The organism is Tessaracoccus sp. OH4464_COT-324 (assembly GCF_003932855.1).
Taxonomy (GTDB): Bacteria; Actinomycetota; Actinomycetes; order Propionibacteriales; family Propionibacteriaceae; genus Arachnia.
In genome coordinates this window covers 1-115,343 of sequence record NZ_RQYZ01000002.1, presented here as the reverse complement: position 1 = coordinate 115,343, position 115,343 = coordinate 1, and the positions used below count along the sequence as shown (strand labels likewise).

Here is a 115,343-nt window from a genome sequence, read left to right as displayed (position 1 = left end):
TCGGGATCCTGATCGGTGCCGTCACGTTCACTGGATCCGTGGTGGCCTGGGCGAAGCTGAATGGGCGGATGAGTTCGAAACCTCTCACATTGCCGGGTCGGCATTGGCTGAACCTGGCGAATCTCGTCATCATGGTGCTGCTCGGCTGGTGGTACTGCGCAACGCAGAGCCTTGTTCCGCTGCTTCTGATGACGGTGCTGGCGCTGTGGCTGGGCTTCCATTTGGTTGCCGCCATCGGCGGTGCCGATATGCCGGTGGTCGTCTCCATGCTGAACTCCTACTCCGGTTGGGCGGCCGCCGCGTCGGGCTTCACGCTGGGCCAGACGATCCTGGTGATCACCGGCGCCCTGGTTGGTGCTTCCGGCGCGATCCTGTCGTACATCATGTGTCGTGCCATGAACAGGTCCTTCATTTCCGTCATCTTGGGCGGCTTCGGGGACACCCCGGTGGCCGACAGCGGCGAGATGGGCGAGTATCGGGAGGCGGCGAGCGCCGAGGTCGCGCAGCTGCTCGCGGAGGCGAAGAAGGTGATCATCGCGCCGGGCTATGGCATGGCCGTGGCACAGGCCCAGTACCCGGTCGCCGAACTGACTCAGCGCCTGCAAGCGAACGGCACGGAGGTGGCGTTCGCGATCCATCCGGTGGCGGGCCGCCTGCCTGGTCATATGAACGTGCTCCTGGCTGAGGCCAAGGTGCCCTACGACATCGTGTTCGAGATGGACGAGATCAACGACGACTTCGCGGATGCGGACGTGGTGTTGGTGATTGGTGCCAACGACACGGTGAACCCTGCGGCCAACGAGCCGGGATCGCCAATCTCCGGGATGCCGGTGCTCAGGGTGTGGGAGGCGAAGAACGTCGTCGTCTTTAAACGTTCGATGAACGCTGGGTATGCGGGAGTGCAGAATCCGTTGTTCTTCCTGGAGAACTCAGTGATGTATTTCGGGGACGCAAAGGTTTCGACGAACGACCTTGTGGCCCAGCTTCCTGCAGCGGTCAAGTGAGTCGGGGAGTCGGGGTGGGAGGGCTCCCGCCTCGACTCGCCTCAGACGCGGCGCAGCACGGCGACCACTTTGCCCATGATCCGGCAGCCGCGGCCATCGATTGGATCGTAGTTCTCGTTCGCAGGTTGAAGCCAGACCTCGGAGCCCGTGCGACGGAGAGTTTTAACGGTCGCCTCATCGTCGAGCAGAGCCGCGACGATCTCGCCGTTTGAGGCCACCTCCTGGCGACGTACCACAACCCAATCGCCGTCACAGATTGCCGCATCGATCATCGAATCCCCCTTGACTTCGAGCATGAAGAAATCGCCGTGGCCCACCAACTGCTCGGGCAGCTGAAACACATCCTCGACGTGCTGCTCGGCCAATATGGGACCGCCAGCGGCGATGCGACCGACCAGCGGGGCGCGGACGGTGCGGCCGTTTTCCGGCTCCGGCGATGGGAAAGGCAACTGCTGTCGAGTTAGAGGGTCTGTCAGCACGAGAGAGCGAGAGCGGTTGGACTCTCGTCGGATGTAGCCCGCCTCCTCCAGCGCCCTCAACTGGTGTGAGACGCTCGATGGTGAGGACAGCCCCGATGCGTCCGCCATCTCACGCACGCTGGGCGGAAAACCGCGTTTCTCCAGCGACTCGCGGATGACGCCCAGGATCTTGTAGGCGCGGGCACTGAGCGCGGCGTTTGGCGCCTCGCCTAGCTCCGCCGCCAACTGAGCCTTGGAAGGCCTCCCCACTCGACTATCACGCATGCGGCCAGTCTACCGTAAACCGCACAAGTGTTCGATAGCTGTGCGGCGAAAGTGTCAGTGATCCTTGCTTGCATGGGGTCTGGCGTCGCAAGCGGATGACGTAATCGAAAATATGTTGCAATTTGTGGTGCGCACACCTAGGATGTAATCGAACAAATGTCCACAAGGAGGTTGAAGTGAGCGTCTTGACTGCTACGGAGAGTGCCATTCATAGGCGGGCTCGTCGAACGATGCCGCTGTCGCGACCTCCGCGCGCTTTTCGGGTCGCGGTGGTGCCGAGGGCTACGTCGTGCCGCGTGTCGCGAGTAGTGGTGGTGAACGCGGCGTGGGGCAAGCTGCGGGCGGCGCTCGTGGCAATGGTCGCTGTTGTGGCGGGCGTGTCGGGCGTTGTCGGTTATGTTTCGGCTGTGCTCGACCCGGGCCCCGAGGTGATCGCAGATGTCGGCTGGCGGAGTGTGGAGCCCTAGAGTGGGTACCGGATGTGGCTGCGTGTCGGGCTTGAGCTGTGGCGCGCAGCTGTGTACGGTATCTCCTACATCTAGTGGCCACGTGTGTTCGGGAGCTCAATAGCTTGTGTTTCCGGCGGTGGCTGCGGTCGTAGGAAGGTCCAGCCGTGCACTGCCCGTTCTGTCGTTTCCCGGACACGCGAGTGTCCGATTCGCGGGCTACCGAAGACGGCTCCGCCATTCGTCGGAGACGATTCTGCGTCTCGTGTGAGCGCAAATTCTCCACTATGGAGCAAGTGGTTCTCCACGTTGTTAAGCGTTCGGGGGTGCTTGAGCCTTTCAGTAGGGAGAAAGTCGTTCGCGGTGTCTCCCAGGCGTGTCAAGGGAGGCCTGTCACGGCGGATCAGCTGGCCGCCCTGGGGCAGCAGGTGGAGGAGACCCTGCGAGCCTACGGCGTCGCAGAGATCCCCTCGGAACAGGTGGGGGTCGCCATTCTTGGTCCGCTGTCCGAGCTTGACGCGGTCGCCTACCTACGCTTTGCATCTGTCTACAAAAACTTCGACTCTGTCGAGGACTTTGCTCATGAGATTGAAGCCATGAGTGAGGGAACTGCGGTGGAGACCGCCTCGACCAGTCGCCGCGCGGCCAAGAAGGCTGTAGCGACTCAGGATCCGCTGATCGGCTGATCAGGGATCGCGTTTCACAACCAACCATTTAAGGGACGAGAAGAGAGAGCCATGCCGAATGCCGACAAGGGCGCCGCTGCCCGTAAGACCGCAGCCAGGAAGACGGGCACGGGTCTGACCGTGGAGCGGGTGTTCACCACCGCGGGGGTGCACCCCTATGACGAGGTCGAGTGGGAGCTCCGCGATGTCGTGCAGACCAACTGGAAGACTGGAGAAACGGTCTTTGAACAGCAGGGGGTTGAGTTCCCCAAAACCTGGAGCCTCAACGCCTCCACGATCGTCACCACCAAGTACTTCCGGGGGGCCGTCGGCACACCGCGGCGTGAGACCAGCTTGCGGCAGATCATCGATCGAGTAGTGGGCAAGTACGTCAAGACGGGCGCCGAGTACGGTTACTTCGCGACCGCGGAAGACGCCGAAGTGTTCGAGCACGAACTCACCTGGATGTTGCTCAACCAGTACTTCTCATTCAACTCGCCTGTGTGGTTCAACGTCGGCACCCCATCGCCGCAACAGGTGAGCGCCTGCTTCATTCTTTCGGTCGACGATTCCATGGAGTCGATCCTCAACTGGTACAAGGAAGAGGGCTTCATCTTCAAGGGTGGTTCCGGGGCCGGCCTGAACCTGTCGCGCATCCGTTCGTCGAAGGAGCTGCTGAGTTCGGGCGGAACAGCATCCGGGCCGGTATCGTTCATGCGAGGGGCCGATGCCTCCGCAGGCACGATCAAGTCGGGTGGCGCGACTCGACGTGCTGCGAAGATGGTGGTTCTCGACGTGGACCATCCGGACATCGAGGAGTTCGTCGAGACGAAAGCCCGGGAGGAGGACAAGATCCGGGCGCTGCGCGACGCTGGGTTCGACATGGATCTGGGAGGCAAGGATATCGTCTCCGTGCAGTACCAGAACGCCAACAACTCCGTGCGCGTCTCCGACGAGTTCATGCGCGCCGTGGAACACGGCGACAAGTTCGGGTTGCGGGCGCGTCTGACCGGTGAGGTTATCGAGGAGGTGGATGCTCGGGAGCTGTTCGGCAAGATCGCGAAGGCTGCCTGGGAGTGCGCGGATCCCGGCATCCAATACAACGACACGATCAACTCCTGGCACACCAACCCGGTGACCGGCCCCATCACGGCCTCCAACCCGTGCTCCGAGTACATGAGCCTGGACAACAGCTCCTGCAACCTGGCATCGCTGAACCTGCTCAAGTTCCTGGCCGAGGACGGCACCTTCCAGGTGGAACGCTTCGTCAAAGCGGTGGAGCTGATCTTCACGGCGATGGACATCTCCATCTGCTTTGCGGACTTCCCGACCGAATCCATCGGCGAGACCACGCGCGCCTACCGACAGCTCGGCATCGGCTACGCCAACCTGGGCGCGTTGCTCATGGCGACCGGTAAGGGATACGACACCGACGGCGGGCGCTCCACAGCGGCTGCCATCACGTCGCTGATGACTGGGGTGGCGTACCGCCGTTCCACGGAGATGGCCGAGGTGGTCGGACCCTACGAGGGCTACGCCGTCAACGCGGAGGACCACCAGCGAGTGATGCGCAAGCATCAGGCCGCCAACGAGGACCTGCACCCGATGACCGACGATCTGCCCATCTACGATGCCGCCGCCCGGGAATGGGCCAAGGTGGTGGAGCGCGGCGTGAAGTTCGGTTTCCGCAACGCGCAGGCGTCGGTGCTGGCTCCCACGGGAACCATCGGTTTCATGATGGACTGCGACACCACTGGAATCGAGCCGGACTTCTCGCTGGTCAAGTTCAAAAAGCTGGTCGGCGGAGGCTCCATGCAGATCGTCAACCAGACGATCCCCGTCGCCCTGGCCCGCTTCGGCTACGCCAAGCAGGAAATCGACGACATCGTCGCGTTCATCTCCGAGCACGGTCACGTCGTGGGCGCGCCGCACCTGGCGAGCAAGCACTACGAAGTGTTCGACACCGCGATGGGCCAGCGCGCCATCAAGCCCATGGGCCACGTCCGAATGATGGCTGCAGTCCAGCCCTTCCTGTCCGGGGCCATCTCCAAGACCGTCAACCTGCCAGAGTCGGCCACTGTCGAAGACATTGCACACGTCTATCTGGAGGGCTGGAAGATGGGGCTGAAGGCGCTGGCCGTCTATCGGGACAACTGCAAGGTGGGCCAGCCGCTGTCGGACGGCAAGAAGCCGGAGGATGAGCCGAAGGAGAAGATCGTCGAGAAGATCGTCTACCGGCCCAAGCGGGAGAGGCTGCCGAAGTCGCGGATGTCGCGTACGACGAGCTTCTCTGTGAGTGGTGCGGAGGGGTACATGACCTCCAGCGCCTATCAGGACGGTCGTTTGGGCGAGGTTTTCCTGAAGCTGGGCAAGCAGGGCTCCACGCTCTCCGGTGTGATGGATGCGTTCTCGATCGCGGTATCGATTGGCCTGCAGTACGGCGTTCCGTTGGAGAGCTACGTGCAGAAGTTCACCAACCTGAAGTTCGAGCCGGCGGGCATGACCGACGACCCGGAGATCCGCATCGCGCAGTCCTTCATGGACTACATCTTCCGCCGGCTCGCTCTTGACTACCTGAGCTTCGACGATCGTGCGGACCTGGGGATCTTCTCCTCCGCCGAGCGGGCGCGTTACGTGCAGACGGGATCGTACGTCGCGCCGGAGGACGAGTTGGAGATGCCCGAGTTCGATCAGTTGCGCAACGACGACGGGGACAACTTCAACGTGGACGGGGCTCGGCAGCCCTCGTTGCTTGATGTGCGCACTACCGCCGAGTTGCTGGAGTCGATCACCGGCAACGCCATTGACGCCCCGCTGTGCATGACTTGCGGCACCAAGATGCGCCCGAGCGGGTCGTGCTACGCCTGCGAGGGCTGCGGCGCCACCAGCGGCTGCAGCTGATTCCGCGTGGAGGTGGGGTCCCGCAGTTCGCGGGACCCCTTCGTCCACAGACCGCGGGCCGCTGCATGGTTGGTGGAGGGGGAGTGAGCCATCTAGAACGCGGGCGGTAGTCTGTTCGCTGGCCTTGGCGGGGCGCTGGTTAAGAGCGTGCTCAACGCAATTGCGCATTTCCATTGTGTGTTGGCTTTTTGTCGCGTTGGGGGACACAATCGGTTCGCGAAAACCAACCGCGATGGAGGACTTGATGGCACGGGTGACACTTCCGATCGAACAGGGCATGGACGATGCGCTTCCTGGCATCATTGAACGCCTGGGGGCTGACGCGGTGCGCAACTCGGATGGAACGTGGCTGCCCGAAATAACCCCGCAGCTGGGCGTGAAGGTTTACGAAACTTACTTCCCGTCGCGCGGAGATCAGGACTTCGCGCTCGCCAACCCCGACGCGCGGCCTCGGTTCTACCTGATGAGCGAGCGCACGACAGCGGCGGCCGAGGGGCCGTTGGACATAGACATCATGCGCGGCTACTTCAAGCTCCAGGTCGAACCCGACATCAGCGACGTCGACCGCTGGTGGGACGTTATCGACCGCACCACCGGCGAGGTGCTGGAGCGCTCGGCGTGGACCTACTCCGGCGAGGGAACGGATGTCGTGGTCACCGTCGAGCAGCCGCAGCCGTTCCACGTTTACACCGTGAACTTCTTGGCCTGGCAGGCGTGGGATTCCACGCAGATGTACAACTACATCACCAATAACTGGCAGAATGACCCGACCCGGGTGCGCGAGATCGGCTACGACGCGCGTCACCCGAAGGTGTGGGAGCACATGAAGTCTTCCCTGGAGAAGTGGTGCGTCGAACGACCCGAGGTGAACGTGGTACGCTTCACCACCTTCTTCTACCACTTCACGCTGGTTTTCAACGATCTGGGCAAGGAAAAATTCGTCGACTGGTTCGGCTACTCGGCCTCTGTGTCACCGCTCGCGATGGACGCTTTCGAGGCGGAGTACGGCTACCGGCTGCGCTCTGAGGACTTTGTGGACGAGGGCTACTACAACTGTTCCTTCCGGGTGCCCACCCGGCAGTTCCGCGACTGGATCGACTTCCAGACCCGCTTCGTGTGTGCGCGCGTCAAGGAGCTCGTGGACATCGTGCACGCCCATGGCAAGGAGGCCCTGATGTTCCTGGGGGACAACTGGATGGGCACCGAACCCTACGGGGAGCACTTTGCAGCTACCGGGGTTGATGGCGTCGTCGGCTCCGTGGGCTCGGCGGCCACCTGCCGGATGATCTCCGATATCCCGGGGATCACCTACTCGGAGGGCCGCTTCCTGCCGTACTTCTTCCCCGACGTCTTCCGTCCAGGGGGGGATCCGTTGGGGGAGGCAAACGATTCGTGGCTCCAGGCGCGCCGAGCGATCGCCCGCAAGCCGCTGGACCGGATCGGATACGGCGGCTACCTGTCGCTCGCGGTGCAATTCCCCGAGTTCATGGCCCGCATCGAGGAAATCGCCAACGAGTTCCGCTCGATCCACGAGTTGGGCGGGGGGCACCTGCCGAAGAACGCGCCGATCCGCGTCGGGATCATGAATGCCTGGGGCAAGCTGCGGACCTGGCAGACGCACATGGTGGCCCACGCGCTGTGGTACAAGCAGATCTACTCCTATCTCGGTGTGTTGGAGTCGCTAGCTGGTTTGCCCTTTGAGCTGACTTTCCTGACCTTCGACGAGGCCAAGTCGGGCAAGCTGTACGAGCTGGACGTGGTGCTGAACGTGGGGGCGGCGGAGACTGCCTTCTCGGGTGGCGCGGAGTGGGCCGACCCGGAACTGGCGGTGGCGGTGCGTCGGTTCGTCGCTGGGGGCGGCGGCTTCATCGGTGTGGGGGAGCCGTCTGCGCGTCTGGCGCAGGGCGCCTACTTCCAGCTCTCGGATGTGCTCGGGGTTGATAAGGAACTGGGCATCTCTCAGTCGACCGACCGTTATCCGGTAGAGCAGCTAGAGCATTTCATCACGCAGGATCTGCCCGGGGCCCTCGACGTGGGCGAGGGGGCCGGCGATATCTTCCCCACCGGTGGGCGCACCCAGGTGTTGCGCCTGACCGGCAAGTCTGTCGACCTGGCTGCGTCGGAGTTCGGTTCGGGGCGTTCCGTCTACATCGCGGGATTGCCCTACTCGACCGTGAACGCGCGGCTGCTGCACCGCGCGATCTACTGGGCGGCGGCCAAGGAGACGGAGTTCGGAGCGATGGTGCCCACCAACCCCGAGGTCGAGGTTGCGGTCTTCGAGGAGACCGGGAAGGTTCTGCTGATGAACCTGTCCAAGGAGCGCGTGGGCACCGGCCTCCGGGGCGTCGAGTTCGTCCTTGAGCCGATGGAGTCCCGCTGGCTGGACCTTGAAGATCTCGCGTAGCGTGGCTCCGGACAACTGAGCAACATAAACGTTCAGTTGGTGATTAATACAGGTAGAAAACCTAGACTGTGCAGGCAAGCATTCCTGCAAGTATCAATGTAGATTGGGGAATCCAAACCATGAAGAAGGCACTGTCCACTTCTGTGGCCCTCCTCGCGGTGGCCGCACTGGGCCTGAGCGCGTGTGGCCCTCAGACCACCGAGCAGACCTCTGCTTCCGCGAGCGCGTCGAAGGCTCCCGAGTCCTCGGCCCCTGCCGAGCCAGCCGAGCCGGTTTCGATCGAGTACGTTCACCGCCTGCCCGACAAGGACAACATGGTGAAGGTTGCCAAGATCGTCGAGAAGTGGAACAAGGAAAACCCGAAGATCCAGGTTAAGGCCACCAAGTGGGACGGCAAGGCAGCTGAGCTGATCACCAAGCTGGAACAGGATGTCAAGGCTGGCACCGCGCCGTGCCTTGCGCAGGTCGGCTACGGCGAGGTTCCCGAACTGTTCGTGAAGGGCATGTTCGAGGACGTCACGAGCGAGGCTGGCAAGTACAAGGATTCCTTCGCCGCGGGACCGGTCGCCCAGATGACCGTGGCTGGCAAGAGCGTGGGACTGCCGCAGGACACCGGGCCGCTGGTGTACTTCTACAACGAGGCCGAGTTCAAAGCCCTCGGCATTGAGGTGCCGAAGACCCTGGACGAGTTTAAGGCTGCTGCTGAGAAGGCTGCGGCAGGCGGGCGCTACATCGCGGCATTCACCCCGGATGAGGCCGGCTACTGGCTGTCTGGTCAGGCCGCAGCCGCTGGCGGTACCTGGTTCAAGGTCGAGAACGACAAGTGGGTGCTGAACGTTGATGGCCCCGAGTCGAAGGTTGTCGCCGATTTCTGGCAGGAGATGCTGGACAAGAAGAGCGTGCTCGTCGCCCAGCGCTGGGATCCCAGCTTTGACAAGGCGCTGACGGATGGCAAGCTGATCGGCCACGTCGCGGCGGCTTGGGAGTTCGGTTTTGCGCTCGACGTACTCGACGGCACCCCGGCTGAGGGTCAGTGGCGCGTCGCTCAGCTGCCTGATTTCGGCAAGGGCATGATGAGCGGCCCCGACGGCGGATCGGGCGTGGCCGTCCTCAAGGGCTGCAAGCACTCCGCCGAGGCCATGAAGTTCAACCACTGGTTCAACACCCAGATCGAGGACCTGGCAACCCAGGGCCTCGTGCTGGCCACCAAGGACGCACCGGCCACCCCGGAGAAGACCAAGAAGCAGTTCGGCGGCCAGGATGTCATGAAGGAACTCGCCACTGCGGCTTCCGCCATGAACCCGAACTTCGTGTACATGCCGGGCTACTCCGCGGTCGTGAAGCCGATGGTGACCGCGGCCACCAAGGCTGCGAATGGCGAGGGCAAGCTGGCTGACGTGTTCACCGAGGCCCAGAAGACGGCGGTTGAGACCCTCAAGGGCTTCAACCTGCAGGTTGCAGAGAACTGATGAACCACAGTTCGGCCCGAGCCCCAGGGCTCGGGCCGAACTGTCGACTTAGGGGTTGAGAATGGCCAAAACCAAAGTGAGCAATCAGGCCCGCCACCAAGCTGTCACGGGGTGGGTGTTTGCCGCACCATTCTTCGCGCTGTTCTGCTTCGTGTTCATGGTGCCTATCGGTGTGTCCATTTACAGCGCGTTCTTCAAGCTGCAAGCGAGCGGAGGTGGCGCTTATGGTGGGGGCGAGCCGCAGCTGAACTACGTGGGTTTCCAGAATTTCGTCGAGGCTGCGTCCAACAGTGCCTTCTGGCAAGGGATGCTAAACGTCGTCCTATTTGGGGCTTTCCAAATCCCGATCATGATCTTTGGGGCACTGTTCTTGGCGCTGTTGCTGGACTCCTATCTGGTGCGGAAGCCGGGCCTGTGGCGGCTGCTATATTTCCTGCCCTACGCGGTCCCGGGCCTGATCGCGGCGATCATGTGGGTCTACATGTATGTCCCCGAGGTGTCGCCCTTTGCCGGATACCTCGGCAGCCTTGGCGAGTACCCGTTCCTGCTGGCACCGCAGACGATCCTGTTCTCAATGGCCAACATGACCACATGGACATTCATGGGCTACAACATGTTGATTTTCCTGGCCGCGCTGCAGGCCATTCCTCATGATCTCTATGAGGCCGCGCGGATCGACGGTGCCTCCGGCTGGCAGATAACCACCAAGATCAAGATCCCCATGGTTCGCGGCGCGGCGCTGCTCGCGGTGCTGCTGTCGATCATCGGCACGATCCAGCTGTTCAACGAACCCACCGTACTGCGCACCCAAGCCCCGTGGATGACAGCGGAGTATACGCCGATGACCATGACCTTCGACGTCCTTTATCGCCTGGACGGTGGGGCCGGTCCGGCGTCGGCAGTTTCCATCCTGATGGCGCTGATCGCGGGGGTCCTCGCAGTGGTTTATTTCATGGTTCAGCGAAAGGTGGACTAACGTGACCGAGTCAACGATTCGTGGCTTCCGCCCGTCCAAGGAAGGTGTTCCGCCGCGTTCGATCGCGCCGAAGCTCTCCTCGCGCCTGCTGACCCAGGTGCTGCTGGCTTTCGTGGGGTTGTACTTCCTGCTGCCCATCGTCTGGATGATCGTCGCCTCGTCGAAGAACAACAGCGACTTGATCAGGACGGGTGGCTTTGCTTTCGGCGAACTCAACTGGGCGGAAAACTGGGACAGCCTCATGGGCGTTACCCAGGGGCTATTCCCGCGCTGGGTGCTGAACTCCCTGTTCTATGCCACCACCTCTGCCGTGCTTGGCACGCTGCTTTCCGTGGCCTGCGGCTATGCCCTGGCGAAGTTCGCCTTCCCCGGAAGGAAGGCAATGCTCGGTGTGATCATGAGCGGCCTGCTCATGCCAGTGGCCCTGCTCACCATTCCGCTCTACGTAATGTTCCAGTCGATCGGTCTGACGAACTCCGTCTGGGCGATTCTCATCCCATCGATGGTCAGCCCATTCGGGGTCTTCCTGGGGAGCGTCTACGCAGAATCGTCGGTTCCGACGGAGCTACTGGAGGCGGCGCGCATCGACGGGTCGGGAGAGTTCCGCATCTTCTTCACGATGGTGCTCAGGCTACTTGCCCCGGCCATGGTGACGATCTTCCTGTTCATCTTCGTGGCCACGTGGAACAACTTCCTGCTGCCGTTGATGATGCTGAATGACAACCAACTCAAGCCGGTCACCCAAGGTCTGTACGGCATGATGTCCTACTTCGACCCCGATAAGGGCGCCGTCATGCTGGGTGCGCTGCTTGGCGTCATTCCGCTTGTGATCCTGTTCCTGCTTCTGCAGCGCTTCTGGCAGTCTGGCCTGGCCGCTGGGGCGGTCAAGGGTTGAGCAGGAGTCAACATTTCCGCTTCGGGGGCACTAGTCTTTCGGGCTAGTGCCCCCGACATTTCCAGGAGACAGCGTGCCAGAACTGAGATCCAGAACCAGCACCCACGGTCGAAACATGGCTGGTGCCCGCGCCCTCTGGCGGGCGACCGGGATGACAGAGAACGACTTTGGCAAACCAATCATCGCCGTCGCGAACTCCTTCACCCAGTTCGTCCCGGGGCACGTTCACCTGCGCGACATGGGGCGGTTGGTGAGCGACGCGATCGCCTCGGCGGGCGGCGTCGGTCGTGAGTTCAACACCATCGCCGTGGATGACGGTATCGCGATGGGGCACGGCGGGATGCTTTATTCGCTGCCTAGCCGCGAATTGATCGCAGACTCCATCGAGTACATGGTGAATGCACACTGTGCGGACGCGCTGGTGTGTATCTCCAACTGTGACAAAATCACGCCCGGCATGTTCCTGGCCGCGCTCAGGCTGAACATCCCGACGGTGTTCGTCTCCGGCGGCCCGATGGAAGCCGGGAAAGCGGTGGTGCGCGACGACGGCAGCGTCACCACCAACCTGAACCTGGTACACACCATGTACGCCTCCGTTGACGACGCGGTCTCCGATGCCGAGTTGGGCCGGATCGAGGCCAACGCCTGTCCGACGTGCGGCTCCTGCTCCGGGATGTTCACCGCCAATTCGATGAACTGCTTGATGGAAGCAATCGGCCTCGCGCTGCCGGGTAACGGCTCCACTCTGGCCACACACGCGGCGCGTAAGGGTTTGTTCACCCAGGCAGGGAAACTGGTGGTCGAGTTGGCCCACCGCTACTACGCAACCGAGGATAAATCCATCCTGCCGAGAAACATCGCCACTAAGGAAGCCTTCGCGAACGCGATGAAGTTGGACGTCGCCATGGGGGGATCCACGAACACCGTACTTCATCTGCTGGCTGCGGCTCAGGAAGCGGGCGTCGATTTCACCATGGATGACATCGACGCGATCAGCCGTGAAGTGCCCTGCTTGGCGAAGGTGGCGCCGAACTCGGAGCGGTACCACATGGAGGACGTGCACCGTGCAGGGGGAATCCCGGCGCTGCTCGGCGAACTGCATCGGGGTGGAAAGCTGGCTGCGCAGCACTCGATTCATTCCGGGAGCCTCGACGAGTGGCTGACTCGCTGGGACATCCGAGGTGCCCAGCCGCTGCCAGAGGCGGTGGAGCTGTTCCACGCAGCGCCCGGGGGAGTTCGTACCACCGAGGCTTTTTCCACGACGAACCGGTGGGAGACGCTGGACACCGACGCTCAGGGCGGCTGCATCCGTTCGCTTGGGCATGCCTACACCGTGGACGGTGGGCTGGCTGTGCTGAAGGGCAATCTGGCGCCGGACGGTGCCATAGTGAAGACTGCGGGGGTCCCGGAGCACCAGTGGGAATTTACCGGAACCGCTGTGGTGACGGAGTCGGAAACGGAAGCCGTGGACGCGATCCTGGGCGGGCGTGTCAGCGAGGGAGACTTCGTCGTCGTGCGCTACGAGGGCCCCAAAGGCGGACCGGGGATGCAAGAGATGCTGTATCCCACGTCCTATCTAAAGGGGGTCGGCCTGGGCCCGAAGTGCGCGCTCATCACGGATGGTCGATTCTCCGGTGGCTCCTCCGGACTGTCTATCGGACACGTGTCTCCGGAAGCTGCCTCAGGTGGGGCGATCGGCCTGGTCCAAGACGGAGACACAATCACTGTTTCGATCCCGAACCGCACGATTACCCTTAACGTGAGCGACGAGGAGTTGTTCGCCAGGCGGGTGAAGCAGGATGAGCGAGGATGGCGTCCGGCCAATCGGGAGCGAAGTGTGTCGCGCGCGCTGCAGATCTACGGGGCGCTGGCGCAATCCGCGGACAAGGGGGCCGCCAGACGGCAGGATATCTGAGTCACGCCTGGGCGGCCGCCATGCTGCGGCGGCGCCTGCTGCTGAACCACAGGTAGCAGACCGCTCCAACGAGCAGGGCGCTAAGGCCGAGGACTGACGCTGGGGAGAGCTCCCAGAGTTTGGCGATGGCTACGAATCCGATGAAACCGACGGTTCCGTAAATCATCGCCCAGATGAGGCATCCAATGGAAACCGAAACCAAGTAGCGCGGTAGGCTCATGCGGGTGATGCCGGCGGCGAGATTGACCATGGTCAGCAAGCCAATGGTGAGGAAACACATGACCACCGCCAATGGCCCCCATTGGTTCAGCCAGTTCTGTGCGCGACGATAGTGTCGAGACTCCAGCAACCCTCGCCACCTGCTCTGCCCTGTGCCGCGTGCGACCATGCGCCCGATCCAATAGGTTCCGTTGGATCGAAGCATGGAGATGAGCCAGAGCGCGCCAACCACGAGCGCAAGTGGCGCCTCAGTCCAGGACATCGGGTTCCACCACTGCGCTTCGAGAGGCAAAACAATATGCACAGCAGCATTGTAACCCGATGCTCTCGGTGGCCTGGATGCTGCTAGGTTGGCTTCCGAGGAGGCCACCATGGACCTAGAGAACTTCGATATCGACTCCGCCACTTCCAGCGCCTGGATGCAGTTCACCGCAAACCTGGCGGAGGTGCTGTCCGTCATGGACCAGTCCTCGGACCTCACAATCTCGGTCGCGCGCGGTCTCGTCTCCGGTGAGGTGCCTGCCATCCGCTTCTCTGCGGCAGATCAGCGGGTCTCTGCTCACGTGGTTAGTGGCCTCACTGCGCCGGGAACCACGGATCCTGCTCAGGATGAGCTGCCTCTTCTGGCGAAGCTCGGCTGGACGGTTCGCGACGACGGCGACATCGTCGCCGAGTGCGACCAGGAGGAGACTGGCTTTCTCGCCGTACTCACTACCGCCACCATGCGGCAGGTGTTCGACGTGATTCATCCGGTTTTTCTGGAGCCGGACCACCTGAAGGAGGTGCTGAGCGGTTTCGTGTCCTGGCACACCCCAGAGCAGCTGCGGCCGGAGGAGGTTGCGGTGATGCCTAAGGGGCGTCGCGAGTTGGACGAACTGATCGACGCGCACCTGGAGCGGCTGTTCAGGCATCCCGCGCTGCGGGATCCGGAGGGGGACGTCGCTATCCGCGTCGGGTCGACGATGGTCTTCCTGCGCTCCACCCCTGACGCGGCTGAGGTGGTGCTCTTCTCACCACTTGTGCACGATGTTTCGGGGCGGTCACGCACCTGCGAGGTGCTCAACGATCTGAACGTGGAGAGCCGCTATGGACGTTTCGCCCTGCATCGTGACCGGGTGTACGTGCAGTTGTCGGTTCCGGCCAAACCTTTTGTCCCGGCGCACATGGATTTCGCATTGAAGATCATCGCGCAGATAGCGGATGGTATTGACGATGACCTGGCAGCAAAGCTTGGCGGGCGAACTACCTTTGGTCCCAGCTGAACACTGAATCCTGCCCCGGTAGCTATCGGTCTTCGGTATGCCAGATCGGGGCCTGGCCCTCGCCGAGCACCGAGTTGTTCTGTATGTCGGGTGCGAGAGGCAAGGGCTGAGGACCGGTTCGCCCCACACGGAGCCTTCTCTCCCCAGCGGGGTTGCCGAAACAGGCCCTAGACTTGCGACCATGTACGAAGACGAAACGTATTTCGTGCGGCTTTCCGCACAGGAGTGCCTGGAACTGCTGGGTGACGCTGATGTCGGCCGCGTGGCGTGGCTCGCGCAGGAGGGGATCGTCGTCGTGCCCGTCAATTATCAACTGGTGGATGATCGGATCATTTTCCACACTGCGGAAGGATCGCCTCTCATGGAGGTGACGGGGCAGCGCGTCTCCTTCCAGGTGGACGACATCGATTGCGAATCGGCGGTCGGTTGGACGGTGCTGGTGAAGGGAAGCGCCCAGGTAGCCGAAGGAGAGTTTCCCTCCGTAACCTGGCTGGACGACGGGCGTAAAATTGCTGTCATGATTGTCCCGGATCAGCTTTCCGGGCGAGTTATCTCGGGAGTTAGGAGACGCCGACATGAGCGAGAATGAGCTGGTTGTCGTCGGGGTGGACGGCAGCGAGGACGGGCTGCGGGCGGTCAAGTACGGCGCGGGTATCGCACAGCTGATCGGAGCCGAGTTGCTGCTCGCGAACGCCGTGGATGACACACTCATGGCAGGCGCTTGGGGGGTTATGTACGACCCTGAGGTGCTGCACGAGGCAGGCATGGCGGCCAACGAGGCGGCGAAACGGCACGCCATGGCAAACGGGATGCCCGAGGATCGGATTCGCACCGAGGTGCTCATGGGTACGCCCAGTGGGGTGTTGTCGCGGCTGAGCGAGGTCGCGGCGCTCGTTGTGATGGGTAGGCGGGCCGCGAGCGGACTTGAGCGGATGTTTGTCGGTTCCACCTCTGTGGCGGTGGTGGCGAATGCGGCTTGCCCCGTCGTCGTGATCTCCGCAGCGGCCAATCCCGACGATGTGGGCGACAAGCGCCTGATCGGTGTTGGCGTAAACACCACCCCGGGGGCGCAGGTCACGCTGGAGGCAGGTTTCCGCCAGGCCACACTGCACAAATCGAAGCTGGAGATCGTGCATGTGATCCAACCGCCGGTCGGCATCTTCGGCCCCAAGCTCTCCCCGGCGCAACTACAGGAGCAGATCCAGTTCGCTGAAGGCGGGCTCACCGCGGTGGCTGAGCCGATCGGCGAGCGCTTCCCCGAGGTGGAATACGAGATCGTGGTGGTGGCGGACAGCCCAATCAACGAGTTCGTCAACCGCTCCAAGAACTACGACCTGCTCGTGCTGGGTATCAGCGACTCAGCTTTCCCCGGAGTGCAGTTGGGCGGCCTGATGCGCGGACTTATGGCGCACTCGCTCTGCCCGCTCTACGTGGCCGCGTGACGCGCCTCGCCATCCCGGCTGAGCTGCCGATCGCAGCACAGGCCGAGCGGATCGCGGAGTTGATCAGGCACCACCAAGTGGTGGTGATCGCGGGCGAGACGGGGTCAGGCAAAACCACGCAGCTGCCGAAGATCTGCCTCATGGCGGGCCGGGAACGTATAGCACACACGCAGCCCCGCCGGCTGGCTGCGCGCACCGTGGCGGAACGAATCGCCACAGAATGCGAGACGAGGCTGGGCGACTTCGTCGGCTACCAGGTGCGCTTCACCAAGGCAGCGGGCCGTACCACCCGGATCAAGCTGATGACTGACGGCATCCTGCTCAACGAACTCGTGCACGACCGGCAGCTGCGCCGCTACGACACGGTGATCATCGACGAAGCCCACGAGCGTAGTCTGAACATTGACTTTCTGCTGGGGTACCTCAAGCAGCTGTTGCCCGAACGGCCCGAGCTGCGGGTGATCGTGACCTCCGCGACCATCGACACTCAACGCTTCTCGCAGCACTTCGATGACGCCCCCATCGTAGAAGTCAGCGGCCGGACGTATCCCGTTGAAGTGCGTTATCGCGAACCAGCGGAGAACGAAGACGAGATCGACCAGGTGGCGGCCGCAGTGGGTGAAATCGTGCGGGAGTTCCCGACAGGGGACATCCTGGTCTTCCTGAGCGGCGAACGGGAGATCCGCGACGCGGCGGACGCGATCGATCAGCTGAAGATTTCCGGACTTGAGACGACTCCGTTGTTCGCGCGGCTGTCTGCCGGCGATCAATCCCGCGTCTTCCAGCCCCACCGATCCCGCAGGGTGGTGCTGGCCACCAACGTCGCTGAAACGTCGGTGACGGTGCCCGGCATTCGGTTCGTGGTGGACGCCGGGAACGCGCGGATTTCGCGCTACTCGGCCCGCACCAAGGTGACGCGCCTGCCAATCGAGCCGGTCAGCCAGGCGTCGGCCAACCAGCGGGCAGGCCGCTGTGGCCGCGTCGGGCCAGGAGTGGCGATCCGGTTGTACTCGGAAGAGGACTACCTGTCTCGTCCGAAGTTCACGGATCCGGAGATCCTGCGCACCAACCTAGCCACCGTGATCCTGCTGATGGCGCAGGCGGGTCTGGGGGAGATCGACCGGTTCCCATTCGTCGAGGCCCCCAACACGACTCACATCAACGATGGCATCCGGGTCTTGAATGAGCTGGGTGCGTTGCGCCCGCGCAGGGGTGGCGAGCCGATCAGCCTCACCGGGATTGGCCGCAAGCTGGCCCGGATGCCGGTGGATCCGCGCCTGGGCCGGATCTTGCTGGAGGCGGGGAGACGGGGTTGTCTGAAGGAAGTGCTCGTCATCGTCGCGGGTCTGACGATCGCCGACGTGCGTGAGCGCCCTCTTGAACATCAGCAGCGCGCCGACGAACTGCATCGCAGGTTCTGGTCGGACGAGGAGACGCAGGGCGCCCCGGATGGAGGCGACTTCACGGTTCTGCTGAGGATCTGGCGGTATCTGCGCGCGAAGCGAAGCGAGCTGAGCGGCAACAGCTTCCGTAGACTGTGTCGGGAAGAGTTCCTGCATTATGTGCGTTACCGGGAATGGGAAGAGCTGGTGAGCCAGCTGCGCGAGGTGGCGGGGGAGTTAGATCTCGACACGCGTAGCTCAGGCTCGACGCCCGACGTGCTGCGCTCGCTGCTCGCGGGGCTGCTCGGCAACATCGGCACGCAGCTGTCAGCGAAGGCGCCCGCCAAAGGCAGGCGCCGCCCGATCACCGAATACCAAGGAACGAGGGGCGCCCGGTTCTCGATCCAGCCCGGGTCCATGTTGGCCGGCTCACCGCCGCCCACCCTGGTGGCCTTCGAGTTGGTGGAGACGACGAGACTCTGGGCGCGTACAGTATCCGAGGTCTCGCCGGAATGGGTGGAGCAGGTGGCGGGCAACCTGGTCACTCGCACCCTGTCCGAGCCCCGGTTCGACACAGACTCGGGAACCGTCGTGGCCAGCGAGAAGGTGTCGCTTTACGGCGTGGTGCTGATCGCAGGCAGGCGGGTCAACTACGGCAGGAGCAACCCTGACCAGGCGCGGGAGATCTTCATCCAGACTGGCCTGGTGGAGGGCGAGCTGGCGCGAAACAGGCTCGTGGATGCAAACGCCAGGACGCTGCGGCAGGCCGGCAAGTTGGTCGACCGAATGCGTCGCCCGGAGTTGCTGATCTCCGACGAGGAACTGTTCCGGCTCTATGCGGAGCGGCTGCCCAACGACGTGCTGTCCGGCGCCACCTTGGACAAGTGGCTGCGTGAGACGCCCAAGGACCGCTGGCCGCTGCTCACCGTTGACGATTGCATCAGCGCCGACGATGTTCGTGCGGACGACTTTCCAGAGCGGTTTGCCGCAGGCTCCGCCCAGTTGCCCGTGAGCTACGTGTTCGCCCCGGGGAGGTCGGACGACGGCGCATCGGTGAGAATCAAGCTAGAACAGCTCACAGGGTTGGCGGGCAACGAGTTCAGCTGGTTGGTGCCGGGTCTCAGGCAGGAGCTGGCGACGGAACTGATCCGAAGCCTGCCCAAACAACTACGCACTAACTTCGTTCCCGCCCCCGACTTCGCGCGTCGTGCCCTCGACGAGCTAGCCCGGCGCGGCGAACTGGGCGTGGGGTCGTTTCCAGCCGCGCTCGGCAGCGCGTTGACCCGACTCACCGGGGTCGTGGTGGGGGATGAGTGGCGCCCGGACCGGTTGCCGCCGCATCTGCGGTTCCAGTTCGTCGTCACGGACCGCGGGCGCGAGGTGGCCCGCGGAGAGGACCTGGGCGAACTGCAGACAAGATTGTCCAACAAGGTTGCCCAGCGGCTAACCCGCTCTTCGGGCGGGCTGAGAGCCACTGGGCAACGCTCCTGGACCTTCCCGACGCTGCCCCGCAGCACGAACCTGGGCGCCGGGGTTCAGGGCTACCCAGCGCTGATCGACGAGGGCGACTGCGTGGGGAGCGGCGTGCTGGAGAGCGCGGCTCGGGCGGAGCGTTCACATGCGCAGGGCATCGCGCGCCTGCTCGTGTGCACCAACCCGGATCCCACGCGCTGGGTGGTGGCTCATCTGACGCGTGATGAGAAGCTCGCGCTGGGCGATTGCCCATACCCTAGCGTGCCTGCACTGTTGAACGACGCTTGGCTGAAAGCTAGCGCGCAGCTGTCTGAGGAGCTGGGGCCGGCGGCCGATGTGCGAGACGAGGCCGCGTACGCCAGGCTGGCCGCGGCGGTCCGTCAGGATGCCGCCGAGCGGACCCAGCGGGTGGTGCGGGTCGCGGCCAAGGCACTGGGTCACGCCACCGCTACTCGGCTGGTACTGCCCAGTGTGGCGGCCGAGGTGGCGGCCGACATCAAACGCCAGTTGGACAATCTGCTGTTCGACAAGTTCATCAGCTGCACACCGGATCCCTGGTTCGCTCACCTGCCGCGTTATCTCGAAGCGGCGAGGATGCGGGCGTTGGCGGCCCACCAGGATCCGAGGCGCGACGCCCGGCTCCGCGAGGAAGTGGATGCGATCGAGGATGAGTACGACGACCTGCTGTCGCGCCAGCCCGAGGGCGCGTTGAGCGAAGAGGTGGAGGAGATCGCGTTCCTTATTGAGGAGTTCCGGGTCAGTGTATTCGCCCAGCGCCTGCGCACCGCACAGTCCGTTTCTGCCAAGCGCATCCGCAAAGCGATGGCGCTGGTTGGTGGCTAGCCGCACAAAACGGTCGCGGCGTTACCCGCGAAGTGTCATGATGGCCGGGTGCCAAAAGATGTACCCGGACTGATTTCCCTGTTCGATCTGACGCAAATCGATGACGGCTTGTGGGAGGGCCCGCAACCCGACACCTACTTCCAACGACTGTTCGGCGGCCAGGTACTGGCCCAGACCCTCGTCGCGGCGGCCAGGTCGGTGCCTCAGGATCGCTGCGTCCATTCGCTGAACGCCTACTTCCTGCGGCCGGGATCGCCCGAGGAGCCGCTGCGTTTCGAGGTGGAGGCGCTGCGTGACGGCTCCACCTTCTCGGCACGCCGGGTGGTCACCAAGCAGTTCGGGAAGATCATCTTCCAGCTGAACGCCTCTTTTCAGGAGGCAGAACCCGGCTTAGAGCACAGCGCACGACAGCCGTGGGACGACGTGACCCCCGCCGCGGACGCGCCGGCGCTGCGAGCGGTGCTGGAGGAGCAGTTCGGCAGCCACTTGGAACTGATCAACGAGTGGGATGCGCTCGACGTGCGGCTCGCCACCGAGCCCTCGGTAGACGAGCGGGGAGCGAACATGCGGGTGTGGGTGCGTACTCGTGGCGAGATGCCGCCCGACCCGCTGCTGCACAACGCTGTGCTCGCCTACCTTTCGGACATGACGCTGCTGGCTGTCACCGTGATCCCGCACAAGATTCAACTGATGTCGCCCAGGCTGCAGTCGGCGTCAATCGATCATGCGATGTGGTTCCACCGCCCGGTCAAGGTTGACGAGTGGGTGCTCTACGACATGATCTCTCCGTCGGCGGCGGGGGCGCGCGGATTCAGCCGCGGCCGTCTCTATCAGAACGGGGTCACCATCGCTTCCTGCGGCCAGGAGGGGCTAATTCGACTCCTGTGAGCTGTTCACAATAGGTCCGGGCGAGCGGGCCGTCGCCCCTCGCGTGCGGCGGCCAGGAACTCTAGCACTGTTTCGTACCAGACCTTCGCGTGCTGTGGGCTGAGCACCCAGTGGTTTTCCTCGGGGTAGTACAGGAATTGGTGCGGCAGCTCGTCGGGTTCCCCCTCGAATCCGCTGACCAGCGACCACCACAGTGAGAGCCCTTCGCTGATGGGTACCCGGTAGTCGCGATCGCCGTGGATCACCAGCATGGGGGTGCGGATTTGGTGCGCGAAGCGTTTCGGCGAGTGCTCCGCCAAGAGTTCCGGCCGCCACGAGTCCATCCAGTAGGCCGGGAAATCGGTGGTTCCGATGAAGGCCTCCAGATCCCACAGCGAGGCGTGCGAGACGATCGCACGGAAGCGATCTGTGTGGGTGGCGATCCAGTTGGCCATGTAGCCGCCGAAGGAGCCGCCCATCATGGTGGTCAGCCCATCAGCGATGTCGGCCCGGCTCTCCGCCTCGTCGGTCAGCGTCAGGACGTCGGTGTATGGTTCCGCTCCCCACCTTGACCAGCCGCGTTCGATGTAGCTGAGGCCGTAGCCGGTGGAGAGCGCGGGGTCGGGCAGCAGAACTGCTTGGCCGCGGGAGGCCAGCAGCCAGGGACACCAGCGCCAACTCCATCCGTTCCAGCTTGCCAACGGTCCGCCGTGCACCCAGAGCGTCAGTGGAACCGGGTGTTCGGCGTTGGCCTGCTCCGGAAGCACCAGCCATCCCGGGACTCGTGCACCGTCTATGGCGGTGGTCGACACTCGCTCCAACCTTCCGGGCAGCGTCGGGTAGCTGACTGGTGAAGTCAGCACGGTGCCCACGCCGCCGTCAACGTCTATGGCCAGCACCTCCCCCGGGCAATCCAGGGCGCTGCGCAGAGCATAGAGGGTGCGTTCGTCCGGGCTGAGTGAAACTGAGCTGAACTCGCCGTGATCGGTGAGCCGTCGGACAGCGCCGGTGGTGGTGTCGAGCGCGAAGATCGGGCGCTCGCCGTCGTCGTCGGCGGTGACGAATACCGTGGCGCCGTCGGCGGTGCAGGCATGCACGCTCGGCCAGCGGTCCCAGTCGGGGGCTATCACACTCTTGGCGCCGCTGGCCAGGTCGAAGGCCACGACGCGGCAATCGGCGGGGCGATCGGGACAGGTCCTGTCCCGTTCGACGGAAAACAGTGTTCCCGTCCGAGTGAAAACCATGCCCTCGTAGTGCGCCCCGGGTGCGCAACTGAGGTCTCTCACCTCGCCGGAGGCGAGGTCGTAGAGGCGCAGGATATGTGTGAATCGGCCTTGGGGTTCGGCGACCAGCCATTGGACAGCGCCCCACTGACCGTCATCGCTCAGCTGAGCATTCTCGATTCCGCGCCCGACGTCGCCGCTTAGTTCGCGCAGATCGACGATCTCGGTTCCCCTCACCCGTCCGATGCGGAGGCGAACGTATTCTCCCGGGATGTCGTGGTCCCAGAATCGGACGCCGGCGCCCGTGTGCAGCAGCGCGTTGATCTTCCGCTTGGCTCGGGCGGTTCGTTTGGCGGCATCCTCCTCGTCGTTGTTTGTGCCGGGGAACATTCTCACCCCCAGTAGCACATGGTCGGTTTCGCGTCCGGTGCTCATGAACTCGAAGCCGCCGTCGCGCTGGCAGGCGACTCGGGCTTCTCCGCGGGACGGGAGGCACCACAGCGCTGTGGTGGTTTCGCTGGGTGGTTCGTCGCCGGCAGCGGGAATCTCTCGTTTCGCGGTGAAGAATAGGTTTTCTCCGTGCAGCCCGACGATGGCCTCCCCGGGCGCAGGGTTGGTCAGCTGCTGCGGTGGGAGGTTCCCGGTTGGGTCCAGTTGCCACAGCACAGCGTCGTATCCGGTTCGTTTCACGTTGAGTTGGTTCACGCTCAGGATCAGCCGCCTACCGTCTGGGCTGAGCGCGAGGCCCGTCAGCCGGGGCAGTGAAACATATTCATCGAGATCATGGAAAGGGTGGGTAGCGTTCACACCACCCACCCTACGGCGCCTACGCGGCCAATCCGACGCGTTCGCGCATCTTGGCCAGGGCCAACCGCTCGATCTGGCGGACTCGCTCAGCCGTGATCCCCCAGTGGGTTCCGATATCGGCCAGCTTGGCTTGCCTCCCATCGAGGAGCCCGTAGCGGCGACGCACCACGTCGCGGGAGCGCTCGTCGAGCCCGTCGAGCATGGCGTCGATCCGCGCCCGTTCCTCTTCATCGAGCACCATCTCGTCAGGGCCGGGGGCGACGTCGCGGGCGATCAGGTCACCGAGGGAGGTGTCCCCGTCGGCGTCGACTGGCGCGTCGAGCGAGACGTGCTCGCGGGCAAAGCGGGTGAGTTCTACGACGCGCGCCTCGTCGAGGCCGAGCTCGGCGGCGATTTCCGCCACCTCGGGATCGCGCCCCAGCTTGCGCTCCAGGTTGCGGCGCACCGCAGAAACCTGGTTCACCTGCTCCGCCACGTGTACTGGGAGTCTGACGATCCGCCCCTGCTGAGCGATGCCGCGGGAGATGGCCTGGCGCACCCACCAGGTGGCGTAGGTGGAGAATTTGAAGCCTTTCACGTAGTCGAACTTCTCCACAGCTCGGATGAGGCCAGTGTTACCCTCCTGGATCAAGTCGAGCAGCGGCATCTGAGCCCGGCCGTACTTGCGAGCGACGGAGACTACGAGGCGGAGGTTGGCCTTGACGAAACGTTGCATCGCAAACTGTCCCTCGTGAACGATCTCCTCCAGCTCCGTGACGGTGGCGTCCGCGTCGGTGACGACCTTGCCGTCCAGCACCTGCTGCGCGAAGAGTCCGGCCTCGATGGTCTTGGCCAACTCCACCTCCTCAGACGCCGTCAGCAGCGGTGTGCGGGCGATCTCGTCCAGATACTGTCCGACGGTGTCCTTGCCGTCGATTCCGTCATGGCTTCGTGCGGTGCTCATTGAAGTTCCTTTCGCAGCCTGTCGCTCAAACAAACGCCCGGAGCGAGCAGAAAGTTCCCGAACCCGATGAACTGTTCCCCCGAAGCTCTGACCCTCGGTTGCTTATCCCGTGCTCAAGTGCAAAGATGGGAGTGCGTCCCTTGACCAGTCCGGGATGTTGTCTGCCCAAAATCCGGAGGAAGCCCGTGCCTGATTCCCCTAAGGCGAAGACCACCGCAGCCGCGAAGACGCCACGAACCCGCAGGACGGTTCATACTGGCGAGAATGGCGACCAGCCGAGGACGCGCGCGCGAGCGGCCGAGGAAGCGACGAGGCCATCAGAGGGATCTGCTGCGGCGGCCCCGAAGCGAGCGCCGCGCAAAACGGCGGCCGGCGGTGGTGAGACAGAGGCGACACCGCGAAAGGGCACCCGACGCGCGGCCAAACCTGTGGAGGGGGCTACGGCGAAGCGCGCCCCGCGCAAGACCACGGCCAAGGCGGAATCCGAGGGCACCAAGACCACCCGGCGCTCCACAGGAGCGGCCGTGGGGGAGACCCCGAGGCGTGCCCCACGCAAGAGCGCGACCAAGAAGGAATCTGTCGCAACCAAACCCACCACCGCGGAGGACGAGGCGCTTGCGGAGGAGCCGACCCTCGCTCAGGTCATGGCGGGGGAGGTGCACATCTCCAAGGCGGACAAGGAAGGTGACGACCTGATCATGACCGTCGGCGGCAAGAAGCGTTCGCTGGACGAGGTAGACGACTCCAACTTCAACGAGGCGGCTGAGGCCGAGGTCGAGAAGGAACTCGTTGAGGACGAGGGATTCGCCATCTCCGATTCCGACGACGCAGACGAGCCCGAGCAGCAGGTAGTTTCGGCCGGCGCCACCGCGGACCCGGTGAAGGACTACTTGAAGCAGATCGGCAAGGTTGCGCTGCTGAACGCGGTCGAAGAGGTCGAGTTGGCCAAGAGGATCGAGGCTGGGCTGTTCGCCGAGGAAGCGCTGGCAGGCGAGGGAGCGCCGGTCAGCCCCGAGGACTACGACGACTACTACTGGATTATGGAGGATGGGCGTCGGGCCAAGAACCACCTGCTGGAGGCCAACCTTCGCCTTGTGGTGTCCCTGGCCAAGCGCTACACAGGCCGCGGAATGCTCTTCCTCGATCTGATCCAGGAGGGCAACCTGGGCCTCATCCGGGCCGTGGAGAAGTTCGATTACACCAAGGGCTACAAGTTCTCCACCTACGCCACCTGGTGGATTAAGCAGGCCATCACCCGAGCCATGGCAGACCAGGCTCGCACCATCCGCATACCGGTGCACATGGTCGAAGTGATCAACAAGCTGGCCCGGGTCCAGCGGCAGATGCTGCAGGATCTCGGTCGGGAACCGACCCCGGAGGAACTCGCGATCGAACTCGACATGACCCCGGAGAAGGTCATCGAGGTGCAGAAGTACGGCCGTGAGCCGATCTCGCTGCACACCCCTCTCGGCGAGGACGGCGACTCAGAGTTCGGTGACCTCATCGAAGACTCCGAGGCCATCGTGCCCGCTGACGCAGTCAACTTCACCCTGTTGCAGGAGCAGCTGAACGAAGTCCTGGACACGCTGTCGGAGCGCGAAGCCGGCGTGGTGAGCATGCGATTCGGCCTCACCGACGGGCAGCCGAAGACCCTGGATGAGATCGGCAAGGTCTACGGGGTCACGCGGGAACGTATCCGCCAGATCGAGTCCAAGACGATGAGCAAGTTGCGCCATCCGTCGCGGTCCCAGGTGTTGCGCGACTACCTCGACTAGGGCCTGTTACGAAGGCGATCCCGAGGCGGGGATGCCCCGGGACCGCCCGGCTGGGCGCTCAGCGGCCACCTGTTACCCCGCTGTGCGGGGCCAAGCTGGGTGGGGGCTCTTGTGGCGATCCGATACGCCACAGCCCGGTGTTACCTCCGTGGCGGGCCCTAACGGGCGTAGCGCTCGACGAATCGGCGGAGGATCAGGTGGACCTCCCCGCCGATTTTCGTCGAGCGAGCCCAGCTGACGGTCTGGGTTACCTCTCCCTGTGGGAAGTATCCGCAGTGCTGGTAGGCCAGCAGTCGATTCGCCAGCGAGTCCGCGTCCAACTCCGGATGGAACTGGGTGGAGTACACGTTCTCGCCGAGCCGGACCATCTGGATGGGGCATGCCTCACCGGTCACCAGCACGGTGGCGTCGCTGGGCGCGACGCTCATCGCTTCCTTGTGCCCGGTGAAGGCCCGAAGCCGGCGGGGCAGCTGCGTTAGCAGCGGATCCCGCGCACCCTCGTCGGTGATCTCCAACCACGGCGCGGAGGCGTTCTCCCCATAGGACCTGTCCGCCACCGCGTCGGTGGCCAAGGCCAGAATGCCCATGCCGTAGCAAAGCCCGAACAGCGGGTAATCGAGTTCGATGGCCCGGCGGGCCACCTCGACGAGGTCAATCTCGACACGGACCTGTAGTGGGGACTTCTCCCGGTCTGAGGCGTTGAATGGCCCGCCGCCGATGAAGATACCGCTGTAGCGGTCGAGGTTGATCCCGCAGGACGTCTGTTCCAACCGTAGCTGTTCCAATTGGCCGCTGCCGAGGCCAGCGAAGCGAGCGATGTCGTCGTATTCGCGTTGTGCCTCGACATCTTCCGGGCGATGGCTGAGCAGCAGGAAGGGCTTCACTATTTCCTCCTAGGGGATGGGGCGGCCGCCTTCAACCTCATCTACGATGTGCCGAACCATATCGTGCACACTGCCTGTAGCGCCCCAGACGCGGCGTTGGCGGACATAGCTGGGGCCACCATCGAGGAGCAGGCGTAGGCGTTCCAGTTCCTCCCGGCAGCCAAGCTCCTCCGCGATCCGGGTTACTTCGTCGAACCAGAACCGGATGCCGGCGCCGAGTTTAGTAATGCGCTGGTCGGGGCGCGGAGTCAACACATCCGCGTCCAGGCCGTAGCGCGCGGCACGCCACTTGTTCTCTCGCATCACCCAGTGGGGCAGCGAGTCAGCTCGGGTGTCGTGCTCCAAGTCGCGCAGGGCTTTCTCGGCAAGGCACTGGCTGAACGCTGCAACCGCGCCGAGCTCCCACGGCGTCGGGACGGAATCCATCAGCCGATTCTCGACGGTGCCCCAAGGGCTCGGCCGAACATCCCACCGCAACTCTCCCGGACTCTCAATCACCCCGTTGTCGTGCAAATCTGTCAAGAATCGCTCGTATTGCGCCCAGCTGGTCAGCGGCTCCGGTGCACCATTGGTGGCCAATTGCTGAAACAGCATGGTGCGTTGCGAGGCGAAGCCGGTGTCTTCACCCAGCCAGAACGGGCTGGATGCCGTGAGCCCAATGAAGTAGCAGCCAAACTTAGCCAGGATGGAGGTCAACTTGATCGCCATCTCCCGATCCGTCACACCCACGTGCACGTGTGTGCCGTTGACGGCCATCTGGCGGCCCCACCAGGCGTTGCGCTCGGCAACGCGCCGATACTGCGGCTTGTCCCGCAGCCTTTGCTTAGTTGGGTCGGAAAAAGGGTGCGCTCCCACCGGCAGCACAGTGAGTCCGTGCGGGGCCAGCCAGCCCAGGACCTGGTGCAGCAACTCCGTAAGTTCCCGTTCGGCGTCCGCCACCCGGGTGTGCACTCCCGTGACGAGTTCGACCATGGAGTCGAGAAACTCGCCCCGAATCGGGCCATTCTCCGGGTCCTGCACCCTATCCAAAAGGTAGCCCGCACCCGGGACCTGTTCGAGAGTGGAGGCATCGATGATGGCCAGTTCCCACTCGACACCGATGGTTGAGCGGCGCGACTCACCGAAGCGAACTTCCACGTGACCCCTCCTCCTGCAGTTGGCTGATCCCTTCCATTGTGCGCTGGAGCGACTAGGCTGAGCCTGAGCATCTCATAGGAGGCGAGTAATGAACCTGCTTCAACGTGCCGAGTTGGCCCCGGCCGATCCCATCCTCGGCCTGACGGAAGCCTTCAACAACGACCCGCACGTGGGTAAGGTGAACCTTGGCGTGGGCGTCTACCTGGACGAGAGTGGGCGGCTGCCGCTGATGGCTGCCGTGCGGCGCGCGCAGGAGGAGTACGTCGGCCTGGGCAAACCGCACGGCTACCTGCCGATTGACGGGTTGGCGGACTACCGAAATGCCGTACGCGACATGGTTTTCCCGCCCGAGGCGCTGGAACGCGTCGCTACCGTGCAGACCCTGGGCGGAACCGGGGCGTTGAAAGTGGGCGCGGACTTGTTGCACCAACTCAGCCCGGAATCGAGTGTGCTGATCTCGGATCCCAGCTGGGAGAACCACAGAGCGCTGTTCACCCGAGCCGGATTCCGGGTGGACACGTACCCGTACTACGACGCCCAGAGGAAGGGCATCGCATTCGAGCAACTCCTGGGACGACTCTCCGAGGCCAAGGCGGGAACCGTTGTCCTGCTGCACGCGTGCTGTCACAACCCGACGGGCTACGACCTCACCAGCGAGCAGTGGGATCAGGTGGTGGCCCTGCTGGTGGAGCGCGGGCTGTTCCCGTTCATCGACATGGCCTACCAGGGGTTTGGCGCTGACGTTACAGAGGACGGTGCCGTCGTGGGGAAGCTGGTAGCCGTCGGGGTGCCATTCCTGCTGAGCACCTCATACTCGAAGACCTTCGGCCTGTACGGCCAACGCACAGGGGCGCTGCACGCCGTAGCAGGGGACGCCGACGAAGCACGCAGAGTGCTGAGCCAACTGAAAATCTGCGCGCGGACCAACTACTCGAATCCCCCCGCCTTCGGTGCGGCCATCGTGGCCACAGTGTTGGGCAGCGCCGAGCTAACCCGCCTGTGGGCCGACGAACTCACCCAGATGCGGGGGCGGATCGCCCAGCTGCGCACCCAGCTGGTTGCGGGCATCGCAGAACACGGCATAACGGACATGGGTTTCATTGCCGAGCAGCGCGGCATGTTTAGCTATTCGGGTCTCAGCGTCGAACAGATGCGCAGGCTGCGCACCGACTTCGGCATCTACGGCACGGATGCGGGCAGGCTGTGCGTGGCCGCGCTCAACGACACCAACCTGGCGGGTGTGGCGGCGGCCATCGCCGCCGTGCGCAGTTAGGCACTGGTACGCAGAGCCACCACGTCACACCGTCGGCATCCGCGGAGCAGGCGTTAGCGGGCAGCCAGGCCGGAGGCACGCCGCACCGGGGTGCGCACCGCCTCCACGAAAGCGGCCTCGGTGCCGTACAACACCAGGCCCAACTTGGCGCGCGTCACCGCCGTGTACAGCAGCTCCCGGGTGGCCAGGGGGGACCCGACGGGCGGCAGCACCACACTCACCCGGTCGAAGCCCCCACCCTGGGCCTTGTGCACGGTCATCGCGTGCAGATCCTGGGCGGCATCAAGCTGGCTGGGCGAAACGATCAGGGGATCCGACTTGCCCTGCTCGACCGCGGCCTGCAGGCCGTCGATCAGGCAGAGAACCGCAACGTCACCATTGTTGAATCGGTCGGAGTTTCGCGTGACGAGCAGCGGTTGCCCGATGTAGTGGGCCGAGGAACCGTAGCCCGGTAGATCACGCGCGATGATCCTTCGCGCCGCCCGGGCCCAGTACTCCACTCCGTACGGCCCGACGGTGTGCGCGCAGAGAACCCGATGGCGGCCGAGGGCCTTGAGCGCGCCACGCGCATCGCCGACCTGAGCGCATCCAACGACTTCCCGCGCCTGGCGGACGACCTCCTCGCGCAGCGGCAGGTCGTCAATCGGCTGTCCGGTGTAGGGCACAAAGTCGATGTTGGGGGCCCTGCGCAGCGCGTCGAGCGCGGCCTCAGCGTCGCCCTCGTCAATTAGGCGAGCCAGATCGCCGATCTCGGCGTTGCTGCGGTAGTTGCGGCGCAGCTTCGCCACTGCCTCGGCGGGCAGCAGCTGGTCGTTGGCTACTAGGTCCGCCAGAATCGCTCCCGCATCGACGCTGCGTAGCTGATTCGGGTCCCCGACGAGCACGAGCCGGGTTGCTCGACCGATCGCGCCCAGCAGCAGCGCCATCTGCTCCAGCGACACCATCGACGTTTCGTCCACCACTATCACGTCGTAGGGCAGCGGATTGCTCGCGTCGAACGAGCCGTGCGGCTGGTGCGGGGCGATGCCCAGCATCCGGTGCAGCGTGCCCGTGAACAGGCCACGCGTGGCGCCCGGCGGTAGGTGCCCAACCACAGAATCGTGCAACTGACGAGCGGCTTTACCGGTTGGTGCGGCGAGCGCGACCAAAAGTGGGTGCAGACTGCTCAGCGCCAAGAGGACGCGCTGAACGGTCGTGGTCTTGCCAGTACCGGGACCTCCGGTCAACACGCTGGTCATGTGCCTGAGCGCGCACAGCACAGCCTCGTCCTGCTGCGGATCCGTCTCGTTGCCAGGCACCGAGCTGCCCGCCAGCAGCGTTTCCTCGTCAGGAAGTTGCCCGGAGGAGAGGGATTGGCGAGCAATCAGCAGCTCCCTAACCCGTTGCTCCTGCAGGTGGTAGCGACGCAGATAGAGGCGGTCGTCGTCGAGCACAAACGGGGCCCCGGGCCCCACCAACCGCGACGCGGCCACGGCCCGCAACCAACCCGCGGGCTCCGGCCAGTGAGCCTCGTTCACCGGGGGGGCCGAACCATCATCGGCCTCCGACAGCGGCTTGAGCGCTCTCGCGGTGCTCAGCGGAAGGCAAACTGAGCCGCGGCGCAGTTCCCGAACCGTGAGTGCGAACGCGAGCTGGACCTCCTCACTCGGCTCGAACCCGCGGGATAGCCGTCGCGCCAGATGGTAGTCGGGAAGGCCGATGAAACCCGCACGCACGAAGTCCCGTAGCAGGCCCTCGGCCGACATCGGTTCAAGCATTTGCTTCTCCTAAAAGCTTGCTGACTTCGACTACGAGTTCGGGGATCGGCCGCCAGGCGAACACACCGCAGGAGGCTCCTGCGACCTGGGCGGTGGCAGGTCCAATCATGCCGCGAACAAACAGATAGCCGGCGCCCCCGAGATTCTTCTCCGGCCGGTAACCGGGCAGGCGGCGGCGCAGAAAGCGATGCAGCGCCGCGCAGTAGAGGATGGCCTGCAGCGGGTAGTGCGCGCGCATCATGGCTTCCGCCAACGCCGACGGCGCGTAATGTCCGACGGTCAGCGGCTCACCGATTCCGGAGGCCAAGCGGTTCGTCTTGTAGTCGACGACGAAGAACGCCTCGCCGATCTGGAGGACCGCATCGATTGAACCGGTCAGGAACCCAGTGAGCGGCGCGGGAGCGATGTCCGATTCCGCAAGCCGCCGCGGATAATCAGCGAGCGGGTCCGAAGGCTCTATGTGCCCGGCTAACAAATCCGCGAGATTCGCCAGCGTGGCAGGCTTCGTCTGAGCCATCGAAAGGTCGAACTCCAGTTCGGCCAGCCGCCTGTCGCTCGGGATATCGGCCAAGCAACCCGAGGTGAGCGGGGACAGCGGGGTGGAAACCACCTCCTGGAGCCCGAGGAGCAGCGTCGCGCGCTGCTCTGCGGTGAGCGAACGGGCGTGTTCCGCCGCCAGCTCGCGCAACTGCTCGGGTCCGCCGGACCAATCCCAGCGCTCCAGCAGGCTGTGCACCAGGGTGCCGAATCCGGTGCCCGAAGGCAGCTCACCCATCGTGCACGGAGTGTCGAGCGCGGGAGTTGATTCGGTCTCCACCTCCTGCTCGTCCACGCCGCGCGGCACCTCATCGAGTCCCAGAGTCAGGCCGCTGTAGGAGGTGCGACGCCAGGCGTGGTCCACGCGACGGTGGAGCCGGGCCAGCTTCAACTCGGCACTCCGCGGTCGAGGGTCGGCGTGGCGCGCCTCGGCCGGATCTCCCTGGCGGATCAACACGTTCGGGATCAGCGGCGGGGAGTCGAAGGGGTTCGTCCCGGGAGGAAGATGGTGGGCCAGCAACGTGTCGACCGGCCCGGGAGGCCCCGCCTCTTCGACGTGCCACAGCACCGCCAAATGCTTCGCGCGGGTCAACCCCACATAGAGTAGCCGCAGTTCCTCGGACAGGGCCTGGCTGGCGGCCTTCCTACCCACCGGGGAGAACTCGTGTGCGCTGCGCACATGCACCACCCGGCGGTCGGCCGAGATGGTGAAGGGGCGATTCAGGAAGAGGCGGCGCGGACTCATGTCGGGCAGCAGAACGATCGGGAACTCCAGCCCCTTGGCAGCGTGCAGCGTCATCACCTGAATGGCGGGATCATCGGTGGTCAGCCGAATCTCGGTATCCGACCGCTCCGGCCTGTCCAGGTAGCGAAGCAGCGTGTACGGGTCTCGTCCCACATCATCGAGCAATTCGCCGATATGTACCGCGTCAACTGTGTAGCGCAGCCCGCCTTCGCTGCCGGCGAGCCGTGCATCCAGCCCCGTCTCCTCCCGTATCGTCTGCAGCGCCGCGCTGGGGCCGTGTGCTGCCAATTGTTGACGTGCCTGCGCGAGCACCTCGCTCAGTCGCGTCCCGCCAGCCCCGGTGATTTCGGCCAGGCTGGCACCGTACATCTCGGAGATGCCGAAGAGACGCGACGCGCCCGCGTCGTCGGGCAACAGCGCACGCAGGAAAGCGCGCCACCCGTCGACGGCCGGCTGATCCCAAACGCTGGTGCCACCGACCTGGACGGCAGGGTACCCCAGCCTGGCCAGCTGCTCCACGAGGCGTGTCGCCGTTGAATGGGTGCGGACCAGCACCGTGAAATCGGAGAGAGCCACGCGGCGACCCTCGATACGCGCCGACAATAGGTTTCCGATCGAAGTGGCCACGTCTGCCGCCAGGTGGTGTTCGTCCACGGGTCGTCTGATCTGGCGCACCCACACCCGCTCCTCGACAGGCAGCGCCAATCGCGAAGGATGAAGGGCAATCACGGGCTCAACCCTGATCTGATCGTCGCCGAGTTCCAGCCCCTTGAACAGGCTGAGCACCCCGTCCACCACTCCTCGATCGGAGCGGTGGTTGCGGCCCAGCATTCGCACCTCGGCGCTCCTGGCCGCCGCGAGGTAGCTGTTCAGATCCGCGTTGCGGAATCCGTAGATCGACTGTTTGGGGTCTCCGATCAGTATCGTCGGCCGGCGTGGGGCGACGAACGCGGCCCGAATCAGCGGCCACTGCTCGTGGTCGGTGTCCTGGAACTCGTCGACGAGCACCGCCCGGTAGGTGGTGCGCAGCCAGTCGCGTACCGCCTCCTCGCTCTCGACGAGTCCGAGCAACCGGTGCACCATGTCGGAGAAGGTGATCAAGGAACGCTGGTGTTTCCTGTCTTGGAAGGTCTTCCGTACTGCGCGGCCGAACTCGGCCTCCTCGGAAGCAGCCGGCTCGATGGGCAGCGACGAGTCGCAGACGCTACGGGCGATCGCCATCGCCTGGCTGACCGGCAGCTCACGACAATCCGGTTGGGCGTAGCGGGCCAAATAGACATCGGCGGCACACTCCTCGGCCAAAGATTGGGGATGCGCCACCTGCTCGAACTGGTCGGAGTCGCCCAGCACCCCAAGACTGTTCAGCGCGTGCTGGCAGAACGAATGAGTGGTGAAGATGGCGGCGGAGTCAAACTCCGCCAGGGCGCGTTCCAACTTATCTGCGGCGAGCGCGGGGTCATGGGCCGCGACCAGTCGAGTCAGCTCGTCGGTGAAGTTCTGTGCACGCAGCGCCTGTGCGACTGCCCGGATGCGTTCGAACACGCGGAAACGCAGTTCGTTCGCGGCCGAGACACTGAACGTGATCAGCAGAAGCTGCCCGATCCGCAACTCCGTCTCGACGAGAAATCGCACGGCCAGAGCGGCGATGGTGTAAGTCTTCCCCGTGCCGGCGCTGGCTTCCAGCAGCAACGTGCCATCCGGCAGGGGGTCGGAGAGCCGAAATTCCTTCACCTGGCACCCCCGAGCATCACCAGATCCGCGTACAGCCAGTGAGCCCAGCGCTCGAAGCTGCTGCCGCGGCCACTCGGGCAGAGTTCCGTGGGTGGGTCGTCGAACAGCTGTCCGGGCAATTGCCGGTAGAAGACCCGCCACAACGGGTCAGGGAACGACCATTTGAAGTTTCGTTCAGCAGAGCGCCATTGTTCCAACGAGAACTGCCCTCGGGACTGCTCCCGAACCAGATTCAGCGCGGGCTGGAAAGCCGCTGGCAGCAGCCGGTTCCGACCCAGCTGGAACGCCACCAGATAGCGCGCCAACAACCCCAACGCGTCCTCCCTACCGGGCTGGCTTAACTGGGTGCGGAAAACGCCGTCGCGCCCGGGCCGCAGGAGAACTGCGTGCGCCTCGATGCCGATTGCGGTTGCGGCCAGCAACTGGAGCCAGCAAGCCAGCAGCGGCTTGGAACTGGAGCTGGCGGCAACGTGCACGAGGCGTTCGCCGTGGATGTCGATACTCCCGGAGAGACGCACCCCGTCGATCTTCAGGTCGATGGGTTCCTTGCGTGCCGCGCCGGATCGTAGCTTGTTTGCTTGGGCTACGACCTCCTCCGCGCGCCGCCCCGCTTCGGCCAACCGACGGCGCCCCAAATCGCCAGGGGGACCGATTTGTTCCGCCTTGGCTGCGCGCATCAACTGAGCAGGTTCCCGGCCAGCCAGGCGGCCCTCGATGAACGAAGAAGTCACCTGCCAATTCTCCAGCCCGGCCAAGTCGAGGGACAGGCTATCGTCGAGCAGATTCGTGGGCAGCCATCGCACCCCGGCGCGGCCACGCAGGAACGTCTTCACAGGGTCCGCGAGAAACAGGCTCAGCTCCCGCAGCGTCACGTCTGACTGGGCGGCGAGTTCGACGGGCAGAGTTCGGGCCTCCTGCCGCAGGCGACTGCGGGCATCCGGCGCATCCGAATCCTGCGCGAGCAGAGCAGCCCTATAACCAACAGGGTCGAAGGAAGGGCGCTCACCGAACGCCGACGCATTGGATGGCTGCGGCGAGTGGTGGTGCCGCTCGACGGGGACGGACAGTTGCCGCAGCAGACGTTCCACCAGCACGGGCGGCTGGCGCTTTGCCCCGGTCAATCCGCTGTATCCCTCGACGATGAACGTCACCTTCTCCGAAGACCGGGCATGCCCGAGCAAGTCCTCGAAGAGTTCCGCGGCCGGGTCGGTGAGGGGCAGGGCCTCGTCCGGAAGCGTCTGCGGGCGCGAATCGGTGACGCCGAGGAAGAATGTCACTCGACGATCGACATCCACCAGCTCCTCAGGGGCAACCACGTGAATCTCCCCGTCGCCGACGCGGGTGCGGTGCGGGCGAGCTGCGCCGAACTGGTTGAGCAGTCGGCTGAACTCCGGGCAGGAAAGCAGGCAGAGGGAGTCGGAGTGCAGATCGGCCAGGCGCCGCAACCAGCCGGTGAACTGCTGCCCGCGCCAGGCGCTCGCCGGGTCGGGCAAAAACAGCGCAGCCATCGTCTCTTCAATCAGCGAACACCACTGGGCGACGTTGCGCGGCTCACGCGCCGACCGCACGAAGCGCCATAGCCGTCCGACGACCTCTGCTAGAGCGCCGATCAGGTCCAGGTCTCCGGCGGTTACCGTCTCGGTGCCCGCGACTCCGCGCGGCCCGATCTCGCCGCCCATCGCGATCCCCGTGAGTAGCGCGTCGACACCGCTGATCCAAGTGTTCTCCGGAAAAGCTCCCACGCCCTCGGCGGCGCGCGACTCGGCGTCGAACCCCCAGCGGATCCTGGCGTCGGACACCAGTCGGCGCAGCTCGTCAGGGCGGTCCCGAAAACCCCAGTGGGCACACATCGGGTGCAGCAACAACTCCACGACCTCGGAGGCGGTCGCCCGTCGCTGGGCCAACCCGACGAGGGCGCTGGTCGCCTCGAACAGGGGGTTGTCTGTGCCGGAGACCAACCGGGCGACACGCAGCTCGCGCCCGGGATGGGTGTCCCCGGGACGAAAGACGGCGTTCAACAGGTTGGTCCAGCGCTCCGGGCGCGCGACGATGAGCACGTCGCGGGGTTGCAGGGTGGGGTCCTCCGCGAATCGGCGGGTCAGCTCGTCGCGGAGCACCTCGACCTGCCGAGCGGGCGTGTGCGAATACTCGACGCTGACCCAACTCGGGGCACGGTCTGCTGTGCCACCCAGGCCGGCCCATTCGGGTGCGCTGCCGACGAACCACCCGGCTTCCGGGCGTGCGGCGAGCACGAGTTGGGAGAGAGCAGCGGGCAGGCGCCGCAGCCCGAAGAGAAAAGTCAACTCGCTTTCCTGGGCTGCCTGCTCAACCAGTGCGCTCAGGTGTTCTACGGGATCCACGCCCAGGCGTTCACAGGTGCCCCGCAGCAGCGGGGGTTGCCACTCGAAGGGAGCGGGTGCCGCCTCCCCGTCCAGCCAGGAGGCCAGCCGTTCGGGGGAATGCAACAGGTACGCGCGGAATAGGCCGGCGAAGCGCTCGGCTGCAGCGAGCCGACGCCCTGGCCTGTTCAGGTGGGCACGCAGCTTCGGCGAGTCGCTTTCGTCCAACTCCTCCAGGATCGCCGTAGTCAGGCGGGGGCCATGCCAGAGGCGATGCTCCTCGTCGCGTCCGCTGGAGGTGGCCAGGGACCGCGCGAACTCGGCCGGATCGAATAGTGTGACACCGGCGCACACCCCGTCCAGCCCGGCGAGGCCTTGGCGCAGCAGCCGCCCGGCTGCCCAGGAGTCGACGAGCACCCTCACTTTGGCGAACGGGGAATCCAGACGGGCGCGCAACTCTTGGGACAGCTCGGCCACCAACTCTGACCAACTAGAACCAATCCGTAGCCGCACCTTCGTCCCTTTCGCTTCCGATCGAGCATAGTGGCGACAGGCGGCTCAGCCACTTTCAGCCGGTTGTCTTTGGTAGTTTTGCGCCTCGGAGGCAGAGAATGGATGAAATCCTGGACGCGCTCGACCCCGAGCAGCGCCAAGTGGCCCTGGCCCTGGATGCGCCCGTGGTGGTCCTGGCTGGAGCAGGCACCGGAAAGACCAGAGCGATCACGCACCGCGTCGCATACGCCGTGCGCGAGGGGCACTATGATCCTCGGGCGGTGCTGGCGGTCACTTTCACCACTCGTGCAGCCGGTGAGATGAAGACGCGTCTTGCTCAGCTCGGTGTGCACGGCACATCGGCGCGCACAATTCATGCCGCAGCGCTGCGTCAGTGCCGCTACTTCTGGCCCAAGGCCTACGGCGCGGACTTCCCCGAACTCGCGGAGAACACCTTCGGTCTCATCGCACGGTGCGCCAGTCAGGTCCTGGGGCAGACCGAGACCGCGCTGGTGCGTGATCTGGAGACGGAAATCTCCTGGGCCAAGTCGGGCAACGTGGAGCCCGAAGCCTACGCGGAGCTGGCTGCGTCCCGCGAGGTTGCGGGGGCGAGCGGCGCGCAGGTGGCTCACATCATGACCCTGTACGAGAAGGCCAAACAGGCGCAAGGTGTGGTGGATTTCCACGATCTGCTGCTGTGCAATGCTGCGCTGATCAGCTCGTTTCCGGAGATCGCGGAGCAGGTTCGGGGGCAGTACCGGCACTTCGTCGTGGACGAGTACCAGGATGTTTCCGCCATTCAACACGCGCTCATCTGCCTCTGGGTGGACGACCGCAAGGACGTTTGCGTCGTGGGGGATCCGAACCAGGCCATCCACTCCTTCGCCGGGGCGGACCCGCGTTTCCTGCGTGAGTTGGCCCGCCAACACCCGGGATCCACGATTCGGTTGGTGCGCAACTACCGCTCCTCGCCTGAGATTCTTGCGTTGGCTGACCACGTGCTGCGCCCGCCGAGCAGGGAGAGGTTGCGCGCCATGCGTCCCTCCGGGGAGGTCCCGGAGATCCGTGCAACCTCGACGGCGGCGCACGAGGCCGCGAGCGTTGCCGATTGGGTGGTGGAGCGAAACCGCGCTGGTACCCCCTGGGAGGAGTTGGCGATCCTGTACCGGATCAACGCGTCCTCTCCGCTGATCGAGGCGGCTTTGGACGAGCGTCAGGTGCCGTATTCGGTGCGCGGCACCGAGCGTTTCTACGAGCGTGCTGAAGTGCGTCATGCGGTGGGCACGCTGCTTCGGATTGCGCAGGAAGATCCGGAAGCGACGGCCACGCAGCTCCTCACGAATGCGTACCAGGAGTTGAGCTGGCAGCCGGAGGCTCCGCGGGGACAGGGCCGGCAGCGGGAACGCTGGGAATCGCTCACCGCCTTGAAGCAGATGATCGAGGCGGAGGTGGAGCTAGAACCCACCTGGAGCGCGGGCGCCGCCGCGGCCTGGCTGAGCCAGCGTGCCTCCTGGCAGGCCTCCCCAGTCGCCTCCGCAGTCACGCTCAGCACCATGCACGCCGCCAAGGGACTGGAATGGGACGATGTGGCGGTTGTTGGCGTCCGTGAAGGGATGATGCCGTTCGCCTTAGCAAAGGAACGGGCCGAGATCGACGAGGAGCGCCGCCTGCTCTACGTGGCGATTACCCGGGCCCGCCGGATGCTCAGGCTGAGTTGGAACTTCGTCGCGCAGAGTGGGAAACACCAGCGATCACGTTTCCTTGCCGGCCTCAACTCGAACAAGCGGCCGATCGCGGCGCAGCAGCCCTTCGTGCAACGCTCCCTCAAGTCGGCTAGCTGCCGGGCGTGTGGTGGCCAACTGTCGAGCGCAGCAGAGCGAAAGAGGCGGGCTCACCTTGAGTGCGATCTACCCATCGATGAGGGCTTGTTTGACGCTCTCAAGGTGTGGCGGAAAGCCACGGCAGACGAATACAGCGTGCCTGCTTTCGTGGTGTTCACGGACGCAACGCTCTACGCCATCGCGGAGGCGAAACCCAGCACGCTCGCCGAGCTACTGGCCTTGCCTGGTATCGGCCAGGCAAAGGCGAAGCGCTACGGCGAGCGTGTGATCGAGTTGGTGAACGAACGGCGCTAGCTTCTGCAGTCCAGCGCCCCGCATCCGGGTTGGGCCGCTACCCGTCGCGCGGAGATGCCGGTGTCCCCATTGAGTGCCCAGATCATCTCGGCATCGCCGAGTGTGGACACTCGGCTCAACTGAAACGTTTTAGTTTCCAGCACTGCCGTGGCTGCCGCCCAGTCGAGCAACGCATCACCCATCCCCGCAATTGACTTCAATCTCGCGTAGCTGGGTGTGTCCTCCTCCGGGGTGCAGGGCTCGTCGGCGACGCTCGCACAACGCGGGCAGGGTCCCGTGCCCCGCGACAGCATCGGGCCGACCGACGCATGGTCAGCGTCGGCAAACACGTACAACACTGGACCGCTCGTGTAGGCCTCAAACTCGACTATCGGGTGTGTGCCCGGTGGGAACCCCAGGACGACAATGTCCATGTCCCAGGCAAAACCGGGCCGACGGAGGGCTGTGTCGGGTCTGATGGCTGAGACGTCGAGCCCTGAACGGGCCAGGCGGGTGGTTAGTTGTTGGCCGTCTTCGACGACGAGTATGGGTGCTGGCATCGTTGCCTCCTTTACTTGTTGGGTCTCCGGAGAGACGAAATGGGCCGGAAGCGAACCTCCGGCCCATTTGAACGATTGATCAGGTGATCAGGCGCGACCAAGAATGCGGTTCAGGTTGGTGCCGCACTCCGGGCACTTACCCTTGGCCATCTTAGTGCCCTTGTCGTTCACTACGACCTTCCCCTTGGCGGTGCGCTTCTCCTTGCACTTCACGCAGTAGAACTCGCCTTCCCAAGTTTCCTGAGCCATGTTTCCTCCTAGTGTATGTAGCCAGTTTGTCCGGCGGTTCCTGTGCCGGGGCCAACCGGCCCCGCGCTCCTTCACGGAGAGGAGTCCGGGGCTCTGCCGCCTTCCCCTGCGGGAGAGCACCACGGACTCACGAAAGCCAGTTTGACCGCGCAAGGGGTGCAGAGTCAACTGAAACGCGCTGGTGGCGGGCAAAATGCGGCGATTCTGACTAAATCGGGCCAGATGAGCGTGCAGTTCAGTTTCCAAGGAGTTTGCGTAGCTCCGCGTCCAGGTCGTCTTCCTGAGGAGTGTCCGGGCGGGTGAAGGAGTGCGGATCCTCCAGGTGCTCTGCCGTGGGCAGCAGGTCGGGATGCGACCAGACACGGTCGCGTCCCGCCGCGCCAAGTTCATGCTCAGCAACCGCCCACAATCGCTCGGCCGCGATCATGTTGGAACTCGGTAGCTCGAGCCCGATCAGCACCCGTAGTACGTCGCGCACCGGCGAGCCCGCAGCCCGCCGTCGACGCAGCACCTCCGCAAGCTGAGGGGCATGAGGCATCCATTTCTCCATCGTGCGGGCGGTCACGTGATCCACCCAGCCCTCCACGAGCGCGAGCAGCAGCCCCAGTCGGTCCAACACCTCCAGTTGTTCCGGTGTGCTGGCAGGGCGGAAGAAAGAGATCTCTAGTTCGTCGCCCACCTTAGCCAACTCGTCGAGGCTCATGCTCTCGATACTTTCGGGGGAGAAACGTTCCGCGATGGCCTCGACATCGATCCTGATTTCTCGCGCGTAGTGAGTGAGCAGCGCGGTGAGTTGCGGGGCAAGCCAGCCCACGTTGTGAAACAGCCGCTGGCGGGCCGCGTCGCGCAGCACCAGTACTAGTAGGAGGTCGGTTCGATCCGCTTCGAGGTCGGCGGTGAAGGCTGCCACGTTGGCGGGCAGGACCACGGTGCGTGCGGAGGCCGACAGCCGGAAGCCGATCTCTGTTCCGGTCAACGTGTCGCGGGCCACCTTGGCGAGCTCGCGTTTCAAGCGATTCCGGTACAACAAGGTGGCCGATTGGTTAATCAGCGGAGCCACCAGCGCCCCAATGTTGAACTCGTCGTCATCCCCGAGCGCGTTGCGGCCGAGCGCGGCGCCATGTCCGGCGATGATGGGCTCGACGATGGCGCGCCAGCCGACGCCGGTGTCTTCCAGCCAACCGGTTCGGGTCAGTGCTCTCGCGGGCAGCCCGGGGGAGGCGAAACTTGTGAATTCGTCGAGCCAGGACTGGACCAGTCGCTCGGCCTCGCTCACCTGCGCCTCCTCGACGGCGGAAATCTCGGGATCGGCATAGCCATCGGTGGTTGCGGTCTTGGCTGCGGAGATCGTCGTGCGCCACGAGGCGTCGGCGTCCTGCTTGGGCATTCCCGGGAACAGGCCGTGTTCGCCGAGACTCTGCATTCGCTTCAACAGGGATTCGAAATCGGGCCCATCGCCCTTGTCGCTGATCCCCAGCTGTTCCAGCAACTTGCGAAGCTCGTCGAAATTGAAGCCACCCGGCTCGGTCACTGTGACCACCTCCTTGGAGTTCCATTCAACCGTATGACTCAAGCAACGCGCTTACCGCGTTGGTCTTGATTGGTATCGTGTCTGAGAAACGGGTTGAAGGGAAGCGCTCAGTGAACAGGAACGCGGTGGCTATAACGTCTAGCGTGTTGTTCGTGCTGTTGGCGGCGGCGCTCGTTTTCGTGCCGGCGCCTTACGTCACGTGGCGGCCAGGCATACCCGTTGACGTGCTGGGTACCAAGGACGACACGCCGCTGATCAGCGTCAGCGGCGTCGAGACGCACCCGGTGTCCGGGCGGCTGCTGCTGACGGTTGTGTCCACCTCCAAGTCATCGTCCCGGATCAGCCTGCCGGAGGCGATGCAGGCCTATTTCGCGGACGGTTCGGATGCCATGCCGCGCGATTTGATCTATCCGCCCGGGAAATCCGATGAGGAGATCACCCAGGAGGCCGTGGCGTCGATGGATTCCTCCAGACAGAACGCCACCGTTGCGGCGCTCCGTGCGGCGGGCATCGCAGTCACCGAGCGGCCGATGATCGAGAAGGTGCTCCTGAACGGGCCCTCCGGCGGGCTTCTCCAGCCGGGCGATCTGGTGCTGAGCCTCGACGGCGAGTCGGTGAGCAGCGAAGAGGAGATCTCGAATCACCTGAGAACGGTCGCCGTGGGAGCTTCTGTTGAGTTTGAGGTGCTGCGCGACGGCGAACTTGAGCGGGTCACCGTGGTCGCGGGTCGTTCGCCGCAGGACCAGGAGCGGGCTGTTGTGGGGGTCGGCCTGACCGAGGGCTTCGAGTACGCGGCCCGGGTTGCATACGGAGTGAGTCCCGACATAGTTGGTCCCAGCGCGGGCCTGGTGTTCGCCTTGGGCATCTACGACCACGTGACCCCCGGCTCCCTGATGGCGGATCTGACCGTAGCTGGCACTGGAGTCATTGACCCCCGGGGTCAGGTTCGGCCGATCGGCGGCATTCAGCAGAAGATCAAGGGAGCCGAGGAAGCGGGTGCGACCTTGTTCTTCCTGCCGTGGGACAACTGCCAGGCTCTCGATGGAGTGCAGACCAAGATGCGTCTCGTCCCGGTGTCCACGTTGCGCGACGCCATTGCGGCACTGCAATACATACAAGAAGGAAATCAAGCGGAGGTTGCTAGTTGTGAGTGACAGGCTTGTTGCGGTGCTCCTTGACATAGAGCAGCACGTGGCCGAGTTGGGTTGGGACCAGCCCGCCAGGTTGTTTGCGCTGGTGCCTACCGCGGAACTTATCCGAATGGAGCCCCATCTGACTGGGCAGCTCGCGCAGGGCACCCCGGATGCGCTCAGCGCGGTGGAGCAGGACGAGTTCAAGGCTACTGACAACCTGGCTGCCAAGTTGGCCGAGATTTACTTCCCGGAGACGGTTGAGGGCGTGGCCATCACCCTTGAGCGCACCTTCTTGCCAGCGAAATATGAATCCGATGTTCCCGAAGACGACGCCGCCGCGGTCGATTTCGTTCGATCGCACCCCGAGCACGAGGAGATCAGGGCTGTGGTTGGGGTGCTGCGCGACGGTAGCCGCCACTGCCTGGCCCGGCTCAAGTCACATCCGGAAGAACTTCTGCGAGGCGAAGACGTCATTCCCAACCTGCCCGAGGCTCTGGGCCAAACTCTGAGGAGAGAACCATGAGCGACCCCACGACTGCTCGCCCCCCACGGCTGAGGGCCCTGAAGATCTCGCTGGGGGTATTTGCCGTGCTGGCGGTAGCCGCCATCATCTCCTCTCGGATCCTCACGGATCTGTGGTGGTTCCAATCGGTGGACTTCTCGGTTGTGTTCTCCACACTTCTGGTCACGCAGGGTCTCTTGTTCCTGGTTTTCGGCTCCCTGATGGGGGTCGCGTTCTATGTTTCGACGGCACTTGCCTACCGGCTGCGTCCGAAGGTCAGGCGAGCTAACCTCGATACGGCCTTCCTGATTAAGGGCAGGGACGCCCTCGATGCCAAGTCGAAGGTTCTCGGTCTCGGGTTGGCGGCATTCTTCGCCCTGTTTGGGGGCCTTTCCGCGCTGGGACAGGCGCCTGTCTTCCTTGCGGCGTGGAATGCCAAGTCCTTCGGGCAGCGCGATCCCTACTACGGCTTGGACGCCTCGTTCTACGTCTTCCACCTCCCCTGGTGGAGGTTCGTCCTGGGGTTCTTCCTGGCCTCGCTCGTGATTGCGACGATTGGGGCGCTGGTGGTGCACTTCACCACTGGGGCTTTCACCGTGAAGGCATTTAGCAACGCAGGCAACACCAAGAAAACCATCGGCGCGCACCGCCAGATGTCGGTGCTGCTCGGCATCTCTCTCATCGTCTTCGCCGGTTACACTTTCCTCGGCCGGTACCAGCTGCTGACCTCTTCGGGAGGCCTCTTCACCGGTGTGAAGTACACCGACCACACTGTTAGGATGCCCATCCAGCTGGTGCTGACGGGCATCGTCGTGGTAGTAGCCCTCGTCTGTTTCTATAACGCTTGGCGGCCCAAGTGGTCGCTACCGGGGGTCGCGTTGACGCTCATGCTTGTCAGCTCGCTACTCCTCACCGGGCCATATCCGTGGATCGTCCAGTCCTTCGAGGTAAAGCCGAACGAGCCCGACAAGGAGCGGCCATACATCGGCGCACATCTGGACGCCACCCGAAAGGCCTTTGGGATCGACCGCGTCGAGATCACCGATTACGAAGCCACCCAGGAGGTGGCTGCCGGGCAGCTGCGCGCCGACGCGGAGGCGCTGCCCGCAATCCGTCTGATCGATCCCGCTGTCGTCGGTCGGACATTCGAGCAACTGCAACAGGTTCGTGGCTACTACCGGTTCGCGGCGACGCTCGACGTCGACCGGTACGTCATTGACGGCAAGCCGACGGATGCGGTCGTCGCGATGCGCGAACTCGACTTCGCCAAAGCGAACGCGGATGTCACCTGGAACAATCAGCGCACCGTTTACACACACGGCTACGGCTTGGTGGCGGCTTACGGCAACCAGAGGCAGAGCAATGGTGAGCCGGTCTTCTTCTCCGGCGGCATCCCGACGGAGGGCCTGCTGGATGAACACGAGGCGCGCATTTACTTTGGCGAGCGCAGCGCAGACTGGGTGGTGGTGGGTTCCCCAGAGGGAGCGGAACCCGTCGAGTTGGACACGCCAACCGGCGGCGACGACCGTACCGAGGCCCGTTACACCTATCGTGGGCAGGGCGGTGTGCCAATCGGCAACCTCCTCAAGCGCGCGGCCTTCGCGATCCGGTTCGGAGACATCAACCTGCTGCTGAGCTCCCGCGTGAACGAGGAATCGAAGCTCCTGCACAACCGGGTCCCGTTGGAACGGGTCCAAGAGGTGGCCCCCTGGCTCACGCTCGATTCGGATCCCTACCCGAGCGTCGTGGACGGGAAGCTGGTCTGGATCATCGATGCCTTCACGACGACGGACCAGTTCCCCAACTCGGCAGCCATTGACTACAACCAGGCGATATCCGACTCGCGCACCCGCGGCAACCTGCTGACCGAACCCGGCAGCCGCGTGAACTACATCCGCAATTCGGTCAAGGCCGTGGTGGACGCTTACGACGGCACGGTCAAGCTCTACGCGTGGGATGAGGAGGATCCGATCCTGAAGACTTGGTCCGACGCCTTCCCGGGCACGATCACCCCGAAGGCAGAGATTCCGGCGAGCTTGCTTAGCCATCTGCGCTACCCGGCGGACTTGTTTAAGGTGCAGCGTGAGGTGTTGGGCCGGTACCACACCACGAGCAGCGATACCTGGTATCAGCAATCCGACATCTGGGAGGTGCCGAATGACCCGGTGCGCGGCGGCCAGAACAAGCAGAAGGAGCCCCCGTATTTCCTGACGATTCGCTGGCCTGGGGATGAGAAGCCGCACTACGCCAACACGTCGATCTTCGTGCCCAGGGAGCGGGAGAACCTGTCCGTCTACATGTCGGCCAATGCCGACGCGACAAGCCCGGACTACGGCAGGCTGCGCGTGCTGAAGTTGTCAGACAAGCAGCAGATCCCCGGCCCGGGCCAGGCCTACAACGCGATCCGCACCGACGAGAGCGTCGCCGAGCGGCTGCTGCCCTTCAACCGGGAGGGATCGGACACGGAGGCGGTGTTCGGCAACCTGCTGACGCTGCCGCTCGGGGGCGGTTTGCTTTATGTTCAGCCGATCTACACCGTTACGAAGTCGACGTCGGGTGGTTACCCGGCGCTCAGGTTCGTGGTGGTGCGCTTCGGCGAGAACGTGGGTATCGGGGATACGCTGCAGGCCGCACTGGACGCGGTTTTCAAGGGCGATGCGGGTGCCAAGACGGGGGAGCGCCCGCCCGCCGAGCAGGCTGGTGGCGTGCAGCCAGTTCCGGCGCCCAGCGAGCCTGCAGATCCCGCGGACCCCGGCGTCGTCAGCCCCACTCCGCCCGAGACCCCGTCTTCAAGCGATAACCCGAGCCCCGCCGATCCCGTTCCGGGAAGTACAGGCACGGGCAGCGGGCAGGTTCCGCCCGTACCCGGCGGGTCGAGCGATCCGGAGGTGCGTGCCTTGCTGAACGACGCCCAGTCGCTGTTCGAGCAGGCCGACAAGAGCCTACGTGAGGGTGATCTGGCCGCGTACCAGCAGCACATCAGGTCTGCGAAGGCGAAGATCGAGCAGGCCGTCACCGCGATGGACGGCTAGGGAGCGCCTCGGATGTATTCCGGAAAGGCTCCTCCGGTCCGTCGGCCCGCGGCAGCCTCGCGCGCTGGACACGCGAGGCAAGGTCAGGAGGGCGGAGGAGCCTTTCATCTGTTCCGGTTCGCCGTGGTCAAGCTTGATTCTTGCGACGGGTCCTAGGGCAGATCGAGCACCTCTGCGCCCAGATCCTGGAGCTGGTGTTCCAGGGCCTGGGCGTTTCCGGCGATGGCGATGGTCAGGTTCTCCGGCCTGATGAGTTCCCGCCACGCGACGGTGGCCTCGTCAGGCGTGACTAAGCGCAGCGCGTCGGTGTGTTGGTTGACGAACTCCGTGGTGAGTCCGCACTCGGCGAGGGCGGCAGCCTGGGCGGCGATGTCAGCTGAGGTTTCGTTGGCGAGCGGGGCGATGCCGATGCGGTAGGCCTTGGCGTCCTCCAGCTCCGGTGCGGTAACCGGGTGGGCGAGGAGGAGGGCGTCGAGAATCCGTCTGACGGTTTCGCGAGCCACCTCGGTACGAACGTTCGTGCTGAGTTGCATGATGCTGCCATTCAGGTCGGGGGAGAAGCCGCCGGATAGACCGTAGGTATAGCCCAACCGCTCACGCAGTTCGAGGTTGAGTCGCGAGGCGAAGCCGCCGGCGAGCACGTGTCCAGCCAGCCGGGCGGCAGGCCAGCGTGGGTCGGTGCGGGCGATGCTTCGGCAGCCGACGTGGATCGTCGCCTGGACTGCGCCGGGGACGTCCACCAGCAGGAAGCGCGGAGGCTCGGGTCTGGGCGCGTCGGCCTCGTGGCGCTGGGCCCGCGCCGTCCAGGCTGAGAGCGTCTGCAGATCCAAGCTGTCGAGGTCTCCGGCCACTATGAGAGTGGCGTCGTTGGGCGCGAATTGGGCCGCATGCCAGGCTGTGACGTCGTCCCGGGTGATGGCGTCCAGGGTTTGCAGGTCGCCGGAAACAGGCCTGCCGTGGCGTTGTTCAGTGCCGTACAGGCCGATTCGGAAGGCCCACTTGGCGGCCCCACCGGGTGAGCTCTTGCGGGTTCGGTAGGCGGCTTGCTGGGCCTCGACGTGGATTGCGAGGTCTGCGTCGTGGTAGCTCGGCTCGCGCATGACCTCCACCAGCAGCGGCAGGAACTCGTTGAACCGACGCGCGGGCACCAGCCCGCCGAACCGCGTCGAGTAGAGGTGGGCGGTCGCGTGTAGGGCGGCCCCGTGCCGGTCGAGCAGTTCTTGCACATCGTCGTGGGTTTGGGTGGCTTCATCGAGGGTGTGCAGCGCGATCGTCGCGACCCCCTCCTTGTCCCTGGGCTCTTGCGCGAGCCTGATGGGCTGGAGCAGTTCGAAGGCCGCGACGTGCTGGTCCGGCATCGGGTAGTGCCATACGGTCATGCCGTTTGCCAGCCGGTGCACGTCGGGGGAAGGGAAGCGCCAGGGCGCGTGGGTCAGTTCAACGGCTGGTCTCATCGGTCTTCCTCCGCGAGGTAGAGCAGCTGGTGGGCGTCCTCGGGCCGGAGCCATCGTCGCGCGGCGGCGGCCACATCGTCTGGGGTCAGTGCGAGTACCTCGTCGAGGTGGGTGTTCACCCGGTTTGGGTCCCCCAGCAGGAGCCAGGATTCGTTGAAGAGGTCCGCGCGTTCTTCAGCGGTGGCGAGCTGCCACAGCCAGGAACGTTCGTACTGCGCGACGGCGCGTTCCAGCTCTTCCTCGGTGGGGCCGTCGGCGATGAAGCGGGCCACCTCCTCGCGGACAGCCTCTGCGGTGCTGGCGGGGTCGGCGCCGTCGGCGGGTCGGGCCATGAGCATCGCGATGGATGGGGCCAGGCGGTTGGTGAGCGAGGTGGCGTGTGCTTCTTGGGCGCGGCGGCCGTCCTTGACGAGGTTGCGGTGCAGGCGGGAGGCGTGGCCGTCCGCGAGGATGCTGAGCGCCAGGTCCAGCGCCGGCTGGTCGTCGGCGGAGGCGGGCGAGGTCTGCCAGGTGAGGTAGCTGACGGAGTAGGGCACGTCCCGCACCACGGTTCGCGACGACGGGGCGAGCGGCGCAACCTCGCGGAAGACGCGCTCGGGCTTGGGGAGGGCAGGAATCTGGCCGAAGTAGCGCTCGGCGAGCTCGAAGCCCTCGTCGGCGGTGAGCGGGCCGCAGAGCACCAGGCGAGCGTTGGCCGGTCGGTACCACTGAGCGAAGAATCCGCTCACGTCGTCGAGGGTGGCGGCGTCCAGGTGCGCCATCGAGCCGATGGTCAGGTGTCCGTAGGGGTGGTCGGCGGGGAAGTGCTGCTCGATGATCAGTTGAAGCAGGTCGCCGTAGGGTTGATTGTCGTAGCGTTCACGCTTCTCTTCCTTGACGACCTCGCGCTGCGCCAGGAAGTTGTCGTGGGAGATGTCAAGGCTGCCCAGACGCTCCGCCTCCAACCACAATGCCAACTCCAGTGCGCCGCGGGGTACGGTTTCGAAGTAGTTCGTGCGGTCTGCGGAGGTGGTGGCGTTGACGGTGCCGCCGACGGTCTCGATGAGGGCCATGTGTTCTCCGGGAGCGACGTTGGCCGATCCCTGGAACATCAGGTGCTCGAACAAGTGGGCGAATCCGGTACGTTCCAGGGATTCGTCGACCGAGCCCACCTCATACCAGATGTTCACGGCAACCCCCGGCGTGGGTGCCTCGGAGACTGCTACCCGCAAACCGTTGCCGAGCTTCGCCAAGGACAGAGGGAAAGCGTGCATGGGCACGAGCCTAGCGAAGAGCGGCGCCCTCGGTAGAGCTTATTCTTGTTGCGTCATGCCAAGGCATCCGTTGGTGGCCCGGTCTGTGTTGTTGGGGTGAACTCGGCGAGTCTCGGCTCGCGGGTTTGTGGGTAGCTCCTTCGATCTGTTGCGTTGGTCTCACGCGGGTATCTCGGACAAGGCGCCTATCTCCCGTCGGGCGGGCAGCTTGGGAGGGTTTACGCGTGATTTTGACTTTGCTCGACGATGGGGTATCGTTGGTTGGGCACCGCGGGGTGGAGCAGCTCGGTAGCTCGCTGGGCTCATAACCCAGAGGTCACAGGTTCAAATCCTGTCCCCGCTACGAGAAACACTCGGGGCGCCCCCAAGGGGCGCCCCGAGTTGCGTCTTGTCAAGAAAGCTGTGGGCGCTGATCTGCCAGGTTCTCTGGTTGTTGATGGAGTGCGCCTGGGGCTGGGGCTTCCCCCGGTGTTTCGTCGTAGCGGTTGAGGCCTTGGTTTCCAAGCCGGCCACTCGTTCGACGGTTCTCGGCCCGGTCAGACTTCAAGATCTGCGGGTGGCTTCGAGCTTCTTCAACTGCTCATCTGATATCTGATCCCGCCATACTTGGGTACTCGTGGTAGGCGCTCAGCCAAGAGTGAAGGTATGGGATTTGGCGAAGCTCAGGCAGGTGTGATGAACAGCTGTGAGTTCGGCTAGTCACGAGCCTACGTAGCCAAAGAAATGCTCAGGCAGAATGATTGATTCATGTGCCTATCTTCCGGCCTCAGTAGATCGGCAATTAAGCTGCATTATTAGGAGGAAAGAATGGGCAACGAGGCACATCATCCCGCTGGGCCCGAGCTTGTCGGATGCCGGCGGATCACTGAGCATCACCAGCTTCGGGAGTGGGGTCACAAAGTCCGACTTGGGGCGGCTCCGCTGCTGGACATGAATGAGGCGGAGTCTGCCGAGGTGATGTCCGAGTGTTTGAAGGCGCTGCCCTTCCCCTCGGACTACTTTCCGTTGCGGATAATCGAGGGGATGGACGCCCTGTGGCGCGAGATCTACGGGGAGGAGAAGAACGTCTCCGTGGCGGCAGAGGATAAGCCAATCGCCGTGCTGACGGCCCGAAAGATGGCTTGCCTCTACGAAATACTTCGGGGGCGCGGCCTGGACTTTTCCAGGGGATTCGAGGTGGTGAGCGACCGATTCATCTTCCTCGAACCGAACATGACCTTCTTCAGGAAGGGTAAAAGCGGCGGGCAGACAGGTGCCTCGCCCGGGAGAAAAAAGAAGGCCACCACACGAGTGGAGGAGACACCGCAACGCACAGTCTATTTGATTGACGATCTCTCCCGCAGAGGGGAACAACTGCAGCGTCGCTCCGAGAACTTCAGAGCCCTGGCGGGCGTTGACGTGCGCGCTCACGCGCTTATACACCTCAAGCATAACGCCGCCGACGCCCGACAGTTCTCCGCAATCGGGGGAGCGGACGGCGCCGGGATCATCCGAGCCTATGCTCGGGCCTTCTCCAGAGCGCTCATCCCGTACTTCACGGATTTTCCGATCACGACAACTATCGAACTCAGCCAAACGGCCTTTGATCGCCTGATGGGCAAGCTAAGCCGGGCTGGAATCTACGAGGTGTCGTCGAGCGTCGGGATCGACGAGGGACTCCGGTGCTACACGATCGACCTGCTCAGCCTATTGCCGGACAACCCGATCGTCTCCAAGGCGGCAGAGCATTGTTTCGTGATAAAGCTGAGGCTGTTCGTCGAGGTGCCCAGCGCAAGTAACGGAAAATACCGGCTGCGGGCCATGGTGAAGCCGCTGTGTCGGCCGATGGCGATGAAAAAGCTCACGAAGCTGGGCCAGCGCCACAACTTGCTGAATAGAGAGCCGAAGAACTCTCCGCCGCCACATCAGCTGGGCCAGCTGTTCGGTTTCTTTGAGTACGCGCTGTCCTGGCAACTGCTGACCGTGGTGATCGAGCACTTCATCAGGGACGCTCAGGAGGAGGACACGCAAGATAGCCAAGCGAATCCAGGCGGCCCGGGGAAGACAGGCAGCCAGCAAAAGCTGATCGATGAAGAGTTCGCGAGGCTCGTACTGGGCCGACCACTGTTCGAGGAGTTGCTGAAACTCTCCAACGAATCCGCTGAGTTGGTGTCCCAAGCCTTCAAGCGCGTCAGCCGCCGCAAAAAAGAGCCTAGGGGCAGGGCTACGAAGAGAGCCGGCTCCAGCTTCATCCTGGGCGACGATCTGACTCAGTTCATTGACGAAATCGTGAGCAAGAACACCAGATTCAGGAAAGCCGAACGGTCCCTTTGGGCGAAAGACAAGGCACAGACCAAGGACTGGCTCCGGCAGAGCTTCCGTGCGGTAGTCAAGGCGGTGAAAGCTAAAGCGAAGAAGGACGCGAAGTCGGGCCGAGACAAGGCACTGCAGCTTGACCTCAAACAGTTGACGCCGTTTGTGGTCAGCCTGGCCCTAGACATCCTCACCGACTGGGGCAAGATCGTGCCGGACCAACAAGCGGTGTTTCGCGGGAAAGTGTTGGATAGGTTGCACGGGACCACCGTGGGCGACGACAAGGCTGATGGTGCGGGGAAGAGCCCTCGTAGGGGGCCTAAGGGCAGGATAGAGCGGTGCTACCGAGCGGGGGAGATCACAGCGGTTGTCCGCAGCGCGACGCTGACGGGCGGCCGGCTCAGCACCTCCCAGTACAGCTGGCGCATAGGGGGAGACCGGGGGCAGCCCGTGTCCGACCGCCCGGGCAAGGAGTCCGCGGCGACTGCAACGGAGCCGGATCTGTACCCGAAGGACTTGTCGCCCTGGCTGAGGAAAGCTCCGGCGAGCAATGCCGGGAAAAGATCCAAAAAATCCAAAAGATTCAAGAGGAAGAAAGGCTCGGACTTGCCTGAATACGCCTCTCCCCAGGACACCCTGAGCGGCATGCTCCTGGTGTTGACCGCCCTGAGGGATTATCTGGCCGCGCTGGCGCCGACAGCCGCAGACGCTCCCAGAGGCGGAGCAGAGGCGGAGGCCGCCCGACAGGCGTTGGCAGGCGCGGTCGAAGCCTTGCGAGAAACCTACTTTCGACTTCCCTGCCCGGTCCTTTCCTGGGGCAAGGAGCCACAGGGAGTCGAATACGTCGAAGACCTGCTCCGGTACTTCAACAAGAAGGATCCGCTCTTCGGCAAAAGCAAGAAAGATCTCGACGACCTGTCTGACAGGTGGGAGCAGCTGCACGACTGGCTGTCCGACAGGGGCTTCCCCTGGAACTTCGGCGCCTTCCGCCGGCTGAAGAGAGCGGTCCTGGCCCTCGACACGCTACTGGCGTTCGTTTCCCCGCTGCTCCAAACCTCGCGCTACGAAGAGAACTCGCGCGCCCATTTCGCCGCGGATGTGGCTTCGCCGGAGGGGGAAATCCGTATTCTCAGCCTGAACGGAGAAGAAAACCAGCCAAACCCTAAGAGCATGACCAGCGATGTCTGGGATGACTGGCTCCGACAGCTGGTTTGGCCCCCAGAGCAGCTGCCCTTCGACCACGATGTCATAGTGGACAGCAGCCAGTCCGTTCTCGCCCTCGAGGTGACCTACCTGGACCTGCTGGGCGACGTCTGGCACTCGCTGACCCGCGCTTTCATGGTGATGTCGCTCGAATTGTCTTGGGACACGCCCTACCTCTCCCACAAGGAGCGACTCGGCAAGCTGATGAGTGGGTTGGAACGAGAAATTTCGAGTCGCCTCAACGAGCTGCTCCCCGACAAAGAGAGGAGAACTGCGAAGCCCGGAGGGGATGAATCGCCATCGAATCCTAAAGAAGCGAGGCCGTCGCTGGAGTTCAGTCCTTTCGAGCAGAACGATGTTCTGCTGACCGCAGAGCAGGTCGTTCAGCGGGGATGGGAGTTCAGCTCCAACGGCGGCTGGTTTCCCTTCGATCACTCAGCCCTGAGAAACCTTGCCGAAAGCGGCAAGCTCATCGAGGTAGAGGATTGGCAGGGGGTCAAACGCTATCCCAGTTTCCAGTTCGTCGACTTCTGCTTGAGAGGCGGAGTTTGGGTATCGCGTGAAGGCAAGGTGGTGGACGCGGACGCGAGCAAGGAAGCCAACGTACGCCTGACGGATCCGGAGTACCCATTTTTGCGGGCGGATATCGCCAACGCGATGGCTGGCTCGTCGCGGCAGGTTTCTGGCTGGCGGGCCGCGCTGTGGTTCAGGTTCATGCTGGCGCAGATGGGCGAGTGGGTGGTTAACGGCGTGGCGATCGGGGATTTCAACACGCTGGGCTCCTTCGGTCAGCGAGAACTGGTCTTCACCGAGTGCCTCGGACAGAAGGGGCTCTGGATGGACAACTGGTTCGCGGACGGGCGTGCCCTGATGCGCCGATCCAACGACGCAACGCCAGGGCGCATGATGCAGGCAAAGAAGAAGCTGTTCGACATCGAGCAGGCGTCCAACGTCGCCGACGGGGACAGGAAAGAGGGTCCCGAGGCCGGGCGGAAACTCTACAGAGTGACGGACGCGCGCTACGGTAAACCGAACTGGTGGGCCTCCTCTGTGCCCTTCGAGTGGAAGCTGCGTAAGTTGCCGGACTTCAGGAGAAGCACACTAACGGAGCGCGCCCTCGCGGGTGAGCCCGAGTTCCCGCCCGGCAGATTCGACCCCGGGGAATCGCCTGAGGAGGGAAACGACCCAAGCGAGAAGAAAAACTATGGGGCGCTGTACCTCGCCGACTCGATCCGCGGGTGCGTATTTGAGGTTTTCGACCGTCAAATCGCCGTCACGCTCCGGGAGGCGACCGGCGTGGCGGTCCACACATACGAAGTGGCTTCGGCCTCCTCGAAGGGCGATGTCGGATCCAGAGAATGTTTGGATCTCAGCTCATGGCCGGCCCATATCTCCGCGACGCCGATCCGCTCGGCCACCCAGGCGCTTTCCAACTGCCTCTGCTACGACAACAAGGAGGACAAGCTCCCGAGGCTCATCAAGTATCCGCTCAGAACTGCGCTCGACTGTTTCGGCCTCGTGGTGCTCGAACCCACCTATATCGCCTATAAGAATGAGAGCGCCGAGTTGATCCCCTACAGAGACGCCCCCGATCAGCCCGAGGCAGAAAGACTCGACCTGAGCAAAACCGCCAATCACGACGTTTCCGAAGAGGTGGAACTCCCCGACGGAAGTGGTAAAACCCCTTGGCTGAGACCAGGAACACAGTCCGCCCAGTGGTGGAGCGACTGCGCTGAGACCGAGGAATACTGGCGGTGTATGCGGGAGATGAAGCAGATGCCGAGGGACTCCGTCGTCTGTTTCAGACGATTTCCCGAGGTCCGAGAACTCCCCAATCTTTAGCAACAGCTCCTCCCGGACCGCACGAGTTGGGTGAGTTTCGTGCTCGTGTCGTCCGCAGGACCGCGGCTAGGCTTGAATCCGCGCGACGTCGGCGGGTCGGAACATGAGGCATACTGGTCCTACCATTTGTCGTGATGGGGGAGTCCGCCTGGCTCACGGTTCGGTGGTGGTGCCGGATGCAGAGTAGTCTGGGCCGACGACCACGCATTGGTTGAGGAGAGGTAACTATGCGGTTCAAACGCGTCATTCAAGCTGCCGCCGTGGCGGTCAGCGCACTGCTGGCGGTGTCCTGCTCGTCGGCGGGTACAAGTGAGGGGGGTGCGGTTCAGGAGAACAAGGTCCTGCAGATCGGCGCCACTGCGGAGCCCGCGGGCCTGGACATGATTGCGGTGGATGGGGCGGGAACCCCGTTCGTTCTGCTGTTCAACGTCTACGAAACCCTGGTTCGCCTGGACGAGCACCGTACTCCGAAACCGCTGCTCGCCACCGATTGGCAGATCTCCGACGATCGGCTCACCTACACCTTCAACCTAGACAGCGCGGCGAAGTTCTCCGACGGCACCCCGGTCAACGCGCAGGCCGTAGTGCACAGTTTCCAGCGCATCCTCGACGGAGACGCCAAGAAGCAGGTGCTCGGCAACTTCGCGCCGCTCAAAGCCGTCCGAGCGAAGGGCGACTACACCGTCGAGCTTCAACTGAAGCAGCCGTCGAACCAGTTTCTGCTGACGCTCGCCGACGCGGGCGGCATCATCGTCAACCCGGCCGTGGACAAGGACTCCCTCAACGAGAAGCCGGCCGGGTCGGGTCCATATCTGTTCGACGCGTGGGAGCCCGGCGAATACGTTCGCCTGAAGCTCAACCCCAACTACTGGGGCACCAATCCGCACTTTCAAGAAGTGAACTTCCGCTACTACGCCGACCCGAACGCAATGAACACGGCGATGCTCTCCGGTCAGTTGGACATCATCTCCAACCTGACCGTGCCGCAGGCCGTCGGCCAGTTCTCCGACGGCTCCAAGTACACGGTGCTGGAGGGCGTCACCGACGGCGAAGTGCTGCTCAGCTACAACCACCGGAACGAGGCACTCGCCAAGCGCGAGGTCCGTCAGGCGCTCAACTTCGCTGTTGATCGGAAGCTCGTGATGGAGAGCGCGTGGGCCGGCAAAGGCGAGTTGATCGGCTCTATGGTGCCGCCGAATGCTCCGTGGTACGAGGATCTCAACGGGGTCTACCCGCACGACCCGACGAAGGCGCGGGAGTTGCTCGCCGCCGCGGGCTACGAATCAGGGCTTACGCTCCGTCTGCGGGTGCCCACCCTGCCCTATGCGCCGCCCGCGGCGCGCTCGATCCAGTCGCAGCTGAGCGAGGTTGGTGTCAAGGTGGAGATCGAGGAACTGGAGTTCAGTCGTTGGCTGGACCTCGTTTACAGCCAACACGACTACGACATGACAATCGTCGCCCACGTCGAGCCCTATGACCTCAAGATGTACTCGCGCGCCGAGAACTATATGGGCTATGTCAAGCCGGAGTTCGATGAGCTCGTGAAGTCCGCCGACGCGGGCAGCGCAGAGGAGTTCGTCACGAAGCAGCGTGCAGCGGCCCGGGTGCTCACCGAGGATGCGGCCAGCAACTGGCTGTTCCTGCTGCCCAATATCATCATCACTCAGTCCGACATCGTGGGCGTCACCAAGGACCAGACCTCGCTCGCCTTCGACGTGACGAAGATCGCATCTGCCAGGTGAGATGAAACGGCTGGCATATCGCCTGGCATGGCTCGTCGGCAGCCTGCTGCTGGCCTCCCTGCTGATCTTCTGGGCCACCAATGCCCTGCCGGGCGATATCGCCAATGTCCTCCTGGGACACAACGCCACTCCGCAGGAAGTGGCCGCGCTCAGGGAGAAGTTAGGGTTGAACCGTCCCTTTCTCGTTCGCTATTTCGAATGGCTTGGGGGAGCCCTCAGCGGGGACTTCGGCAAGTCCTACATCTCCGGTAGATCGGTTACCGGCCTGATCCTGCCCAGGTTGGAGGTCTCGGTCTGGCTCGCGGCGCTGGCTACGCTCGGCTCGCTCCTCGTGGCCCTGCCTGTCGGCGCTTTCGCGGCGCTGCGCCGTCGCCACCTGGACGGTCTGGCGGTTTCCGCGCTGTCCCAGGTGGGTCTCGCTGTACCCGCTTTCTGGGCCGGCATCTGGCTGGTCGTGTTGTTCTCGGTTCAACTGGGCTGGCTGCCCGCCGGAGGATACGTACCGTACCAGGAATCGCTGGCGCAATGGGCACGGCACATGGTTCTGCCCGTCGCCTCGCTGGCAATAGTGCAGGCCAGCGTCCTCAGCCGGTATGTGCGCAGCGCGGTGATAGATGTCATGCATACCGACTACTTCCGCACCGCGCGCGCGGTGGGTTGGAGCCGAGTAGGCGCGCTATGGCGGCACGGGCTGCGCAACATCTCCATATCGCTCATCACGGTTCTGGGTCTGCAGGTGGCCACGCTGTTGGTTGGCGCGATCATCATCGAGCAGGTCTTCGCGCTGCCCGGGCTGGGCTCCCGCCTGCTCTTGGCTGTCACGCAGCGTGACCTGTCGGTCGTGCAGGGCATTGTTTTGTTGCTGGTCTGGGCAGTGTTGGTGGTCAACTTCCTCGTCGACGTCGCCTACCGTTTCCTGGACCCTCGATTGAAGAAGGTTACGAAATGAGACGCCCTTCGCTGCTCGCCGGCGCTCTCCTTGTCGGCCTGGTTCTGGTGGTGGCCATCGTCGGCCTGCTGTGGACTCCGTTCAGCCCGACGGGCAATGGCCCTGTGCGGCTCGCCGGGCCAGGCTGGCCGCACGTGCTGGGTACCGATGCGTTCGGCACCGATGTCCTGTCCAGACTCATGGCAGGCGCGAAGCTGGTGGTGCTGGTGGGGGTACTCAGCGTGCTTGGCGCTGCGATCATCGGGGTGCCGGTTGGCTTGGCCACGGCCATGTTGCCCCGCTGGCTGGGGGAGATCCCAGCGCGGCTGAGCGACATTCTGTACGGCTTTCCGGCGCTGCTGCTGGCGATCTTGTTCGCTGCTGCGCTGGGGGGCTCGACGTGGACCGCGGTGCTGGCCATCGGCATCGCCTCCATTCCCGCTTTCGTGCGGGTGGCCCGGGCTGCGAGCCTCGAAGTGCTGAATCAGCCTTTCGTTGAGGCCGCGGAGTTGATGGGAATCAACCGGCTGACCATCGCTTGGCGGCACGTGCTGCCCAACATCTGGCCGGTAGTGCTTGTGCAGGCCTCGGTCAGTTTCGGGCTCGCCATTCTTGCCGAAGCCGGACTGTCTTACCTCGGCCTGGGCAGCGGCCCAGACGAGCCCACGTGGGGCAGGATGCTGCGCGAAGCCCAGGACCACATATTCTCGACCCCGCTGCTCGCCCTCTGGCCGGGGTTTGCGGTTGCGCTGGCCACCATGGGGTTCAACCTGCTGGGCGACGGGCTGCGCGACGTCCTGGACCCGCGGTTGAGGGAGCGCGCATGAGCCTCGTGGTGCAGAACCTGACGATCAAGTTTGCGGACACCACCGTCGTTGATGATGTGAGCTTCGCTGTGGGCGATGGCGAGCGCCTGGGCATCATCGGCGCCTCCGGGTCGGGGAAATCGGTGACGGCGCTGGCCGTGGCCGGGCTGTTATCCGAGACCGCCCGAATCTCGGGAAGCATTCGCTTGGACGGCCAGGAACTCGTCGGGATGCGCGAGAAGCATTGGCGGAAGCTGCGCGGCAACAGGTTCTCCATGGTCTTCCAAGAACCCATGACCGCCCTCGACCCGACGATGCCCGTCGGCCGGCAGATCGCGGAAACCATTGGCCTGCACTCGCGGCGCACCGGCAAACGCCGGAGCGTGGAGGCGGAGCTGGAGCGGGTTGGTATCTCCGATCCGAGACGAGTGGCTGACTCCTTCCCGCATGAACTCTCCGGCGGGCAGCGCCAGCGTGCGCTGATCGCCATGGCCATCGTCAACCAGCCGGATCTAGTGATCTGCGATGAGCCGACGACCGCGCTCGATGTTCTTGTGCAGCGGCAGATCCTCGACCTTCTCGACGAGGTGCTTGTGGGGCGATCTGCGCTGTTCATCACGCACGACCTGGCGGTGGTGCGGCAGGTGTGTCCGCGAGCGATCGTGATGCAGTCGGGGCGGATCGTGGAGGAGGGCCTGGTGGACCAGCTGATCAACCAGCCGCGGCATGACTACACGCGGGCGCTGGTCACAGCGGCGAAGGGGGAACTGTGAGCCTGATCGAGGTTGTCGAGGGTGCGGTGACCTACCGCAGCCGGGGACGGAGCGTCGTGGCGTTGTCCGGGGTGAACTTGAGCATCTCTCCCGGGGAACGGGTCGGGGTCATCGGTGGCTCCGGATCCGGCAAGACCACGCTGGCTAGACTGATGCTGGGACTCGTGCAGCCTACGGCGGGCCAAGTATTCTGGAAAGGCCGCCCGCTGGGGGAGAGCCTCGCGGAACTCAGGCGCAGCGCCTCGCTGATCTACCAGGATCCCAACTCTTCCCTGAACCCCCGAATGCGCGTGGGCAGCATTGTCGCGGAGCCGCTGCACGGCACCGTTCCGGCGGGCGCCGTGGCGGAGGCGCTCGGAGCGGTTGGGCTTGACCCAACGCTCGCCCGCCGATTCCCGCATCAGCTCTCCGGAGGGCAGCGGCAGCGGGTTGCGATAGCGCGTGGGCTGATCGCTGGCCCCGAACTGGTCGTGGCCGACGAGCCGGTGTCCGCACTGGATGTGCTCGTGCGTGCTCAGGTGCTTCGAGTGCTTCGCGACGTGGTTTCAGCCCGTCAGGTGGCCCTCGCGATGATCAGCCATGACCTGACGATCGTTAGACAAATTTGTACACGCGTCGTGGTGCTGAATCGCGGCGAAATCGTGGAGGATGCCCCACTTGCCGAAGTGTTCGAGAGCCCGCAGCATCCCTATACCAAGCAGCTGTTGGCGGCCGCCGTATCCCTCTGACGGACAGTTTTGGCCGTGCCGCGTCGAACGCGACTACCATTCGCCAGTGTGAAGGCACTGCTACTCGAAAACATCCATTCCGAGGCTGAGCGCGTATTGTCCGCGCGGGGCTTCGAAGTAGAGACTCGCGCCACCGCGTTGTCCCCGGAAGAGTTGACGGAAGCCCTGTCGGGGGTCAACTATCTGGGTATTCGCTCCACGACGGATGTCCCGGCCGAGGTGCTCGACTCCTCGCCCGAGCTGCGTGCGATCGGGGCCTTCTGCATCGGAACCAACCAGATTGATCTGGCAGCCGCCTCACGCAATGGGGTCGCTGTCTTCAACGCGCCCTACTCGAACACCCGCTCCGTCGTCGAGCTGGCCATCGCGGAGGTGATCTCCCTGTCACGGGGCCTCACCGAGAAGAACTGCAACATGCACGCCGGGCTCTGGGACAAGTCTGCGGTCGGATCGCACGAGGTCCGCGGTCGCACGCTCGGCATCATCGGCTACGGCAATATCGGTTCCCAGCTGTCCGTGCTCGCCGAAGCGCTCGGCATGCGGGTACTGTTCTTCGACATTGCCGACCGCCTACCGCTGGGCAACGCGCGGCGTTGCGACACGCTCGTCGAGCTGCTGGGGGAGTCCGACATCGTGAGCCTGCACGTGGATGGCCGCGCCGAGAACGCAGGCTTCTTCGGGGCGAACGAGTTCGCCGCGATGCGCCCGAAGTCGCACTTCATCAACCTATGCCGGGGCCATGTCGTCGATCATGAGGCATTGCACGACGTGCTGGCCTCGGGACACCTGGCGGGTGCAGCCATCGACGTGTTCCCCAGCGAGCCCAAGAAACGAGATGACAACTTCGGCTCGGTGCTTCAGCACATGCCCAACGTGATCCTGACCCCGCACGTGGGCGGCTCCACGTTGGAGGCGCAGGAGGATATCGGCCGCTACGTCGCTGGTAAGCTCGCTGACTACGACGCGCTGGGCTCGACATCGATGTCGGTGAACCTGCCGGACATCCCGACAGGCTCGTTCAAGGCCAGGCGGATCGTGCATCTGCACCACAACGTTCCGGGTGTGATGGCGGGCCTGAACCGCATTCTGGCCAACAGTGATCTGAACATTGGCGCCCAGTCGCTGGCCACGCGGGGCCAGATCGGCTACGCCATCACGGATGTGGAGGGTGCGCCGGAGGAGGGCATGCTCGAACAGCTGCGCTCCCTCGACGGCACGATCCGGGTGCGGGTGCTCCCGTGAGGCTCAAACCTTTAGGTGGCTGAGCACCTCGTCGTGGAGTATCCGGTTGGTGGCGAGCGCGCCCCGACCGGACACTCCGTCAACGCCATCCAGGTTGCTGAACCTGCCCCCGGCCTCTCGCACGATGATGTCCAGAGCCGCCATGTCGTACAGCTCCAGATCTGGCTCGGTTGCGATGTCGACCGCGCCTTCGGCCACGAGCATGTAGCTCCAGAAGTCGCCGTAGGCTCGTGTGCGCCAGGCGGCGCGCAGCAGGTTGACGAATCCCTGTCCGCGAGGCGAGTTGACCCAGCCGTCCAGGGAAGAGTAGGAAACTGACGCATCGGAGATGCTGGAGACCTTCGAGACGTGCATCTGGCTGGCGTTCAAGATGCTCTTCCCGGTGAACGCGCCGGAGCCCTTGCTGGCCCACCAACGTCTGCCCAGAGCGGGGGCACTCACCACGGAAGCGACGATCTCGCCCTCGGCCTCCAACGCGATCAGGGTCGCCCAGACCGGGACGCCGCGGAGGTAGTTTGCGGTGCCATCTATGGGATCCACGATCCAGCGGCGGGACACGTCGCCCGCGGAGCCCAACTCCTCCCCGTGGATTCCATCGCGCGGCCTGACTCTGGAGAGGGAGCGGCGGATGGACTCCTCGACGGCGGTGTCCGTCTCCGTGACGGGCGTGCGGTCCGGTTTTGAGCTGACCTGTAGATCTTGGGCCTTGAACCGGCTCATGGCAAGGGAGTCGGCGTCATTCGCCAGGACGTGAGCGAGCCGGAGATCGTCGTTGAAGGAGCCAACCATGGCTTCAAGGCTAGTGGATGGAAATGCAATCTGGCGGTTGGCGGGTAGAATGGCTGACCGTGGCACACGAAGATCTCGTCTCGCGTATTCAGGAACTCGCTCACTCGTTGGAGTCGATCGAGGCTGTGGCCGATCTACCGAAACTGAGGGAGGAGATCGCAGTTCTTCAGGAGGAGGCAGTTGCCCCCGACCTGTGGGAGAACCAGGAAAACGCCCAGCGGGTCACTTCGATGCTGTCCGCCAAGAACTCCGAGCTGGAGCGGTTGGAAGGGTTGCGCGGGCGGCTGGACGATGCCGGCGTCATGCTCGAACTGGCGGCGGAAGAGGCTGACGTGGATACCGCGGAAGAGGTTCGGGTGGAGCTGGGCCGGCTGGCTAAGGAGATCGAGGCGCTGGAGGTGCGCACCCTGCTCTCCGGGGAATACGACCCGCGTGACGCGCTGGTGACCATCCGGGCCGAAGCTGGGGGCGTGGACGCGGCTGATTTCGCCGAGATGCTGATGCGCATGTACCTGCGCTGGGCGGACCGGCACGGCTACGCGGTCGAGATCTACGACACCTCCTACGCCGAGGAGGCTGGGCTCAAGTCCGCCACCTTTGCGGTGAAGGCTCCCTTCGCCTACGGGACCCTGTCCGTTGAGCAGGGTACGCACCGGTTGGTGCGGATCTCGCCCTTCGACAATCAGGGCCGCCGTCAGACCTCCTTCGCGGGAGTGGAGGTGTTGCCGGTCACTGAGGAAACTGACCACATCGACATCCCGGAGTCAGACATTCGGGTGGATGTCTTCCGCTCATCCGGGCCGGGCGGGCAGTCGGTGAACACGACGGACTCCGCGGTGCGCATCACGCACCTGCCGACGGGATTGGTGGTCAGCTGCCAGAACGAGAAGTCGCAGATCCAGAACAAGGCGGCGGCGCTTCGCGTGTTGCAATCGCGTCTGCTGGAGCGCGCTCGGCAGGAGCGCGAAGCCGAGATGAATGCCTTGAAGGGCGACGGCGGCAACTCGTGGGGCGCTCAGATGCGGTCCTACGTTATGAACCCGTACCAGATGGTCAAGGATCTGCGCACCGAGCACGAGGTCGGCAACCCGGCTGCCGTTTTCGACGGGGAGATTGACGACTTCATCGACGCGGGCATTCGCTGGCGCAAGAAGAGCGAAACCGGCGCCTGACGGCGTGTCATTGGCCATAGCTTGGTCTGGGCGCATAGACTCAGGTCGACTAAGCTGAGATTCTCTCAGTTTTTCCTAGTGGTCGGAGATTGTGCGTGATCAAGTTCGAGAACGTCACCAAGTTCTATCCAGACCAGCCCGTGGCTGCGCTGAAGAACATCAACTTGGAGATTGACAAAGGCGAGTTCGTCTTCCTGGTGGGCCAGTCAGGTTCCGGCAAGTCGACCTTCCTGCGCCTGATCCTCCGGGAACTCAAGCCGACCTCTGGCAACCTGTACGTGGCGGGAAAGAACCTGACGACGATGAACCAGTGGAAGGTGCCGCAGTTGCGCCGCCAGATGGGCATGGTGTTTCAGGACTTCCGCCTGTTGCCGGGCAAGACCGTGTACGAGAATGTCGCGTTCGCGCTCCAGGTGATCGGCAAGTCCAGCAGGCACATCGCCCGCATCGTCCCGGAGACGCTCGAACTGGTGGGCCTCGCGGGCAAGGCGGACCGTGCGGGGGAGGAGCTTTCTGGTGGTGAGCAGCAGCGGGTAGCCATCGCGCGGGCTTTCGTCAACCGGCCGAAGATCCTCATCGCCGACGAACCCACGGGCAATCTCGACCCGGAGACCAGCGTCGGGATCATGAAACTGCTGGACCGAATCAACCGCACGGAAACCACCGTGCTCATGGCCACCCATGATGCCTCTATCGTCGACCAGATGCGCCGACGAGTGCTTGAGCTGCGCGACGGCGAACTCGTTCGCGACCAGTCCAAGGGCATCTACGGAAACGCATAGGAGAACAGCATATGAGGCACACTCTTCGTGAGACTTGGTCCGGTCTGCGGCGCAATTTTGCGATGACGATTGCGGTTATCGTGACCGTCGGAGTCTCGCTGACGCTGTTCGGAGTCGGTCTGCTCACCGACGCTCAGGTGAAGAAAGTCCGCGGAAACTGGTACGACAAGATTGAGGTCTCGGTTTTCCTCTGCACCGATTTCACTAAGGGCGGTAACTGCGAACCCGATCAGGGGGTTACCGACGCCCAGCGGGACAACATTCGCAAGACGCTGGAAGCGAACCCGGAAGTGGCCGAGGTGATGTACGAATCTAAGGCAGAGGCGTACGAGCAGTTCAAGAAGATTTACGCCGACTCGCCACTTCTGGCGTCGCGCACGGAGGAGCAGATGCAGGACTCGTTCCGCATCAAACTCGTCAACCCGGAGAATTATCAGGGCGTCGTCAGCGAGGCCAAAGGACTGCAAGGCGTCAACAGCGTGCAGGACCTGGAAAGCCTACTGAAGCCGCTGTTCACGACTGTCTCCGCCGTCCAGTGGGCCACCATCGCGCTGTCCGTCTTTCTGTTGCTGGCGGCGGCGCTGCAAATCGGTAACACGATTCGCGTGGCGGCTTTCACCCGACGGCGGGAGATCGGGATCATGCGGCTGGTGGGAGCATCGAACCTCTACATCCTCCTGCCCTTCTTGTTGGAGTCCTTGGTTGCCGGCGTCATCGGCATCCTGATTGCTTGTTCGGTGCTGGCCTTGGGCTACTACTTCATCATCGCTCAGACAGTCCAACCCTTAATCACAGCTTTAGCCTGGATTGGGTGGTCCGAGGTTCTTGGTGCAATGCTGATCCTGGCAGCAGTAGGGGTGACACTAGCCATCGTGCCAACCCTCATAGCTACGCGAAAGTACGTACAAATCTGAGGAAAGGAAGCAGCGTGAGCAGAGAACTTCCCCTCCGGCGCATGGTCGCCGGCATCCGCTCCACGCTGGCCGCTCTCTTGGCGGGGGCCGTCATCGCGACGGCCCCCCTGGCCACCGCTGATGATCTCGATGATGAGCGCAAGCGGGTGGATCAAGAACTAGGGCAGTTGGACGACCAGCAGAAGGAACTGCAAGACCAGGTAGCGCAGCAGCGGCAGGAGGTTGCCGAGGCGAACCAGCGCAACATACAGGCTGTGGACGCCCTGAAGAAGGCGCAGGAGAAGCTGTCCCGAGCCGAGGAGAACCTGCGTTCGGCAGAACGCCAGGAGCGTGAGGCGCGCGAACTCGACGACCAGCGGGCGCGAGAGCTCTCGCAGGCCGAGGATGAGCTGCGCGTCGCTCGAGAGGAACTCAACAAGGCGGTGCAGGCCTACAACGACTTGTCGCGCAGGATCGATCAGGAAGTCAGCCTGATCACGCAGCAGAACGGGCCGCTGATGAACTTCGCACTGCTGCTCACCGAGACGGACGCGGCCGAACTCAACTACACGGCCCAGATGGGGGCCACGCTGTTCGATCTGTCCGCTCAGGAACTCGACGAAGCCGAGCGGCTTCGCTTCCGGATGGAGGAAGCCGAGCGTGCCGCCACCGAAGCGGAGGACGCAGCACGGACGGCAAAGAGCGCGGCCGAGGAACAGCTCAAGAAGCGGCAAGCGGCCACGCGTAAGGCTGACTCTCTGCGCCGAGAGGTGTCCGCTTTGGTGAGCGAGAAGGACCAAGCAGCGAAGCTCGCGGCCGATGCCCTGGCCGACGAGGAAGCCAACGCCCGAGCGATGGAGGACGAGCAGGCCGCGGTGGCTGAGCGGATCAAGTCCCGGATGGCCCGGGCGGATGAGCTCGACCAGCAGATTCAGGAGCGAAACCGCAAGCGAGAAGAGGAGCGCAAGGCTCGAGAGGCTGCGGCCAAGAAGGCCGCCGAGGAGGAGGCCGCGCGCAAGGCAGCAGAGGCAGAGAAACGGAGCAAAGCCGAGCGAGCCAAGACAAACCCTGAACACGCCAAGGCTCCCGCGCCAGCAAAACCGGCGGCTCCCGTTGCCGCACCGGCTCCCAGTTCCGCCCTGTTGCGCCCTGTCAACGGCAGGCTGACCTCGCCGTTCGGCATGCGCAGGCACCCGGTCACCGGGATCGTCAAGCTGCACGACGGCACGGACTTCGGCGCTTCCTGCGGAACCCCGATCCGCGCGGCCGCAGACGGCGTGGTGGCGGAGAAGTACTTCAACCGTGGTTACGGGAACAGGTTGATGATCGACCACGGGCGGATCCAGGGCAAGTTCATCACAACCGGATACAACCACGCGACGCACTACACGGTCGACAAGGGCGAACACGTTGAGCGTGGCCAGGTGATCGGCTACGTGGGGTCAACGGGCTACTCGACGGGTTGCCATCTCCACCTGATGGTCTGGGAGAACGGCGGCGTCGTCGACCCGATGAGACGCTGGTTCTGATCGAGGATCCTACGGGTAGGGGGCGGCCAGGGTCGCCCCCTCTCGCTTTCCTCGCTGTTTCGAGCATCTGCCATACTGGAGCAATGCCCAAGGAAACCGGCCGGACGATGATCGCGCAGAACAAGAAGGCCCGTCACGATTACGAGATCGGAGAGACGTTTGAAGCCGGTCTTGTGCTGACCGGGACCGAGGTCAAGACGCTGCGGAAGGGGCGGGCGACCATAGCCGATGCCTACGCGACGATCGACGGCGGGGAGGCCTGGCTGATCAACGCCAACATTCCGGAATACGAGTTCGGCTCTTGGCGGGGCAGCCACTCCGCGCGCCGCACCCGCAAGTTGCTGCTCAACAAAAAGGAGATCGCGAAGTTGGCTCGGGCCATCGAGTCTCCCGGCACGACGATCGTTCCGCTGGCCCTCTACTTCAAGGACGGCTACGCGAAGGCGCAGATCGCGCTGGCGACGGGTAAGAAGGACTGGGACAAGCGTCGCGCGATCAAGGAGCGGGAGCTGGACAGGGAGGCCCGGCGGGCCCTCGCCCAGCGCAACCGGTACCGGCACTGAGTTTGCTACACTGGTGAGCACAACTCAACAGGGGGTGATCGGTTTCGACTTGGGACGGTAGTCGCAAGAGAAGCGGGCCGAGGAACCATGCTTATCTCGTTAACGCGCATGGGAACAAATAAGTGCCAAGAACAATCGCACTGACTTCGCTCTCGCTGCCTGATCAGCGATCGAAGGGTCAGCCCGGACATGCCTTCGGTCCGGTGCCTGGCCTCGTCTAGAGGGCTTGCTGCTTGACCTGTGTATCAGGGGTTGGGCAGGACGCTACTGATACTGGGCCTGTTGGTGACGCGCTCATGCGAGCGCCAGGGCCAAGAACACGTCTTCATGAGCTGCGCCCGGAGAAGACTGGCTTCGCCGCTTAAGGACGCGGGTTCGATTCCCGCCGCCTCCACCCCGTGCACAAGGCTCGAACCTTGCCATCGTCGATGGTTTCGGTTCGGGCCTTGCTGTTGTTTTGGGCCCAGGTGAGGGCGTTGGGGTTGGTCTAGGGGCCGAGGAGCATGTCGATGTGGCGGTTGGTGGTACGGCCGAGTTCGTCGGTCTCGGCGGTCACGAGCCGGGCGAACTCGTGAAGCCTTCAAGTTTGATGCTGCATCTGCTTGAATTCGAGGGGATGCAGTCATGCCGAAGGCGACTGATGAGAAAACCTGTGAACGGCGCATTGGGCACACGATGCTCGTCGCAAAATTGGCGACCACCACAACGCGACCCTGCACAATCTTGCCAACAAGCTGATCGGCGAGGCCGGGTGGGTCTATGCCGCACTCATCGTCGACGTGTACTCCTGGTGGATCGTGGCCTGGCTCTCCCCGGAGATCACTGGGTGGAGAACTCGAAACCCTTGCCGATCAAGGCACGCAGCCACCGGCTCTTCGCCATCTGCAGCGACTTGACCTCAACGTGATGGTTCCATCGATTGGGGCTGACCTGAGTGACCTTGTGGATGTTCTTGTCGTCCTCCCGGCGGTCCAAGGCCACATTGAAATACAGCGTGCCGTCCGCGGTCTTCTCGTAGGCCCACATCCAGAGGAACTTCCGGTTGACGGCATAGCTGACCTGCGAACGGAACTCTCTCTCGACTTCACCCAGGCTCATGACGTACTCATCAATAGCCTGGTAGAAGGAATCGGTCTTCGGCTTGCCGGAGAAGTCACTGGTCATCTTGTTGCTCGGCATGGTTGTTCCTTCCTGAGGGGAGGGCCATCGGTGGCTGGCGATCTCGTACCCGACAGCAACTCAGCACAGTCTGCACAGTAGGTCCTGGGCGGAAGCTCCCTGAGCCGTTCGCTAACGGGGGCGCACCACCAAGGCTGACTCGGGAACCGGCGCGAACGCGATCCCCTCCGACCCTCGCTTCCTGGGAAGCTGCTCCCAGATCAGAGTGAGCCCGGGGATAGCGCCCAGCTGGGCGAAGGCGTTGTCCGCGGCGTCGGAAATCCCGTCGGCAACATCCTCCCCTCCGGAAGTCAGCGCAAGAGTCACGCGGTTAGCGGCCAGCCCGTACAGGTCGGCGCGCCACCCCCCGGAGCCACGGATACCCGCCGAGTCCCGGGCGAGGGTGGAGAGCCAGCGGGCGGCGCTCAATCTGGCGATCTCCGCTGTCTTCCCGTCCAGGTGCAGCAGGAGCGTCGCTGGGGTGCCGTCGTTGCCGGGTGGCCGCGACCACAGCCAGTCGTAGTCCACTTGATATGGGTTAGAGTCCATGATCCACCTTCCAGCGTCAGCGTATCCCGAACGCAGTTCGCCCGGGCGGTGTGGTTGCGCTATGCATGCGGTGGGTGCGGGTAGGGTTGAAGCATGATGAGGCTCGGACCGTTGGCAACAGGGCAGCTCGTGATAGCGGCTCAGCCCGGCGGCAGCGGCTACTTCGAGCGGACTGTCGTGCTGTTGCTGGACCACTGCCCGGAGTCCACCATCGGAGTGGTGCTTAACAAGCCTACGGATCGGGAGTTGCCTTGGCAGGTCAAGCAGTGGGAAGGGCTGCTTGCCCCGCCGGGAGTGTTGTTTGAAGGAGGCCCAGTGATGGAGGGATCAGCGGTGCTACTCGGCCAGCTGGCCCATCCCCACTTCAACCCGCCTGGTTTCCGAACTGTTTTCGACGATGTTGGAATGATCGACATGGATGCTCCCGAGGAGTTGATGCGCGGTGCGTTCGCCCAGGTGAGACTGTTCATGAGCCTTTCCGGGTGGGCCCCCGGTCAGCTGGCGAGTGAGCTGCTGGGGGGCGGGTGGTTCCGGGCGAAAGCCCGCGCTGAAGAGGTTTTCGGCACGCCCGACGACCTTTGGCGTAGAACGCTGCGTCGCGTTGGCGGAACCGTCGGCAGATGGTCTACATGGTCGGCCAATCCGACACTCAACTGAAAATCGCCCCGTTTATCCCAAAGTTGACCCTGGAACGTGGTTGACTAGCCGGGAGCCCCAGAAGGAAGAAAGGGCCTATTCGAAGGTGTACGAAGATGAGCTTCTCGCTCCTCCCGGTATGGAGGAGCAGGACGAGTTTGCTGAGGCTGGTGGCCTGTGGCGGCTTTCTCACGGCTTCACCGATTCCCGCCATGTTGTGCGTATCTGGGTCGAGAGAGACTCTGGAGCGGTGCACAAGGTGAAGCTGTCGCAGCGGTGGCGAGACCGGCTGAGCGGGCGTTCGCTTTCAGACGCTTTCTTGGAAGCGTACTTCGTGGCTTATATCACCTGCGATGTGATGCCGAAACTCCCGGAGAGCTATGTTCCCAGGCACAGCGAGGAGTTTCGTGGCACCATCGACGACGTCCAGGAGCGCATCTCTGCCGTGCTGGACCGAATTGATGAGCTTGATGCCCGAGCTCCGGAGAACGTTCGCTGGGGGGATTTCAGAGGAGAGCCTCAGGGAGCCACCGTTCGTGGCGTCGCCGTCTGGCTGAGTCCGGCTGGTATCGCCGAACGAATCGAGTTTGACCGGCGTTGGCTGCTCAACGCCACGGACGCCGAGATCACGGATAGCGTTCAACAAGCGCACAAGATCGCATATGACCACTTCGTTCCGCCCACCTATGTGCCGGGCGAACGGGAGGAGCTCGTGGCCGAGCTTGAGTTCCTACAGGCAACCGCTCAATCGCTGATGACGGAAGGGATCGCATGAGTGACAACCGCAAGCCAAACGTGTTCGTTGATCACGACCCAGACGAACTGGAACCGAGCCTGAACTACAAGAAGCTGGCGAGGCGGGCCGAGAAGGACCGAAAGTTGGGGCGTGCCACGCCGGTGGTCGGCGGAGGAGTACCCACGACCGCCGGGATGGTCCCGGCCGCAGGCATGGCTGGCCTCGGCGGAGCCGCTGTGGCCTCCGCGGCCACCACGCGCGAGGAGGTGCACTTCACCGACGATCAACTGGTCGCTGGGCAGCCCTCGCCCGAGAATGAGGACGACCCGTGGGGGATCAACCAAGGTCTCGACGATGTGCCCGCACCCGAGGATGACCGCGATAAGCGGGCTGGGGTGAGTCGCTCGGGCACCCGTGGCTCTGATCGCGGTGAAACACAGGGTGGTATGCCACTAACTTCCCTGGGTATCGGGGCCGGTGCGACAGCCGGGGCCGGCGGCTTTGGCGCTGCCACAACTGGGATGGGCGGCTCCAGCATGGGACCGCAGATTGGCCTGCCCGTCGGCGTGGGTCAAGGATCGATGGGCGGTGCCATGGGGGGCATGGGCGTTCCGGTCCCGGGAGCATTCGGCGGTCTGGGCGGCCCGGTGAGCGCGAACACGATCGCCATGCTCCAAGCCCAGAAATCCAGCGGCGCGTTCTTCGCCCCCATGTCGACGGGGGTGATGGCTGCTGGCGCAGACATGCGGACGCTCAGTTCTTCGGAACTCAACCAGCGATTCGAGGAAGAGGGGATCAACGTCACCGACGAGTACATCCTTGGCCCTGATGGTCGAATGCATGCCAACCCGTACTATCGACCGCCAAGCATGTACGCGATGGGTGGGGAATCGGTTCGCCCAGGCATGGAGATCGGCGGTCCCGGCAACCAAGGGCCCGGCGGTGGCATCACCGTAGCGCCGCCGCCTCCGCAGCCGAGAAGAAGCGACCACGACAGGGTCGGCGACTCGGACTCCGGCTCCAGAGGCTCCGAGGTGGGTGGCTCAGGCAGCCAGTGGGGAGCGCCGCTTCCCCCCAGCTCTCCAGGCGCTGCGGGTTCCGGTGGAGCGGTCGCGCCGGCTCGGCCGGCCGCCCCTGGGGCAGGGGCGTCCTATTCGGGGCGGTTCAATTCCGCACCGGGACGTTCTGCAGCCGCAAACGACCGGGGGGGATCCTCGCCGGACCGCTTCCGAGGTTCGACCTCCGACGCGGCCGAGCGGGCAGCTCGGGATGCTGCGGCCAAGGCTGCGGAGATCAATGCTCGTTACGGCGTCACCCGCTTCGAGCAGGTGGTGGCTGGTGGGGCAGCAGCTGCTGCTGCCGCCGGGGCGTTGGCGGCAGCAGCAGCGGGAGCAGCAGCCGTCAGCGGGGGCGACTACAGCGGCTACACTGTCAACACATCCGAACTGCGCAGCGAGGCCGACGGTTGGCGCTCCATCGGGGAAGAGCATGGCGCCTTGGCAGGCAGCTACTCGAATATGCCGGATCCAGGGAGCATGTTCAGTGTCTTGACGGGCCTGATCGCCCCGTACACGACCGCGGCCCGGGAAATCATGAGTGGGGTCGCCGCTCGGGGGGATTTCGCCTCGGATGTGGCCTTGAGGCTCAGGGCGAGCGCCGCCGCCTACGACCGGCAAGAAGACCTTGGTGCATCCATTTCAGAAGGAGTTGGAAAGTGACGCTTGGCAAGAAGTCTCAGCAACTGTTGCAGGAATGCGTTGGGCTTGTCGCGCAGGCGAGTGCCAGTGATCTGATCGAAATCAACCGCATCTCCATGCTCGCCGACAGCACCGGGCAAGAGCTGGTTTCTCCGGCAACCTGTTCCGGGCTGGCCCGGCGAGTGCATCAGGCGGCCGCAGCGGCCGCGGGTAGCTTGGCTGCTATCCAAGCGGTACTCGACTGGTTTTCCACCGCTGAACAGGATGCGGCACAGCTGCGTAGCGCAGGAGAGGCTTGGCAGGCAGCCGGGGCTACCTGCAAGTCGTTGCAGAACGATTCCGAGAGTCAGTACGCCAGAGGGCGGGGCAACAGCTGGTCAGGGGCGAGCAAAGAAGGCTGGGATGCTCGTACCCGAAAGCTGATCGACAGTTGCGCGGCCAGTAGCGGATTGCCAGAACAGTTGGGCAACGCGATCCAGCGAGCCCTGCAGATCCTGACCGTAATGGACTCGGCGATCCTGGCTAAGATGGAGAAGGCTCGGGGTACCTGCCATGTTTCCGCGATGCGACCCATCGCGGCGACGCCGGCCACCTTCGCAGTGGCACGGCGAACCGCAGAGGTGGCCGCTGCTTTGCAGCAGTGCGCGGCCGAGTTGACCGCCTACCGGGCCGGTGGTGAGTGGCGAGGTTTGGAAGCGAACGTCGGCGGCACTTTCAGGTCTTTGGCAGGGGTGGCAAGCAGCGCTAGGAGCGCGCTGGTTGGAGCGTGATGCTAACGATCTGGTCCCGAAGGCTTCCTCCGACAGTTAGGATGTAGGGCGTTAGGAGGTCGAGGTGCCTGAAGCCAGAAAGATCCTGATCGTCGACGATGATGCAGCGCTTGCGGAGATGCTGCAGTTGGTGCTGCGGCATGAGGGCTTCGACACCGTGTGCGCGGGTAGCGGGGATGCTGCGCTCAGGGAGTTCTCCGTCAGCAAACCTGATCTGGTCTTGCTGGATCTCATGTTGCCTGGTGTAGACGGGGTATCGGTGTGTCGGCAACTTCGTCAACAGTCGGGCGTACCAATCATCATGTTGACGGCGAAGTCTGACACCGTTGACGTGGTTGCGGGGCTGGAGGCAGGGGCCGACGACTATGTGGCGAAGCCCTTCAAGAAGAAGGAATTAATTGCCCGGATTCGTACCCGGCTGAGAAGGGTAGCTGATGAGGGGAAGGATGTTTACCGGATCGGGGACCTTACCATCTCGGTTTCCGCCCACTCGGTCAAGCGTGGTAATCAATCGCTGAACCTTACTCCACTGGAGTTCGAGTTGCTGCTGGCTTTGGCGAAACGCCCGAACCAGGTGATGCGACGAGAAGAACTGTTGGAAGCGGTGTGGGGATATCAGAACTCGGCCGACACGCGTCTGGTCAACGTGCACGTCCAGAGGCTACGAGCCAAGATCGAGAAGGATCCTGAACGGCCAGAGATTGTGATAACTGTCCGTGGCGTCGGCTATCGGGCTGGTGAGACGCGTTAGCCATGCGAAAGCGTTGGCACTCGTCGCTGCGGCTGCGTGTGTTGGCCACCACCATCGCCGCCAGTCTGCTGTTGCTTGGTCTGACTGGCGTCATCCTTATGCGGTTGGCGGCGAGCAGCATCGTCGAGGCTAAGCGGCAATCAGCGGTCAACGAGGCGCTCGGCGCACACTCGTTCATGCAGCAGCGGCTCAGAGGCGCGGAACTACGCTCGCTGGCGGTCAGCGAGGCGCTGGACCGTCTCGCGGATGAGACCGGTGCTCAAACCAGCCAGTTTCGGCTGGTGATCCAGGCACCGACATCAACGCTGGTTTCGGCGGGTATGGCCTCCGAATCCGTCCCCAGAGTGCTGCAGGACAGGATCGCTGAGCGGGAGGGGTTGTTTATCACCCCGACGCTTATCCGGGTGGTCTCACCGGTCCCATCTGAGGAACCCGGGTTGGCGATAGGCACGACATTAACCACAGTGGGCGGCGAGCGGGTCCCCATTTACTATCTGTTTCCGATGAGCTCGGAGCAGCAAGTGCTCGACTTCATCTGCTACGCGGTCATAATCACCTTTGTGCTGCTGGCTGCAGGCCTCACCCTGATCGTCTATCTGGCCGGCTGGCAGGCTGTCGAACCCATGCGCAGGGCGAGTGCTACCGCGCTCAGGCTGGCGAGCGGCGACCTGGATGAGCGCCTCCCCGTCAAGGGGGCTGACGAGGTGGCCACCCTTGCTGATTCGATGAACAAGATGGCTGGCGAGCTTCAGTCGAGGATCAGTCAGCTGGAGAGCCTCTCCGCGGTACAGCGGCGCTTCGTTTCTGATGTTTCACATGAGCTGCGCACCCCCCTGACCACGATAAGGATGGCCTCCGAGATGCTCTTCGAGAGTCGCGATGAGGCCGACCCCGTCGCACGCCGATCAATCGAGTTGCTGGCCAGTGAAATCGATCGGTTCGAGGTGCTGTTGAGCGATTTGCTGGAGATCTCGCGCTTCGACGCGGGCGCTGCCGTGGCCAACTACGACGACATCGACTTCGCCGAGTTGGTCACCGACGAGGTTGCGGCCCACCGCCCGCTGGCATCCAGACAGGGAGTCGAGCTGCGGTTGGAGATCCGCTCCAAGGACACGCATGCGGAACTGGACGGCAGGCGCATCCGCCGTGTGCTGCGCAACCTGCTGAGCAACGCGATCGACCACGGGGCCGGGCATCCGGTGGACATCACGGTGGCCGCCGACGAAGCCACGGTTGCCGTCGTAGTGCGGGACTACGGAGTGGGATTCGAACCGTCACTTGCAGCGCGATTGTTCGACCGCTTCTGGCGGGCTGACCCGTCACGCACCCGGGTGGTGGGTGGCACCGGGCTCGGACTGTCGATCGCGATGGAGGATACCAAGCTGCACCGCGGCACTCTGACAGCATGGGGCCGCCCGTGGAAGGGCGCGCAGTTCCGGCTGACGCTTCCCCGAGGGCCGGAAAACAAGGTTCTGGTTTCACCTCTTCCCGTTGCTCCGATTGAGAGGAGTGGGGCGTGAAGCGCCTGCTGTGTCTTGTGCTGTTTCTGGTGGGCTGCACCACCATCGCCACGGAAGGCCCGGTCGAGGAGATCTCGGTGCCTGCGGATCAACCGGGAATCGAAATCGCCCCACAACCCCCGCAACCCGATGACTCGCAGGCGCGGATCGTCGAAGGCTTCTTGCTGGCTATCGCCGATCCGGATTCGGACTTCTCAGTGGCGCAGACTTACCTGACGGCGGATGCGGCCAACAGGTGGAGCCCCACCGAGGAACTAACCGTATACGCAGGCAACCTGGTCGAGAGTGAAGATGGGATAACGGCCAACGGGCAAGTGGTTGGGCGGGTGAACAGGCAGGGGCACTTTCAACCCGCAACGGACCGCCTGGAGCATAACTTTGGCGTCGTCGAGGAAGCTGGTCAATGGCGAATCAGCAACCCGCCTGAGCAGGTCTTGATCACCCAATACCTGTTCGAGCGCTACTACGCACCCATCACCATCTACTTCGCGGACAGCGCTGGGCAGAACTTGGTGCCGGACTTCCGGGTAGTGCCGGAAACCAGACGCACTCCGGAAAGTGTTGTTCGCAGACTGTTTCAGGGGCCGAGCCCGCGGTTGAAACCGATCGTTTATGACCCAATGCCCGCCACGGTACGGCTGGCGAGGGAGGGAGCGAGCATCGACGAACTGGGCACGGTTACGGTCGATTTCGCCGGGCTGGACATCGGGATGGCGATGGAACAGCGCCGCCTGTTGGGGGCCCAACTCCTGTGGAGCATGGCGGCGGTGCCGAGAGTCACCGGGCTGCGCGTGCACAGCGACGGTTGGCCCTTTCACCTGCCCGGCCAGAACGCTAGCGGAGTGTTGACGCTGGATACCCTGCACAGCTACCAGGTGCTGTCCCACGTTCCTGCGGGGGAACTGCTGGCCGTGCGCGAAGGCGTGGTCGGGTACATCAGTGAGGCGGATGAGTTCCGGCCGATGGGATTGAACAGTTCAGCCGCGGAGGTCGCGGTTTCCATCGACCAGCGGAAGATTTGCGTGGTGAACGCGGGGCGCTCGACGATGGTGCTGGGCGAGCGAGACCAGCAGCTGGATCCGGTAAGCCCCGAACTGACGGGTTTGCGGGAGACGCAGTGGGCCGGGGGTAAGCTGTACGGCCTGGGTGAGGACGCCCGAGGCCATACGCGGCTGTTCCGAGTTTCCCAAGAGCGGGAATTGGAGTTGTTACGGATGGAATATCCGGAAGATCAGCGCATCCGCAGCTTTTCCATCAACCAAGCCGGAGGATGGGTTGCGGTTTTGCCCACCGGGGATGACGCGGGCCTTGTGATGGCGACTCTGAACGCGGGCGAGCTGCGGGGATGGCAGCGCATGCCGGTCTATCTGCCTAGCGGCGAAGAGGTGACCCAACTTCGCGATGTTCGCTGGACCTCAGATTCCACACTGGTGGTGCTGGGACAGGTGGGGGACACCCAGGCTGTGTTTTCACTGCGTGCAGACGGCACTGAGGTGCGGGAGCTGGGCCGGTTTACGGAGCATGTCGGGAGCGTGACCGCGTTACCGCGGGCGGGCGGAGGGCCGGTTGCTGCCCGGTTGCGCAACGGGACGGTGTTGAAGCACGTCCCGCCAAACCGATGGGTTTCCACCGAAATAGAGGCGTCGTCGATCACCTACGCCGGTTGACTGTGGAGAAGTGCAGGTTTCTGGTATTGAGGTCCGTGAATGGGGCATGCGAATTGTTGATGCCTGTGCCGATCTGCTGCTCGGAGCAACATGTCCCGGCTGCAATCGGGCCTACTGGGGGCTGTGCCCGCAGTGCTTAGTCCAGCTGGATCAAACCCCGCAACTGGTGCGGCGTGCGCACCTCACCGTTGCGGCGGCCGCCAACTACCGGCCGATCCTGGCACGCACCATCCCTTCCTACAAGGATGACGGGGCGCTGCATCTGGAATCGGTTCTAAGCGGGCTCCTGGCGCGGGCGGTCGCGTCTCTGGCGCCACCACCGCATGCCGTGCTCGTTCCGGTGCCTTCGCTGAAAGCCGCGGTCAGGCGCCGTGGGCTGGATCACGCGGCGAGGCTGGCGGGCAAAGCCGCGCGGCTAACTGGCCTGCGGATGCAGCCGGCGCTGACCCGCGCTCCGGCGGGCTTGGACCAGCAAGGACTGGGCCGGGCCGCGAGGAGGGTGAATGTGGCGGGCTCAATGCGAGCGAAATTGCCTCGGGGGCCGGTCATTTTGGTAGACGATATCGTCACCACCGGAGCCACGCTCATCGAAGCTGAGCGCGCTCTGAGGAAGGTGAAGGCAACTGTGCTTGCCGCAGCCGTTATTGCGAATGCGGACGAATGAAAAGCGACAGGTGGCTGCGAAGGTTTGTCTCGAAGCGGTAACGTTGAGTCATGGAGAGCCGCGGAACTTCAGCAGCCAGCTGATCACTGCGGTTCTGTGCTTTCTAGCTAGGAGGAGCCATGGACATCGTTGTCACTGGACGTCACTGCACCATCAACCCTGAAACGCGTGAAACGATTGCCGAGCGACTGGCAAGCGTTGAGCGTTTGAGGGACCGGGTCATCCGAGCCGAGGTCGAGTTCCTCGCCCGAGAGGCCACCAAGGACCCGGAGGATGCGATGGTGGTGCAAATCACCCTCAGGAGCCGTGGGCCCGTGGTGAGGGCCGAAGGACGTTCCTCCGACAAGATGCTCGCCTTCGAGACGGCGCTCGATCGTCTCAAGACACAGCTGCGCAAGGCAGCTGATCGTCGCAAGACCCACCGCGGGCTGCGCTCTAGCTTGGCGGAACTGCCTACTCTTGAAGCGGAGGCGCCCGAAGAAGAAGCCGTGCCCACGCACGAGATCGCTGGCATGGTCGTGACGGGGGACGGACCGCTCGTGGTGCGGGAGAAAGTTTTTACTGCAACGCCTCTCACCCTCGCTCAGGCCCTCGACGAGATGGAACTCGTCGGGCACGATTTCTTCCTGTATCAGGATGCGGTGACTGGCCGGCCCTCGGTGGTCTACCGGCGTAAGGCATACAACTACGGCGTGATTCACCTGGACGTCGCCGAGTAGCGTCCGCAGCACGAGAGCCTGGAAGGCGCGCGCCCTTGGGGCGTGCGCCTTCCGGTGTTTCTCACCTTGCTGCGCAGCGCTAGGATTGCCAAGGCATCTGTTTTGCGACCAAAGGACACTTGACGTGGGTTTCATGGATTTCCTCAGCGGTATCGGCACCGGATCTCAGCTGAAGAAGCTGCAGAAGGTGGCCGATCGGGTCAACATGATCGAGGAGGACTTCCGAGCCTTCAGCGATGCCGAGCTCAAGGAAGAGACAGCGAAGTTTCGGCAACGTTTCGCAGATGGCGAGAGCCTGGATTCGTTGATGCCAGAGGCTTTCGCGGTTGTGCGCGAGGCCTCCGTGCGAGTCACCGGCAAACGGCACTTCGATGTGCAGATCATGGGTGGCGCGGCGCTGCACTGGGGAAACATCGCGGAGATGAAGACTGGCGAGGGTAAGACCTTGGTCGGCACTTTGCCTAGCTATCTGAACGCGCTTGACGGCAAGGGCGTGCACATCGTCACCACCAACGACTATCTGGCGAAGTATCAATCGGAGCAGATGGGCCGAATCCATCACTTTCTGGGTCTCAGGGTGGGGGCAATCCTCGCGCAGATGACTCCGGATCAGCGTCGGGACGCTTATGCCGCTGACATCACCTACGGCACCAACAACGAGTTCGGCTTCGACTACCTTCGCGACAACATGGCTCTGCGTAAGGAAGACATGGTGCAGCGCGGACACCACTACGCCATCGTCGACGAGGTGGACTCGATCCTGATTGATGAAGCCCGTACGCCGCTCATCATCTCCGGACCCGCGCAGGACTCCAAGGAGTGGTTCCCGTTCTTCGCGCGAATGGCCCGTACCCTGCAGCGCGACGTGGACTATGAGGTGGATGAGAAGAAGCGAACCATCGCGATCCTGGCTCCCGGAATCGAGAAGGTGGAGGATCGGCTGGGGATCGACAACCTTTACGAGAGTGCCAACACCCCGCTGGTTTCCTACCTCAACAACTCGATCAAAGCGAAAGAGCTGTTCAAGCGCGACAAGGATTACGTCGTTGCGGGTGAGGAAGTGCTGATCGTCGATGAGCACACCGGGCGCACGCTTGAAGGACGCCGGTACAGCGACGGCCTGCACCAGTCGCTGGAGGCGAAGGAAGGCGTCCGAATCAAGGACGAGTTCCAGACGCTGGCCACCATCACACTGCAGAACTACTTCCGCATGTACGACAAGCTGGCAGGGATGACGGGCACCGCCAAGACCGAGGAGAGTGAGTTTCAGAAGATCTACGGTCTCGGGGTGATCCCGATCCCTACCAACCGCCCGATGATTCGCTTGGACCAGCCGGATCTGGTCTACCGAACCGAGGAAGCCAAGTTCCGGGCCATCATCACGGACGTGGTCGCCCGCCACGAGAAGGGGCAGCCGGTGCTGATCGGCACGGCTTCGGTGGAGAAGTCGGAACTGCTCAGTGAGATGCTGAAGCGGGCAAACGTCCCGCACACCGTGCTGAACGCGAAATATCACGAGCGGGAGGCGGCGATTGTTGCGGAAGCCGGCCGCAAGGGCGCGGTAACGGTCTCCACCAACATGGCAGGACGCGGAACCGACATCATGCTTGGCGGGAACCCCGAGTTCCTGGCGGATCTTCAGCTGCGCAAGGACGGTCTCGACCCGGTCGAGAGCCCGGACGAGTACGAGGAACGCTGGCCGGACACGTTGAAGGCGCTTGAGGAGCAGGTGGCGAGCGAGCACGACGAGGTGAAAGACGCCGGTGGTCTGTACGTCATCGGCTCCGAGCGTCACGAGTCTCGCAGAATCGACAACCAGCTGCGCGGACGTTCGGGCCGCCAGGGCGACCCGGGTGAATCCCGTTTCTACCTGTCGCTGGCTGACGACCTGATGCGGCTGTTCCGCCCCGAGCTCCTGGAGCGGGCGATGGTGATGTTGGACGTGCCGGAGGACAGCCCCATCGAGTCGAAGGCTGTATCTAAGCAGATCGAGGGTGCGCAGAAGCAGGTGGAGAGCCAGAACTTTGAGATGCGCAAGAACGTGCTGAAGTACGACGACGTCATGAACCGCCAGCGGCACGCGATCTACGGTGATCGCCGCCGCGTTCTCGACGGCGCCGATGTCTCGAAGAGTCTGCGTGCGACGGCGGAGCGGATGGTTACTGACGTGGTCACCAACCACACCACGGGCTTTGAAGAGGACTGGGACCTTGACCAGATGCTCACCGAGCTTCGCACGCTCTACCCGACCGGCATCACGTTGCGCGAGCTGGAGAAGGACCTGCCGACGCAGGCCGAGATGGTCGACATGTTCGTGACCGATATCGCCGAGGCCTACTCGAACCGCGAGAGCGAACTGGGCGAAGAACGGATGCGCGAATTGGAACGTCAGGTTCTGCTGACGGTTCTGGACCGGAAGTGGCGCGAGCACCTCTATGAGATGGACTACCTGCGCGAGGGTATCGGTCTGCGGGCCATGGCTCAGCGTGACCCGCTGACCGAATACCAGCGTGAGGGCGGTGACATGTTCAACGCCATGATGGGGGCCTTCATGGAAGAAGTAATCGGCTACCTCTTCCATCTCGAGATTCCTAATGAGGAACCCGAGGCGGAACCCGAGGTCGAGTTGGTGCAGACCGCCGACGGTGAGGATCCGCTGTCGAAGGCCCGGCAACTCGCCGAGGCGAAGAAGATCGCCGACGCCAAGGGGCTACGTCGCGAGGAACCGCAAAACCTGCAGTACTCGGCGCCGAGCGAGTCCGGGGGAGTGCAGCACACTTCGTCGAACCGTGGCGAGCCGAAGCAGCACAGCCGGAACAAGCCGTGCTACTGCGGCTCGGGCAAGAAGTACAAGCTCTGTCACGGCCGCAACTGACCACTTCGTGGGCCAAGCACAGAGAAGTCGGTACACATCCAGCTGCCATCGCTTAACTCGAGGCGCAGCGTGCAAACCTGCAGATATGCTGCGGTGGCCAGCCGGATGACCACTTCGGCAGAGTTGGGCGAGGGCAGCTGGAAGCTGCTGATTCGAAGAATGTTGGTGCCGTAGCGCCGGCTGCTCCGGTGCTCGGTCAACTGTTCGAAGGCTTCCAGGGACAACAAGCGTCTCACCTGGTGCAGTGGCCGGTGCCCGACGGATGCCTCGACGAGGGCGATCGCTAGTGCTACCGCCTGCCGTGGGCGCCTGCGCTTCGGCCCGGGCAGGATGAGGGGGATTCGTTTGGGGAAAGAAATTCTATTTGCCATAGCGCAACGTTAGGCGGTGGAAGGGGTCAGTTCGAGGCGCTATGGCGCGCCTGGGGATAACTTTTCTCCGGTTGAACGAAAACCTAGGAACCGAACATCAGCAGGAGGCCTCCGACGGTGAACCCCACCATCACGAGTAGCAGTGGAAGCTGACGAGTGAGGATGCGGCCGGCGGGCTTTCTGAGGGCCACGTCGTGCGTGACCAACACGCCCAGCACGTGCCCGCCAACGATGAGGATCACCTGGGCCCATGCCACGGCCGTTGGGAAAGCGAGCAACGACACGTCGGGGGCGGTTTCACCGAACCCGAACCAGTTTTGGCCGGTGCCCAACGGGTCGTTGAACCTGATCAGGGTCCGCTGGCCTTCCAAGTAGAGATAAGTGCCGTAGTGCGCGAAACAGTAGCCCACGACGAGGGGCACGAGCCCAGGCGAGAGCCGATCCATCGTGCCGAACAGGCCCGAGCCGTCGTCGAGGAAGCGGGCGCCGAAGGCGTAGAACATGCCGACGAGCACAATCATCCCCGCCAAGCCGACGGTGCCATACGCCCAGTCTGGAGTCGAACTAACCTGGATCATGCGCTGCCACCACGCCGTGTTCGACATGGCGTCGAAAGCTGTACCACCGAGAAGCACGATGGCGATGGCCCAGGAATTGCGCGGTGGAGCCCAGCTGGCCAAGTTGCGCAGCGGATTCACCAAATGGATCACGCCCCCCTGCTTCCGCCAGGGCGAGAGGTGTGAAACCGTCGTTGAATAAACTTCGAAGGGCTCGGCACGCTCCACCCAGTCAGCGCGCACTAGCGCCCCGACGATGACCCAGGCCAGCCAGACGGCTGCGCCTACGCGTAGTACTGGAAGGGTCACTCCCCCTGGGACCACCAGCTCCAAATAGAGAAAGAGCGCCAAGGCCAATGCTCCGGGCCAACGGCCGGCGAGAGAATCCGCCTCGCGGGTCCCTCGCCCCAAGAGAAGCAACCGAACTGGGTTGGTGCGGCGATACACGTCGCCCAGCAGCACGCCGACGACGACCAAGCCAACCCAAACCAGAACGTAGACGAACCCCACGACTGGGTTGTCTATCCGGTCCACGCCGAAAACTAGAGCCACGAGGGCCAGCAGCCAAAGCGCGGCCACTAGCCCGCGGGAGAGCACGTCGAAGGTCCGGGAGTTGACGAGCGTCGTCAGGCGAGGGAGCGGGCGTCCTCCGCCCTCCTCGTAGCGGGGCTCCCGCCAGGCGAAGAAAACCACCCAGAAGGTGATCAGGAGTACCGCAGCGGCTCCGGCAAGCACCAGCTCGAAGGGCAAAGGCAGGTCGTGTCGCGACGCTATACCATGCAGCGGGGTCACTTGATCTTCAACTTCATGTAGATCTGATTCGTCACGTGGCTCTCTACCTCGTAGGCCCCAGCCATGTTGGCGGTGAAGATCTTGGTCACCGGCTCGTCGGCCTTGGTGGGGAACTCGATCTCGTAGCCGTGAATGTGCACGACGTCATCCGTGGCGGTGGTGACTTTGAACGTCACCTCGGCGCCGACCGGCACCTCCTGCACGATGGTCTCCGGCAGCCCGCCGGTTGGCACCGTGAGCTCCACCGTCACCGGCTCGGCAGCGGGAGAATTGCAACCGCATAGGGCGAGCAGAGCCGCGCAACAGATGATTAGCAGACGTGACATTTGGCTCTCCTTTCCGAGACGAACCTATCAAGCGGCTCGGGGAAAGTCCTCTGGCCCATGTAGTCCTGCTGGTTTACGCTAGCCGGGTGACCAGACAACTAGTGTGCATTCCCGTGTCCACCAGCGAACTGAGTGCGCTTACCGGGGAGACGTCGCTCAACAGCCGCCGAGCTTACACGGTGACCCCTGATCTGCTCGCCGAACTCGAATACTCGGCGGACATGCGCGAGGACGCCGAGTACGCGGTCCTGGTGCTGGCCTCGGTGGCGGGCCTGATCGAATACGGTGAGCGGGTCGTCGTGGTGGCCGAGGTGGACCCCGCACTGCTCGAACCCGGGGAGGACTCCCCGAACGGCGAATGTGTGCTGACCTTCTGCCCGCCGGGAGCGATCACCGCCTGGTTCGTTGACGCCCCCGGCGTGGCAGTGCCAACCCTGCCTCGCGGAATCAGCATCGACGAGGCCTGGGGGCGCCCAGAGGTGCAGCAGCTACTGCACGAGCACGAACTGCTGTGGAACGACGTGGCCGAGTATCGCAGAGCCTAGGTTCCATCCATCGGGATCTCCTCGCCTCGCCCGCGCCCTCGCGAAACGGCCTAGCGGCTGAGCCAGTCGTTGGCCCGCCGCTGGATACCGCCGAACGCGTCGATGACGAATGGCTCGACCGTCTGCTCCACTTTCCGACCGACGAGCGGCACCCGGACGGTAAGGTCGCCGTCATACTGCCCGACGGTGTGCTCGCCCTGCGGAGTCAGCGAAACTCGTGCGCCGGCCTCGACCGGAGCACCGTCCACCAGCAGCAACACCGCACCCGAAACCTGACCCATCTCGTCCGGCTCGGCCATGGTGAACACGAGTCGAACTGGGATGGTCGTCCCAACGAAGCGGCGCGCGTTCTCCGGCGCAGGCAGCGTCATGCTCAAGGTGGTGTCCTCACCGATGCTGCTGGAGTGCGCGATCGCGCCCGCGTGTTGCGCGACATCGGCGAGGAAGGCCTCGTTGCGTAGCAGGGCGGCAACCTCGGAGGGGTTGGCGGGGTAGTGGTGCGTAAACGCGAGTTTCATGCGCCACATTCTAGGGGCAGGAAAAACCCAGGGAGGTTTCACCAACTCCGAACGGTTTGACGTGAGGCCGATTAGGATTGGCCCCATGCGGATCGACTTGCACACCCACTCCAACGTCTCAGACGGCACCGATACCCCAACTACCCTTGTCCACGCGGCTATCAGCGCTGGTCTGGATGTGATCGCGCTCACTGACCACGACACGTTCGCTGGCGTAGCCGAGGCGCAGGAAGCTGGTCGGCGTTCCGGGCTGAAGGTGCTCAACGGGCTAGAGATGTCCACCAAGTTCGGTGGTGAATCCGTGCATCTGTTGGGTTACGGGTGTGATCCGCGAAACGCCGACCTCAAGGCGGAGCTGGCGCGTATCCGAGCTGGCCGCACTGAGCGGCTGCCGCGCATGATCGAACAATTGCAGGACAACGGAATCGACATCACGGTGGATGAGGTGTATGAGCACGCGGGCGACGCGTCCGCGGTAGGGCGGCCACACGTCGCCGATATCTTGGTGAAGAAGGGCGTGGTGGCCACCAGGGCTGAGGCCTTCAAGAGTTGGATCGGCGTCAACCAGCCCGGGTACGCGGAACGCTATGCCTGCCCGCTTGAGGAAGCGATCGACCTCATCCACTCCGCCCGCGGAGTCGCCATCATCGCACACCCATGGTCACGGGAGTCGCGTGCCGTGCTGACCGCGCCGGTGCTGGAGCGACTCGTGCTGGAGCACCAGCTGGACGGAATCGAGGTCGACCACCAGGACCACGACATGGACACCAGGGAGTTGCTCTTCGAGATGGGAGCCAGGCTTGGGTTGATCCGCACCGGCTCGTCGGACTACCACGGGAAGGGGAAGGTGAACCACGAGTTGGGCTGCAATCTCACCCGAGTGTCCGCTTACAACGAGCTGGTGTCGCGCATCCGGCGCCGGGGAGGTGTCGTATAGCGCAGATTGCCGGCGTCGAGACGCGCCATGCCCTGCTGCTATCGTGTCCTGCATGACTGCGGAGACCCATTTCGACACTGGCGCATCACTGGCACGTTCCACCAGACGGAGCCTCGAAATCGAGGAGGAGATCCGCACCGATCCCAGCCGTTTCCGTATCCTCACCGGTGATCGCCCCACGGGAAACCTCCACATCGGGCACCTCTTTGGCTCGCTGGAGAACCGGGTTCGGCTGGCGAACGCCGGCGTCGAGACACTCATCCTGATCGCTGACTATCAGGTGATCACGGACAGAGACGGGGTGGGTCCGATCCGCGAGCGGGTCTATTCGGTGCTGTCCGACTATCTGGCTGCCGGCATCGATCCGCATAAAGTGATCATCTTCACGCATTCTTCGATTCCCGAGCTGAACCAGCTGATGCTGCCTCTGCTCGCGCTCGCCACAGACGCCGAGCTGCGCCGCAACCCGACAGTCAAATCGGAGCTGGATGACACCGGCGGCAGGCCGATGTCCGGCCTGATGCTGACCTACCCCGTTCATCAGGCTGCGGACATCCTTTTCTGCAAGGCCAACCTGGTGCCCGTCGGTAAGGATCAGCTGCCGCACCTGGAGCAGGCACGTGTCCTGGCACGTCGCTTCGACGAGCGGTTTGGTCGCAGCGACGAGTCCCGGCCGGTCTTCCCGGAACCGGAGGCGCTGCTGAGCCGATCGGGCACCATCCTGGGCCTGGACGGGCAAAAGATGTCCAAGTCCAAGAACAATTCGATCGAGCTGGGCTTCACGGCGGACGAGACCGCAAAACTCATCAAGCGCGCGGTCACCGACTCGGATCGGCACATCACCTACGACCCGGAGAATCGGCCGGAGGTGTCGAACTTGGTGAACATCGCGGCGCTCGCGCTCGGCAGGGAGCCACACGACGTCGCGGAGGAACTGGGCGACGCCGGCGGCGGAGGTCTCAAGAAACTGGTCACGCAGGCGCTCAACGACTACCTGGCCCCACACAGAGCACGTCGGGCGGAGTTGCAGGCGGAACCCGGCTACCTGGCCGAGGTACTCGCGGCAGGGAATGAGAAGGCACGAGCCATTGCGGCGGCTACCCTCGACGAGGTGCGCCAAGCGATGCAGATGGTCTACAGATGACGAACTGATGGGCCGGGCCTCGGGCCCGGCCCATCAGCTCGTCCTCAGCTGCCTTCGGGCGACTTCGCGTCGCGGGGCACTTCGACACCGGCCCGGATCCGACGGCGCTTCCGAGGGCGGGTGGTGCGTTCGGCCCGCTCCGCCCGCTTGCGTTCCCGAGACTTCTCTCGCTCCTCCTCGCTGCGGTGCTGCTTGGGCCGGGCGATGCGGCCCTTGGTTCCTTCAGGGATCGAGAGATCGCTGTAGAGGTGCGGCGACGAAGAGTAGGTCTCCATCGGCTCGCCCTTGCCCAGCTCCAAGGCCTGATCGATCAGCTTCCAACGGTGCAGATCCGTCCAGTCGACGAGAGTCACGGCCACGCCACTGTTGCCGGCGCGTCCCGTACGGCCGATGCGGTGCACGTAGGTGGCGTCCGTATCGGGGCATTCGTAGTTGATCACATGGCTGACGCCCGTGATGTCGATGCCGCGAGCCGCAACATCTGTGGCCACCAAGATGCGGATCGTTCCCTGCCGGAACTTCTTCAAACCACGCTCGCGGGCCGACTGGTTCAGGTCGCCGTGGATTGAGGTGGCCGGGAAGCCGCGCTCGATCAGCTCATCAGTCAAGCGTTGGGCTGCACGCTTGGTGCGGGTGAAGATCATGACCTTCTCGGCGTCCTCGGCCTGGACTATCCGGGAAACCACCTCGGGTTTGTCAAGGTCGTGAGCCTGATAGATGAACTGCGTGATATCTGGAACCGTGGCGCTGGCATCCTCGCCCTCGGCCCGGATGTTGATCGGCCGGTTGAGGCGCGAACGGGCGAGCGAGAGAATGGCCGGTGGCATCGTCGCGGAGAACAGCATCGTCTGGCGCGAGTCCGGCGTCTTGTCCAGGATGCGCTCGACGTCGGGTAGGAAACCCAGATCGAGCATCTCGTCGGCCTCATCGAGCACCAGCACCTGGATCTTGGACAGGTTGAGCGCACGCCGCTGCATGAGGTCGAGCAGCCGCCCCGGGGTGCCGACGACAACATCGACGCCCTTGCTGAGCGCGGAAAGCTGATCCTCGTAGCCGGTTCCGCCGTAGATGGTGAGCACTCGGGTGCTGAGTTTGCTGCCCGCGAGTTCAAGGTCCTTGCCCACCTGCACCGCCAGCTCACGCGTCGGGCACACCACCAGGCCGCGGGGGAAGCCGCGCGCGGGCTTCTCGGGGGCCAGCCCAGCCAAACGATGCAGCATGGTGATGCCGAACGCCAAGGTCTTGCCAGTGCCGGTTCGGGCCTGGCCGATCAGATCCGCACCGCCCAAGGCCAGTGGGATCGCAAGGGCCTGGATGGGGAACGGCCGGATGATGCCGACCTCCGCCAGCGCCTCGGCAATCGGGTCAGCGACGCCGAGGTCCAAGAAAGTGTCTTGTGAAACCTGCTCAGTCAGGATGAAACCTCTTAAATGTCTTCCGGCCGCCGCCGACGGCCAGGCGGAGCAACGTGCCCCCTGCTGAATCCTACCAGCGAGCGGCCGTGCGGTGCTCAGACCGCGCCGAAGCCGACGGGCTGGGCGTTCGGAGAACCGAACTCGATATAGCCGAGCCGCGCGGCGGGAACCACGACCTTGCGTCCGCTGACGTCGCTGATGGACAAGGTTCCGCCGTCCTCTCCGGCAAGAGCTGCAGTGAGCTTCTCCTCGACCTGCTCAACAGTTTCGCTGGTCTCGAAGCTGAGTTCCCGAGCCACCTGGGCGATACCGATCTTGATTTGCATGCAATCTCCTCCTCGATCAACAGCTTAGGGGGCTGATGAAACGCGCAACAATACGACGGTGGTGTTGTCTCGTCCGCCCTGCTCGTTGGCCCAGTGCACCAGCGATTCTGTCAGCTGCTCCAGGGACTCACTGCTTTCCAGTAGCCGCCGAAACACGCCGTGCAGCGTCTCCGGGGCGCTCGCGTAGTTCCACAACCCGTCGGTGCATAGCAGCAACCAGCCTGGAGTCGAGGGCGCCAGACCAGTTACCGTCGGGGCGACATTGGCTGCGTTCAGGCCGAGCCATTTCGTGATCGCGTGCGAGCCCCGCTCGGCCTCTTCGCGGGGTTCGCCCATCATGATTCGGGCCTGCGCCATCGAATCATCAACGGTCAAGATTTGGGCGGAGCCATCGTCGCCGAACCAATAGGCTCGGGAATCTCCGACGTTTGCAATGGCGATCTGCTTGCCCTCGAAGTGAGCCGAAATCAGCGTGCAAGCTGAAGGCTGGCCATCGGTCTTGGCCTCAAGTACGGCACGATTTGCGTCAACAAAAGCTCGCATAAATGCGACGCTGCTGGGCACCCCCGAAGCGAATTGCTGAAGCAAGGACTCAACACAGGTTTCGACGGCTACCAGGGAAGCCAGCTCAGAACCGGCTGCGGAGGAAACCCCGTCGGCCACCGCGATAACGGCCGCTCGCTCCGGTTCGCTGCGGGCCGCCATGAAGAATGCATCCTGGTTACTTTGGTGGCGCAGTCCGACATCACTACATCCCGAGATCCATGAGTCGAGGGTGCGGGAGTAATGGGCGCGTTCGGAATGGCTCACATTTGACTCCTCTGCGACTGACCGAAGCCAGATCATACTTTGGGCACTTCATCGACTGAGCCACATACTAACGGCAGGTGGGCAGCTTGCGCGCGAACCCGTCTAAGAAGTGTCGGAAGAACGTGCTTGGATAGCTGTGTGTGGAATCTGCTGCCCCCTGAACCGGAGTCTGCCCCGACGCTCAGCGCAGCCCAACAGCGAGTGGCGGAGCCTTGGCCGGGAAGTACCCTCGTGTGGGGTGGTCCAGGCTCGGGAAAGACGAGTAGCCTCGTCGCCGCGCTCGCCCACAAACTCCTCTCCGGCCATCAGCTGTCGGACCATGTGGTGCTCGCCGCATCCCGGGCAGCTGCCCAACGGATCAGGCGGGCGGTGATCTCGGCCAGCTCCCAGACTCAACTCAGCCCGGTCGTCACCACGGTGCACGGCTTCGCGCTGGGCCTCATGCGGAGGCACGAACCCGTCACGGACGAACCCTGGGTGCTGTTGCGGGCCCCGCAGCAGGAGGAAAGAATCCGGGAGTTGCTCTCCCGCAGCCGCGTCCAGTGGCCCGACGAGCTGGAGCAGGCGCTGCCCACGGGGACGTTTGCCCGACAACTGCGCGAGTTGCTCGCCCGTATTCGGCAGCGGTCCTGGGACGAGCACCGCTTGGCGGGTCTGGCCCGCGAACGCGGCGACGACACGCTTCGAGCAGTTGCGGAGTTCTTCACCGAATACCTGAATGTGGGCGACCTGGAGCGCGCCCTCGACTATGCCGAGCTCGTCTACCGGGTACGTCTTCTGGTCCACGAGCCAGACACCGCCAGTGCGCTGACCGCGAACTACAAGGGGGTGTTCGTCGACGACGCTCACGACCTGGACGGCACCCAGCTGGCGCTGATCGGCGACCTGGCCCGCGCCGGACTGCCGGTCACCGTGTTCGCCGACGAACAACAGGTGGTGTCCGGCTTTCGGGGTGCTTCCTCGGACGCCCTGAAGGAGCTCACCGCACTGCCGAACCTTCGCACAATCGAGTTGGGCGACTCATTCCGCCACTCTGCGGCGGTGCTCGCGAGCCTGGCCGGGTTGCGTGCACGCATCGGCGGCAAGGGAGCGCGGGTAGCTCTGCGCGGTACGCGCGAGTTTCCCGGCGAGGTGACGGTCGCCGTCTACGACGACGGTGCGGCCGAAGCTGCTCACGTTGCCGATCAGTTGCGGCGAAAGGTAGCTCAGGGTTGCGCGTGGGGGGAGCTGGCCGTGATCACCCGCGCGGGCAGGACACAGCTTGCTCCGCTGGTGGGGGAACTGGTCAGGCTGGGCATCCCCGTCGAGGTGCCGGCGCAGGACGTACTGCTCGCCAACGACGATGCGGTTCGGCTGCTGCTGGGCTGTCTGGCGCTGGCCGCTGCCGAAGAGGAACCGGGCGACGACGACTGGGCCGCCGTGCTGACGTCCCAGCTGGGCGGATACGACGTGCTGGACCTCCGGAAGCTCGCGCGCTCGGACTCGCCTGGCAGCCTGTGGCAGCGGTCCATCGACCCGGATGCGGGGGAGTCGTGGGCCGACGCGCGACGGTTGGCGGATGCGCTCCTCGGCGCCCGGGAACAGCTCGGCAAGGGCCTGCCTGTGCAGGAGGCCCTCTGGTGCATTTGGTCGGCCACCGACTGGCCGGAGAGGCTGCGCAAGGCGGCGCTCGCCGGCGCACGGCGCGCCCACCACCATCTCGACGCGATGGTGGAGCTGTTTCACCGGGCGAGCCTGCAACCGCTGCGTTCCGGTCGGGCAGGTGCGCTGGCGCTGATCCGGGACGTGGCCGCGGAGGAGATCTCGGCAGACACGGCGCGCGAGCTGGCGCTCACTGGGCGAGGGGTCACGCTGACCACCGCGCACCAGACCAAGGGCCGGCAATGGCGGCACGTCTGGGTGGTGGGCGTCGAAGAGGGCCGCTGGCCGCGTTCCGCGCCCGCTGGCCTGCTGATCGACCCTGATCTGCTCCTGGACGGGGCTCGACGTACGGTCCAGGAGCATCTGCGAGACGAGCGGCGACTGTTCTACCTGGCCTGCTCCAGGGCCCGGGACTCGGTGCATGTCAGCGGCACCGCAGAGGCCGGGATATCGCGGTTCTGCGCCGATCTGGGGGTATCGGTGCAGGAGAAGCCGGGCAGGCCGCAGCAGCCGATGACCGCGGCGGCGCTCGTGGGGCAACTGCGTCGGGTGCTCGGCGACGCGGCCAGCAGCCCCGCGCTTCGACGTGGCGCGGCCCAGCGCCTTGCCCACCTAGCCGAGCAGGGCGTTCGCAGCGCGGACAGCGCCAGCTGGTGGGGTCTGGATTTCGGGGCGTCGCGCCTGCCTGCCGGGCGCTGCGAGCTGAGCGGATCGGCCATCGAGGATATCCTCACCTGCCCGCGTCGCTATTTCCTGGTGCGCAAGGCGGGCGGCGGCCCTCCGATGAACCGCAGCGCATCGCTGGGAACACTGATCCACGAGATCGTGCAGGAGATGCAATGTGGGATCGGGTTGTCAGATGCCCAGCAGTTGCTCGACCAGCGCTGGGGAGAGCTGGTGATCGAGGTGCCCTGGCTGGCCAGGAAGGAGCGGGCCGCTGCCCGGGGCATCCTTGAGCGCGCCGCCCGCTGGCTGGCGAACCAGCCCGATCCGTTCGGGGTGGAGCAGGAGTTCACCGTTGAGTTGACCGTCGGCGGACGCGAGGTGGTGTTGCGGGGCCGAGCCGATCGGGTGGACATCGTCGAGCGTGATGGGGTCGAGGCGGTGCGTGTCGTCGATTTCAAGACCATCAAGAACAAGCCCACCGCGCGCGAGTTGGCGGAGAATGTTCAGCTGGGGGTCTACCAGCTAGCCGCCCAGCATGGCGCCTTCGGGGCGCCGGGCGCTCGGGTTGCGGAGCCGACGCTGGTGCTGCTGCGCCACGACGAGGACGGCCTGCCTGCGGTGTGCGAGCAATCGACGTTGGCTGCCCAGCCTTGGCCGAGGGATCTCGAACCCGACGAGCAGCCCTCCTGGATCCACAGCAGGATTGCGGCGGCCGCGGGGATCCTGTCGGCTGGACAGTTTCCGGCCAGGCCGGGGGCGCACTGCCGGCACTGCGAGTTCCGGCAGGGCTGCCCGAGCACCCAGGGGGCATGATGGACACTCATTCGCTTTGCGCCGCGATGGAGGTGCCGTTCAGCGACGAGCAGCTGGCCGCGATCACCGCTGAGCTTGCCCCAGGGGTAGTCATCGCAGGCGCAGGCACCGGCAAGACAACCGTGATGGCGGCACGCGTGGTGTGGCTCGTCGGCACCGCGCAGGTCAGGCCCGAAGAAGTTCTCGGGCTGACTTTCACCCGGAAGGCGGCCGCGGAACTGGCCCAGCGAATCCAGCAGGCCCTTGCGAAGGCGGGCCTCGTCGACGAAGAGAGCCGCGAGCGGGTCGCCACCTACGACTCCTTCGCCGCGTCGCTGGTCACCGAGCACGCCATCCGCTCGGGCATCGATCACACGCCGCAACTCATCGACGGAGCCACCGCCCACCAGCTGCTGGCCCGCGTGGTGCACGACGCGGAGGACCTTCCCCTGCTGAGCCAGTACAGTGTCACGACGATCATCGAACGGGTGCGCGCGCTGGACGACGCCATGCAGTCGCACCTGGTCGAATCTGCGGACGTGCGCCGTTACACGGGTGAGGCGAAGCTCGGTTTCCTGAACGCGCCGATGTATGGGAAGAAGAGCCCGAAGCCCTACGCCTCGATGCTCACGGCGGCCGAGCGGTGCGACGAGCGACTGGAACTGCTCGGGCTGGTCGATCAGTATCAGGAATTAAAACGCAAGTTGGGCGTGGCCGAGTTCGCCGACCAGCTACGCTTGGCCGCGCGCCTCGTCGCTGAGCACCCGGCGATCGGTGCAGACCTGCGCAGGCGTTACCGGTTGGTGCTGCTCGACGAATACCAGGACACGTCGTCGGCGCAGGCCAAGCTGCTGACGTCGCTGTTCGCGGGGCATCCGGTGACAGCGGTCGGCGACCCGTTCCAGGCCATCTACGGTTGGCGGGGCGCGGCCGCGAGCAACATCCTGGAGTTCGAGACCGGGTTCGGCCACTCCTCCCGGGTGAGCCTGGGGATCAACCGCCGCAGCCACAGCAGGATTCTGGACGTCGGAAACGAACTGAAAAGCCCGATCAGCTCCCCGATCAGCGTCACCCTAGTTCCCCCCGAGGACGCCCAGCGAGGGCTGGTGGAGGCGGCGCGCTTCGACTCGGAGGACGAAGAGCTCGCCCACGTCGTCGAACGCATCCTGACGCTGGAGGGCAGCCGCAAGTGGTCGGACATCGCCGTGCTCTCGCGGCGCAACGCGACGCTCGGCGTGCTGGCAGCGAAGCTGCGGGCCCAGGGGGTGCCGACGGAGGTGGTCGGCATCGGCGGTCTGCTGGGGGTGCCGGAGGTAGCCCATGTGGTTTCGACGCTCAGGCTGCTGGCGGATCCGAGCGCCAACCCCGCCCTGGCCACCCTGCTCACCGGTCCTCGCTGGGGTGTGGGGCTGCCGGACATGGTGATTCTCGCTAGGCACGCCAGGGAGCTGGCCGAAGACGCCAGCCTACTTGACGCGGCCGAAAGTCGGCCGGCGGGGTTGAGTCCCCACGCCCGTTCGGCGCTGGCCGGCTTCCTCGCCGAGTATCGCAGGCTGCGAAGCCACGTGGGGGAGCCGGTCGCGGATCTGGTGCACCGAATCGTGCAGGAGAGCGGGTTGGAGGAAGAGCTGCGCGTCAGCGGCCACGACCTGAGCCAGCTGGAGGCCTTCCAACGGGCGTGTTCGGCTCGCCCCATCGTCGCGGGGGAGGAAACCCTGCCCGGGCTGCTCAGTTACCTAGATGCCGAGGAGACCGCGGGGATCGGTTTCGAGCAGGCGAGCGTATCGGAGGCCAATTCGGTGAAACTGCTCACCGTGCACCGCGCCAAGGGGCTGGAGTGGGACACGGTCTTCCTGGTGGGGCTCGCAGAAGGGCTGTTCCCGGCGCGCAACCTCGACGGCAGCTGGGTGAGCGCAGCCCAACAACTGCCCGCCCCGCTGCGCGGCGACGCGGACTCGATTCCACAGCTGATGGAGTACTCGGACGCGGCGCTCAAGCAGTACCAGGCGGAGTTAAAGCTGGAACACCTCCAGGCGGAGGACCGGCTGGCCTACGTCGCAGCCACCCGCGCCAAGCGCCTGCTCGTCGGCACCTGCCACGACTGGTCGCCCGGCGCGGCACGGGCGCGGAAGCCCTCGCGCTACTTCGAGGTACTCGCCCGGGAAGCCGCCAGGGAGGGACACTTCGTCGACCATTCGAGTAGCGCCACGGCCAACCCGACGGCTCAGCAGCGAACCGAACGGGGATGGCCGGAACGCATCGATGAGCACGCGCTCGCCGAACTGCAGGCGGCCGCGGAGCTGGTGGCCCAGGCCCGGCCGGGGGCGGACTGGGTGGCCCGCTCTGGTCAGCTGCCGCCGGAGGAGGAGGCACAGCTGACGGCTTGGGACGAGGCCGTTGCTCATGTGCTGGCGCCGGCCACCAGCCGCGACGTGCGGCTACCCGTGGGCCTGACCGCCACCGCGGCGATCGCCCTGAAGAACGACCCTCAGGCCTTCGCCGAGCAGCTGCTGCGCCGGATGCCGCGCAGGCCCTCCTCGGCGGCCACCCTGGGGACCCGGTTCCATGAGTGGGTGCAGCGGCGTTTCGAGCTGCTCGGTGGCCTGGACGAGGCCTTCGAACGGGCACAGGACCCGCAGCTGGCGCAGCTGATCGCCGCGTTCGAGCGCGGGCAGTTCGCCCACCGCGTGCCCATCGGCGTCGAGATCGCGTTCTCGCTGCCGGTGGACGGCTTCCAGGTGCGCGGCAGGATCGACGCAGCCTACGAGTGGTCCGGCCCATTCGACGAGATCGTCGTCGACTGGAAGACTTCCAACATGGAGGCGGACGAACTCCAACTGGTCGTCTACCGGCGAGCCTGGGCGGAAGCGCGCGGGCTGCCCATCGAGCGGGTGGGTGCGGCGTTCTACCACGTCAGGCAGGACAGGCTGCAGTTCGTCGCGGCCGACGACGAACAACTGCGCGGGGTTTTGGAGGTGTGAGCGGTGCGCTGGGACGAAGAGATGGTGCTGGACCGGTCGCCGGAGGCGGGCGCGCCCCGACAGGTGCTGCTGGTCACGCCCGAGGGCCGGGTGGCGCCCGGCGCGGGCGCGGCGTCGCCCCAGGACTATCTGCTGGGGACGACGCACGGTGTGCAGTGGTTTGCTCGGCCGGTTGCCCGGCTCGCAGCGGGGACGGACTTCCGAGAGCAGCCGACGCCGCTGGTGGCCGCCGCGGTGCAACTCGTGCGCTGGCACGCGGCCGGGCCGCGCTGTGAGCGCTGCCAGCAGCCGACGATCCCCCACCACCACGGACAGCGACGACGGTGCGGCTCGTGCGGGGCGGAGCAGTTCTGCCGCACGGATCCGGCCATCATCGTGCGGATTACCGACGGCGACGACCGCATCCTTCTGGCCCGGCACTCCTCCTGGGCCGAGCACAGATTCTCGGTAATCGCAGGTTTCGTCGAACCGGGAGAGTCTCTGGAGCAGGCGTGCCGCAGAGAAGCTGCGGAGGAGGTTGCCTTGCAGCTTTCGGATCTGCAGTACTTCGCGAGTCAACCGTGGCCGTACCCGCGTTCGCTTATGCTCGGCTTCACTGCGCGCGCCGTCGAAGCCGCCAGGCTTAGGGTGGACGGCGACGAGATAGTGGAGGCCAGCTTCCTCACCCGGGAGGAGCTGGCCTCGCGAGTCGCCGCAGGATCGATCCGGCTGCCCTCGGAAGCGTCCATCGCGCGCGCAATGATCGACGCGTGGATCGACGCGTGGCGCTAGCCTCGGTGCAGCTTGCCTGTCTCGTCGTGGATGTGACTGGCCACCTCGGCCAGCTTCTCCCGGTGCTGGGCGGCGTGGTGAGCACAGAAGAGCAGCTCTCCGCCGGTACGCAGGAACACTCGGAGGTACGCCTGGGCGCCACAGCGGTCACAGCGATCCAGTGCAGTCAGCGTCGGGTCGGGCATGGTCTCGGTCATGGGACACCTCCTAGGTTCACAATGTGGTTGCTTCCAACATAACCACATCAACCCAAGCAGCCCAGCGGGGCTAGCGCATTTCGCTACGAGCAAATGTCGGAGGCGGGCGCTAGAGTGCGTGGGTGCAGTCTTCCCAGAGCAAGCAACGATCCCGCGAGTACGAGGCCAAGAACCTTCTGGTCTTGGAGGGGCTGGAAGCCGTGCGCAAACGGCCGGCGATGTACATCGGTTCGACGGACACGCGCGGCCTCATGCACTGCCTGTGGGAGATCATCGACAACGCGGTGGATGAGGCATTGGCCGGCTTCGGTGAGCACATCGAGGTGCTGCTGGCGGAGGACGGCTCGATCATGGTCCGCGACCACGCCCGGGGCATCCCGGTGGACATCGAGCCGAAGACAGGGTTGCCCGGCGTCGAGGTGGTATTCACCAGACTGCACGCGGGAGGAAAGTTCGGCAATTCCTCGTACAACGCCACCGGCGGCCTGCACGGCGTCGGCGCCTCGGTGGTGAACGCGCTGGCCGCCAGGCTGGACGTGCAGGTGGATCGAGACGGCGCCACCTGGGAGATGAGCTTCCGCCGGGGCGTGCCCGGCGTCTTCGACGGGGATGGGCCCGAGGCTCCCTTCACGCCGCAGGGCGGGCTGCGCAAGGTTGGCCGCGTCGCGAAGGCCAAGACGGGCACCCGGGTGCGTTACTGGCCGGATCGGCAGATCTTCCTGGCCGACGCCGAGCTGAGCCTCAAACACTTGCAGGACCGGGCCCGGCAGACGGCCTTCCTCGTGCCGGGGCTGGAGATCGTCGTCGAGGACCACCGCCACGAGGAGCACACCAGGCAGCGGTTCCACTTCGTCGGCGGCATCACCGAGTTCGTCGAGTTCCTGGCCCCCGACGCCGCGGTCACCGACGTGCTTCGTCTGCAGGGCCACGACACGTTCGTCGAGACGGTGCCGATGCTGGACGCCAACGGGGCGATGACCCCCACCGACGTGGAGCGCGACCTGGAGGTGGACATCGCGGTGCGCTGGGGCACCGGATACGACGCTACCGTGCGCTCATTCGTCAACATCATCGCCACCCCGAAGGGTGGCACGCACGTCTCCGGCTTCGAGCGGGGCCTGACGAGGGCGTTCACCAAGTCGCTGGAGGGCACGCGGCTGCTGAAGTCCGGCGAGGAGATCACGAAGGAAGACTGCCTGGAGGGGCTGAGCGCCGTCGTGACCGTTCGACTGGCCGAGCCCCAGTTCGAGGGGCAGACGAAGGAAGTGCTGGGCACCCCGCCCGTTGCGCGGCTGGTGGCCAGGATCGTCGAGCGGGAGTTCGCCGACTTCCTGCAGTCCACGAAACCGGCGGTGCGCTCCGTGGCGCGGACGCTGATGGAGAAGGTGGTCAACGCGTCGCGTACCCGGGTGGCCGCCCGGGCGCACAAGGAGAACCAGCGGCGCAAGACCGCGCTGGAGTCCTCCTCGCTGCCGCCGAAGCTCAAGGACTGCCGCAGCACCGACGTGGAGGCAACCGAGCTGTTCATCGTCGAGGGCGACTCAGCCCTCGGTACCGCCAACGTCGCGCGCAACTCGGAGTTTCAGGCGCTGCTGCCCATCCGCGGAAAGATCCTGAACGTGCAGAAAGCCTCGCTGGGCGACATGCTGAAAAACGCCGAGTGCGCCGCCATCATCCAGGTGGTTGGCGCCGGCTCCGGTCGGTCCTTCGACCTCGATCAGGCCCGCTACGGCAAGGTGATTTTCATGGCCGACGCCGACTCGGACGGCGCCCACATCCGCACCCTGCTCGCCACCTTGTTCTTCCGCTACATGCGCCCGCTGGTGGAGGCGGGGCGGGTCTACTCCGCGGTGCCGCCGCTGCACCGCTTCGAGCTGATCAAGCCGAAGCGCGGCTATGACAAGTACATCTACACCTATTCGGACGCCGAATACCAGCGGAAGCTGGCCGAGCTCACCAAGAAGGGACAGGCGTTCAAGGAGCCGCAGCGCTACAAGGGCCTAGGGGAAATGGACGCGGCGCAGCTCAAGGAAACGACGATGGACCCGCGGCATCGCACGCTCAGGCGGATCACCGTCGACGACGTCGAAGCAGCCGAGCGGGTGTTCGAGATGCTGATGGGTAACGATGTCGCCCCGCGCAAGGAGTTCATCATCGAGGGTGCGTACCATTTGGACGCGGAGCGCATTGACGCCTAATCAGATCAGCTGCTCCAGGAGCCCCGTGTCCACGTCGTACATGAAGCCACCCACCTCGACCCGGTCCTTGAGCAGCGGGTGGTTGGCGATCCGCGAGACGTCACCGTGCAGGCGGGCCAACTGATCCGGGCTGGCCCCGAAGTTGATCCAGGTGGTGTCCAGCCCGCTGTGCTCGGCGATCAGGTCGCGCAGGTCGGCGTCGGTGCCGGAGGCCATCGCACACTTGGTGTGGGGCATCACCATGATCCGCTGCACGCCCAGCAGGTGGACGCCCAGGATCGCCCCGCGCAGCATGGTCTCGGATACTTGACCGCCGGGGGAGCGCAGGATCTTGGCATCCCCGTGGCCCAGACCGATCACATCGAGCGGGTCGATGCGGGAATCCATGCAGGTGATCATCAGCACGCCCTTGCGGGCGATGCCGTCGAATCCGCCGTGCGGGAAGCTTTCCGCGTAGCGACGGTTCGCTGCCAGTAGATCGTCGAAACTCATCTTCGCTCTCTCTCTTCGACGACTGCGGCGCCTTTGGTGCTTACATCCGCCCCGGAGCCCAGGCGGGGGGCGATTGCGGTAACCGGTTGCGCCAGTGGGGCCCCGGAGCCGTCGCGGCGGCCCGGGGCGTCGGGCAGGTCGACCGGGAGGCCGGAGGCCGCCTGGGCGATCATCGGAGACGGGCCGGCAGCCGCGACGAGCAGCCGGTCCTCTCCCTTCAGGAAGCGGTGGCAGCGGACGCCGCCGGTGCCGCGGCCCTTGGTTGGGAACTCGTCGAGCGGGGTGACCTTCGCGCCTCCGGCTTCTGTGCCGGGCAGGGAGGCCGAACTGCCAGAGATGGTGACCACCTCGGCGGCCCGCGGGTCTACGGCACCGAACCAGATGACCCGGGCCCCCTTGCCTAGCTTGATCCCGGCGACCCCGCCGCCCGCGCGGCCCTGCGGTCGCACGGAGTCGGCGCCGTAGTGCAGCAGCTGGGCGTCGGAGGTGATGAAGAGCAGGTGATGCTGCTCGCTCAACAGCTCGGCGGCACCCACCAGCTCGTCGCCGTCGTTCAGCCGGATGACATCCCAGGAATCCTTGCCGAGCACTTCCGGGTGCACGCGCTTCACGATCCCCTCCGCCGTGCCCAGCGCGAGCCCCAGCGAGTCCTCAGCGAGGGAGACGACGGCGAGCGCGCGCTCGTTCTTCTCCAGCGGCCACATCTCCGCGACGGGGGACCCGCCCTGCAGGTTCGGGGCCTGTGCGGCCAGCGGCACCGTCGGTAGTTCTATGGCGGGAGCCTTCAACAACCTGCCGGCGTTGGTGATCACGCCGAAGTGGCCCTTCGTGGTGGCGACGCAGGTGGAAACCACGACGTCGTGCGCGGCCCGACCCACCGTCGGGGGCAGCTCGGTGGAGTCGATGCGTGCCACCAGACCCGAGCCGCTGAGCAGCACCCGGCACGGCGCGTCGGCGATTTCCAGGGGCTGCGCGGCGGCCGACGGCAGGCCCGCGCCAGCGAGGAGCACGGTTCGCCGCGGTGTTCCGTAGGTTTTCGCGACCTCGTCGAGTTCGCCGATCAGCACCCGGTCGAGCTTGCGGGGATCGTCGAGGATGGCCTGCAATTCCGCTATGCGGTCGCGCAACTCGTCGGCCTCCTTCTGCAGCTCGATGGTGGAGAACTTCGTCAGCCGACGCAGCTGCATGTCGAGGATGTAGTTGGCCTGGACCTCGGTCAGCTCGAAGGCTTCGATCAGTCGGGCGCGAGCAGCGGCGACGTCGTCGGAAGTGCGCACGATCTGGATCACGTCGTCGATGTCCACGATGGCGATCAGCAGCCCCTCCACCAGGTGCAGTCGGTCGCTGGCCCGGCCCAGGCGGTAGCGGGTACGGCGGCCGATGACGTCGCGGCGGTGGGACAGGTAAACCTCCAGCATCTCCTTGAGCGTCAGTGTGCGCGGCTGCCCGTCGACGAGGGCCACCGCGTTGATGGCGAAGGTGTCCTCCATCTTGGTCTGCTTGAACAGCTGCTCCAGCAGCGCCTCGGGGTTGATGCCGTTCTTCACCTCGATGACGAGTCGGGTGCCGCGCTCCAGATCGGTCAGATCCTTCACGTCGTGGACGCCGCTGATTTTCTTGTCGCTGACGCCCTTCTTGATCTGTTCGATGATGCGCTCCGGCCCGACCATGTACGGCAGTTCGCTCACGACGATCCCCATGCGGCGGGGGCTGACCTTCTCGATCCGCGTCGTGGCCCGGATCTTGAACGATCCGCGCCCGGTGGCGTAGGCGTCGCGGATGCCGCCCAGTCCGACGATCTTGCCGCCGGCCGGGAAGTCCGGGCCGGGGATGTGGCGCATCAGTCCTTCGAGACCGATCCCGGGGTCTCGGATCAACTCTTTGAGAGCAGCCACCACCTCGATGAGGTTGTGGGGGGCGATGTTCGTGGCCATGCCGACGGCGATGCCCGTGGCCCCGTTGACGAGCAGGTTGGGCACGGCGGCGGGCAGCACCTCGGGTTCGGATTCCTTGCCGTCGTAGTTCGGTTTGAAGTCGACGGTCTCCTCATCGATGCCGCGGGTCATCGCGACGGCGGGCTGATCCATCCGGCATTCGGTGTAGCGCATCGCGGCGGGACCTGCGTCGAGGCTGCCGAAGTTGCCGTGGCCATCAATCAGGGGCAGCCGCATGCTCCAGGGCTGAGCTAGGCGCACCAGCGCGTCGTAGATCGCGCCATCGCCGTGCGGGTGCAGCGCGCCCATCACCTGGCCGACGACGCGCGCGCACTTCACGTGTGATTTGTCGGGGCGGATACCCATCTCGTCCATGGAGAACAGGATCCGACGCTGCACCGGTTTCAGGCCGTCGCGAGCATCGGGCAGGGCGCGCGCGTAGATCACGGAGTAGGCATATTCCAGGAAGCTGGATTCCATCTCCTGCGTGACGTCGATGTCGACGATGTGCTCCTCGTCAACGAAGTCGTCGTCCACCTTTGCCACAGCACTCTCCTAGAAGTCGATGATCGCCAACCGCCTCAGCCTATCCGCCAGGCCGTCGCCGTCGGGGGCACGAAACTCGGGTGTCTGCTTGGGGTTCCAGCGCAACTCGCCGCCATCGAGGCGGATGCCGTGCGCCAACACGAGCTCGCCGGGCGTCAGCTCACGGATGCCGCGCGCGAGGACGTGGTCGGGCTGCAGCTCGGCAAACTCGGCGTAGAGCTGTGGGTCGTGCTGGCCGTCGTCGCCGATCAGCAGCCAACGGACGTTAGGCAGGTCGCGAGCAAGTTCGCGCAGAGCGGTCCGCTTGTGGTCGGGCCCGGAGCGGAACCAACCGGTGTTTGTGGGACCCCAGTCGGTGAGCAGCATGGCGCCGGTGGGGAACCCGTGTCGACCCTGGAAGCGCCGGATCATCGGGAACGTATTGTAGGCGCCGGTGGAGACGTAGATGATGGGCGCTCCCGGGTGAGCCGCCAGCAGCTGCTGGAACCAGCGCGCCATGCCGGGCACCGCCTGCCGGGCCTGCTCGGTGAGGATCAGGGAGTTCCAGGCCGCGAGCATCGGCCGGGGCAGCCAGGTGGAGAGAATCGTGTCGTCAATGTCGGAGACGATGCCGAAGCGCACGTCGTCGTCAATCACCTGCACCGGTGCCACGGCGGAGACGCCGCCCGCGCTGGTGATGGTGATGTCGTGCCAGCCGGGCGGCAGGCCGGGATTCTTGATGCGCACGTCGATGTATCCGCCGCGGTCGGCGGCCACCGGCACCCTGGCGTTGCCGATGGTGAGGGTGACCGCGGCGTCCATCCGGCTGACGGCAATGAAGTTTCGCCAGCCGCGCCGGTAGAGGGCGGCACCAGCGGCGCGCGCCAAGGGGTCGCCGTCGGCCGGGGCGAGCAGCACGCGGGACATGACGCGGAGCTGCTCGCGGGTGCCGTATCCGATGTAGGGCAGGATCGCCTCCTGCCAGCCTCGTCGGATGAGGACTCGGTTTATCATCCGCTTGATGTGGTCTTCCAGGCGAGCGCCGATGAATGGGCGGTTGCGCATGGGACCAAGATAGTCGGTTCCACAGCTGGGCGCACTGGGCGCCTATGATGGAGCGGTGACCGATACCCACTGCATCCAAGGCCTGCCCCAGCAACTGCTCGCGGAGGTGGCCGATTGCGGTTTCTACCCCGCCGTCGTAGTGGACGCCCTGAACGGCGCGGTCGGGCGACGCAGGGTTCTTGGCCACCTGGTGCACCATGAAGCCACCTTCGCCACCAACGAGGTGCATCGGCATCTCACCGTGTTGGCTCTGGTCGAGGGAGCATTCATCATTTGCCACGCGGACGAGGCCGGCGACGGCCGGGCGGTTGTCACCACCGAGCTCGTGAAGCTGCGGGCGATCGACTCCGTGATCATGACCCGTTCGGTGGCCGACGCGGCCTCTTCCCGCGCGGGCCTCGCCGAGGCCTGGCTGACGGTGATCTGGGGAGCGGCCAGGCGCGTTGACGTGCAGCCGGCGGGCTGTGACGAGCCGGGCTGCGAGGCTGACCACGGCTACACCGGTATGTCCACCGCCGACGACTATGTCCTTCGGATGAGCCGCGACGCGGACGGGGACCAGGCCGTGGGGAAGCTGGTGGAGTTCGGCGCACTGCTGCAGGGGGCTGTGCAGTGAACGCCGAACTGGTCGCGCCGAAATACGATGGCGATGCGCTGGTCAACCTGCTGCCCAGCGTGGCGGCCTGCCTGCGCGGCGAGGAACCGATCATCTTGCTGCCGAGGGCGAAGAAGTACGTCGTGCTGATGGTGGACGGGCTGGGCTACGAGCTGAGCGACGTGTACGCGGGTCACGCGGAGAACCTGACGCGGCTGGACCGGCTCCAACTCACCTGCTCGGTGCCGTCGACGACCGCCACCTCGCTGACGAGCCTCGGCACCGGTTATGCGCCCGGGCGCCACGGCGTCGTTGGTTATTCCTTCTACGAGCCGAGCGTTGCCGCCATCGTCAACGCGCTCACCTGGGAGAATGGGCCCCGAAATGTTTCCAGCTTCCGCCAGGTGCCGACGAAGTTCCAGCAGTTGCGGATGCAGGGCCGAAGCAGCGCGGCTGTCACCTTGCAGCGCTTCGCGGGGAGTGCGCTGACGGCTCTCGCGTTCGCGGGAACCGAGTTGGTGGCCCGTCCGAGCGACGAGAACGAGGTGTCGGGCGTCGTGGAGCGCGTCTCTCAGGCGCTTACCCGGCACGATATCGTGTACTGCTACGAGCGCCTCCTTGACCACTCTGGACACTCCTACGGCTTCGGGTCGTGGCAATGGCTTGAACAGCTGGTCAAGGTGGACGACATGGTCGCCGCGCTCCTGGACGTGGCGAGTGAGGACGTGTGTGTGTGTTGGTCACCGGCGATCACGGCATGGTGAACGTGCCCGCCGACCGGCGGATCGTCGCCGAGGACCACGACGAGCTGGCCGGTTTTCAGCGCATCGGCGGTGAGGGGAGGTTCCGCCAACTCTACGGGCCCAAACCGGAGAAGCTGGCCGCAGCCTGGCAGACGTTCCTGGGGGAGCGCGCCGTCGTCGTGACCAAGGAGGACGCGATCGCGCGCGGCTGGTTCGGCCCGGAGGTGTCGGCCAAGACGCTGCCGCGCATCGGCGACGTGCTGGTGGTGATGCTGGAGGACTGGGCGGTGATGAGCCGACGGTTCGCGGGCGAGTTCACGCTGGTGGGCATGCACGGTTCGCTGACCAGCGCCGAAATGCTCGTGCCGCTGTTCAGCGTCGGGGGGCGACGGTGATTCCCGGCCCTCCCGGGCGCAGACGAGCAGCGTTTCCTGAAATCTGGTGGATCTCCCAACTGCCCGGGCGCGGCGGGTGCGGGGAAATTAGCGATCGGAGGCAGTAAGTTGGCTGAGCTTGTATTCCACACCGGGCCGATGGACTGCGGGAAGTCGACCCTCGCGCTGCAGATGGACTACACGCAGTCGGCCCACGGCCGCAAGGGCCGGCTGTTCACCCGGCAGGATCGTTCCGGCAGGCCTGCCGTCACGTCGCGGCTCGGCCTGTCACAGGAGGCGCTTGAGGTTGAAGACGAGTTCAACTTCTGGACCTTCGTGATCCGCGAGCTGACCACGGGCAAGCGCATCGATTATCTGATCTGCGACGAGGCCCAGTTTTATCACCCGGAGCACATCGAGCAGCTGGCCCGCATCGTGGACGAGCTGCAGATAGATGTTTACGCCTTCGGCATCCTCGCGGACTTCCGCACGCAGCTGTTCCCCGGCTCCCGACGCCTGGTGGAGCTTGCCGACCGCACGGAGACGCTGCCGCTCGGCCCACTGTGCTGGTGCGGTCAGCGGGGCACGCACAACGCGCGCACGGTCGGCGGACAGATGGTGACGGAGGGCTCGCAGATCGCTGTGGGCGACACTCTCGGGCTGGGCGAGATTCGCTACGAGGTGCTGTGCCGACTACACCATCGCCGCAAGGTGACGAAGGCGCTCGCCAAGGCAACGCTGTCTCCCGACCCGCTGCCCTTCGACAACGAGGACTGGGGCTGAGGCGCTGCCGCGAAGGAAGGCCCCGGGCCGTGGCGCGCCGGGGGTGCCCAGCCCCCTGACCTGAAGGCCCAGCACAGGAGGCGGCCGTCGAGGGTCCAGCGCGGCGCCCGGAGCGTCCTCGCTCCGACGAGCGCTTTCGCGAACGGACTCTAGCGGCCACCGAACATGATCTCGTCCCAGCTGGGGACGCTGGCGCGGCCCTTGCGGCGGGATCTCTTCTTGGGCTTGGTGGGTTCGCCGGCGAGCAGCGAGTCCTGAACCGAATCCTCGGGCTGGGCCTCCGGCTGCTCGAACGGCTCGGCCTCCGAGCGCGGGGATTTGGGCAGCACGACGGTGTCCTCGTCGGCCTCCTGGGCTGGCGCCTCGTCGTCGGGTGCGCTCTCCGCGGGCTCGTCGTCGAATGGCACGAACCCGGCGTAGAGCCGCACCGAATCCTCGCTGATCCCGCTGAGCATGTCGTAGAGCTCGTCCAGCTGCGAGGTGTCCTCGAAGTCGTCGTGCATCGCCTCCGGATCGGGCACCTCCTGGCCCGGGTTCGCGGGCAGCGGCCGCGGGCGCTCCTTGGTGGCGCGTAGCAGGGCCAGCTCATCGTCGAGGTCGATGGTGTTCTCGTCTTCGCGTTTTGCGCCGAGCAGTTCCTCGCCGATCATCCACCGGGCGTCGGCGTTGTGGGCGGTGCTTAGCCGGGCCTTCCGGTCGTAGATGAACTCTGCTCGACGTTCGCCCGCCTCGTCGCGTAGCACGCCCACCACGCGCCAGCGAAGGTCCTCCTGGCGCCACGCATCCCACACGATCTCCTCGGCCTTGATGCCGCGTTGACGCATCCGGTCGGCGACTAGCTCTCCCAGGTTGCGGTGGGCGTTCTCGCCGCGGCGCCGGATGGTGGAGGCCAGGGCGCTGTTGGCTACGAACTCGCGCTCGCCCAGCACGGGGCCGGCGAAGCCTTGGATGTCCGCTTCCTCCAGCCCAGCCTGAGCAGCCACCTCAGCCGGGGAGGCGCCGGCGCGGATCCGCGCCTGAATCTCTCGGGGGGACAGGGCACTGTTCATCGGTTTCCTCGCAGACGAGTCGTATCCCCGCCCAATCTACCAGCGAATAACGCCAGGCTCGGCCACCCTGACGAGCAAACGACGGCTGGGTGTGGTAACAATATGCGCGAGTAACGATCGAGTAACGATCAGGAAGGGTGGCCATGGCAACCGATTACGATGCTCCGCGTAAGACCGATGAGGAAATGCAGGAGGATTCCCTTGAGGAATTGAAGTCGCGCCGAAACGACAAGAACTCGGGCAAGGTGGACGAAGACGAGGTCGAGGCGGCCGAATCGTTCGAATTGCCCGGGGCGGATCTTTCGCACGAAGAACTCACCGTTCGAGTTCTGCCCCGGCAGGCGAACGAGTTCACCTGCTCCAAGTGCTACTTGGTGAAGTCGCAATCCCAGCTTGCGCAGGAGCGCGGCGGCGAGCAGATCTGCGTGGACTGCATCTGAGCCATCGCCGGGCCGCGCTGCGAAAGTGCCGTGGGAGCGAAGGATATCCGGGCGAGACGGGGCGGACTCCAAGCGGCTGCCGACTGCGGACGCGCCGGTCCGGGGTCATGCGGGGCTCCCTGTGGCCCGCTCCGGTGCGCCGCAGCCCGGCAGAGCCTTCGCAGCAGGCCACACGAGCCACCTCGACGATCAACGGATGTCGAGGTGGTTCTTCAACTTTCCGGGGGCCGAACCCATCGAATCGGACCAGCGCTTCTGCACGAAGCGGTTCATCATGATCTGGGTGACGCCGATGCCGACGCCGCTGGAGACGGCCCAGATCAGCGCCTGAATCGCAGGGGTCTCGGGGTCGTTCGGGTCCGGGGGCTCGTCCCCCGTCGCGGCCTCCCAGACCTTGGTGATGACCTTCTGGGCGATGAACGTGGCCAAGGTTGAGAGAACGCCGGTGTAGACGTTCCAGATGACCTTTTCGGTTAGTTTCATTGGATCCTCCTGCAGCCATTATTGCCGAGCCTGGGTAGATTTGCTCGCGTGAAGTACGAAGAACGAGTCGTGCCGCCGCTTTCTTGGTGGCTGGCCGGGTTGGGCCTGGTGGTTTCTGTCGCGGTGGCCGTGTTCGCCTACGTGGAACTGTGGCTGGCGATACTGCTGGTGGCCTTGGCGGGGGTGGCCACCGTCGTGGCTCTCCTGGGCTACACGCTGCGCATCCGGGTGGGCGACGACGGGCTGCGGGTGGGCCAGCACCTGCTGGAGCCCGAGTACATCGCCTCGGTCGAGGCAGTGGAGGAACTGCCCGGCATGGGCGAGCACGATTCCTTCCTTATTCTCCGGCCCTACTGCAAGCAGCAGGTGCGGGTGGTGTTGGACGATCCCGCCGACCCCCACCCGGCCTGGTTCGTCTCGACCCGCAACGGCGAGCGGCTCGCCGAGGCCATTCAAGGGCTGGTGCGCTAGCCATGCGGATACCGGTGATTGGTCCCGTGCCGCGCTACGCGCTGCCGGGCGATGCGGGAGCGGATCTGACGGCCGCCCAGGACGTGCTGCTCCGCCCGGGCGAACGGAAGCTGGTGGGCACCGGGGTGCGGCTCGCGCTTCCGGCGGGCACCGTCGGCATGGTGACGCCGCGCTCCGGGCTGGCGGCGCGCGCCGGGCTTGGCATCGTCAACTCGCCGGGCATCATCGACTCCGGGTATCGCGGCGAGATCAAGGTGTGCCTGATCAACCACGACCCGGAGTCCGAGATCCGGCTCCGGCAGGGGGAACGCATCGCCCAACTGGTGATTGTGCCCTTCATTTCCGCTATGTTCGAGCCGGTCACCGTTCTCGATGAGACCGAGCGCGGTGCCGGCGGTTATGGTTCTTCTGGTGGAAGCCAGATGTTGAGTGGAGCTGAGTCATGATTTTTGGACGTAGGAAGCGCGTCACGGAGGAGCCGAAGGCCGAGGAGCTGGAGTCCTTCGAGGAGGAGAGCGCGGCCGAAGAACAGCCGGAGTCGAGCGAGGCCGAGCGCGCGCTGGCCGAGGCCCGCCAGGAGTGGGCCAGATGGGATGAGGAGTTCGACCGCGAGAACGGCCCGTTCGACATCGAGGAGGTGGATCTGGGCGCCGACGACGTGACGCGCGTCGACCTCGGAACCCTGGTGGTCACGCCCTTCGAGGGCATGAAGATGCAAATCTCGGTGAACCAGCAGCAGGTGCCGCAGGCGGTGATCGTCGCGACGGAGGACTCCGGCATGGAGATCTCGCTGTTTGGTGCGCCCTCGCGCAGCTCGTATCTCGCCGAGGTCCGCAACGAGATCATCGCGGCCACCCAGAACCAGCCCGGCACGAAGCTCTCGGTGCGCAAGGGCCCGTTCGGCACCGAGCTGCTGCGCGCGATGCCGCTGCGCACCGAGGACGGTCGCGACGTGGTGCAGGTCACCCGGACCTGGATGGCGGAGGGCCCGGCGTGGATCGTGCGCGGCGTGGTGTTCGGCAAGGCCGCGATGGAGCCCGACAACGAAGACATTGCGCTGACGCTGCTCGAATGCTTCGCCAACCTCGTCGTGCGTCGCGGCTCGCGCCCCGTGGCGGCGGGCTCGGTGATCCCGCTCACGCTGCCAGATCTGCCCGAGGCGGCCGCGAAGTCATGAACCAGACACTGGGCCGGCTGAAGCGTTGGCTCCTCGCCTCGCCCGAGCGCACACCGCGTCGGGATGCTGTGGCCTGCACCCGGATCGGCGAGTGTGCTCTCAGGCAGCGCGTCGAAGTCGGCGGAACCATCACGGCAACGGGCGTCAACCTGACCACCGGCTGGTTCGAGGCTGAGCTGAGCGACCCGTCGGGCTGTGTGCGGCTCATCTGGATGGGCCGCAAGTCGATGGATTGCCTCTATCCGGGGGCCACCGTCACCGCGCGCGGCCGCCTGGCGCGCCTGGGCGAGGACCTGGCGCTCTACAACCCGGAGTTCTCGGTGCTGCCCACCTGAGACTGCTCCGGGGGCTGATGCTGGAACAGTTCGGCTAGCTCCGCCTCTGAGCGATCGGGGGTGAGGAAGAATAGCTTGTCGCCCACCTGCAGGCGCTCGTCGATGCGTGGCGCCTGCGGGCGGTTCTTGCGCACCAGCGCGACGGGGGCCACGTCCTCGGGGATGTCCAGCTCGCCGATCGCGCGGCCCACCAGGCCGGATTCCGACGAGATGGTCACCTCGGACAGGTGGGTGTCGGATTCCTTGAATGACAGGATCCGCACGAGGTTGCCCGCCTCGACAGCTTCCTCGACGAGCGCCGCCATCAGCCGCGGCGTCGACACGGCCGCGTCCACGCCCCACTGGCGGTCGAAGAGCCACTCGTTGCCCGGGTGGTTCACCCGCGACACGGTGCGCGGCACCCCGAACTCCGTCTTTGCCAGCAGCGAGTGGACGAGGTTGGCCTTGTCGTCGCCGGTGGCTGCGATGGCCACGTCGAAGTTTTCCAGCCCGGCGTCTTCGAGGGTGCTCATCTCGCAGGCATCAGCGTGAATCCAGGTGGCGCCCAGGACGGTGTCCTGTTTGATGGCTTGGCCCTCGCGCTCGATGAGCGTCACCTGGTGGCCGTTTGCGATGAGTTCGCGGGCGATCGAGCGCCCGACCTGGCCTGCGCCAGCGATCGACACCTTCATGCTCAATGTCCCTTCGGAGGATTGCCCAGCACGAGTTCGACGTTGGAGGTCTGCTCGATCTCGCAGGCGGCGAAGACGAGGTCGCCGTCTTGGAATACTGTCTGGTTGTTCGGCACGATGCCGGTGCCGAGCCGGGTGATGACGGGGATCACGCATCCGGCCGCCGCGGACAGCTCGCTGATCCGGCGGTTGACCCAGCCGCGGTGCACGGCAACCTGGAGGATGCGCGCCTGCCCGGAGGGGTCGCGCCACACCGGCTCGGATCCTTCGGGCAGTAGGCGGCGCATCACCATGGCGGTGGTCCAGCGCACGGGGGCCACCGTCGGGATGCCGAGGCGCTCGTACACCTGCGCCCGGCCTTGGTCGTAGATGCGGGCCACCACGTTTTCCACACGGTAGATTTCTTTGACCACTCGTGCGGCGAGGATGTTCGAGTTGTCGCCGCTGGACACGGCCGCGAAGCCGCCCGCGGTGCGGATACCCGCAGCTTCCAGCACCTGGCGGTCGAAGCCCACGCCGCGCACGGTTTGGCCCCTGAAGCGCGGGCTGAGGCGGGCGAAGGCCTCCTCGCGTGTATCGATCACGCCTACCGAGTGGCCGCGCTCCTCCAGCCCGCGCGCCAGCATGGCGCCGGTGCGGCCGCAGCCCATGATCACGATGTGCATAGAAACTCCCTAGTATCTGTTGAACGGTATCAAAACGGGAGGGGTCGAAGTGGAGACGGTGCTCGGTGAGGTGGCGCACGGCGGGTTCGTGGTGGCGCGCATCGATGGCAAGGTCACCTTCGTTACCGGCGGGCTGCCGGGGGAGCGGGTCCGGGTGGAGATCACGGAGCGGGGGAGCCGGTTTGATCGGGGCCGGGTGAGCGAGGTGTTGGAGCCGCATCCCGAGCGGGTCACGCCGCCGTGTGCCGTGGCGGAGGTGTGCGGCGGCTGCGACTGGCAGCACGCCAGCGCCGAGTTCCAGCTGGAGTTGAAGCGGCGGGTGGTGGCGGAGCAGCTGGTTCGGCTCGCCGGCCTGGAGTGGTCCGGGGTGGTCGAGCAGGTGCTGCCCACCTTTGGTTGGCGCACGCGGATGCGTTACTCGCCGGGGCCGGGGCTGCTGGGCAAACGGTCGCACGACGTGGTGCGGCTGCCCGCGGAGGGGTGCCTGATCGCGGCGGGCCCGGTGCCCGACGTGCCGGTCGAGCGGGATCTGAGCGTCACCGATGCGGCCTCGGGGCGCAGCGTCTTCGCCGACGGCCGGCTGGTGGCGGGGGAGGCCGTCGTCGTGGAGCGGGCGATGGGCCGCGAGTTTCGGCTGGCGGCCAACGGCTTCTGGCAGATTCATCCGAGGGCGGCGGATACGTTGGCCGAGGCGGTGCTGGCCCAGCTGGAGGTGCGCGCGGGGGAGAACGCCGTGGATCTGTACTGCGGGGCCGGGCTGTTCGCCGGCGCGTTGGCGCGCCAGGGTGCGCTCGTGCTGGGCGTTGAGCTGAGCAGGCGCGCGGTCCAGTTCGCGCGGCGCAACGTGCCGGAGGCGCACTTCGTCGCCGCGAACATCGATCGCTTCCTGAGCGGGCTGCCCGCTCGGACGGATGTGGTGGTGCTGGATCCGCCGCGCAGGGGAGCGGGCCGGAAGGTGGTGGCCGCGGTGGTGGCGATGCGGCCCCGCGCGGTGAGCTATGTGGCCTGCGATCCGGCGGCGTTCGCGCGCGATCTGGGTTACTTCGCGGAGCTGGGTTATGCGACCACTCAGGTCAGGGCCTTTGACCTATTTCCGCAGACCCATCATGTGGAGTGCGTGGCCCGGCTGGCGCCCGGCTGAGCCGTCCCGGGGTTGCCGGGCCATCGTCGCCGGAAGGAGGCATCAGGCCTAATCAGAGCGAATTAGGAAAGGTAAATCTGTCGATTTATTTTGGGGCGCCGTGCGGCAAATCACACTACACTGAGCCACGAATGTAATCAGCGCTAAAGGAGAGCGATGAGCGTCAACTCTTTCGGGGCCAAGGCGAGCCTCGACGTGCAGGGTACTTCTTACGAAATCTTCCGGCTCGACGCAGTGCCGGGTTCGGAGAAGCTGCCGTACAGCCTTAAAGTCCTGCTGGAGAACCTGCTGCGCACCGAGGATGGTGCCAACATCACCCGTGAAGACATCGAGTACCTGGGCAGCTGGGACCCGAGCGCCGAACCGGATCACGAGATCCAGTTCACGCCCGCGCGCGTCATCATGCAGGACTTTACCGGCGTGCCGTGCGTGGTCGACCTCGCCACGATGCGGGAAGCAGTGGCCGACCTGGGCGGCGATCCGAGCAAGATCAACCCACTTTCCCCGGCCGAGATGGTGATCGACCACTCCGTTATCGCTGAGGTGTTCGGGATTCAGGGCGCATTCGAGGCCAACACCGAGATCGAGTACGAGCGCAACCGCGAGCGCTACCAGTTCCTGCGCTGGGGGCAGACCGCCTTCGACGACTTCAAGGTGGTGCCTCCCGGCACGGGCATCGTGCACCAGGTGAACATCGAGCACCTCGCCCGGGTGGTCTTCCCGCGCACCGTCGACGGCGTACTCCAGGCCTACCCGGACACCTGCGTGGGCACCGACTCGCACACGACGATGGTCAACGGCCTCGGCGTCGTGGGCTGGGGCGTCGGCGGCATCGAGGCCGAGGCCGCCATGCTGGGCCAGCCGGTTTCGATGCTGGTGCCGCGCGTCGTGGGCTTCAAGCTCACCGGCAAGCTCAACGAGGGCACCACCGCCACCGACCTGGTGCTCACCATCACCGAGATGCTGCGCGAGCACAAGGTGGTGGGCAAGTTCGTCGAGTTCTACGGCGAGGGCGTGGGCGAGGTGCCGCTGGCGAACCGCGCCACCATCGGAAACATGAGCCCCGAGTACGGCTCCACCATCGCCGTGTTCCCCATCGACGACAAGACCACCGACTACCTGCGGCTGACCGGCCGCGACGAGCACCAGATCGCGCTCGTCGAGGCCTACGCCAAGGCGCAGGGCCTGTGGCACGACCCGGCCCGCGAGCCCGCCTACTCCGAGTACATCGAGCTGGATCTCGGCACCGTCGTGCCGTCCATCGCGGGCCCGAAGCGGCCGCAGGACCGCATCCTGTTGAGCGAGTCGCAGGCCTCCTTCGCGCACCACCTGCCCACCTACACCGCCAACCCCGACGCCGCGGTGCCGGTGAAGCTGGCCGACGGCACGGAGTTCGAGCTGCGCAACGGCGCGGTCACCGTCGCCTCCATCACCTCCTGCACCAACACCTCCAACCCGTCGGTGATGATCGGCGCCGGCCTCGTCGCCAAGAAGGCCGTGGAGAAGGGGCTCACCCGCAAGCCGTGGGTGAAGACGTCGCTGGCTCCGGGCTCGCAGGTCGTGACGGACTACTACGACAAGGCGGGGCTCACGAAGTACCTCGACGCGATCGGCTTCAACCTCGTCGGCTACGGCTGTGTCACCTGCATCGGCAACACCGGCCCGCTGATCCCCGAGGTGTCGGCGGCCATCAACGAGCACGACCTCGCGGTCACCGCGGTGCTTTCGGGCAACCGCAACTTCGAGGGCCGCATCAGCCCCGACGTGAAGATGAACTACCTGGCCAGCCCGATGCTGGTCATCGTGTACGCGCTGGCGGGCACGATGGACATCGACCTGTTCCACGACCCGATCGGCGTGGATCGCGACGGCAACGACGTCTACATGCGCGACATCTGGCCCACCGAGGCGGAGGTCGACGAGGCGATTGCGTCGTCGATCTCCAAGGAGATGTTCGCCGAGCGCTACGCCGACGTGTTCAAGGGCGACGAGCGGTGGCGCTCCCTGCCCACGCCCGAGGGCAGCGTCTTCGAGTGGGACGACGCCTCCACCTACGTGCGCAAGGGCCCGTACTTCGACGGCATGCAGCGGGTGGCCAGCCCGGTGGCGGACATCTCCGGCGCGCGGGTGCTGCTCAAGCTGGGCGACTCGGTGACCACCGACCACATCTCCCCGGCTGGCAACATCAAGGCCGACTCGCCCGCGGGCAAGTACCTGACCGAGCACGGCGTGGAGCGTCGCGACTTCAACTCCTACGGCTCGCGGCGGGGCAACCACGAGGTCATGATCCGCGGCACCTTCGCCAACATCCGGCTGCGCAACCAGATCGCGCCCGGCACGGAGGGCGGATTCACCCGCGACTTCACGCTGGCCGACGGTCCGGTCACCACGGTCTACGACGCGGCCCAGAACTACGCGGCGCAGGGCACCCCGCTGGCGGTGCTGGCGGGCAAGGAGTACGGATCGGGCTCGTCGCGCGACTGGGCGGCCAAGGGCACCGCGCTGCTGGGTGTCAAGTTCGTGATCGCGGAGAGCTACGAGCGCATCCACCGCTCCAACCTGATCGGCATGGGCGTGCTGCCGTTGCAGTTCCCCGACGGCGAGTCGGCCGAGTCCCTCGGCTTGACTGGCGAGGAGACGTTCTCCGTCGAGGGCGTGGCCACCCTGAACGAGGGCGTCACGCCGAAGACGATGAAGGTCACCGCGGTGGCGCCGTGCGGCAAGGAGACCGTCTTTGAGGCGGTGGTGCGTATCGACACGCCCGGCGAGCGGTCGTACTACCTGAACGGCGGCATCATGCAGTACGTGCTGCGCAGCCTGATCGACTGATCGGGCGCAGGGCTTGGCGGCGGTCCCCGGGTGGGACCGCCGTCGGCTTTCTCTGGGGTCAGAGGAGCAGTAACCGCAGGGAGTTGGGGGCGCGGCGGATGGTGAGGCGCTGCCCCCAGTCGAGGCGGAGGCAGTCGCGTTCGATGCCGTCGCCGAACACCACCAGCGGCGAGCGGGTGACCAGTTTGATGGCCGCGTCGTCGGCGATCAGCCCGGCGACGAGCTGGGTGCCGGTGCTGGGCGACGGCCAGGCCTCGCGGACGAAGTAGGCGAGCGCGGTGGAGTCGGGGGCGGGCAGCTGGAAGCCGGGCCTGGTCTGGAGCCAGAGGGACGCGAGCCAGCCGGAGGAGCCGGTGCCGGTGCCCACGATGAGGCCGGAGGAGGACTGGGTTTCCTGCTCGCCGCCCACGTGTATCTCGTAGCGGGCGGATTGGTGGCCGCGGTCGCCGACGAAGACCTCGTTGAGGGCGCGCAGCCGCTGGCCGTCGTCGCTGGTGGCTTCGACCATCGCCCGTTCCTCGACGCGGTGCCGCGCACCGTCGAGGAAGCGGGTCAGGTCGTGGGGGGTGTGGCGGCACAGGGGCCCGGGCCGCTGCGGGCTGATGCCCAGGACGGCCTGGCCGTCGAGGTACTTGCTGACGTTGGGCACCAGCCCGTCCTGGCCGATGACGGCGACGAGGTCGTCGGGCTCGAACAGGAAGCGCGACAGCTGGTTGCGCTCCACGATGGCGAGGCGCCACTGGGCGGGCACGGCGCGGGTGGCGAGCTCCAGCGCGCGCCGCTGGGCGTCGTCGGCGGCGACGAGGTCGGTGACGCTCTGGCCGCGGCTGGCGAGGAAGAACTCGACGGCGCCCATCGTCGAGTGTTCGGCGAGCAGCTGGGCAAGCTGGGTCTCGCGGTGGACCACCACCAGCCGGGGGGCGCTCATGCGTTCTTCACCTCGGCCAGCACCTTGGCGACCGCGCTGGTGAGCATGTCTGGGGTGAGGGTGAGGGAGTCGATCTTCGGCAGCGCGGCGAGCACCTGCGGCGCGGCGGCCGCGACGAGGGCCAGCGCGTCGGCCGACGAGTAGGTGGTCAGCTTGGCTTGGAGGGCCGCGTTCTCGGCCTCGGCGACGCGGCTGATCTCGTCGACGCGGGCGTCGACGGCGAGCTTCTTTCCGGTGTTCTCGGCCTCGCTGATGAGGCGGGCGCGTTCCATGTCGAGCTCGGTGCGCCGGCGGTCGTTTGCGCCTTCGAGTTCGACGAGTTCGGCCTCGCGGCGGGCGAGCTCGGTGCGGTTGTTCAGCTCGTTTTCCTTGATGGCGCGCTCGCGGTCGACGGCCAGCGCGCGGCGGTCGTAGGTTGCGCGGTCGGCTGCGGCCTGGGCCTCTTCACGCACCTGTGTCTGCAGGGCGCGCTCCAACTCCTCGTCGGCGCGGACGGCGATGACGCGCACGCCCACCACCTGGAGGCCGGCTTCGGGCAGCTGGGGGTCGGCGTGCAGCCCGGTTTCGATGGCTTCGCGCACGAGGTTGAGGCCGTCGTCGAGCATGTCTTGGAGGCTGCTGGCGGCCGCAACCTGGGCCGCGAACTGCTGGATTGATTCGCCGAGCCGGTTGCGCAGGGTTTGGAGGGGCTGTCCGGTCCATTCGCCGGTGCGGAGGTGGACGGCGAAGTCGAGGCGGCGCGCGGCGCGCTCGGGTTCGAAGAAGCGCACGGTGATGGCGGTCTGCACGCTGATCTCCTGGCGGTCTGCGGTGGTGACGCGGAAGATGTTGCCGAATTCGAGGTCGTCGAGGGGCACCTCGGAGAGGGTGGTGCCGAGCGGCCGGAACCAGAGTGACGAGCCGGCGGGGCGGACGGTGAGTTGGCCGTTCCTCCCCTGCACGAGGACGCGGGTGGCGGAGCTGGTGGCGTGGGAGAGCCAGGGGTAGCGGCGGATCGTGGGCATGGGTACCTCCTTAATTACTGTGAAAATGACATTAATGAACTCTGGTAATTCTGTCAACTCGACGGTAATCTGTGGTCATGGACATTCCTCGCATGGCGGTGGCCGTGGACCTGGTTGCGCTGACCATCATCGACTCGCGCCTCTCCGCGGCACTCGTGTCCCGGGGCATCGAGCCCTATACGGGCCGCTGGGCGCTGCCCGGCGGGTTCGTGCTGAGCCACGAGTCCGTCGACCACGCGGCCAGGCGCGAGCTGGCGGAGGAGGCCGGGCTGCACCTGCCCGCAGGCCACCTGGAGCAGCTGGCCACCTTCGGCGAGGTGGGCCGCGACCCGCGCGGCCGGGTGGTGGCGGTGGCCTACCTGGCCTTCGCCGCGTCGCTCGGCGGGGTGTCCGCCGGTTCCGACGCCGCGGGCGCGCGCTGGTGCCCCGTCGACGACCTGCCGCCGCTCGCCTTCGATCACGCCGAGATCCTCGCCGTCGGGCTGGAGCGCGCCCGGGCGAAGCTGGAGTACACGACGATGGCCACCCGCTTCTGCCCGCCGGAGTTCACCATGACCGAGCTGCGCGGGGTGTACGAGGCGGCCTGGGGCACGCAGCTCGACCCGAGGAACTTCTCTCGCAAGGTGCTGGGCTCGCCGGGCTTCGTCGTCGAGTGCGGCATTCGCTCCGGCGGGCGCGGCCGCCCCGCGGCGCTCTACCGCGCGGGCGGCGCCACCACCTTGCACCCGCCGATCTTGCGGGACTAGCGCCGAGCGCGGGGTGCCGTCGGGCCGGGGCTTCCTTGGCGGGCCCGGCCGGGCCGAGCTTCGCGACGCCTAGCCTTCGGGGGGCTCATAGGCGAGGCCGGGGAGCTGCAGCGGGCGGGTGCCGGCGGGCGTCTCCTCGCGGAGCACACGCCAGGCCTCGCCCGCGCAGCTGTCCAGGGTGGTGGGGGTCCAGCTGGCGTGGCTGGCGAGCCCGGGGATCCGCGGCCGGACGGCCACCATCGAGCGCAGCAACTGGCCGTCGGCCCGCCGCAGGCCGATCAGGCCGGAGCCCTCGCCGACGGCGATTTGGTGGCCGTCGGGGTGCCAGGCGGCCGCGGTCACGGAGTCGGTGTGGGCGGTGAGGTGGGTGATGGGTTGGCCGGTGTGTGGGTCCCAGATGATGCAGCTGCCGTCGTCGCTGGTGGTGGCGAGTTGGTGGCCGTCGGGGTGCCAGGCGGCCGCGGTCACGGAGTCGGTGTGGGCGGTGAGGTGGGTGATGGGTT

General features: G+C 64.9%; 96 protein-coding genes, 1 tRNA gene and 1 other RNA gene (1 of these 98 running past the window's edge). 63 read left to right on the top strand and 35 right to left on the bottom strand.

Going from position 1 to position 115,343, the window contains the following annotated elements:
- On the top strand, nt 1–1,004 hold the 3' portion of the coding sequence (locus EII42_RS02495; protein ID WP_125170536.1) for an NAD(P)(+) transhydrogenase (Re/Si-specific) subunit beta. It extends 397 nt beyond the left edge of the window; 1,004 of the gene's 1,401 nt are visible here — the last part of the coding sequence; its start codon lies off the left edge, out of view; the stop codon is at nt 1,002–1,004.
- 41 nt (nt 1,005–1,045) lie between these two features.
- On the opposite strand, the gene lexA is transcribed toward EII42_RS02495, so the two are convergent.
- On the bottom strand, nt 1,046–1,747 hold the full coding sequence (lexA, locus tag EII42_RS02490; RefSeq protein ID WP_125170535.1) for a transcriptional repressor LexA: 702 nt from the start codon (nt 1,745–1,747) through the stop codon (nt 1,046–1,048).
- A 176-nt stretch (nt 1,748–1,923) separates the two neighbouring features.
- Between lexA and EII42_RS02485 the strand changes: the two genes are divergently transcribed.
- The 8 genes from EII42_RS02485 (at nt 1,924) to ilvD (ending at nt 13,418) form a co-directional block, all read left to right on the top strand.
- Nucleotides 1,924–2,214 carry a hypothetical protein gene (locus tag EII42_RS02485; protein ID WP_125170534.1) on the top strand — a complete coding sequence of 97 codons (291 nt, stop codon included), beginning with the start codon at nt 1,924–1,926 and terminating at the stop codon, nt 2,212–2,214.
- 146 nt (nt 2,215–2,360) lie between these two features.
- Nucleotides 2,361–2,879, top strand: a complete 519-nt coding sequence (gene nrdR / locus EII42_RS02480; protein WP_125170533.1) for a transcriptional regulator NrdR — start codon at nt 2,361–2,363, stop codon at nt 2,877–2,879.
- Nucleotides 2,880–2,930: 51 nt separating this feature from the next.
- A complete protein-coding gene (locus tag EII42_RS02475; protein WP_125170532.1) occupies nt 2,931–5,759 on the top strand; it encodes a vitamin B12-dependent ribonucleotide reductase in 2,829 nt (942 codons plus the stop codon).
- Nucleotides 5,760–6,003: 244 nt separating this feature from the next.
- A complete protein-coding gene (gene gnpA, locus EII42_RS02470; protein ID WP_125170531.1) occupies nt 6,004–8,163 on the top strand; it encodes a 1,3-beta-galactosyl-N-acetylhexosamine phosphorylase in 2,160 nt (719 codons plus the stop codon).
- A gap of 119 nt (nt 8,164–8,282) precedes the next feature.
- Nucleotides 8,283–9,632, top strand: a complete 1,350-nt coding sequence (locus EII42_RS02465) for an extracellular solute-binding protein (protein ID WP_125170530.1) — start codon at nt 8,283–8,285, stop codon at nt 9,630–9,632.
- Nucleotides 9,633–9,693: 61 nt separating this feature from the next.
- A complete protein-coding gene (locus tag EII42_RS02460) occupies nt 9,694–10,608 on the top strand; it encodes a carbohydrate ABC transporter permease (RefSeq protein ID WP_125170529.1) in 915 nt (304 codons plus the stop codon).
- Between the two features lie 145 nt (nt 10,609–10,753).
- Complete coding sequence (locus EII42_RS02455) at nt 10,754–11,503, top strand: carbohydrate ABC transporter permease (RefSeq protein WP_125170630.1); 750 nt, start codon at nt 10,754–10,756, stop codon at nt 11,501–11,503.
- A 73-nt stretch (nt 11,504–11,576) separates the two neighbouring features.
- Entirely contained in the window at nt 11,577–13,418 is a 1,842-nt protein-coding gene (gene ilvD / locus EII42_RS02450; protein ID WP_125170528.1) for a dihydroxy-acid dehydratase, read from the top strand.
- A 1-nt stretch (nt 13,419) separates the two neighbouring features.
- Here ilvD and EII42_RS02445 read toward each other — a convergent pair whose 3' ends face one another.
- Entirely contained in the window at nt 13,420–13,941 is a 522-nt protein-coding gene (locus tag EII42_RS02445) for a DedA family protein (RefSeq protein ID WP_158676370.1), read from the bottom strand.
- A gap of 67 nt (nt 13,942–14,008) precedes the next feature.
- Here EII42_RS02445 and EII42_RS02440 point away from each other — a divergent pair, with 67 nt between their 5' ends.
- The 5 genes from EII42_RS02440 to EII42_RS02420 all read left to right on the top strand — a co-directional run bounded on the left by EII42_RS02440 (nt 14,009) and on the right by EII42_RS02420 (nt 20,927).
- Nucleotides 14,009–14,899 carry a YbjN domain-containing protein gene (locus EII42_RS02440; RefSeq protein WP_125170526.1) on the top strand — a complete coding sequence of 297 codons (891 nt, stop codon included), beginning with the start codon at nt 14,009–14,011 and terminating at the stop codon, nt 14,897–14,899.
- 181 nt (nt 14,900–15,080) lie between these two features.
- Nucleotides 15,081–15,488, top strand: a complete 408-nt coding sequence (locus EII42_RS02435; protein ID WP_158676369.1) for a pyridoxamine 5'-phosphate oxidase family protein — start codon at nt 15,081–15,083, stop codon at nt 15,486–15,488.
- A complete protein-coding gene (locus EII42_RS02430) occupies nt 15,475–16,341 on the top strand; it encodes a universal stress protein (RefSeq protein WP_125170524.1) in 867 nt (288 codons plus the stop codon). The genes EII42_RS02435 and EII42_RS02430 overlap by 14 nt, the downstream gene beginning before the upstream one ends.
- Nucleotides 16,338–20,039 (top strand): ATP-dependent RNA helicase HrpA, encoded by a 3,702-nt coding sequence (gene hrpA, locus EII42_RS02425; protein WP_233558248.1) that lies wholly within the window; start codon nt 16,338–16,340, stop codon nt 20,037–20,039. The genes EII42_RS02430 and hrpA overlap by 4 nt, the downstream gene beginning before the upstream one ends.
- A gap of 48 nt (nt 20,040–20,087) precedes the next feature.
- Complete coding sequence (locus EII42_RS02420) at nt 20,088–20,927, top strand: acyl-CoA thioesterase II (RefSeq protein WP_125170522.1); 840 nt, start codon at nt 20,088–20,090, stop codon at nt 20,925–20,927.
- Nucleotides 20,928–20,932: 5 nt separating this feature from the next.
- Here the strand turns inward: EII42_RS02420 and EII42_RS02415 are convergent, their stop codons facing one another.
- A complete protein-coding gene (locus EII42_RS02415) occupies nt 20,933–22,936 on the bottom strand; it encodes a prolyl oligopeptidase family serine peptidase (protein WP_158676368.1) in 2,004 nt (667 codons plus the stop codon).
- Nucleotides 22,937–22,955: 19 nt separating this feature from the next.
- Complete coding sequence (locus tag EII42_RS02410) at nt 22,956–23,879, bottom strand: RNA polymerase sigma factor RpoD/SigA (RefSeq protein WP_125170520.1); 924 nt, start codon at nt 23,877–23,879, stop codon at nt 22,956–22,958.
- A 185-nt stretch (nt 23,880–24,064) separates the two neighbouring features.
- Here EII42_RS02410 and EII42_RS02405 point away from each other — a divergent pair, with 185 nt between their 5' ends.
- Nucleotides 24,065–25,654 (top strand): RNA polymerase sigma factor, encoded by a 1,590-nt coding sequence (locus EII42_RS02405; protein ID WP_233558247.1) that lies wholly within the window; start codon nt 24,065–24,067, stop codon nt 25,652–25,654.
- 158 nt (nt 25,655–25,812) lie between these two features.
- Here the strand turns inward: EII42_RS02405 and EII42_RS02400 are convergent, their stop codons facing one another.
- Together EII42_RS02400 and EII42_RS02395 are read right to left on the bottom strand one after the other, a co-directional pair.
- The gene (locus EII42_RS02400; RefSeq protein WP_125170518.1) at nt 25,813–26,538 is read right to left on the bottom strand and encodes a glutamine amidotransferase; all 726 of its coding nucleotides are present in this window, start codon (nt 26,536–26,538) and stop codon (nt 25,813–25,815) included.
- A gap of 9 nt (nt 26,539–26,547) precedes the next feature.
- On the bottom strand, nt 26,548–27,675 hold the full coding sequence (locus EII42_RS02395; RefSeq protein ID WP_125170517.1) for a YbdK family carboxylate-amine ligase: 1,128 nt from the start codon (nt 27,673–27,675) through the stop codon (nt 26,548–26,550).
- 88 nt (nt 27,676–27,763) lie between these two features.
- Here EII42_RS02395 and EII42_RS02390 point away from each other — a divergent pair, with 88 nt between their 5' ends.
- Nucleotides 27,764–28,948: an amino acid aminotransferase gene (locus tag EII42_RS02390; protein ID WP_125170516.1), complete on the top strand. Its 1,185-nt coding sequence runs from the start codon at nt 27,764–27,766 to the stop codon at nt 28,946–28,948.
- Nucleotides 28,949–29,001: 53 nt separating this feature from the next.
- Here EII42_RS02390 and recD read toward each other — a convergent pair whose 3' ends face one another.
- The 3 genes from recD to EII42_RS02375 are packed head-to-tail and all read right to left on the bottom strand — an operon-like array spanning nt 29,002 to nt 36,570.
- On the bottom strand, nt 29,002–30,705 hold the full coding sequence (gene recD / locus EII42_RS02385; RefSeq protein WP_125170515.1) for an exodeoxyribonuclease V subunit alpha: 1,704 nt from the start codon (nt 30,703–30,705) through the stop codon (nt 29,002–29,004).
- Entirely contained in the window at nt 30,698–33,718 is a 3,021-nt protein-coding gene (locus EII42_RS02380; protein WP_158676367.1) for a UvrD-helicase domain-containing protein, read from the bottom strand. Before EII42_RS02380 ends, recD begins: the two co-directional genes overlap by 8 nt.
- The gene (locus tag EII42_RS02375) at nt 33,715–36,570 is read right to left on the bottom strand and encodes an exodeoxyribonuclease V subunit gamma (protein ID WP_125170513.1); all 2,856 of its coding nucleotides are present in this window, start codon (nt 36,568–36,570) and stop codon (nt 33,715–33,717) included. The genes EII42_RS02380 and EII42_RS02375 overlap by 4 nt, the downstream gene beginning before the upstream one ends.
- A 98-nt stretch (nt 36,571–36,668) precedes the next feature.
- Between EII42_RS02375 and EII42_RS02370 the strand changes: the two genes are divergently transcribed.
- The gene (locus EII42_RS02370) at nt 36,669–38,684 is read left to right on the top strand and encodes an ATP-dependent DNA helicase UvrD2 (RefSeq protein ID WP_125170512.1); all 2,016 of its coding nucleotides are present in this window, start codon (nt 36,669–36,671) and stop codon (nt 38,682–38,684) included.
- Here EII42_RS02370 and EII42_RS02365 read toward each other — a convergent pair.
- The 3 genes from EII42_RS02365 to EII42_RS02355 all read right to left on the bottom strand — a co-directional run bounded on the left by EII42_RS02365 (nt 38,681) and on the right by EII42_RS02355 (nt 41,003).
- Nucleotides 38,681–39,223, bottom strand: a complete 543-nt coding sequence (locus EII42_RS02365; protein ID WP_125170511.1) for a hypothetical protein — start codon at nt 39,221–39,223, stop codon at nt 38,681–38,683. The genes EII42_RS02370 and EII42_RS02365 overlap by 4 nt on opposite strands.
- Before the next feature lie 87 nt (nt 39,224–39,310).
- Entirely contained in the window at nt 39,311–39,472 is a 162-nt protein-coding gene (locus EII42_RS13255; protein WP_125170510.1) for a DUF5679 domain-containing protein, read from the bottom strand.
- A 235-nt stretch (nt 39,473–39,707) separates the two neighbouring features.
- Nucleotides 39,708–41,003: a zinc-dependent metalloprotease gene (locus EII42_RS02355; protein WP_158676366.1), complete on the bottom strand. Its 1,296-nt coding sequence runs from the start codon at nt 41,001–41,003 to the stop codon at nt 39,708–39,710.
- 125 nt (nt 41,004–41,128) lie between these two features.
- On the opposite strand from EII42_RS02355, the gene EII42_RS02350 reads away from it, so the two are divergent.
- The 3 genes from EII42_RS02350 to EII42_RS02340 are packed head-to-tail and all read left to right on the top strand — an operon-like array spanning nt 41,129 to nt 45,670.
- Nucleotides 41,129–42,157 (top strand): PDZ domain-containing protein, encoded by a 1,029-nt coding sequence (locus EII42_RS02350; RefSeq protein WP_148098035.1) that lies wholly within the window; start codon nt 41,129–41,131, stop codon nt 42,155–42,157.
- Entirely contained in the window at nt 42,150–42,659 is a 510-nt protein-coding gene (locus EII42_RS02345; protein WP_233558246.1) for a PPA1309 family protein, read from the top strand. Before EII42_RS02350 ends, EII42_RS02345 begins: the two co-directional genes overlap by 8 nt.
- Nucleotides 42,656–45,670: a UPF0182 family protein gene (locus tag EII42_RS02340; RefSeq protein ID WP_125170506.1), complete on the top strand. Its 3,015-nt coding sequence runs from the start codon at nt 42,656–42,658 to the stop codon at nt 45,668–45,670. Before EII42_RS02345 ends, EII42_RS02340 begins: the two co-directional genes overlap by 4 nt.
- A gap of 152 nt (nt 45,671–45,822) precedes the next feature.
- Here the strand turns inward: EII42_RS02340 and EII42_RS02335 are convergent, their stop codons facing one another.
- On the bottom strand, nt 45,823–47,124 hold the full coding sequence (locus tag EII42_RS02335) for a pitrilysin family protein (protein WP_158676365.1): 1,302 nt from the start codon (nt 47,122–47,124) through the stop codon (nt 45,823–45,825).
- A complete protein-coding gene (locus tag EII42_RS02330; protein ID WP_125170504.1) occupies nt 47,121–48,377 on the bottom strand; it encodes a pitrilysin family protein in 1,257 nt (418 codons plus the stop codon). The genes EII42_RS02335 and EII42_RS02330 overlap by 4 nt, the downstream gene beginning before the upstream one ends.
- 269 nt (nt 48,378–48,646) lie before the next feature.
- Between EII42_RS02330 and EII42_RS02325 the strand changes: the two genes are divergently transcribed.
- From EII42_RS02325 to serA, 8 genes are all read left to right on the top strand, one after another.
- Nucleotides 48,647–48,720 (top strand) — tRNA-Met (locus EII42_RS02325).
- Between the two features lie 464 nt (nt 48,721–49,184).
- Nucleotides 49,185–53,714, top strand: coding sequence for a hypothetical protein (locus tag EII42_RS02320; RefSeq protein ID WP_125170503.1), 4,530 nt, complete (start codon nt 49,185–49,187; stop codon nt 53,712–53,714).
- 227 nt (nt 53,715–53,941) lie between these two features.
- Nucleotides 53,942–55,456, top strand: a complete 1,515-nt coding sequence (locus EII42_RS02315) for an ABC transporter substrate-binding protein (protein WP_125170502.1) — start codon at nt 53,942–53,944, stop codon at nt 55,454–55,456.
- Nucleotide 55,457: 1 nt separating this feature from the next.
- Nucleotides 55,458–56,405, top strand: a complete 948-nt coding sequence (locus EII42_RS02310; protein ID WP_125170501.1) for an ABC transporter permease — start codon at nt 55,458–55,460, stop codon at nt 56,403–56,405.
- Nucleotides 56,402–57,211 carry an ABC transporter permease gene (locus EII42_RS02305; RefSeq protein ID WP_125170500.1) on the top strand — a complete coding sequence of 270 codons (810 nt, stop codon included), beginning with the start codon at nt 56,402–56,404 and terminating at the stop codon, nt 57,209–57,211. The genes EII42_RS02310 and EII42_RS02305 overlap by 4 nt, the downstream gene beginning before the upstream one ends.
- Entirely contained in the window at nt 57,208–57,963 is a 756-nt protein-coding gene (locus EII42_RS02300; protein WP_125170499.1) for an ABC transporter ATP-binding protein, read from the top strand. The genes EII42_RS02305 and EII42_RS02300 overlap by 4 nt, the downstream gene beginning before the upstream one ends.
- Nucleotides 57,960–58,691 (top strand): ABC transporter ATP-binding protein, encoded by a 732-nt coding sequence (locus EII42_RS02295; protein ID WP_125170498.1) that lies wholly within the window; start codon nt 57,960–57,962, stop codon nt 58,689–58,691. The genes EII42_RS02300 and EII42_RS02295 overlap by 4 nt, the downstream gene beginning before the upstream one ends.
- A gap of 15 nt (nt 58,692–58,706) precedes the next feature.
- Nucleotides 58,707–59,933 carry a phosphoglycerate dehydrogenase gene (serA, locus tag EII42_RS02290; RefSeq protein WP_125170497.1) on the top strand — a complete coding sequence of 409 codons (1,227 nt, stop codon included), beginning with the start codon at nt 58,707–58,709 and terminating at the stop codon, nt 59,931–59,933.
- A gap of 3 nt (nt 59,934–59,936) precedes the next feature.
- Here the strand turns inward: serA and EII42_RS02285 are convergent, their stop codons facing one another.
- Nucleotides 59,937–60,722, bottom strand: a complete 786-nt coding sequence (locus tag EII42_RS02285) for an inositol monophosphatase family protein (RefSeq protein ID WP_125170496.1) — start codon at nt 60,720–60,722, stop codon at nt 59,937–59,939.
- A 23-nt stretch (nt 60,723–60,745) separates the two neighbouring features.
- Between EII42_RS02285 and prfB the strand changes: the two genes are divergently transcribed.
- The 6 genes from prfB to ssrA all read left to right on the top strand — a co-directional run bounded on the left by prfB (nt 60,746) and on the right by ssrA (nt 66,058).
- A complete protein-coding gene (gene prfB / locus EII42_RS02280) occupies nt 60,746–61,894 on the top strand; it encodes a peptide chain release factor 2 (RefSeq protein ID WP_125170629.1) in 1,149 nt (382 codons plus the stop codon).
- Between the two features lie 95 nt (nt 61,895–61,989).
- Nucleotides 61,990–62,676 carry a cell division ATP-binding protein FtsE gene (ftsE, locus tag EII42_RS02275; RefSeq protein WP_125170495.1) on the top strand — a complete coding sequence of 229 codons (687 nt, stop codon included), beginning with the start codon at nt 61,990–61,992 and terminating at the stop codon, nt 62,674–62,676.
- Between the two features lie 11 nt (nt 62,677–62,687).
- On the top strand, nt 62,688–63,590 hold the full coding sequence (ftsX, locus tag EII42_RS02270) for a permease-like cell division protein FtsX (RefSeq protein ID WP_233558243.1): 903 nt from the start codon (nt 62,688–62,690) through the stop codon (nt 63,588–63,590).
- 14 nt (nt 63,591–63,604) lie between these two features.
- Nucleotides 63,605–65,098 (top strand): M23 family metallopeptidase, encoded by a 1,494-nt coding sequence (locus tag EII42_RS02265; protein ID WP_125170493.1) that lies wholly within the window; start codon nt 63,605–63,607, stop codon nt 65,096–65,098.
- 83 nt (nt 65,099–65,181) lie between these two features.
- Nucleotides 65,182–65,661 (top strand): SsrA-binding protein SmpB, encoded by a 480-nt coding sequence (gene smpB / locus EII42_RS02260; protein WP_125170492.1) that lies wholly within the window; start codon nt 65,182–65,184, stop codon nt 65,659–65,661.
- Nucleotides 65,662–65,691: 30 nt separating this feature from the next.
- Nucleotides 65,692–66,058, top strand: a transfer-messenger RNA (tmRNA) gene (gene ssrA / locus EII42_RS02255).
- A gap of 422 nt (nt 66,059–66,480) precedes the next feature.
- Here ssrA and EII42_RS02250 read toward each other — a convergent pair.
- Both EII42_RS02250 and EII42_RS02245 read right to left on the bottom strand, forming a co-directional pair.
- Nucleotides 66,481–66,840 carry a DUF5655 domain-containing protein gene (locus tag EII42_RS02250; RefSeq protein WP_125170491.1) on the bottom strand — a complete coding sequence of 120 codons (360 nt, stop codon included), beginning with the start codon at nt 66,838–66,840 and terminating at the stop codon, nt 66,481–66,483.
- Nucleotides 66,841–66,951: 111 nt separating this feature from the next.
- Nucleotides 66,952–67,368 carry a hypothetical protein gene (locus tag EII42_RS02245; protein WP_125170490.1) on the bottom strand — a complete coding sequence of 139 codons (417 nt, stop codon included), beginning with the start codon at nt 67,366–67,368 and terminating at the stop codon, nt 66,952–66,954.
- A gap of 93 nt (nt 67,369–67,461) precedes the next feature.
- Here EII42_RS02245 and EII42_RS02240 point away from each other — a divergent pair, with 93 nt between their 5' ends.
- The 10 genes from EII42_RS02240 to secA all read left to right on the top strand — a co-directional run bounded on the left by EII42_RS02240 (nt 67,462) and on the right by secA (nt 79,403).
- A complete protein-coding gene (locus EII42_RS02240) occupies nt 67,462–68,025 on the top strand; it encodes a YqgE/AlgH family protein (RefSeq protein WP_125170489.1) in 564 nt (187 codons plus the stop codon).
- Nucleotides 68,026–68,110: 85 nt separating this feature from the next.
- On the top strand, nt 68,111–68,779 hold the full coding sequence (locus EII42_RS02235) for a hypothetical protein (protein ID WP_125170488.1): 669 nt from the start codon (nt 68,111–68,113) through the stop codon (nt 68,777–68,779).
- Entirely contained in the window at nt 68,776–70,458 is a 1,683-nt protein-coding gene (locus EII42_RS02230) for a hypothetical protein (protein ID WP_125170487.1), read from the top strand. Before EII42_RS02235 ends, EII42_RS02230 begins: the two co-directional genes overlap by 4 nt.
- Entirely contained in the window at nt 70,455–71,207 is a 753-nt protein-coding gene (locus tag EII42_RS02225; protein WP_125170486.1) for a hypothetical protein, read from the top strand. Before EII42_RS02230 ends, EII42_RS02225 begins: the two co-directional genes overlap by 4 nt.
- 64 nt (nt 71,208–71,271) lie before the next feature.
- Nucleotides 71,272–71,958: an MtrAB system response regulator MtrA gene (gene mtrA / locus EII42_RS02220; RefSeq protein WP_255416230.1), complete on the top strand. Its 687-nt coding sequence runs from the start codon at nt 71,272–71,274 to the stop codon at nt 71,956–71,958.
- A gap of 2 nt (nt 71,959–71,960) precedes the next feature.
- Nucleotides 71,961–73,478: an MtrAB system histidine kinase MtrB gene (gene mtrB, locus EII42_RS02215; RefSeq protein WP_125170485.1), complete on the top strand. Its 1,518-nt coding sequence runs from the start codon at nt 71,961–71,963 to the stop codon at nt 73,476–73,478.
- The gene (locus tag EII42_RS02210; protein ID WP_125170484.1) at nt 73,475–75,145 is read left to right on the top strand and encodes a GerMN domain-containing protein; all 1,671 of its coding nucleotides are present in this window, start codon (nt 73,475–73,477) and stop codon (nt 75,143–75,145) included. Before mtrB ends, EII42_RS02210 begins: the two co-directional genes overlap by 4 nt.
- A gap of 46 nt (nt 75,146–75,191) precedes the next feature.
- Entirely contained in the window at nt 75,192–75,809 is a 618-nt protein-coding gene (locus tag EII42_RS02205) for a ComF family protein (RefSeq protein WP_125170483.1), read from the top strand.
- 119 nt (nt 75,810–75,928) lie between these two features.
- Nucleotides 75,929–76,528 carry a ribosome hibernation-promoting factor, HPF/YfiA family gene (gene hpf, locus EII42_RS02200; RefSeq protein ID WP_125170482.1) on the top strand — a complete coding sequence of 200 codons (600 nt, stop codon included), beginning with the start codon at nt 75,929–75,931 and terminating at the stop codon, nt 76,526–76,528.
- Nucleotides 76,529–76,661: 133 nt separating this feature from the next.
- On the top strand, nt 76,662–79,403 hold the full coding sequence (secA, locus tag EII42_RS02195) for a preprotein translocase subunit SecA (protein ID WP_125170627.1): 2,742 nt from the start codon (nt 76,662–76,664) through the stop codon (nt 79,401–79,403).
- On the opposite strand, the gene EII42_RS02190 is transcribed toward secA, so the two are convergent.
- From EII42_RS02190 to EII42_RS02180, 3 genes are all read right to left on the bottom strand, one after another.
- On the bottom strand, nt 79,388–79,774 hold the full coding sequence (locus tag EII42_RS02190) for an Rv3235 family protein (RefSeq protein ID WP_125170481.1): 387 nt from the start codon (nt 79,772–79,774) through the stop codon (nt 79,388–79,390). The genes secA and EII42_RS02190 overlap by 16 nt on opposite strands.
- An 83-nt stretch (nt 79,775–79,857) precedes the next feature.
- Nucleotides 79,858–81,123 (bottom strand): hypothetical protein, encoded by a 1,266-nt coding sequence (locus EII42_RS02185; protein WP_125170480.1) that lies wholly within the window; start codon nt 81,121–81,123, stop codon nt 79,858–79,860.
- On the bottom strand, nt 81,120–81,449 hold the full coding sequence (locus EII42_RS02180) for a hypothetical protein (protein WP_125170479.1): 330 nt from the start codon (nt 81,447–81,449) through the stop codon (nt 81,120–81,122). The genes EII42_RS02185 and EII42_RS02180 overlap by 4 nt, the downstream gene beginning before the upstream one ends.
- Nucleotides 81,450–81,535: 86 nt before the next feature.
- On the opposite strand from EII42_RS02180, the gene EII42_RS02175 reads away from it, so the two are divergent.
- The gene (locus tag EII42_RS02175; RefSeq protein WP_125170478.1) at nt 81,536–81,994 is read left to right on the top strand and encodes a hypothetical protein; all 459 of its coding nucleotides are present in this window, start codon (nt 81,536–81,538) and stop codon (nt 81,992–81,994) included.
- 50 nt (nt 81,995–82,044) lie between these two features.
- Here EII42_RS02175 and EII42_RS02170 read toward each other — a convergent pair whose 3' ends face one another.
- Nucleotides 82,045–82,512, bottom strand: a complete 468-nt coding sequence (locus EII42_RS02170; RefSeq protein WP_158676364.1) for a DUF2505 domain-containing protein — start codon at nt 82,510–82,512, stop codon at nt 82,045–82,047.
- Between the two features lie 85 nt (nt 82,513–82,597).
- Here EII42_RS02170 and EII42_RS02165 point away from each other — a divergent pair, with 85 nt between their 5' ends.
- Nucleotides 82,598–83,449, top strand: a complete 852-nt coding sequence (locus tag EII42_RS02165; RefSeq protein WP_125170476.1) for a PHP domain-containing protein — start codon at nt 82,598–82,600, stop codon at nt 83,447–83,449.
- A gap of 52 nt (nt 83,450–83,501) precedes the next feature.
- On the top strand, nt 83,502–84,593 hold the full coding sequence (trpS, locus tag EII42_RS02160) for a tryptophan--tRNA ligase (RefSeq protein ID WP_125170475.1): 1,092 nt from the start codon (nt 83,502–83,504) through the stop codon (nt 84,591–84,593).
- Nucleotides 84,594–84,637: 44 nt separating this feature from the next.
- Here the strand turns inward: trpS and EII42_RS02155 are convergent, their stop codons facing one another.
- From EII42_RS02155 to EII42_RS02145, 3 genes are all read right to left on the bottom strand, one after another.
- On the bottom strand, nt 84,638–86,011 hold the full coding sequence (locus EII42_RS02155) for a DEAD/DEAH box helicase (protein ID WP_370318087.1): 1,374 nt from the start codon (nt 86,009–86,011) through the stop codon (nt 84,638–84,640).
- Between the two features lie 92 nt (nt 86,012–86,103).
- Nucleotides 86,104–86,334, bottom strand: a complete 231-nt coding sequence (locus EII42_RS02150; protein WP_125170473.1) for a DUF3107 domain-containing protein — start codon at nt 86,332–86,334, stop codon at nt 86,104–86,106.
- A 24-nt stretch (nt 86,335–86,358) separates the two neighbouring features.
- A complete protein-coding gene (locus EII42_RS02145) occupies nt 86,359–87,144 on the bottom strand; it encodes a PP2C family serine/threonine-protein phosphatase (protein ID WP_158676363.1) in 786 nt (261 codons plus the stop codon).
- 138 nt (nt 87,145–87,282) lie between these two features.
- Here EII42_RS02145 and EII42_RS02140 point away from each other — a divergent pair, with 138 nt between their 5' ends.
- Genes EII42_RS02140 through nudC form a run of 3 tightly spaced genes read left to right on the top strand, consistent with a single transcriptional unit; the run spans nt 87,283 to nt 93,995 of the window.
- On the top strand, nt 87,283–90,264 hold the full coding sequence (locus EII42_RS02140; protein ID WP_158676362.1) for an ATP-dependent DNA helicase: 2,982 nt from the start codon (nt 87,283–87,285) through the stop codon (nt 90,262–90,264).
- On the top strand, nt 90,261–93,224 hold the full coding sequence (locus EII42_RS02135) for an ATP-dependent DNA helicase (RefSeq protein ID WP_125170470.1): 2,964 nt from the start codon (nt 90,261–90,263) through the stop codon (nt 93,222–93,224). Before EII42_RS02140 ends, EII42_RS02135 begins: the two co-directional genes overlap by 4 nt.
- Before the next feature lie 3 nt (nt 93,225–93,227).
- Nucleotides 93,228–93,995 carry an NAD(+) diphosphatase gene (gene nudC, locus EII42_RS02130; protein ID WP_233558242.1) on the top strand — a complete coding sequence of 256 codons (768 nt, stop codon included), beginning with the start codon at nt 93,228–93,230 and terminating at the stop codon, nt 93,993–93,995.
- On the opposite strand, the gene EII42_RS02125 is transcribed toward nudC, so the two are convergent.
- A complete protein-coding gene (locus EII42_RS02125) occupies nt 93,992–94,192 on the bottom strand; it encodes a hypothetical protein (RefSeq protein ID WP_125170469.1) in 201 nt (66 codons plus the stop codon). The genes nudC and EII42_RS02125 overlap by 4 nt on opposite strands.
- Nucleotides 94,193–94,314: 122 nt before the next feature.
- Between EII42_RS02125 and EII42_RS02120 the strand changes: the two genes are divergently transcribed.
- Complete coding sequence (locus tag EII42_RS02120; protein WP_125170468.1) at nt 94,315–96,390, top strand: type IIA DNA topoisomerase subunit B; 2,076 nt, start codon at nt 94,315–94,317, stop codon at nt 96,388–96,390.
- On the opposite strand, the gene EII42_RS02115 is transcribed toward EII42_RS02120, so the two are convergent.
- The 3 genes from EII42_RS02115 to EII42_RS02105 form a co-directional block, all read right to left on the bottom strand.
- Complete coding sequence (locus EII42_RS02115) at nt 96,391–96,882, bottom strand: carbonic anhydrase (RefSeq protein ID WP_125170467.1); 492 nt, start codon at nt 96,880–96,882, stop codon at nt 96,391–96,393.
- Entirely contained in the window at nt 96,879–99,296 is a 2,418-nt protein-coding gene (locus tag EII42_RS02110) for a DNA topoisomerase (ATP-hydrolyzing) subunit A (protein WP_125170625.1), read from the bottom strand. Before EII42_RS02110 ends, EII42_RS02115 begins: the two co-directional genes overlap by 4 nt.
- 75 nt (nt 99,297–99,371) lie before the next feature.
- On the bottom strand, nt 99,372–100,406 hold the full coding sequence (locus EII42_RS02105; protein WP_125170466.1) for an App1 family protein: 1,035 nt from the start codon (nt 100,404–100,406) through the stop codon (nt 99,372–99,374).
- Nucleotides 100,407–100,461: 55 nt separating this feature from the next.
- On the opposite strand from EII42_RS02105, the gene EII42_RS02100 reads away from it, so the two are divergent.
- The 4 genes from EII42_RS02100 to EII42_RS02085 all read left to right on the top strand — a co-directional run bounded on the left by EII42_RS02100 (nt 100,462) and on the right by EII42_RS02085 (nt 102,901).
- Entirely contained in the window at nt 100,462–101,022 is a 561-nt protein-coding gene (locus EII42_RS02100; protein WP_199729776.1) for a DUF5998 family protein, read from the top strand.
- On the top strand, nt 101,019–101,765 hold the full coding sequence (locus tag EII42_RS02095; protein WP_125170465.1) for an alkaline phosphatase family protein: 747 nt from the start codon (nt 101,019–101,021) through the stop codon (nt 101,763–101,765). Before EII42_RS02100 ends, EII42_RS02095 begins: the two co-directional genes overlap by 4 nt.
- A complete protein-coding gene (locus EII42_RS02090; protein WP_125170464.1) occupies nt 101,735–102,139 on the top strand; it encodes an alkaline phosphatase family protein in 405 nt (134 codons plus the stop codon). The genes EII42_RS02095 and EII42_RS02090 overlap by 31 nt, the downstream gene beginning before the upstream one ends.
- A gap of 108 nt (nt 102,140–102,247) precedes the next feature.
- A complete protein-coding gene (locus EII42_RS02085) occupies nt 102,248–102,901 on the top strand; it encodes a thymidine kinase (protein ID WP_125170463.1) in 654 nt (217 codons plus the stop codon).
- Nucleotides 102,902–103,050: 149 nt separating this feature from the next.
- On the opposite strand, the gene sepH is transcribed toward EII42_RS02085, so the two are convergent.
- Nucleotides 103,051–103,950 carry a septation protein SepH gene (sepH, locus tag EII42_RS02080; RefSeq protein ID WP_125170462.1) on the bottom strand — a complete coding sequence of 300 codons (900 nt, stop codon included), beginning with the start codon at nt 103,948–103,950 and terminating at the stop codon, nt 103,051–103,053.
- A 143-nt stretch (nt 103,951–104,093) separates the two neighbouring features.
- Between sepH and EII42_RS02075 the strand changes: the two genes are divergently transcribed.
- Nucleotides 104,094–104,390 carry a DUF4193 domain-containing protein gene (locus EII42_RS02075; RefSeq protein ID WP_125170461.1) on the top strand — a complete coding sequence of 99 codons (297 nt, stop codon included), beginning with the start codon at nt 104,094–104,096 and terminating at the stop codon, nt 104,388–104,390.
- A gap of 189 nt (nt 104,391–104,579) precedes the next feature.
- On the opposite strand, the gene EII42_RS02070 is transcribed toward EII42_RS02075, so the two are convergent.
- Nucleotides 104,580–104,873: a DUF4235 domain-containing protein gene (locus tag EII42_RS02070; RefSeq protein ID WP_125170460.1), complete on the bottom strand. Its 294-nt coding sequence runs from the start codon at nt 104,871–104,873 to the stop codon at nt 104,580–104,582.
- A gap of 48 nt (nt 104,874–104,921) precedes the next feature.
- On the opposite strand from EII42_RS02070, the gene EII42_RS02065 reads away from it, so the two are divergent.
- From EII42_RS02065 to EII42_RS02050, 4 genes are read left to right on the top strand one after another with little or no spacing between them, the layout of a single operon-like run.
- Complete coding sequence (locus tag EII42_RS02065; RefSeq protein WP_158676361.1) at nt 104,922–105,344, top strand: DUF3093 family protein; 423 nt, start codon at nt 104,922–104,924, stop codon at nt 105,342–105,344.
- A 2-nt stretch (nt 105,345–105,346) separates the two neighbouring features.
- A complete protein-coding gene (gene dut, locus EII42_RS02060; RefSeq protein ID WP_125170458.1) occupies nt 105,347–105,790 on the top strand; it encodes a dUTP diphosphatase in 444 nt (147 codons plus the stop codon).
- A complete protein-coding gene (locus EII42_RS02055) occupies nt 105,787–106,521 on the top strand; it encodes a DUF3710 domain-containing protein (protein ID WP_125170457.1) in 735 nt (244 codons plus the stop codon). The genes dut and EII42_RS02055 overlap by 4 nt, the downstream gene beginning before the upstream one ends.
- Entirely contained in the window at nt 106,518–106,856 is a 339-nt protein-coding gene (locus EII42_RS02050) for a hypothetical protein (RefSeq protein WP_125170456.1), read from the top strand. Before EII42_RS02055 ends, EII42_RS02050 begins: the two co-directional genes overlap by 4 nt.
- Here EII42_RS02050 and EII42_RS02045 read toward each other — a convergent pair.
- Together EII42_RS02045 and EII42_RS02040 are read right to left on the bottom strand one after the other, a co-directional pair.
- Nucleotides 106,823–107,527, bottom strand: a complete 705-nt coding sequence (locus EII42_RS02045) for a TrkA family potassium uptake protein (protein ID WP_125170455.1) — start codon at nt 107,525–107,527, stop codon at nt 106,823–106,825. The two genes, EII42_RS02050 and EII42_RS02045, sit on opposite strands and share 34 nt — an antisense overlap.
- Before the next feature lie 2 nt (nt 107,528–107,529).
- A complete protein-coding gene (locus tag EII42_RS02040) occupies nt 107,530–108,192 on the bottom strand; it encodes a TrkA family potassium uptake protein (protein WP_125170454.1) in 663 nt (220 codons plus the stop codon).
- A 19-nt stretch (nt 108,193–108,211) separates the two neighbouring features.
- Here EII42_RS02040 and EII42_RS02035 point away from each other — a divergent pair, with 19 nt between their 5' ends.
- Entirely contained in the window at nt 108,212–109,333 is a 1,122-nt protein-coding gene (locus EII42_RS02035) for a class I SAM-dependent RNA methyltransferase (RefSeq protein WP_233558240.1), read from the top strand.
- Between the two features lie 156 nt (nt 109,334–109,489).
- A complete protein-coding gene (gene acnA, locus EII42_RS02030; protein ID WP_125170452.1) occupies nt 109,490–112,162 on the top strand; it encodes an aconitate hydratase AcnA in 2,673 nt (890 codons plus the stop codon).
- A 58-nt stretch (nt 112,163–112,220) separates the two neighbouring features.
- On the opposite strand, the gene EII42_RS02025 is transcribed toward acnA, so the two are convergent.
- Both EII42_RS02025 and EII42_RS02020 read right to left on the bottom strand, forming a co-directional pair.
- Nucleotides 112,221–113,090, bottom strand: a complete 870-nt coding sequence (locus tag EII42_RS02025; protein ID WP_125170451.1) for a hypothetical protein — start codon at nt 113,088–113,090, stop codon at nt 112,221–112,223.
- Nucleotides 113,087–114,094: an SPFH domain-containing protein gene (locus EII42_RS02020; protein ID WP_125170450.1), complete on the bottom strand. Its 1,008-nt coding sequence runs from the start codon at nt 114,092–114,094 to the stop codon at nt 113,087–113,089. Before EII42_RS02020 ends, EII42_RS02025 begins: the two co-directional genes overlap by 4 nt.
- Nucleotides 114,095–114,171: 77 nt before the next feature.
- Between EII42_RS02020 and EII42_RS02015 the strand changes: the two genes are divergently transcribed.
- The gene (locus EII42_RS02015; protein ID WP_233558239.1) at nt 114,172–114,840 is read left to right on the top strand and encodes an NUDIX domain-containing protein; all 669 of its coding nucleotides are present in this window, start codon (nt 114,172–114,174) and stop codon (nt 114,838–114,840) included.
- Between the two features lie 69 nt (nt 114,841–114,909).
- Here the strand turns inward: EII42_RS02015 and EII42_RS02010 are convergent.
- Nucleotides 114,910–115,343 (bottom strand): WD40 repeat domain-containing protein (locus EII42_RS02010; RefSeq protein ID WP_199729775.1); only part of this gene is annotated, 434 nt, incomplete at its 5' end.

What these genes read in the sequence shown, in the direction of transcription:
- lexA (WP_125170535.1), bottom strand. Translation starts at nt 1,747, where the DNA reads ATGCGTGATAGTCGAGTGGGGAGGCCTTCCAAGGCTCAGTTGGCGGCG.
- EII42_RS02475 (WP_125170532.1), top strand. Translation starts at nt 2,931, where the DNA reads ATGCCGAATGCCGACAAGGGCGCCGCTGCCCGTAAGACCGCAGCCAGG.
- gnpA (WP_125170531.1), top strand. Translation starts at nt 6,004, where the DNA reads ATGGCACGGGTGACACTTCCGATCGAACAGGGCATGGACGATGCGCTT.
- EII42_RS02465 (WP_125170530.1), top strand. Translation starts at nt 8,283, where the DNA reads ATGAAGAAGGCACTGTCCACTTCTGTGGCCCTCCTCGCGGTGGCCGCA.
- EII42_RS02460 (WP_125170529.1), top strand. Translation starts at nt 9,694, where the DNA reads ATGGCCAAAACCAAAGTGAGCAATCAGGCCCGCCACCAAGCTGTCACG.
- EII42_RS02455 (WP_125170630.1), top strand. Translation starts at nt 10,754, where the DNA reads ATGATCGTCGCCTCGTCGAAGAACAACAGCGACTTGATCAGGACGGGT.
- EII42_RS02440 (WP_125170526.1), top strand. Translation starts at nt 14,009, where the DNA reads ATGGACCTAGAGAACTTCGATATCGACTCCGCCACTTCCAGCGCCTGG.
- EII42_RS02435 (WP_158676369.1), top strand. Translation starts at nt 15,081, where the DNA reads ATGTACGAAGACGAAACGTATTTCGTGCGGCTTTCCGCACAGGAGTGC.
- EII42_RS02430 (WP_125170524.1), top strand. Translation starts at nt 15,475, where the DNA reads ATGAGCGAGAATGAGCTGGTTGTCGTCGGGGTGGACGGCAGCGAGGAC.
- EII42_RS02410 (WP_125170520.1), bottom strand. Translation starts at nt 23,879, where the DNA reads ATGAGCACCGCACGAAGCCATGACGGAATCGACGGCAAGGACACCGTC.
- EII42_RS02390 (WP_125170516.1), top strand. Translation starts at nt 27,764, where the DNA reads ATGAACCTGCTTCAACGTGCCGAGTTGGCCCCGGCCGATCCCATCCTC.
- recD (WP_125170515.1), bottom strand. Translation starts at nt 30,705, where the DNA reads ATGCTTGAACCGATGTCGGCCGAGGGCCTGCTACGGGACTTCGTGCGT.
- EII42_RS02370 (WP_125170512.1), top strand. Translation starts at nt 36,669, where the DNA reads ATGGATGAAATCCTGGACGCGCTCGACCCCGAGCAGCGCCAAGTGGCC.
- EII42_RS02365 (WP_125170511.1), bottom strand. Translation starts at nt 39,223, where the DNA reads ATGCCAGCACCCATACTCGTCGTCGAAGACGGCCAACAACTAACCACC.
- EII42_RS13255 (WP_125170510.1), bottom strand. Translation starts at nt 39,472, where the DNA reads ATGGCTCAGGAAACTTGGGAAGGCGAGTTCTACTGCGTGAAGTGCAAG.
- EII42_RS02340 (WP_125170506.1), top strand. Translation starts at nt 42,656, where the DNA reads ATGAGCGACCCCACGACTGCTCGCCCCCCACGGCTGAGGGCCCTGAAG.
- EII42_RS02335 (WP_158676365.1), bottom strand. Translation starts at nt 47,124, where the DNA reads ATGAGACCAGCCGTTGAACTGACCCACGCGCCCTGGCGCTTCCCTTCC.
- EII42_RS02330 (WP_125170504.1), bottom strand. Translation starts at nt 48,377, where the DNA reads ATGCACGCTTTCCCTCTGTCCTTGGCGAAGCTCGGCAACGGTTTGCGG.
- EII42_RS02320 (WP_125170503.1), top strand. Translation starts at nt 49,185, where the DNA reads ATGGGCAACGAGGCACATCATCCCGCTGGGCCCGAGCTTGTCGGATGC.
- EII42_RS02315 (WP_125170502.1), top strand. Translation starts at nt 53,942, where the DNA reads ATGCGGTTCAAACGCGTCATTCAAGCTGCCGCCGTGGCGGTCAGCGCA.
- EII42_RS02310 (WP_125170501.1), top strand. Translation starts at nt 55,458, where the DNA reads ATGAAACGGCTGGCATATCGCCTGGCATGGCTCGTCGGCAGCCTGCTG.
- EII42_RS02305 (WP_125170500.1), top strand. Translation starts at nt 56,402, where the DNA reads ATGAGACGCCCTTCGCTGCTCGCCGGCGCTCTCCTTGTCGGCCTGGTT.
- EII42_RS02300 (WP_125170499.1), top strand. Translation starts at nt 57,208, where the DNA reads ATGAGCCTCGTGGTGCAGAACCTGACGATCAAGTTTGCGGACACCACC.
- EII42_RS02285 (WP_125170496.1), bottom strand. Translation starts at nt 60,722, where the DNA reads ATGGTTGGCTCCTTCAACGACGATCTCCGGCTCGCTCACGTCCTGGCG.
- prfB (WP_125170629.1), top strand. Translation starts at nt 60,746, where the DNA reads ATGCAATCTGGCGGTTGGCGGGTAGAATGGCTGACCGTGGCACACGAA.
- ftsX (WP_233558243.1), top strand. Translation starts at nt 62,688, where the DNA reads ATGAGGCACACTCTTCGTGAGACTTGGTCCGGTCTGCGGCGCAATTTT.
- smpB (WP_125170492.1), top strand. Translation starts at nt 65,182, where the DNA reads ATGCCCAAGGAAACCGGCCGGACGATGATCGCGCAGAACAAGAAGGCC.
- EII42_RS02250 (WP_125170491.1), bottom strand. Translation starts at nt 66,840, where the DNA reads ATGCCGAGCAACAAGATGACCAGTGACTTCTCCGGCAAGCCGAAGACC.
- EII42_RS02245 (WP_125170490.1), bottom strand. Translation starts at nt 67,368, where the DNA reads ATGGACTCTAACCCATATCAAGTGGACTACGACTGGCTGTGGTCGCGG.
- EII42_RS02240 (WP_125170489.1), top strand. Translation starts at nt 67,462, where the DNA reads ATGATGAGGCTCGGACCGTTGGCAACAGGGCAGCTCGTGATAGCGGCT.
- EII42_RS02230 (WP_125170487.1), top strand. Translation starts at nt 68,776, where the DNA reads ATGAGTGACAACCGCAAGCCAAACGTGTTCGTTGATCACGACCCAGAC.
- mtrB (WP_125170485.1), top strand. Translation starts at nt 71,961, where the DNA reads ATGCGAAAGCGTTGGCACTCGTCGCTGCGGCTGCGTGTGTTGGCCACC.
- EII42_RS02205 (WP_125170483.1), top strand. Translation starts at nt 75,192, where the DNA reads ATGCGAATTGTTGATGCCTGTGCCGATCTGCTGCTCGGAGCAACATGT.
- hpf (WP_125170482.1), top strand. Translation starts at nt 75,929, where the DNA reads ATGGACATCGTTGTCACTGGACGTCACTGCACCATCAACCCTGAAACG.
- secA (WP_125170627.1), top strand. Translation starts at nt 76,662, where the DNA reads ATGGATTTCCTCAGCGGTATCGGCACCGGATCTCAGCTGAAGAAGCTG.
- EII42_RS02190 (WP_125170481.1), bottom strand. Translation starts at nt 79,774, where the DNA reads ATGGCAAATAGAATTTCTTTCCCCAAACGAATCCCCCTCATCCTGCCC.
- EII42_RS02180 (WP_125170479.1), bottom strand. Translation starts at nt 81,449, where the DNA reads ATGTCACGTCTGCTAATCATCTGTTGCGCGGCTCTGCTCGCCCTATGC.
- EII42_RS02170 (WP_158676364.1), bottom strand. Translation starts at nt 82,512, where the DNA reads ATGAAACTCGCGTTTACGCACCACTACCCCGCCAACCCCTCCGAGGTT.
- EII42_RS02165 (WP_125170476.1), top strand. Translation starts at nt 82,598, where the DNA reads ATGCGGATCGACTTGCACACCCACTCCAACGTCTCAGACGGCACCGAT.
- trpS (WP_125170475.1), top strand. Translation starts at nt 83,502, where the DNA reads ATGACTGCGGAGACCCATTTCGACACTGGCGCATCACTGGCACGTTCC.
- EII42_RS02150 (WP_125170473.1), bottom strand. Translation starts at nt 86,334, where the DNA reads ATGCAAATCAAGATCGGTATCGCCCAGGTGGCTCGGGAACTCAGCTTC.
- EII42_RS02135 (WP_125170470.1), top strand. Translation starts at nt 90,261, where the DNA reads ATGATGGACACTCATTCGCTTTGCGCCGCGATGGAGGTGCCGTTCAGC.
- EII42_RS02125 (WP_125170469.1), bottom strand. Translation starts at nt 94,192, where the DNA reads ATGACCGAGACCATGCCCGACCCGACGCTGACTGCACTGGATCGCTGT.
- EII42_RS02115 (WP_125170467.1), bottom strand. Translation starts at nt 96,882, where the DNA reads ATGAGTTTCGACGATCTACTGGCAGCGAACCGTCGCTACGCGGAAAGC.
- EII42_RS02110 (WP_125170625.1), bottom strand. Translation starts at nt 99,296, where the DNA reads ATGGAATCCAGCTTCCTGGAATATGCCTACTCCGTGATCTACGCGCGC.
- EII42_RS02105 (WP_125170466.1), bottom strand. Translation starts at nt 100,406, where the DNA reads ATGCGCAACCGCCCATTCATCGGCGCTCGCCTGGAAGACCACATCAAG.
- sepH (WP_125170462.1), bottom strand. Translation starts at nt 103,950, where the DNA reads ATGAACAGTGCCCTGTCCCCCCGAGAGATTCAGGCGCGGATCCGCGCC.
- EII42_RS02075 (WP_125170461.1), top strand. Translation starts at nt 104,094, where the DNA reads ATGGCAACCGATTACGATGCTCCGCGTAAGACCGATGAGGAAATGCAG.
- EII42_RS02070 (WP_125170460.1), bottom strand. Translation starts at nt 104,873, where the DNA reads ATGAAACTAACCGAAAAGGTCATCTGGAACGTCTACACCGGCGTTCTC.
- dut (WP_125170458.1), top strand. Translation starts at nt 105,347, where the DNA reads ATGCGGATACCGGTGATTGGTCCCGTGCCGCGCTACGCGCTGCCGGGC.
- EII42_RS02055 (WP_125170457.1), top strand. Translation starts at nt 105,787, where the DNA reads ATGATTTTTGGACGTAGGAAGCGCGTCACGGAGGAGCCGAAGGCCGAG.
- EII42_RS02050 (WP_125170456.1), top strand. Translation starts at nt 106,518, where the DNA reads ATGAACCAGACACTGGGCCGGCTGAAGCGTTGGCTCCTCGCCTCGCCC.
- EII42_RS02045 (WP_125170455.1), bottom strand. Translation starts at nt 107,527, where the DNA reads ATGAAGGTGTCGATCGCTGGCGCAGGCCAGGTCGGGCGCTCGATCGCC.
- EII42_RS02040 (WP_125170454.1), bottom strand. Translation starts at nt 108,192, where the DNA reads ATGCACATCGTGATCATGGGCTGCGGCCGCACCGGCGCCATGCTGGCG.
- acnA (WP_125170452.1), top strand. Translation starts at nt 109,490, where the DNA reads ATGAGCGTCAACTCTTTCGGGGCCAAGGCGAGCCTCGACGTGCAGGGT.
- EII42_RS02025 (WP_125170451.1), bottom strand. Translation starts at nt 113,090, where the DNA reads ATGAGCGCCCCCCGGCTGGTGGTGGTCCACCGCGAGACCCAGCTTGCC.
- EII42_RS02020 (WP_125170450.1), bottom strand. Translation starts at nt 114,094, where the DNA reads ATGCCCACGATCCGCCGCTACCCCTGGCTCTCCCACGCCACCAGCTCC.
- EII42_RS02015 (WP_233558239.1), top strand. Translation starts at nt 114,172, where the DNA reads ATGGACATTCCTCGCATGGCGGTGGCCGTGGACCTGGTTGCGCTGACC.